The organism is Rhizobium sp. YAF28 (assembly GCF_052113285.1).
In the GTDB taxonomy this organism is placed as follows: Bacteria; Pseudomonadota; Alphaproteobacteria; order Rhizobiales; family Rhizobiaceae; genus Rhizobium.
Map to the genome: position 1 here is coordinate 1 of NZ_JBFRCX010000014.1, position 114,045 is coordinate 114,045.

102 protein-coding genes, 1 tRNA gene, 1 other RNA gene and 2 pseudogenes (1 of these 106 only partly in view) are annotated in these 114,045 nt (G+C 59.1%); 52 read left to right on the top strand and 54 right to left on the bottom strand.

Annotated features, from left to right (window positions below; all coding sequences use genetic code 11):
* The first annotated feature begins 181 nt into the window (after positions 1-181).
* Genes AB4Z13_RS27100 through AB4Z13_RS27115 form a run of 4 tightly spaced genes read left to right on the top strand, consistent with a single transcriptional unit; the run spans position 182 to position 3,498 of the window.
* Positions 182-667 carry a DUF305 domain-containing protein gene (locus AB4Z13_RS27100; protein WP_439016952.1) on the top strand — a complete coding sequence of 162 codons (486 nt, stop codon included), beginning with the start codon at positions 182-184 and terminating at the stop codon, positions 665-667.
* Positions 668-679: 12 nt separating this feature from the next.
* Positions 680-2,137 (top strand): YncE family protein, encoded by a 1,458-nt coding sequence (locus AB4Z13_RS27105; protein WP_439016953.1) that lies wholly within the window; start codon positions 680-682, stop codon positions 2,135-2,137.
* Positions 2,138-2,197: 60 nt separating this feature from the next.
* Positions 2,198-2,725 (top strand): RNA polymerase sigma factor, encoded by a 528-nt coding sequence (locus AB4Z13_RS27110; protein WP_439016954.1) that lies wholly within the window; start codon positions 2,198-2,200, stop codon positions 2,723-2,725.
* On the top strand, positions 2,722-3,498 hold the full coding sequence (locus AB4Z13_RS27115; protein ID WP_439016955.1) for an anti-sigma factor family protein: 777 nt from the start codon (positions 2,722-2,724) through the stop codon (positions 3,496-3,498). Before AB4Z13_RS27110 ends, AB4Z13_RS27115 begins: the two co-directional genes overlap by 4 nt.
* Before the next feature lie 76 nt (positions 3,499-3,574).
* On the opposite strand, the gene AB4Z13_RS27120 is transcribed toward AB4Z13_RS27115, so the two are convergent.
* From AB4Z13_RS27120 to AB4Z13_RS27145, 6 genes are all read right to left on the bottom strand, one after another.
* Entirely contained in the window at positions 3,575-5,221 is a 1,647-nt protein-coding gene (locus AB4Z13_RS27120) for a GNAT family N-acetyltransferase (RefSeq protein ID WP_439016956.1), read from the bottom strand.
* 136 nt (positions 5,222-5,357) lie between these two features.
* The gene (locus AB4Z13_RS27125; protein WP_439016957.1) at positions 5,358-5,846 is read right to left on the bottom strand and encodes a hypothetical protein; all 489 of its coding nucleotides are present in this window, start codon (positions 5,844-5,846) and stop codon (positions 5,358-5,360) included.
* Between the two features lie 80 nt (positions 5,847-5,926).
* Positions 5,927-7,276 carry an HlyD family type I secretion periplasmic adaptor subunit gene (locus AB4Z13_RS27130; protein WP_439016958.1) on the bottom strand — a complete coding sequence of 450 codons (1,350 nt, stop codon included), beginning with the start codon at positions 7,274-7,276 and terminating at the stop codon, positions 5,927-5,929.
* A 5-nt stretch (positions 7,277-7,281) separates the two neighbouring features.
* Entirely contained in the window at positions 7,282-9,552 is a 2,271-nt protein-coding gene (locus AB4Z13_RS27135; protein ID WP_439016959.1) for a type I secretion system permease/ATPase, read from the bottom strand.
* A 25-nt stretch (positions 9,553-9,577) separates the two neighbouring features.
* Positions 9,578-11,629, bottom strand: a complete 2,052-nt coding sequence (locus AB4Z13_RS27140; RefSeq protein ID WP_439016960.1) for a hypothetical protein — start codon at positions 11,627-11,629, stop codon at positions 9,578-9,580.
* Between the two features lie 136 nt (positions 11,630-11,765).
* A complete protein-coding gene (locus AB4Z13_RS27145) occupies positions 11,766-12,770 on the bottom strand; it encodes a fibrinogen-binding protein (protein WP_439016961.1) in 1,005 nt (334 codons plus the stop codon).
* 873 nt (positions 12,771-13,643) lie between these two features.
* Between AB4Z13_RS27145 and AB4Z13_RS27150 the strand changes: the two genes are divergently transcribed.
* The gene (locus tag AB4Z13_RS27150) at positions 13,644-14,426 is read left to right on the top strand and encodes a helix-turn-helix transcriptional regulator (RefSeq protein WP_007818235.1); all 783 of its coding nucleotides are present in this window, start codon (positions 13,644-13,646) and stop codon (positions 14,424-14,426) included.
* A gap of 4 nt (positions 14,427-14,430) precedes the next feature.
* Here the strand turns inward: AB4Z13_RS27150 and AB4Z13_RS27155 are convergent, their stop codons facing one another.
* Entirely contained in the window at positions 14,431-14,751 is a 321-nt protein-coding gene (locus tag AB4Z13_RS27155; RefSeq protein WP_439016962.1) for a hypothetical protein, read from the bottom strand.
* 376 nt (positions 14,752-15,127) lie between these two features.
* On the opposite strand from AB4Z13_RS27155, the gene AB4Z13_RS27160 reads away from it, so the two are divergent.
* From AB4Z13_RS27160 to AB4Z13_RS27180, 5 genes and pseudogenes are all read left to right on the top strand, one after another.
* Positions 15,128-16,147, top strand: coding sequence for a UDP-glucuronic acid decarboxylase family protein (locus tag AB4Z13_RS27160; protein WP_439016963.1), 1,020 nt, complete (start codon positions 15,128-15,130; stop codon positions 16,145-16,147).
* A 1-nt stretch (position 16,148) separates the two neighbouring features.
* Positions 16,149-17,132, top strand: a complete 984-nt coding sequence (gene galE, locus AB4Z13_RS27165) for a UDP-glucose 4-epimerase GalE (RefSeq protein WP_439016964.1) — start codon at positions 16,149-16,151, stop codon at positions 17,130-17,132.
* Complete coding sequence (locus tag AB4Z13_RS27170; RefSeq protein WP_439016965.1) at positions 17,129-19,012, top strand: glycosyltransferase family 2 protein; 1,884 nt, start codon at positions 17,129-17,131, stop codon at positions 19,010-19,012. Before galE ends, AB4Z13_RS27170 begins: the two co-directional genes overlap by 4 nt.
* A gap of 10 nt (positions 19,013-19,022) precedes the next feature.
* Positions 19,023-19,545 (top strand): annotated as a pseudogene (locus AB4Z13_RS27175) (DUF995 domain-containing protein); the annotation flags it as partial.
* 7 nt (positions 19,546-19,552) lie between these two features.
* The gene (locus AB4Z13_RS27180; RefSeq protein ID WP_442207320.1) at positions 19,553-20,527 is read left to right on the top strand and encodes a glycoside hydrolase family 26 protein; all 975 of its coding nucleotides are present in this window, start codon (positions 19,553-19,555) and stop codon (positions 20,525-20,527) included.
* A gap of 64 nt (positions 20,528-20,591) precedes the next feature.
* Here the strand turns inward: AB4Z13_RS27180 and AB4Z13_RS27185 are convergent, their stop codons facing one another.
* The gene (locus AB4Z13_RS27185; protein WP_439016967.1) at positions 20,592-21,878 is read right to left on the bottom strand and encodes an ABC transporter substrate-binding protein; all 1,287 of its coding nucleotides are present in this window, start codon (positions 21,876-21,878) and stop codon (positions 20,592-20,594) included.
* A gap of 159 nt (positions 21,879-22,037) precedes the next feature.
* Here AB4Z13_RS27185 and AB4Z13_RS27190 point away from each other — a divergent pair, with 159 nt between their 5' ends.
* Genes AB4Z13_RS27190 through AB4Z13_RS27200 form a run of 3 tightly spaced genes read left to right on the top strand, consistent with a single transcriptional unit; the run spans position 22,038 to position 25,939 of the window.
* Positions 22,038-23,066 carry a LacI family DNA-binding transcriptional regulator gene (locus tag AB4Z13_RS27190; RefSeq protein ID WP_439016968.1) on the top strand — a complete coding sequence of 343 codons (1,029 nt, stop codon included), beginning with the start codon at positions 22,038-22,040 and terminating at the stop codon, positions 23,064-23,066.
* Between the two features lie 9 nt (positions 23,067-23,075).
* Positions 23,076-24,932, top strand: coding sequence for a DUF2264 domain-containing protein (locus AB4Z13_RS27195; protein ID WP_439016969.1), 1,857 nt, complete (start codon positions 23,076-23,078; stop codon positions 24,930-24,932).
* Entirely contained in the window at positions 24,929-25,939 is a 1,011-nt protein-coding gene (locus AB4Z13_RS27200; RefSeq protein WP_439016970.1) for a hydroxyacid dehydrogenase, read from the top strand. Before AB4Z13_RS27195 ends, AB4Z13_RS27200 begins: the two co-directional genes overlap by 4 nt.
* 6 nt (positions 25,940-25,945) lie before the next feature.
* Here AB4Z13_RS27200 and AB4Z13_RS27205 read toward each other — a convergent pair whose 3' ends face one another.
* From AB4Z13_RS27205 to AB4Z13_RS27225, 5 genes are all read right to left on the bottom strand, one after another.
* Positions 25,946-27,220 (bottom strand): Gfo/Idh/MocA family protein, encoded by a 1,275-nt coding sequence (locus AB4Z13_RS27205; RefSeq protein ID WP_439016971.1) that lies wholly within the window; start codon positions 27,218-27,220, stop codon positions 25,946-25,948.
* A gap of 148 nt (positions 27,221-27,368) precedes the next feature.
* Positions 27,369-28,199 (bottom strand): sugar phosphate isomerase/epimerase family protein, encoded by an 831-nt coding sequence (locus AB4Z13_RS27210; protein ID WP_439016972.1) that lies wholly within the window; start codon positions 28,197-28,199, stop codon positions 27,369-27,371.
* Positions 28,200-28,229: 30 nt separating this feature from the next.
* Positions 28,230-29,393, bottom strand: a complete 1,164-nt coding sequence (locus AB4Z13_RS27215) for a dihydrodipicolinate synthase family protein (RefSeq protein WP_439016973.1) — start codon at positions 29,391-29,393, stop codon at positions 28,230-28,232.
* A gap of 3 nt (positions 29,394-29,396) precedes the next feature.
* The gene (locus AB4Z13_RS27220) at positions 29,397-30,545 is read right to left on the bottom strand and encodes a Gfo/Idh/MocA family protein (RefSeq protein ID WP_439016974.1); all 1,149 of its coding nucleotides are present in this window, start codon (positions 30,543-30,545) and stop codon (positions 29,397-29,399) included.
* Positions 30,546-30,678: 133 nt separating this feature from the next.
* Entirely contained in the window at positions 30,679-31,353 is a 675-nt protein-coding gene (locus AB4Z13_RS27225) for a TetR/AcrR family transcriptional regulator (protein ID WP_113320463.1), read from the bottom strand.
* Between the two features lie 207 nt (positions 31,354-31,560).
* On the opposite strand from AB4Z13_RS27225, the gene AB4Z13_RS27230 reads away from it, so the two are divergent.
* The 7 genes from AB4Z13_RS27230 (at position 31,561) to AB4Z13_RS27260 (ending at position 40,291) form a co-directional block, all read left to right on the top strand.
* Complete coding sequence (locus AB4Z13_RS27230; protein WP_113320464.1) at positions 31,561-32,847, top strand: ABC transporter substrate-binding protein; 1,287 nt, start codon at positions 31,561-31,563, stop codon at positions 32,845-32,847.
* A 6-nt stretch (positions 32,848-32,853) separates the two neighbouring features.
* Positions 32,854-33,813 carry a carbohydrate ABC transporter permease gene (locus tag AB4Z13_RS27235; RefSeq protein ID WP_162747913.1) on the top strand — a complete coding sequence of 320 codons (960 nt, stop codon included), beginning with the start codon at positions 32,854-32,856 and terminating at the stop codon, positions 33,811-33,813.
* Entirely contained in the window at positions 33,806-34,693 is an 888-nt protein-coding gene (locus tag AB4Z13_RS27240) for a carbohydrate ABC transporter permease (RefSeq protein ID WP_376776552.1), read from the top strand. Before AB4Z13_RS27235 ends, AB4Z13_RS27240 begins: the two co-directional genes overlap by 8 nt.
* A gap of 36 nt (positions 34,694-34,729) precedes the next feature.
* Positions 34,730-35,803 carry a Gfo/Idh/MocA family protein gene (locus tag AB4Z13_RS27245; RefSeq protein ID WP_439016975.1) on the top strand — a complete coding sequence of 358 codons (1,074 nt, stop codon included), beginning with the start codon at positions 34,730-34,732 and terminating at the stop codon, positions 35,801-35,803.
* 16 nt (positions 35,804-35,819) lie between these two features.
* A complete protein-coding gene (locus AB4Z13_RS27250; protein ID WP_113320467.1) occupies positions 35,820-36,896 on the top strand; it encodes a sn-glycerol-3-phosphate ABC transporter ATP-binding protein UgpC in 1,077 nt (358 codons plus the stop codon).
* Between the two features lie 68 nt (positions 36,897-36,964).
* Positions 36,965-37,840, top strand: coding sequence for a phosphotransferase (locus AB4Z13_RS27255; protein ID WP_439016976.1), 876 nt, complete (start codon positions 36,965-36,967; stop codon positions 37,838-37,840).
* Positions 37,841-40,291 (top strand): GcvT family protein, encoded by a 2,451-nt coding sequence (locus AB4Z13_RS27260; protein WP_442207321.1) that lies wholly within the window; start codon positions 37,841-37,843, stop codon positions 40,289-40,291.
* A gap of 82 nt (positions 40,292-40,373) precedes the next feature.
* Here the strand turns inward: AB4Z13_RS27260 and AB4Z13_RS27265 are convergent, their stop codons facing one another.
* Together AB4Z13_RS27265 and uxaC are read right to left on the bottom strand one after the other, a co-directional pair.
* Positions 40,374-41,831 (bottom strand): mannitol dehydrogenase family protein, encoded by a 1,458-nt coding sequence (locus AB4Z13_RS27265; RefSeq protein ID WP_439016978.1) that lies wholly within the window; start codon positions 41,829-41,831, stop codon positions 40,374-40,376.
* On the bottom strand, positions 41,828-43,243 hold the full coding sequence (gene uxaC / locus AB4Z13_RS27270; protein WP_439016979.1) for a glucuronate isomerase: 1,416 nt from the start codon (positions 43,241-43,243) through the stop codon (positions 41,828-41,830). The genes AB4Z13_RS27265 and uxaC overlap by 4 nt, the downstream gene beginning before the upstream one ends.
* Positions 43,244-43,413: 170 nt before the next feature.
* Here uxaC and AB4Z13_RS27275 point away from each other — a divergent pair, with 170 nt between their 5' ends.
* The 3 genes from AB4Z13_RS27275 to AB4Z13_RS27285 all read left to right on the top strand — a co-directional run bounded on the left by AB4Z13_RS27275 (position 43,414) and on the right by AB4Z13_RS27285 (position 46,118).
* Positions 43,414-43,623, top strand: coding sequence for a SlyX family protein (locus tag AB4Z13_RS27275; RefSeq protein ID WP_439016980.1), 210 nt, complete (start codon positions 43,414-43,416; stop codon positions 43,621-43,623).
* Positions 43,624-43,745: 122 nt separating this feature from the next.
* Entirely contained in the window at positions 43,746-44,372 is a 627-nt protein-coding gene (locus AB4Z13_RS27280; RefSeq protein WP_007814121.1) for a ribonuclease D, read from the top strand.
* 219 nt (positions 44,373-44,591) lie between these two features.
* Positions 44,592-46,118, top strand: coding sequence for a hypothetical protein (locus AB4Z13_RS27285; RefSeq protein WP_439016981.1), 1,527 nt, complete (start codon positions 44,592-44,594; stop codon positions 46,116-46,118).
* A gap of 141 nt (positions 46,119-46,259) precedes the next feature.
* On the opposite strand, the gene rpsA is transcribed toward AB4Z13_RS27285, so the two are convergent.
* From rpsA to aroA, 4 genes are all read right to left on the bottom strand, one after another.
* Positions 46,260-47,963, bottom strand: coding sequence for a 30S ribosomal protein S1 (gene rpsA, locus AB4Z13_RS27290; protein ID WP_037100373.1), 1,704 nt, complete (start codon positions 47,961-47,963; stop codon positions 46,260-46,262).
* Between the two features lie 177 nt (positions 47,964-48,140).
* Positions 48,141-48,785, bottom strand: coding sequence for a (d)CMP kinase (gene cmk / locus AB4Z13_RS27295; RefSeq protein WP_439016982.1), 645 nt, complete (start codon positions 48,783-48,785; stop codon positions 48,141-48,143).
* Between the two features lie 4 nt (positions 48,786-48,789).
* Positions 48,790-49,431, bottom strand: coding sequence for an FMN-binding negative transcriptional regulator (locus AB4Z13_RS27300; RefSeq protein WP_442207322.1), 642 nt, complete (start codon positions 49,429-49,431; stop codon positions 48,790-48,792).
* Between the two features lies 1 nt (position 49,432).
* Positions 49,433-50,785 (bottom strand): 3-phosphoshikimate 1-carboxyvinyltransferase, encoded by a 1,353-nt coding sequence (aroA, locus tag AB4Z13_RS27305; protein WP_439016984.1) that lies wholly within the window; start codon positions 50,783-50,785, stop codon positions 49,433-49,435.
* A 275-nt stretch (positions 50,786-51,060) separates the two neighbouring features.
* Between aroA and AB4Z13_RS27310 the strand changes: the two genes are divergently transcribed.
* The 3 genes from AB4Z13_RS27310 to AB4Z13_RS27320 all read left to right on the top strand — a co-directional run bounded on the left by AB4Z13_RS27310 (position 51,061) and on the right by AB4Z13_RS27320 (position 53,855).
* A complete protein-coding gene (locus AB4Z13_RS27310) occupies positions 51,061-51,441 on the top strand; it encodes a TIGR02300 family protein (RefSeq protein ID WP_113320477.1) in 381 nt (126 codons plus the stop codon).
* 148 nt (positions 51,442-51,589) lie between these two features.
* Positions 51,590-51,665: transfer RNA gene (locus AB4Z13_RS27315), tRNA-Ala, on the top strand.
* Between the two features lie 450 nt (positions 51,666-52,115).
* On the top strand, positions 52,116-53,855 hold the full coding sequence (locus AB4Z13_RS27320) for a hypothetical protein (protein ID WP_442207323.1): 1,740 nt from the start codon (positions 52,116-52,118) through the stop codon (positions 53,853-53,855).
* A gap of 792 nt (positions 53,856-54,647) precedes the next feature.
* Here the strand turns inward: AB4Z13_RS27320 and AB4Z13_RS27325 are convergent.
* Complete coding sequence (locus AB4Z13_RS27325; protein ID WP_442207324.1) at positions 54,648-55,049, bottom strand: hypothetical protein; 402 nt, start codon at positions 55,047-55,049, stop codon at positions 54,648-54,650.
* 419 nt (positions 55,050-55,468) lie between these two features.
* On the bottom strand, positions 55,469-56,683 hold the full coding sequence (locus AB4Z13_RS27330; protein ID WP_442207325.1) for a hypothetical protein: 1,215 nt from the start codon (positions 56,681-56,683) through the stop codon (positions 55,469-55,471).
* A 213-nt stretch (positions 56,684-56,896) separates the two neighbouring features.
* On the opposite strand from AB4Z13_RS27330, the gene AB4Z13_RS27335 reads away from it, so the two are divergent.
* Positions 56,897-57,478, top strand: coding sequence for a recombinase family protein (locus AB4Z13_RS27335; RefSeq protein ID WP_442207326.1), 582 nt, complete (start codon positions 56,897-56,899; stop codon positions 57,476-57,478).
* Positions 57,479-57,500: 22 nt separating this feature from the next.
* Here AB4Z13_RS27335 and AB4Z13_RS27340 read toward each other — a convergent pair whose 3' ends face one another.
* Positions 57,501-57,956: a hypothetical protein gene (locus AB4Z13_RS27340; protein WP_442207327.1), complete on the bottom strand. Its 456-nt coding sequence runs from the start codon at positions 57,954-57,956 to the stop codon at positions 57,501-57,503.
* 696 nt (positions 57,957-58,652) lie between these two features.
* On the opposite strand from AB4Z13_RS27340, the gene AB4Z13_RS27345 reads away from it, so the two are divergent.
* The 6 genes from AB4Z13_RS27345 to AB4Z13_RS27370 all read left to right on the top strand — a co-directional run bounded on the left by AB4Z13_RS27345 (position 58,653) and on the right by AB4Z13_RS27370 (position 64,903).
* Positions 58,653-59,192, top strand: a complete 540-nt coding sequence (locus tag AB4Z13_RS27345) for a hypothetical protein (protein WP_442207328.1) — start codon at positions 58,653-58,655, stop codon at positions 59,190-59,192.
* Between the two features lie 795 nt (positions 59,193-59,987).
* On the top strand, positions 59,988-61,376 hold the full coding sequence (locus AB4Z13_RS27350) for a hypothetical protein (RefSeq protein ID WP_442207329.1): 1,389 nt from the start codon (positions 59,988-59,990) through the stop codon (positions 61,374-61,376).
* Positions 61,377-61,652: 276 nt separating this feature from the next.
* The gene (locus tag AB4Z13_RS27355; protein ID WP_442207330.1) at positions 61,653-62,390 is read left to right on the top strand and encodes a hypothetical protein; all 738 of its coding nucleotides are present in this window, start codon (positions 61,653-61,655) and stop codon (positions 62,388-62,390) included.
* A gap of 76 nt (positions 62,391-62,466) precedes the next feature.
* Positions 62,467-62,784, top strand: coding sequence for a hypothetical protein (locus AB4Z13_RS27360; RefSeq protein WP_442207331.1), 318 nt, complete (start codon positions 62,467-62,469; stop codon positions 62,782-62,784).
* Positions 62,785-62,848: 64 nt separating this feature from the next.
* On the top strand, positions 62,849-63,916 hold the full coding sequence (locus tag AB4Z13_RS27365; RefSeq protein WP_442207332.1) for an HNH endonuclease: 1,068 nt from the start codon (positions 62,849-62,851) through the stop codon (positions 63,914-63,916).
* A 162-nt stretch (positions 63,917-64,078) separates the two neighbouring features.
* Positions 64,079-64,903: a hypothetical protein gene (locus tag AB4Z13_RS27370; RefSeq protein WP_442207333.1), complete on the top strand. Its 825-nt coding sequence runs from the start codon at positions 64,079-64,081 to the stop codon at positions 64,901-64,903.
* Positions 64,904-65,006: 103 nt separating this feature from the next.
* Here the strand turns inward: AB4Z13_RS27370 and AB4Z13_RS27375 are convergent, their stop codons facing one another.
* Positions 65,007-66,383, bottom strand: a complete 1,377-nt coding sequence (locus AB4Z13_RS27375; RefSeq protein WP_442207334.1) for an integrase — start codon at positions 66,381-66,383, stop codon at positions 65,007-65,009.
* Positions 66,384-66,658: 275 nt separating this feature from the next.
* On the opposite strand from AB4Z13_RS27375, the gene AB4Z13_RS27380 reads away from it, so the two are divergent.
* Entirely contained in the window at positions 66,659-67,381 is a 723-nt protein-coding gene (locus AB4Z13_RS27380) for a YoaK family protein (protein ID WP_310379935.1), read from the top strand.
* 121 nt (positions 67,382-67,502) lie between these two features.
* Here AB4Z13_RS27380 and AB4Z13_RS27385 read toward each other — a convergent pair whose 3' ends face one another.
* Positions 67,503-67,976, bottom strand: a complete 474-nt coding sequence (locus tag AB4Z13_RS27385; protein ID WP_113320580.1) for a hypothetical protein — start codon at positions 67,974-67,976, stop codon at positions 67,503-67,505.
* A 113-nt stretch (positions 67,977-68,089) separates the two neighbouring features.
* Here AB4Z13_RS27385 and AB4Z13_RS27390 point away from each other — a divergent pair, with 113 nt between their 5' ends.
* Positions 68,090-68,725: a trimeric intracellular cation channel family protein gene (locus AB4Z13_RS27390; protein ID WP_007814141.1), complete on the top strand. Its 636-nt coding sequence runs from the start codon at positions 68,090-68,092 to the stop codon at positions 68,723-68,725.
* Positions 68,726-68,728: 3 nt separating this feature from the next.
* On the opposite strand, the gene irrA is transcribed toward AB4Z13_RS27390, so the two are convergent.
* Complete coding sequence (irrA, locus tag AB4Z13_RS27395; RefSeq protein WP_439016985.1) at positions 68,729-69,148, bottom strand: iron response transcriptional regulator IrrA; 420 nt, start codon at positions 69,146-69,148, stop codon at positions 68,729-68,731.
* 303 nt (positions 69,149-69,451) lie between these two features.
* Here irrA and fabA point away from each other — a divergent pair, with 303 nt between their 5' ends.
* Genes fabA through fabI form a run of 3 tightly spaced genes read left to right on the top strand, consistent with a single transcriptional unit; the run spans position 69,452 to position 72,058 of the window.
* A complete protein-coding gene (fabA, locus tag AB4Z13_RS27400; RefSeq protein ID WP_113320480.1) occupies positions 69,452-69,967 on the top strand; it encodes a 3-hydroxyacyl-[acyl-carrier-protein] dehydratase FabA in 516 nt (171 codons plus the stop codon).
* Between the two features lie 46 nt (positions 69,968-70,013).
* On the top strand, positions 70,014-71,246 hold the full coding sequence (fabB, locus tag AB4Z13_RS27405; RefSeq protein ID WP_037100386.1) for a beta-ketoacyl-ACP synthase I: 1,233 nt from the start codon (positions 70,014-70,016) through the stop codon (positions 71,244-71,246).
* A gap of 5 nt (positions 71,247-71,251) precedes the next feature.
* Entirely contained in the window at positions 71,252-72,058 is an 807-nt protein-coding gene (fabI, locus tag AB4Z13_RS27410; RefSeq protein WP_113320481.1) for an enoyl-ACP reductase FabI, read from the top strand.
* A gap of 46 nt (positions 72,059-72,104) precedes the next feature.
* Here the strand turns inward: fabI and AB4Z13_RS27415 are convergent, their stop codons facing one another.
* From AB4Z13_RS27415 to rimP, 10 genes are all read right to left on the bottom strand, one after another.
* Positions 72,105-73,121 carry a class I SAM-dependent methyltransferase gene (locus tag AB4Z13_RS27415; RefSeq protein ID WP_439016986.1) on the bottom strand — a complete coding sequence of 339 codons (1,017 nt, stop codon included), beginning with the start codon at positions 73,119-73,121 and terminating at the stop codon, positions 72,105-72,107.
* Positions 73,122-73,252: 131 nt separating this feature from the next.
* A complete protein-coding gene (gene pnp, locus AB4Z13_RS27420; protein ID WP_439016987.1) occupies positions 73,253-75,403 on the bottom strand; it encodes a polyribonucleotide nucleotidyltransferase in 2,151 nt (716 codons plus the stop codon).
* 333 nt (positions 75,404-75,736) lie between these two features.
* Entirely contained in the window at positions 75,737-76,006 is a 270-nt protein-coding gene (gene rpsO, locus AB4Z13_RS27425; RefSeq protein WP_007817719.1) for a 30S ribosomal protein S15, read from the bottom strand.
* 150 nt (positions 76,007-76,156) lie between these two features.
* On the bottom strand, positions 76,157-77,008 hold the full coding sequence (locus tag AB4Z13_RS27430; protein ID WP_439016988.1) for an alpha/beta fold hydrolase: 852 nt from the start codon (positions 77,006-77,008) through the stop codon (positions 76,157-76,159).
* Positions 77,009-77,105: 97 nt separating this feature from the next.
* The gene (gene truB / locus AB4Z13_RS27435) at positions 77,106-78,038 is read right to left on the bottom strand and encodes a tRNA pseudouridine(55) synthase TruB (RefSeq protein WP_442207335.1); all 933 of its coding nucleotides are present in this window, start codon (positions 78,036-78,038) and stop codon (positions 77,106-77,108) included.
* Between the two features lie 12 nt (positions 78,039-78,050).
* Positions 78,051-78,452, bottom strand: a complete 402-nt coding sequence (gene rbfA / locus AB4Z13_RS27440; RefSeq protein WP_113320486.1) for a 30S ribosome-binding factor RbfA — start codon at positions 78,450-78,452, stop codon at positions 78,051-78,053.
* 75 nt (positions 78,453-78,527) lie between these two features.
* Positions 78,528-81,293, bottom strand: a complete 2,766-nt coding sequence (gene infB, locus AB4Z13_RS27445; RefSeq protein ID WP_439016990.1) for a translation initiation factor IF-2 — start codon at positions 81,291-81,293, stop codon at positions 78,528-78,530.
* 102 nt (positions 81,294-81,395) lie between these two features.
* On the bottom strand, positions 81,396-82,082 hold the full coding sequence (locus AB4Z13_RS27450; protein ID WP_113320488.1) for an RNA-binding protein: 687 nt from the start codon (positions 82,080-82,082) through the stop codon (positions 81,396-81,398).
* Entirely contained in the window at positions 82,082-83,686 is a 1,605-nt protein-coding gene (gene nusA / locus AB4Z13_RS27455; RefSeq protein ID WP_037100404.1) for a transcription termination factor NusA, read from the bottom strand. The genes AB4Z13_RS27450 and nusA overlap by 1 nt, the downstream gene beginning before the upstream one ends.
* A gap of 60 nt (positions 83,687-83,746) precedes the next feature.
* Positions 83,747-84,352, bottom strand: coding sequence for a ribosome maturation factor RimP (rimP, locus tag AB4Z13_RS27460; RefSeq protein WP_439016991.1), 606 nt, complete (start codon positions 84,350-84,352; stop codon positions 83,747-83,749).
* Between the two features lie 245 nt (positions 84,353-84,597).
* Here rimP and AB4Z13_RS27465 point away from each other — a divergent pair, with 245 nt between their 5' ends.
* Both AB4Z13_RS27465 and AB4Z13_RS27470 read left to right on the top strand, forming a co-directional pair.
* On the top strand, positions 84,598-86,229 hold the full coding sequence (locus AB4Z13_RS27465; protein ID WP_439016992.1) for an MFS transporter: 1,632 nt from the start codon (positions 84,598-84,600) through the stop codon (positions 86,227-86,229).
* Between the two features lie 8 nt (positions 86,230-86,237).
* Positions 86,238-86,693 (top strand): GNAT family N-acetyltransferase, encoded by a 456-nt coding sequence (locus tag AB4Z13_RS27470; protein ID WP_439016993.1) that lies wholly within the window; start codon positions 86,238-86,240, stop codon positions 86,691-86,693.
* 25 nt (positions 86,694-86,718) lie between these two features.
* Here AB4Z13_RS27470 and AB4Z13_RS27475 read toward each other — a convergent pair whose 3' ends face one another.
* Positions 86,719-87,972: a lytic murein transglycosylase gene (locus tag AB4Z13_RS27475; RefSeq protein WP_439016994.1), complete on the bottom strand. Its 1,254-nt coding sequence runs from the start codon at positions 87,970-87,972 to the stop codon at positions 86,719-86,721.
* Positions 87,973-87,980: 8 nt separating this feature from the next.
* Entirely contained in the window at positions 87,981-88,586 is a 606-nt protein-coding gene (gene recR, locus AB4Z13_RS27480; protein WP_007813850.1) for a recombination mediator RecR, read from the bottom strand.
* A gap of 57 nt (positions 88,587-88,643) precedes the next feature.
* Between recR and AB4Z13_RS27485 the strand changes: the two genes are divergently transcribed.
* Entirely contained in the window at positions 88,644-89,261 is a 618-nt protein-coding gene (locus AB4Z13_RS27485; protein ID WP_442207336.1) for an MOSC domain-containing protein, read from the top strand.
* A 1-nt stretch (position 89,262) separates the two neighbouring features.
* Here AB4Z13_RS27485 and AB4Z13_RS27490 read toward each other — a convergent pair whose 3' ends face one another.
* From AB4Z13_RS27490 to ffs, 4 genes are all read right to left on the bottom strand, one after another.
* Complete coding sequence (locus tag AB4Z13_RS27490; RefSeq protein WP_439017292.1) at positions 89,263-89,874, bottom strand: LysE family translocator; 612 nt, start codon at positions 89,872-89,874, stop codon at positions 89,263-89,265.
* 52 nt (positions 89,875-89,926) lie between these two features.
* Positions 89,927-90,250, bottom strand: coding sequence for a YbaB/EbfC family nucleoid-associated protein (locus AB4Z13_RS27495; RefSeq protein ID WP_007813855.1), 324 nt, complete (start codon positions 90,248-90,250; stop codon positions 89,927-89,929).
* A gap of 19 nt (positions 90,251-90,269) precedes the next feature.
* On the bottom strand, positions 90,270-92,138 hold the full coding sequence (locus AB4Z13_RS27500; RefSeq protein WP_439016996.1) for a DNA polymerase III subunit gamma/tau: 1,869 nt from the start codon (positions 92,136-92,138) through the stop codon (positions 90,270-90,272).
* Between the two features lie 43 nt (positions 92,139-92,181).
* Positions 92,182-92,278: signal recognition particle sRNA small type (gene ffs / locus AB4Z13_RS27505), an RNA gene on the bottom strand.
* Positions 92,279-92,367: 89 nt separating this feature from the next.
* Here ffs and AB4Z13_RS27510 point away from each other — a divergent pair.
* The 5 genes from AB4Z13_RS27510 (at position 92,368) to AB4Z13_RS27530 (ending at position 95,286) form a co-directional block, all read left to right on the top strand.
* Positions 92,368-92,778 (top strand): HIT domain-containing protein, encoded by a 411-nt coding sequence (locus tag AB4Z13_RS27510; RefSeq protein WP_439016997.1) that lies wholly within the window; start codon positions 92,368-92,370, stop codon positions 92,776-92,778.
* On the top strand, positions 92,775-93,734 hold the full coding sequence (nudC, locus tag AB4Z13_RS27515) for an NAD(+) diphosphatase (protein WP_113320495.1): 960 nt from the start codon (positions 92,775-92,777) through the stop codon (positions 93,732-93,734). The genes AB4Z13_RS27510 and nudC overlap by 4 nt, the downstream gene beginning before the upstream one ends.
* A gap of 60 nt (positions 93,735-93,794) precedes the next feature.
* On the top strand, positions 93,795-94,490 hold the full coding sequence (locus AB4Z13_RS27520) for a helix-turn-helix transcriptional regulator (RefSeq protein ID WP_113320496.1): 696 nt from the start codon (positions 93,795-93,797) through the stop codon (positions 94,488-94,490).
* 70 nt (positions 94,491-94,560) lie between these two features.
* On the top strand, positions 94,561-94,782 hold the full coding sequence (locus AB4Z13_RS27525) for a hypothetical protein (protein WP_113320497.1): 222 nt from the start codon (positions 94,561-94,563) through the stop codon (positions 94,780-94,782).
* Positions 94,783-94,917: 135 nt separating this feature from the next.
* Positions 94,918-95,286: a VOC family protein gene (locus tag AB4Z13_RS27530; protein WP_025669404.1), complete on the top strand. Its 369-nt coding sequence runs from the start codon at positions 94,918-94,920 to the stop codon at positions 95,284-95,286.
* 56 nt (positions 95,287-95,342) lie between these two features.
* On the opposite strand, the gene AB4Z13_RS27535 is transcribed toward AB4Z13_RS27530, so the two are convergent.
* A complete protein-coding gene (locus AB4Z13_RS27535; protein WP_310379885.1) occupies positions 95,343-96,197 on the bottom strand; it encodes a prephenate dehydratase in 855 nt (284 codons plus the stop codon).
* Positions 96,198-96,209: 12 nt separating this feature from the next.
* Positions 96,210-96,965, bottom strand: a complete 756-nt coding sequence (locus AB4Z13_RS27540) for a 3-deoxy-manno-octulosonate cytidylyltransferase (protein WP_439016998.1) — start codon at positions 96,963-96,965, stop codon at positions 96,210-96,212.
* 154 nt (positions 96,966-97,119) lie between these two features.
* On the opposite strand from AB4Z13_RS27540, the gene AB4Z13_RS27545 reads away from it, so the two are divergent.
* A complete protein-coding gene (locus tag AB4Z13_RS27545) occupies positions 97,120-97,692 on the top strand; it encodes a c-type cytochrome (protein WP_439016999.1) in 573 nt (190 codons plus the stop codon).
* 57 nt (positions 97,693-97,749) lie between these two features.
* On the opposite strand, the gene AB4Z13_RS27550 is transcribed toward AB4Z13_RS27545, so the two are convergent.
* Positions 97,750-98,697: an AEC family transporter gene (locus AB4Z13_RS27550; RefSeq protein WP_113320501.1), complete on the bottom strand. Its 948-nt coding sequence runs from the start codon at positions 98,695-98,697 to the stop codon at positions 97,750-97,752.
* A gap of 405 nt (positions 98,698-99,102) precedes the next feature.
* Here AB4Z13_RS27550 and AB4Z13_RS27555 point away from each other — a divergent pair, with 405 nt between their 5' ends.
* Positions 99,103-100,095 (top strand): adenosine kinase, encoded by a 993-nt coding sequence (locus tag AB4Z13_RS27555; protein ID WP_439017000.1) that lies wholly within the window; start codon positions 99,103-99,105, stop codon positions 100,093-100,095.
* Here the strand turns inward: AB4Z13_RS27555 and AB4Z13_RS27560 are convergent.
* Positions 100,088-100,627, bottom strand: coding sequence for an SH3 domain-containing protein (locus AB4Z13_RS27560; protein ID WP_113320503.1), 540 nt, complete (start codon positions 100,625-100,627; stop codon positions 100,088-100,090). The two genes, AB4Z13_RS27555 and AB4Z13_RS27560, sit on opposite strands and share 8 nt — an antisense overlap.
* Positions 100,628-100,804: 177 nt before the next feature.
* On the opposite strand from AB4Z13_RS27560, the gene AB4Z13_RS27565 reads away from it, so the two are divergent.
* Positions 100,805-101,806 carry a 2-hydroxyacid dehydrogenase gene (locus tag AB4Z13_RS27565; RefSeq protein ID WP_439017001.1) on the top strand — a complete coding sequence of 334 codons (1,002 nt, stop codon included), beginning with the start codon at positions 100,805-100,807 and terminating at the stop codon, positions 101,804-101,806.
* A 33-nt stretch (positions 101,807-101,839) separates the two neighbouring features.
* On the opposite strand, the gene AB4Z13_RS27570 is transcribed toward AB4Z13_RS27565, so the two are convergent.
* The 4 genes from AB4Z13_RS27570 to AB4Z13_RS27585 all read right to left on the bottom strand — a co-directional run bounded on the left by AB4Z13_RS27570 (position 101,840) and on the right by AB4Z13_RS27585 (position 104,579).
* Positions 101,840-102,313 carry a GNAT family N-acetyltransferase gene (locus tag AB4Z13_RS27570; protein ID WP_439017002.1) on the bottom strand — a complete coding sequence of 158 codons (474 nt, stop codon included), beginning with the start codon at positions 102,311-102,313 and terminating at the stop codon, positions 101,840-101,842.
* Complete coding sequence (locus AB4Z13_RS27575) at positions 102,310-103,134, bottom strand: molybdopterin-synthase adenylyltransferase MoeB (protein WP_439017003.1); 825 nt, start codon at positions 103,132-103,134, stop codon at positions 102,310-102,312. Before AB4Z13_RS27575 ends, AB4Z13_RS27570 begins: the two co-directional genes overlap by 4 nt.
* Positions 103,131-104,255: a DNA replication/repair protein RecF gene (gene recF, locus AB4Z13_RS27580; RefSeq protein ID WP_439017004.1), complete on the bottom strand. Its 1,125-nt coding sequence runs from the start codon at positions 104,253-104,255 to the stop codon at positions 103,131-103,133. The genes AB4Z13_RS27575 and recF overlap by 4 nt, the downstream gene beginning before the upstream one ends.
* 123 nt (positions 104,256-104,378) lie before the next feature.
* Entirely contained in the window at positions 104,379-104,579 is a 201-nt protein-coding gene (locus AB4Z13_RS27585) for a hypothetical protein (RefSeq protein ID WP_113320508.1), read from the bottom strand.
* A 277-nt stretch (positions 104,580-104,856) separates the two neighbouring features.
* Here AB4Z13_RS27585 and AB4Z13_RS27590 point away from each other — a divergent pair, with 277 nt between their 5' ends.
* The gene (locus AB4Z13_RS27590; RefSeq protein ID WP_007813894.1) at positions 104,857-105,222 is read left to right on the top strand and encodes a helix-turn-helix domain-containing protein; all 366 of its coding nucleotides are present in this window, start codon (positions 104,857-104,859) and stop codon (positions 105,220-105,222) included.
* Positions 105,223-105,255: 33 nt separating this feature from the next.
* On the opposite strand, the gene AB4Z13_RS27595 is transcribed toward AB4Z13_RS27590, so the two are convergent.
* The 4 genes from AB4Z13_RS27595 to AB4Z13_RS27610 all read right to left on the bottom strand — a co-directional run bounded on the left by AB4Z13_RS27595 (position 105,256) and on the right by AB4Z13_RS27610 (position 111,429).
* Positions 105,256-105,462, bottom strand: a complete 207-nt coding sequence (locus tag AB4Z13_RS27595; RefSeq protein ID WP_007813896.1) for a hypothetical protein — start codon at positions 105,460-105,462, stop codon at positions 105,256-105,258.
* Between the two features lie 207 nt (positions 105,463-105,669).
* Positions 105,670-106,812 carry a molecular chaperone DnaJ gene (dnaJ, locus tag AB4Z13_RS27600; protein ID WP_113320509.1) on the bottom strand — a complete coding sequence of 381 codons (1,143 nt, stop codon included), beginning with the start codon at positions 106,810-106,812 and terminating at the stop codon, positions 105,670-105,672.
* Positions 106,813-106,894: 82 nt separating this feature from the next.
* The gene (dnaK, locus tag AB4Z13_RS27605; protein WP_113320510.1) at positions 106,895-108,805 is read right to left on the bottom strand and encodes a molecular chaperone DnaK; all 1,911 of its coding nucleotides are present in this window, start codon (positions 108,803-108,805) and stop codon (positions 106,895-106,897) included.
* Positions 108,806-109,119: 314 nt separating this feature from the next.
* The gene (locus AB4Z13_RS27610) at positions 109,120-111,429 is read right to left on the bottom strand and encodes a transglycosylase domain-containing protein (protein WP_442207337.1); all 2,310 of its coding nucleotides are present in this window, start codon (positions 111,427-111,429) and stop codon (positions 109,120-109,122) included.
* A 257-nt stretch (positions 111,430-111,686) separates the two neighbouring features.
* Between AB4Z13_RS27610 and AB4Z13_RS27615 the strand changes: the two genes are divergently transcribed.
* On the top strand, positions 111,687-111,869 hold the full coding sequence (locus AB4Z13_RS27615; RefSeq protein WP_007813904.1) for a hypothetical protein: 183 nt from the start codon (positions 111,687-111,689) through the stop codon (positions 111,867-111,869).
* Positions 111,870-112,444: 575 nt separating this feature from the next.
* On the opposite strand, the gene AB4Z13_RS27620 is transcribed toward AB4Z13_RS27615, so the two are convergent.
* Entirely contained in the window at positions 112,445-113,833 is a 1,389-nt protein-coding gene (locus AB4Z13_RS27620) for a dipeptidase (protein ID WP_310379859.1), read from the bottom strand.
* Positions 113,834-114,019: 186 nt separating this feature from the next.
* Here AB4Z13_RS27620 and AB4Z13_RS27625 point away from each other — a divergent pair.
* A pseudogene (locus tag AB4Z13_RS27625) lies at positions 114,020-114,045 on the top strand (MHYT domain-containing protein); its annotated part runs 1,042 nt beyond the window's last position; the annotation flags it as partial.

Genomic DNA, 114,045 nt, shown 5'->3' on the forward strand with positions numbered 1-114,045 from the left:
CCGCCGCAAAGCGGGTTGTTTTATTGTTGCGAGAAGCGGCGACGCCCATCGTCTCCAGCCACCGCAGCCCGCCACAACGCCGGAATTTATCTGATCCTCGGAAAAACCACAGCTAGCCGGAATAAATCGGCAGCGCCGTTGTCAACGTTCATGAAACTGCTCTGCAAAACAAGGAGCCCGCATGAATATCTTTCCCCGAAAAAGATCCCTTCCGTTGGCGGCATCGATCTTGGTGATCTTGTCCGTTTCCGCGTTTGCGGACGATTCAGCATCGCATGAACGCAGCTCCTCCGCGATTACCGACGAGACCCCGTTTCTGTCGGAAAATGACGCCGCCATGGCGAAGATGATGAACGACATGGCGGTCAGGCCGACGGGCGACGTCAACAGGGATTTCGTCGAGATGATGATCCCTCATCATCAAGGGGCGATCGATATGGCGCAGACCTACCTGCGCTACGGTAGCAATGAGCAACTCAAGCGCATTGCCCAGGAAATCATCGTCGATCAGCAGCAGGAAATTGCTGCGATGCGGCTGGCTCTCGGCGATCCTCTTCCGCCTTCGGATCCGGCGCCAACTCAAGTTTCCCCGCAAAACCCCGTCCTCTCCGGCGCCGGCATGTCGATGATGCCGGATATGGATCCGAATATGAAAATGGGCAACTGAAAGGACCCTGTCATGAAGTCTAGCCTTCTTGCCCTCAGCCTTCTTGCCGGCACGATGCTGGTGCCCTCAGTGAGCTTCGCCGGCCAGGCGCCGGGTGCGGCCTCCGATCCGGATATCCCGATCAGCAGCAGGGATCGCGTCTATGCTGCAGAACAGTTCTCCAATACGGTTTCAGTCACTGATCCTTCCACAAACAAACTGCTCGGCGTCATCCGTCTCGGCGATCCGCAGCCGGGCAATCTGAGCCCGCTCTATCGGGGGCAGGTCCTGGTCCATGGCATGGGTTTTTCGCCGGACCACAAAACGCTGGCCGTCGTTTCGATCGGCTCGAATTCGGTGACTTTCATCGACACGGCCACGAATACGGTAAAGCACACCACCTATGTGGGCCGCTCGCCGCATGAGGCATTCTTTACACCCGATGGCAACGAAGTCTGGGTCACCGTTCGCGGAGAGGATTACATCTCCGTCATCGATGCGCATACCTATGAGGAGAAGATGCAGATCAAGGTGCCGGCTGGTCCGGGCATGCAGATCTTCTCGCCGGACGGCAGGTACGGTTACATCTGCTCCTCGTTCAACCCTGAGACCGTAGTCGTTTCCGTCGCCGATCACCAGATCGTCGGCCACATCAAGCAGGAAAGCCCTTTCTGCCCCAATATTGCGGCAACGCCTGACGGCAAACAGGTCTGGTTCACCCTGAAGGATACCGGCAAGACACAAGTCTTCAACGCCGAAGCACCCTTTGATCTCATAAAGACGATCGATACCGGGCCGATCACCAATCATGTCAACATCGTTCACAATGCCAATGGCGACTTTGCCTATGTTTCCGTCGGCGGACTCAATCAGGTGAAGGTCTATCGCACGGATAACTTCCAACAGGTCGCGGCAATTCCTGTCGGCAATCTTCCACACGGCGTCTGGCCATCAGGCGATGGCACGCGCGTCTATGTGGGTCTCGAAAATGCCGATGCGCTTGCAGCAATCGACACACTGACAAACAAGGTAATCGCGACGATACCGATCGGCCAGGCGCCGCAGGCTGTCAATTATGTCCCCGATGCAGTCCCTGAGGGCGATGGCATGCGGAATCTCCAGCCGCTCGGCATCGCCGGCCAGGTAGCGCATCTTACCCTGCACGCACCGAAGACAAAGCAGGATGGCGCTGCACCAACGAGTATTTCTCTTTTCGACCAAGGTTTGTCACAGGTGCTGCAGGCATCCGTGACCGGCCTGGAGGCCAAGAAACCCTATACCCTCGCACTCTCCACGCGGGCTGACGGTTCTGGCGATCTTCAACCCTTGGCGTCATTCATGACAAACCCGGCCGGTTCGGCGATCGTCAATGCCGTTGGCCCCATCCGGCAGATCGTCCAGAGCAGCGAGAAGGCCGAGCGCCGCTATCTCGTCATTGCCGCGGCGGGAGATAAAGGGTCCGGCGAAGTCGTCCAGATCGAAGCGAAGTAGATCTCTTCCGCCCGCCGCCTGTGATAGGGTGGCGGGCGGAAGCTCCTGAAGGTAAGCCTCATGAGTGACATTCTGCAGCTTGTCGAACCGATGATCCCGGCGCTTCGCCGGTACGCCCGCGGATTGCTCAAGGATGCAACGGCAGCCGACGATCTCGTTCAGGATTGCCTGGAGCGGGTTATTGCCCATTGGCATCATCGCCGAAACGAAGATCCGCGCACCTGGATTTTCGCTATCCTCCACAATCTCGCGGTCAACCGGTTGAAGCAGAACGCACGCCGTGGCGAACATCTGCCCTTCGAGAAGGTGGATGAAAGTGCCTTTGCCCGGCAACCGACGCAGGAAGATAATCTGCTGCGTCGCGATATCATTCAAGCGCTGGAGAAACTTCCTGAGGAGCAGCGCAGCGTCCTGCTGCTGGTATCGGTCGAGGATCTGTCCTATTCGCAGACAGCGGAAGTTCTGGCTATCCCGATCGGCACCGTCATGTCGCGCCTGTCGCGGGCGCGTGAGCGGCTACGGCAGATATTGGAGAACTCGGGGCAGGCAACACAGGGGCCAGCCGCCCATCTTCGGAGAATAAAATGAGCGTAAAACCGATCACCGAGGATGATCTTCACGGTTTTGTGGACGGTGCACTGGACGAGGCGCGTGAAGCCGAAGTTTCCGTCTATCTTGAAACCCATCCCGAAATCGCTGCGCGAATCGACAGCTATGGCAGGCAGCGGCTTGATTTGCGGGCTGCGCTCAACTCTGTCGCGGAAGAGCCAATCCCGAGCCGGCTGAACCTGAGCCACCTGCTGGAGGTGCCCAAGCAAGGCCGGCTGCCCTTCTGGCGTATCGCGGCCGCCGCAGTCGTTCTTCTCGTCGCCGGCGGTTCCGGTGGCTGGATGCTGCATGGCATGTACCGGCAGCCAAACGAGGGCATGGTAGCGCTGGCTGATGAAGCTGCCAACAGCTTCGCCACTTACGCGCCCGACAGGGTGAGGCCGGTCGAGCTCCGTGCCGACAATATGGCCGAACTCGTCGACTGGGCAACGGAGCGCATGGGCCGCAAGCCGGTGCTGCCGGATCTTTCCAAGTCGGGCTATCGTCTGATGGGCGGCAGGATGATCTCGACGTCGCATGGTGCCGGATTGATGCTGATGTATGATGATGATCGGGGAACGCGTCTCGTCATGCTGACGCGGCCAATGCTCGCCGATCAGAACAAACCCATGGCGCAGCATGCGCGGGGCAATGTTGAGGGCTGGAGCTGGGCGTCCGGCGGCATGGGGTACAGCCTCGTCGGCGCCCTGCCGGCCGATACCTTGCATCCGCTCGCCGATGATATCAGGCACCAGACCGAAACCGGTGCCTGAGCCCTGTCACGCCTCAAGCATGTCGCGTGAAAGTGTGCAGCGATTTTGCGGTAACCACATGCGGAAAACAAAGACTTTAGTGCATGCGGGGGCGGCGTTTCTCGCCGCCGCGCCTTCCAGGCAATCCCATCATGCCTTCAGGAATCTGTTCGTCGGCTGCCAATGCCGCATTATGCTGGCGTAGACGCTCAAGCGCCACGCAAGCAAGCTCGGTATAGGGAATGGCAGCCGGATCGTCGGTATGGATATCCTGGATCGCCGCGAGGACCGTCTCGGCTTGCGTAAGGCGGCGTGTTGCGATGAGGGCGATACCTTCCTTGTAGCGGGCCTGCACCACATGGGGCGCCTGCTCGCCGATGCGACGGAAAGTTACGGCTGCATCCTCATAGAGTTTCAGCGCCAATTGCGTATCTCCAAGGCGAAGTGCAATCGGCAGCGGCTCGGCGGTGCGCTCCAGCAGCGACTGATAGGCGGCAAGGGCTTCGGTCAGCTTTCCTCGGTCGAAGAGCAGGTTGGCGAGGCCAAATTCGGCACCCACATGGCCCGGCGAGGATTGCAGAACCTGGGCGAAGACGATCTCGGCTTTTCCCTTCTCACCCTTTCGATACATTTCGAGTGCCTGCTCGTAGACATATTTGATGCTGCGAGGATGCAGAACGCCGCCGAGATTGCGTCCGTCGCGGGTCCTGAAGAGCGTGTAGCTGATCCGCCGCTCGTCAGCGCCGAAAACATATTTGTAAGATTCGTTTCCACGCAGGAAATCATAGAACCGGAAGCCGTCTTCGATCGCCCGGCGGATGCAGTATCCATGCAGAACCAGACCGGGAGACGGAGTTTTCCAGTTCTCGTCACGACCGGTGATATAGAAAAGGATCGTCTTTTTCGGTTGGTCGATGATATTGGCGAGGGCGCCGAGCGGCTGCTCGCCGAACCAGAAGACCGGGACGTCGAGCGTGCCGCTCTTGAAGCAGTCCATCAGCATTTCGCGGGTAGAATTGATGAGCCGCTCCGTCCGCTCCGGTCCTTTGCGCTCCGTCCATCGCGTGCGCCAGAAGTCAAAGAGAATGGTGAGGTCGCGGTCAATGGTCTCAGGCGTTGCCATCGTGATCCGGTAACCTTCGTCGCCATCGAGCTTGCGCAGAAAGCGGCGCAGCTTCTGGCGCGTCTGACTGCTCATCTTCTGCTCCAGATAGTCGTCCCAGCTTGCAGGCAACGAGACGACCGGGCAGATCGTATTGTCGATATTGTCATGGCTGGTGGGCGCGTTGTCGCGAAACATGACGAGCGGCCCCTGCAGCGCCAGGATCATCTTCTCCCGCCGCTCCGGCGGCCCGCTGAAATGCTCCAGCCTGAGATGAGTCCAGTTCTGCTGTTTGAGATAAGCGGTAAAGCCGGTGATGGCTTTTTGCTCGTAACCGGGCATGATGATGAGGCCGGTATAGTCAGCCGAATAATTCCCACCCATGACGATTTCATCGTAGAAAAGCCCACACTGCTCATCGAGTTTCGTGAGCAATCTCAGCGGCAAAAAGGCGACATAGGGAGCATTCGGCTCCCGCTCGCGCAGCGCCAGCACGAACCAGCGGCCGCGGTGCCCAAGAAAGTCTCTGAGCCATGCCCAGGAGAGGAAATGTTGGGCGTCTGGATCATCCCGATAGACCTGATCCCAATTGTCGCGAACGGCGTCAAAACCGGCGATGGTATCAATGACATCGATGCGCATGCCCCCTCCCAATACTCCATACCTAATTCGGGAAATTCCAGTCTAATGGGAAACATCGATCTTCAAATAAACCGTCCGGGTGATTCCCTGAGACGAAATCGGATTAGCCCAAAGCAGCCGTTCTCGGCCGACAATACTAGAGCGCGACAATCCGTGGACTTGCATGGATGAAAGCCCAGAGTGCCTTGCTGATATTGACGATCTCGCCAATCGATTTTTCCAGAAGCTCCAATTCCCGGTCATCCATCTGTTCGATCTTTCCGTAGCGGATTTCCTTATCGTCCTCGACCAGGCGCATGAGTTGCGTGCTGGAGATTTCACCCTTCTCGTCGAAGGAATAGATGCAGTGATTGTATTTGTTGCGCATCTTCGATTCCTTCTTCAGGCGCGACATGGCTGAAAGAACGGCTTTGCGGTCCGCAGCCGACGTCGAAGGAAGCTTTGCGAGACGCTCGACGAGATCTATGCGCGCGCGTGTCGTATTAAGCGTCAGGAAGACCACGATCGCCGCCTCCTTCTCCACCTTGAGAAGGTGGGCGATAATATAGATCAGCAGGCTTTCTGTATTCGTCCAGACATAGTTTAACCGACCAACATTCAATAAGACATCTGACATGGCCGGCATGCTGAATTCCTTCGGTTCAACTCTAATAATACATGAACTATATCAGATTATTTCGATAAATGCTTCGACCATTTCTGCGCTTAACGCTCCTTGAACGCGCGTGACATGCTGTCGGCGATCGGCTTGCTCAGATATTCGAAGAACGTGCGCTCCGAACTCTGGATCAGCACTTCAGCAGGCATGCCGGGAACCGGATGGAAGTTGTGAACGCGGGCAATTTCCGAGTCCGGGATCTGTACGCGCACGATGTACACGTCCTTCACGGACAGGCCGGCATTTTCCTCAATGGAGTCGGCCGAAACATAGAAGACCTTGCCTTCCAAAACCGGCGTGGTGCGCCTGTTGAGGGCAGTCAGGCGGATTGCCGCCGTCTGCCCTTCGTGAAGCTGATCGATGGAGGTACGCAATACCTGCGCCTCCAAGATCAGCGGCACGTGGGCCGGCAGAATTTCCATGATCGGTTTTCCGGTGGTGATGACGCCGCCGGCGGTGTGGTAGTAGGAGCGCACAACCGTACCAGTCACTGGCGAACGGATGACCGTACGCTCCAGAACGCCAGCAGCTTCGTGCAGCTGTTGACGCACGCTGTCGAGGTCGGATTCGGCGGTCTCCAGGGCGTCAAGCGCTGCCTGCTTGTTGGAGTTGACGGCGATGACCGCTTCCTGACGGAATTTGGCGATTTCCGCCTCGCTCTCGTTGAGCTCTCCGTTCAGGCGCGAAATATCGCCCATCGCATCGGCAATGGCGCGCTCGATGGCCAGAAGGTCGGTCCTGCGCATATAGCCGACCTTGACGAGCCGTTCCTTGGAGTCCCGCTCATCCGAGAGCAGCGCCAGTTGCCGTTCGAAGGACTCTCGCTGGCCCTTGTAACCTTCGAAGCGGTATTCCAGCGACTTGATGTTCTTTTCGATAAGGTTGAGCTGCTCCTCGAGTTTGACCTGCTTGCTTCGGAAGACGATGTTCTGGCTCTGGATGATGGCGTTGATATCGGGGTCACTCGCCTCTGCCATGACGATGTCAGGAAGCTTGAACTCACGCGATCCCTGTGCTTCGGCCCTCAGGCGTCCAACAACTGCTTCCAGACGCAGCCGCCTCAGCGTCAGCATTCGCTCGTTGGTCAGGGCGGCTGTTTGGTCGAGGGTCACCAGGACGTCGCCCTCCTTGACGCTTTCGCCTTCGCTGACGAGCATTTCCTTGATGATGCCGCCTTCAAGGTGTTGGACGACCTTGTTGTTGCCGGTCGCCACGAAGCTGCCCTGGGCGATGATGGCGGAGGCAAGTGGCGCGGTTGCCCCCCAATATCCGAAGCCGCCGAACGAGCAGAAAAGGACCGCCAGGCCGACAAAGCTGTGCAAACGGATGGAGCGCGGCACGTCGCCATACCACTCGAGCTGCACCGGGCCGGTCGATTCCTGCTTCTTCTTTCCCATGGCCTTTATCCTTCGATACGCGGTGACTGTTGGCCAGCTCGGCCATTGCCCTTGGATATTGCCTGCAGGACTTCCATTCGCTCGCCGAACATGGCGACCGTGCCGTCCTTGAGCACCATGATCTTGTCTACGCACTGCAGAAGCGCAGGGCGTTGAGTGATCGTAACTGTCGTGATTCCCTGTTTCTTGGCATGGATCAGCGCTTTTGCGAGCGCGGCTTCGCCCTGGGTGTCGAGATTGGAATTGGGCTCGTCGAGCACGACGAATTTGGGATCACCGAAGAAGGCGCGCGCCAGTGCGATGCGCTGCTTCTGGCCACCCGAAAGCGGCGCGCCATCGGACGCGACGACGGTCTCATAGCCCTGTGGGAAACTGGCGATCAGCTCATGCACGTCGGCAAGGACGGCGGCCTCATAGATCTGCCGGTCTTCGACGTCATCGCGCATGCGGCAGATATTGGCCTTGATGGTGCCTGGGAAGAGCTGCACATCCTGCGGCAGATAGCCGATGCTTTCGCCGAACTGCCGCTGGTCCCAATTGCGAAGATCCATGAGGTCGAGGCGCACATTGCCGGAGGTCGGCAGGATCGAGCCCACCAGCATTTTGCCGAGTGTCGTCTTGCCGGAACCGGAATTGCCGATGATCGCCAGCGATTCACCTTTCCTCAGAGAGAAGGAGATGCCGTTCAGGATCACCTTCTTCTGCGGCGGCGGAACGAAGAGGATCCGCTCCACATCGAGCCTGCCTTCCGGATTGGGAAGGCGCAGCCGCGGAAAGTTGAGCGGCGAGGTCAGCAGCAGGTTCTTGATGCGGCCATAGGCTGCGGCCGATCGGTTGAACTGATGCCAGCCTTCGATTGCTCCTTCAATCGGCGCCAGCGCACGGCCGGAAATGATCGAGGCTGCGATGACCATACCGCCCGTCAGCTCTCCGGACAACGACAGATGCGCGCCCCAGCCGAGAAGCCCGACCTGCGTGATCATGCGGCAGGCCTTGGAAATGCCGGTGAAGATGATGTTGCGGTCCTGCGCCTGGACGTGGGATTTCAGCGAGCCGGCGGTTTCCCGGCCCCACATCTTCACCGCTTCGGGGATCATCGCGAGCGCGTTGATGATCTGCGAATTCCGCGACATGGAATCGAGATGGAAATTCGCGCGGCTGAGATAGCTGTTGGATTCGGCGAACTGTTTGGCCGTGAACTTCTGGTTCAGGAAAGCGATCACAAACAGCACCGCGCAGCAGACCATAATGATGATGCCGAGATGCGGATGCACCAGGTAGACGACGATCACGAAGAGCGGCATCAGCGGCGCGTCAAGGAAAGCAATCAGCGTTCCTGAAGTCAAAAAGCTGCGGAGGGACTGAAGGTCCTGCAGGATCTGGTAATCCTTGCCGCTCCCATGCAGCGAGGCGCGAGCGGCCGCACTGAGGATCGGTGCGCCCAGCTGGACTTCCAGTTCCACGGCAGTCCGCATCAGGATGAAGCGCCGGACAGAATCCAGGAAGGCCTGTAAGAGGACAGCGCCCACCACCACGATGGAAAGCATCACCAACGTGTCAATGGAGCGGCTGGTCAGGACACGGTCGGAAATCTGGAAGAGGTAGAGCGGGATCGCCAGCAGGAGCACGTTGATCGCGATCGTGAAGACCATCACGATGGCGAGATTGCGCCTGATAACCGCGATGCCTCGCGCAAGGCTCAAAGCGAAATTCACCGGCTCGCTGCGCTTGTGGAAGCCGCTGTTTCCGCCGCCGCCCCCGCCGCCCCCGCCGCCGAAATCCGGTTCCTTGCCGCCCCCGCCGCCGTCGCCTGTGCGCAGGCGGCGCTCATTTTCCTTCACCGGACCGGTGTCGCCATCGATCGTCTTGGCAAAGGGAATATCCGGCTTGGCCTTGAGCTCGTCGGTTTCACCGGGCATCCGCCGGGCCTCGATGACGGGCGCCGCCATCAGTTCTTCAGCCGGCTGCGGCTTTGTTTCCGGCTCCACGACATTGACGACGGGTATGTCATGGCCGGAAAGCTGCCTTGTAGGTTGTTCGGTCGGCATCACGGTTTGCACGTCATCCACCTTCTCTTCAGCGACAGCCTCGACTTCATGGGGATAGGAAGACACTTTGCGCGTCAGCTGGCGAAGATGGTCCACCGCATCGTCGATCGCCGAAACGCAGGCCTCCGTCAGAAAATCCTGAGGATTTGCCGCCGTAGAGGATGGCTTTTCGCCACGCAGATCGATCGCGCTGCCATTTGCAAAAATCTGTTTTGAAATCTGATTCATCGCGGTCTCTCCCAAGATACGCAGGTCACGCGACCACGGCTTGCATTACATCCGAGGGGTGAGCAGAGGACCATGAAAGATCATGCCCGCCGTTGATGATGCCATCGCCGCTGTCCGCGCCTTGGGGGCTATCGTCATCGAGAAAGGCGATGACTTCATTGGCAAGCCTTTCGCCTGCCGTTTCGGGCTGGGTGGCATCGTGTTCTATGATCCCGCCCTGGATGAGAATGGCGTCGGAATAGAGCTGACCGGCAACATAGGTGGTGTTGCCGAAGCTGTCGTAATCGACGATTTCAGCGATATTGGCGACGGTGTTGCTGCCCGTATCGATCGTGATCACGGCGTCCTGGTTGTTCTTCAGAAGCTCGGCTGCGGCCTGGGTCACGTCGTCGGAATCTCCGAGCACCGCGACCTGCTTGATGATCGTCATGTCGTAGAGATTGCCTGTGATGTAGAGAACATTCACGCCGACATAGCCCTGGAAATTGGAATCGGTGGACAAGCCCTCGGGCATTGTCGGATCACGCTCCTGGATTCCCTTCTCTGCCTCGTGCATATAGTCGGGCATGGTCTCGAAGCGGTCGTTGGTTCCAACATTGTGGATCGCCGCAAGATTCCAGATGAGATTGTTGCCGGATTGGATGGTGGCACCATCGTCTATACCGTCTTCGGCGCGGGCCCAGTCGTTGTCGTAGAGAAGCGAAATCTGCGTGATGCTATTGATATCGTAGACATTTCCGCCGACGATCACCAGGTCGTACTGCAGGCCCATTTGGAAGAAGGACGAGAAATTCAGCGTCGTATTTCCGCCCGTCAGAACCGTCGCTTCCGACCCGCTCGTCATGACGGTCATGGTGTCGTTGTCGGTCACGAAATGATACTGTTCGATCCAGCTCACGAAGGAGACGTCGCCCTCGATAACGCTGACACGCCAGGCCATCGGAAAGATGGGGTCGCCATGTGCATCGACCGTCGTCTGCGGTTGTGTTGATTGGAAACTGTCCCGTTCGAAGCTTGCAATATTGTAGGCGGTGACGCCGGCTGCATCGGCAGAGGAATGGAATACCGAGGCGATGCTGTCATTGTCGCTGTAGACATAGACCTGGGTGATCGCATCGACCTGGTGATAGTCGCCCATGACGGCCGTCACGGAAGAGATCACTGCCGTGTTGACGACGGAGGCAATGTTGGCGACGAGGTTTGCGCCCGCGGTGACCTCCAGGCTGTTTCCAGCCGGGTCATGCTGTTCGACGGATGTCTGGGTTTCGTCGGGTTCTTCAGGCAGTTTGGCAATCCCCCGATCCGGCAGCAGGTCGTCGAGCGCCGGAATTTCGGAAACGTGCTTGCCGTTCATATAGGCTCCGGTGATCTCGTCACCCGCCAGCACGAAATCATGTGCCTGATCGTTTGGATTGTCTGCCGGCGGCTCGCCCGTTCCGATCGATGTCTGGCCGGAATCCCTTACTCCCTGGATGTAGGTTTCCATATCCCCGGCGATCTGCTTGACCCCCTCCAGGGTGTCGGTCCGATGCAGGTCGGAAAAGGGAGAGAAAATCTCGGCCTTGGCGCTGAATTCAGCCAGTTTCTCAACTACGAAACTCGTATCGCGCGGGGCATGATTGCCACCGGTCATATCGAGATAATCGTCGTCGTAGAGAATGTTGACCTGTGTGGTGAAGCGGATCACCGAGCCCGGGCCGTCGAAAACCTGCAGCTCTTCTTCGGTTTCGATATCGATGTCCTGTGGACTGCCGAACCGGGGCAGCGACGACACATCGCGGTGGGCAATCTCGGAGAGCTTTTCGATGCTTTCCTCAAAGGGGCGGCCGAAGCGGCGGGCGCCTCCATAAACGATCTCATAGCTGACGCTTCTGTAGTTGACATCAGGATCGTAGTCCTGGAGCGCGAGATCGGAGGCGAAGGCGGGCGTATTGGCGACCAGATCGTCAAGCGCCGGATTATTTTCGGCAGGGCCTGTACCCTCCGTCAGCCCCGCACGCAGCCTCATCTCATCGGTCGTCGTTTCGAATATGCCGATGAAATGGGCGATGATTTCTGAGAATTTCTCGATTTGCATTGCCTTGGCCTCCCTTATCGAAGAGACGACCGGCCATGCGACATCCTTCTGCGGGAGCCGCGCTGTTCGTCAATTCGCACGCAAGCATTCAAACTGCACCGGCCGAAGCCGGTGCAGCCCTTTCTTGTCTTGGAGGTTAGTGCCCACTTGTATCTTCGCCGACATCGGAAACATGTGAGTTGCCGCCGATGACACTGGAGTCCACAGCGTTGCTGAGCATGTTCGCGCCCTGAACGAGCTCCATATGGAAGCCCGAATTGGCAAGAATTGCCGAAGCATCTGCCGTGGAAGTGCCTGTGACGTCGTCACCTGCCTTGAGATCCCAGCCCTTGCTGTCCATATCCATGCCGTCAGCACCGTGCGCTGTGCCGGCATTCGCACTCAGGTGGTTCTGAGCGCCGCCGTTCTCCATCGTGATGTTCCAGGCCTGATCCTGGTCTGCGAGATGGTTTGCCTGGACAGTGCTGAAGACTGAGTCGGCGCCTTCGCCGGACAGTGAACCGTTGAGGATATTGTCGATATTGAGGGTGAAGGAGAAGTCATCCCCGATGTCGAAGGTGAGGTCGTGGCCGGCTACGCCGAGGTTCCCGAAGTCCTTGACATCATCAATAACGGCGAAGTCCGTGTCCGTCTTGTTGAAGCTGTCGCTCGTATTGTGGCTGTTGGTGGTCGTCTTGGTGTCGGTATCCGTGACCGTCTTGATGTCGGTGTCGATATCCGTCTTGGTGGTCGTGTCGTTATCGGTGATCGTCTTGATGTCAACGTCGTCGTCGCTGTACGACTTGGCGTCATAGCTCCAGTCGTAGTCCGACTTCGTGGTGGTGGTTGTGTCATTATCGTTGATGGTGGTCGTCTTGGTGTTCGTGTCGTCGTCCGACTTGTAGCTCCAGTCGTAGTCGTTGTCGCGGTTGTCGCCGTTGTCGGTCTTCACGTCGAGATCGACGTTAGCCTTGACGTCAACGTCCGTGCTGTTGTCGGTGTTGTTGCGATTGTCACCATTGGCGATGCCGCCGACGTAACCTGTGGAATCATCATCGATTTCGGTTGAATTGATAGCGCTGGAAAGGCCATCGGCCAGGGCGCCCACCTTGACGGTGTCGTCGTCTGAGCCCTGTGGACCGGGCTTCGGATCATAAGGCATTACGTTTCCTCCAGAAAAAAAACTGGAGCAGCTTTCGAAGTCCCTCTCATCTCAAATGGGATCTTTGCTCGCGCTTGCTCCAATGTGTTAACATCGGCAGATGGACTCGATACCTTTTCACCTGCAGCTTCATCGCGATTTGTTGGCCAAATTCTGTATTGGGATTGTGCCTATTCAGTACAAAGACGCACAAATCCGGTCCCGGACTCGATATGAGCGCGAGCAAGGCAGTCGAACTTCTTTTTGAGTTCCCTCGAAAGAAGACCAAGTATCAAAAACACATGCTGATACTTGATTTTCATGTCGCCACTTTGGCAACCCTTACAGATTGATGGAAAAAACTGGGTCCCGATAGATATCAATTCGGGCTAAGGCATCTGAAGTCCAGCTCAATACTCCAGTTAAGCCAATACCGGATCGCGGGCTCGGAGAAGGCTGTGTGCGAATTCGGGACCGTGTCCCGTGCCTCGGAATTCGGAGGGTTCGACTGATTGCGATATCGCTAAGTTAAGTTCGAAAGGTTCTCCGTCTTATTTTGAAATATCGTCTGCCCATTACCACGTTGGTTTTGTATGTCTCGAACTAATACATGCTGCTTTATACCGTGATCTAGTTGAAATACCGCCCACTAGTATGTTTCTTGTCGGAAATGCAACCATAAAGTGGCAAAAAATAAATATAACTTTGTGACAACTAACCCATTTGGGCCATTTCTTTCCTTTGAAATCCATATTACCATAATTAAGAAATGCCTAAAAGATAAGGCGGCCACATGCCTAGGGGCAATGTTCGTCGGCATGTAATACCCGCCATCGCGCCAATGGGAGTAGAAGCTCCGAGTTTGAGTATAGTGTAGCGCTAGGGGAGGCGTATATGTTCATGGTTGGGTCGGAAGTAGGAGATTCGGATCAGGCAAGAAGACTGAGCCCGAATGGAGAAACAGTCCTGGTAATCGCCAAGGCGGACTTGTTCTCCGAGTGCATGGTTGAGGCACTGGCAAAGAAATTCCCGAATTTTGATGTCGTAAGCGTATCGAGCGCGCAGTCCATATCCGAGAAGGATATTCACGACATGCGGCTTGTCCTGTTCTATCATGTCGCCGGCGCCGAGTTGCACGATGCGCTGCAGGTCGTTCGTGAAAACCGTCCGGACGCATCCATCGGCCTTGTCGTCGAAGCTATCGATATGATGGAGCCCTATATCAGCCGTCTTGTCGAGGCGCGTGTCGTCGATGGCGTCCTGCCGCTCAATCTGCGTCTGGATGTCTTCATGGCGGCAATCGATCTGCTGATGAAGGGCGGCGAACATTTTCCATCCGCGCTTCTGGGTCGTCTGTCCAACCGGGCAACGGCGCAGCTCGAGCCCTCGCTGTACCAGACGAAGTCCGTCGACGCAGCGCGCGCCAATGCGCTGAAGCTTCGCCGCAACAGCATGGCGGCTCTGACCACGCGCGAGGTACAGATTCTCGACCTCATCTGTAAGGGCACGCAGAACAAGATCATCGCCGACAAGCTTCACCTGTCCGAAAACACGGTGAAGGTTCACGTCCGCAATATCTATAAGAAGATGAATGTGAGAAATCGCACTGAAGCGGCCTCACGTTTCTTCAACGATACGTCGGACAGTGGCGATCTCTCTGGCAGGTGGCCGCACTAGGCCATCAATCCATCCGGGACGAGCGGGCAAAGCAGCGTGATTTCTGGCCGAAACCGCTCGGCGAACAGATGTAAGGCGCGGAACCGGGATAGACCGCGGCGCTCACTTTAGCCGAAGCGGTCTTCGGTTCGGCAGCATAGGCGAAGTCCTTCGCGGTATGTGGCACGCTTGCCACAACGACATTCTTCTCCGTGCTTCCCACGATCGCGGTATCGACGACCGCACATGAGATCGGTCCGATGGCCGAGAGAACGATCGTCGCAGCCAAAGCTAGGGAGCTGAAGCTGCATGGCGCTCTGCCATGTATGCGATCATGAGTCGTCATTAAAAAACCCTCTCTATCATCAGGGCAATAGCGACGCGCCCTCGCACACCAGTGGCTGGCCACTCCTTATATTGGCTTCATTGACTGAAGCTGGAGCGGCCGGACAGAAAGCATGGCACGATAGTCATTGAGAGGGATTAATCAAGCAAATTCCGAAGTTTAATACTATAGCTATTTAGAATTGCTCCCGTGTTTTGAAGTTGACCTTCACTGATATCCTCTTATCATTTTGAGCATAGGTACAATTATCTGAAGAATAACCGAGCCGGTTATTTCATAGATACCACTTCGCGTTGAAGTTATCGAGGCGGATCAAGAGGGAGCCTAAAGTATAGAAGGGTCTATGAAGACCACACGACATGGGAAGGAATTTGTAGTGCGTAGTATTCCCACCGAAGGATATTCAGGATCTGCATTCGCATCGCCACGCCAGCAGTCAAAAACCGTGCTGGTCAACGGAGGCGCCGGTTTCCTGGGTTCCCATCTTTGCGAGCGACTTCTCGAGCGCGGCCATCAGGTCATCTGTCTCGACAATTTCTACACTGGCCGCCACGTCAATATCGAGCATCTGCTGCAGAATGCCCGTTTTCGGCTTTTGGAACATGACGTGCGCCAGCCTTATGACGTCGAGGCTTCCGTCATCTTCAACTTTGCTTCGCCAGCCTCGCCGCCGGACTATCAGCGTGATCCCGTCGGCACCTTGCTGACCAATGTGCTTGGAGCCGTCAATACGCTCGATGCAGCCCGCCGCAGCGGCGCAACGGTCGTCCAATCCTCGACTTCGGAAGTCTATGGGGATCCGCACGAGAATCCGCAGCGCGAAACCTATTTCGGCAATGTCAATCCGATCGGCCCGCGCGGCTGCTACGACGAGGGCAAGCGGTCAGCCGAGACCTTGTTTTTCGATTATCACCGCAAGTATGGGGTCGATATAAAGGTTGGCCGGATCTTCAATACCTATGGCCCGCGTATGCGCCTTGATGATGGACGCGTCGTATCCAACTTCATCGTCCAGGCGCTCTCCAACACCGACATAACGATCTACGGTGATGGCCGGCAGACCCGCTCCTTCTGCTATGTCGACGATCTCGTCGGTGGTTTCCTGCGTTTCGCCGATGCCGGCGAACACTGCGTCGGTCCGATCAATCTCGGCAATCCGGCGGAGATCACTGTGCGGGATCTGGCGGAAATCGTCATTGATCTGACCAATTCGCGCTCGCGCATCATTTATCTGCCGGCCGTGGCAGACGATCCGCAGCAGCGCCGTCCGGATATTTCCAGAGCCAGAGAAGAGCTGAACTGGTGGCCGACGACGGAGCTGAAGACCGGGCTGAAGCGTACGATAGCCTATTTCGATGCGCTGCTTGCCCGCAAGGAAGTGGTGGAGGCCGTATGAGATGCCCCGCTACATCCTGGTTACGGGTGGCGCCGGCTTCATCGGCAGCCACATCTGCAAGGCGCTTGCGCGTGCCGGCATGGTTCCGGTCACCTATGATAATCTTTCCACCGGACATATCGACAGCGTCCGGTGGGGGCCGCTGATCCAGGCGGATATCGCCGATGGCGCAAGGTTGCGGCATGTCATGGCCGAGTACTCGCCGGATTGTGTCATCCATTGCGGTGCCAACGCCTATGTCGGTGAATCCGTCGAAAAGCCGAGCATCTATTATCGCAACAATGTCATCGGCAGCTTGTCGCTGCTGGACGCCTGTCTCGATTGCGGCATCGATAGGATCGTCTTCTCCAGCAGCTGCGCGACCTACGGCATTCCCGAGATGCTGCCGATCTGCGAGAAGACGCCGCAACAGCCGGTCAATCCTTATGGCAGGACCAAGCTGATCTTCGAAATGGCACTGGAGGATTATGCGGCCGCCTATGGTATCCGCTTCGCCGCGCTCCGTTACTTCAATGCGGCCGGCGCCGATCCGGAAGGCCAGCTTGCCGAGCGGCACTATCCCGAAACCCATCTGATCCCGCGCGCTCTTCTCGCCGCAAGCGGCCGGATCGAGAGCCTCGATATTTTCGGTACCGACTATTCGACGGAAGACGGCACCTGCGTCAGGGATTACATCCATGTCAGCGATCTTGCCCAGGCGCATCTTGCCGCCGTTCGCCATCTTCTGGTTGGCGGCAATTCCCTGAGCCTCAATCTGGGCTCCGGCCGTGGCACGTCGGTCGGCGAGATCCTTAATGCCGTCAAACGAAAGACCGGTCACAGGGTGCCGATCCGCTGTCAGCCCCGCCGTGCGGGTGATCCGCCTGCGCTTTTCGCCGATACGAAAAGGGCTCGCCTTGAGCTGGACTTCATGCCGGCGCTTTCCGATATCGATACGATCATCCGCACGGCCGGCCCGACTTTCGGACTGGAAGTGATCGCATGAGCACCAGTGTCGAAATCGACCGCGTACATCAGTCTTCTGCCGCCAAACCCGAGATGTTCGAGCCCGTCTTTACCGGCTGGAATCGAGCCGCCTATGGTCTTGGCATCGCCTGCTGGCTGGCAGCACTCGCTTACTTCTGGCTCTGGTGGGCTGAGCCCACTCACGTCGTTTCATGGCCGGCATTCCTGCTCGTCACCGTCATCCTCGCCTGGGTCACCCTGATACCGGCCTATTTCATCCTGATTTTTCTGGATGCAAGGCAGGTCAGCTCATCCGCCGACCTGCCGAAGGGCCGCGTCGCCATGGTGGTCACCAAGGCGCCGTCCGAACCTTTCGACGTCGTGCGCAAGACGCTTCTTGCGATGCTCGATCAGAAGGGTGTCGAGTTCGATGTATGGCTCGCCGATGAAGATCCGTCCGATGAGGCCAAGAGATGGTGCGGGCAGCATGGCGTCTTGATCTCAACCCGCAAGGGCGTCAGCGAATATCACCGTCCCGTCTGGCCGCGCCGCACGCGCTGCAAGGAAGGCAATCTCGCCTATTTCTATGATCACTTCGGCTATGAGCGCTATGATTTCGTCGCCCAGTTCGATGCCGATCATGTGCCGACGCCGACTTATCTTCGCGAGGTCCTGCGCCCCTTCTCCGATCCCGAAGTCGGCTATGTCTCGGCACCCAGCATCTGCGATGCCAATGCTGCCGAAAGCTGGGCCGCCCGCGGCAGGCTCTATGCCGAAGCGAGCCTGCATGGTTCGCTGCAGGCGGGATACAATAATGGCTGGGCGCCGCTCTGCATCGGCTCGCACTATGCCGTTCGCACAGCGGCCTTGAGGAAGATCGGCGGGCTCGGTCCCGAGCTCGCGGAAGATCATTCGACCACGCTGATGATGAATGCCGGCGGCTGGCGCGGGGTCCATGCGGTCAATGCCATCGCCCATGGCGACGGGCCGGCGACCTTTGCCGATCTGGTGGTACAGGAGTTCCAGTGGTCGCGCAGCCTGGTCACCATCCTCTTGCAGCATTCTCGCCGGCATGTCGCCCGGCTGCCGCTGAAGTTGAAGTTCCAGTTCCTGTTTTCGCAGCTCTGGTATCCGCTGTTTTCGACTTTCATGGCGGTGATGTTCCTGCTGCCGGTCGCAGCCCTGCTCACCGGCCATGTCTTCGTCAACGTCACCTATCCGGCATTCCTGCTGCATTCTCTGCCGCTTTCGATCGTGCTGACGGTATTCGCCATCTTCTGGCGCGCGTCAGGCACATTCAGGCCATACGATGCAAGGCTCTTCGGCTGGGAAGGGGTAGTCTTCATCCTGCTGCGCTGGCCTTGGTCGCTTGCCGGCACCCTCGCTGCCGCACGCGATCACGTGACCGGTTCTTTCGTGGATTTCCGCATCACTCCGAAGGGTGATCAGGGGCAGCGCAAACTGCCGGCGCGGATAATGGCACCGTACATCGCACTATTGGGCATTTGTGCTGCGGCCATGGTTTTTGCTGCCGATGGCGATGGTGCGCGTGGCTTCCAGATCTTCGCGGCGATCAACTTGTTGATTTATGTATCGCTCATAATCCTGGTTGTCGTCCGTCACACCGCGGAGAACGGTCAGTCCCTTTTGCCGCAAGTATACGGCCTGCGGTTTGCCGCCGCCGCCGGTCTCGTCGCCTGCCTGGTCGGCGGGGTGCAACTCGGCAACCACGGGCTAGCTGCCATGGAGGCGCTTTCGCACGGCCAGCCCTTCGTCACCTTTACCCAGTCGCAATTTGCTGTGGCGGGTGCAGGGCTCGGCGGCGGCAAGACCAGGATCGTGAAATTCCGTCTCAAATGGCACGGCTTTGCCGAAGCCGGCCGTGAACGAAGGGATGTTGGGGAGAGCAGAAATGCGTGAGGAGGATAAAATGAGAATGACAATACGATCGACGGGAGGAGCGCTGGCTCTGTGCCTCTGCCTCATCCTCCCGACGGGTGCACTCGCAGCAGAAAAGACGAAAGCACCGATACCGACGCCACTGAATGCCGGCGAACTCTACGTGATCTACGCCGACAAGACCTGGACCTGGGATACGGGTGGCGGCCGTTTCATTGGCGAGGGCAGGCATTTCGTCGCCTGGGTCGACAATGGCGGCAAACAATCTTTCGCAGAGGGCCGCTGGGTCGTCGATGATCTCGGTCAGATGTGCATGCGCGCAACCTGGACCAATAATGAGGGGGCGGCACGTGCCAGTACCTGCTTCGGCCACCGCAGGATCGGCAACACGATCTATCAGCGGCGTCAGCCGAGCGGGGACTGGTACGTGTTCCGGCATGCTTCCACGAAAGCCGACGATGAGTTCCGGAAGCTGGTCCCGCCAGACACGGTGAGCCTGAAAGCCAAAGAGCTGAAACAGGTTCTCGCAACCAATAAATAGCCGAAGGGGAGGAAAAGACTATGAAAACCCTGGCGAAGAGAATCTCGACGGCAACAATCGCGATGCTTCTGCTCGGCGTTGCCGACCTGTCGCACCGAAGCGAGGCGCAGAACACCACCGCCGTCATGAATGCGGGTGCCCAGACGATCACCGACAAGACGATCACCGACAAGCGGCCCGCAATTCATGCCGATGGCATCAAGTTTGGTGCCTACGACCCGCATGGCGATTTCGGCGCACAGCAGAGCGTGACGACAGAGCACCTCTTTCTTCCATGGGAAGACGTCGATCTCGAAACGCTGCGTGTGGCGGATGCCTATGCGCTGGCGAGAGGCCGCAACCTGCTGATCACGGTGGAACCCTGGTCGTGGGATGTGGACTGGCGGCTGACGTCAGATGAACTTCGCTGGAAGCTGTTTCACGGCGACTACGATGCGAATATGCGGGCAATTGCCAGGATGATCGCCCAGTTGAAAAGCCCTGTCATCGTCCGCTGGGGACAGGAAATGGAAGACGACTCCGGCCGCTTTTCGTGGTCCGGCTGGAATCCTCCTGAATATATAACCGCCTACAGGCGCATGATGGATATCGTGCGGCAGGAGGCGCCCGGCACGAAACTCATGTGGTCGCCGAAGGGAAAGCCCGGCCTTAATGCCTACTACCCCGGCGACACCTATGTCGATTTCGTAGGCCTGTCCGTTTTCGGCTTGGAACCCTACGATAAAATCGCTCACAACGGCCCGCGAACCTTCACCGAGGCATTGAAGCCAGGTTACGACCTTGTCGCCCAATACGGCAAACCCATCTGGGTGGCCGAACTCGGCTATGAGGGGAGCGATGCCTACATCAAGCCGTGGATGGAGACTGCGACGATGAAGCAGAGCGATTTTCCCGAGCTTCAGGAGGTCGTTTACTTCAATGACCGCGACGTGCACGCCTGGCCGTTCAATCTCGGGCGGCCCGACTGGCGGGTCATTGACGACGCCAGCAACTGAGCCGATATCGCCAATGAGAAAGGCCCGCTGGTGGCGGGCTTTTGCCTGTTCAGACCGAGTATGATTAACCCTTGAGGGTGCCCTTGCCGATTTCGACAAGCTTGGTTGCGGCATCGGCTACCGAGATGCGCTCGAAGGCGAGCTCGTCGCAGGTCGGACGAAGAACACGCTGGTCGAATTCGGTTGCGCCCATCGGTACCGGCCGCGGATATTCGCCGACCTGATCCTTGAGCAGATTGACGTACTTGACTGTTTCCTGCTCCGTCGGGTTGAGCTGTGGCAGGATAGCTTCGCGAACCGCCGGCGACATCGGCACGCCACGTTCCACACCGAGAATCTTGCCCGCTTCCGGATCGTTGACGAAGAAACTGATGAACTTTGCGGCGGCTTCGCCCTGCTTGGTCGTGGCACCCACGCTCCAGATCAGTGCCGGGCGATAATAATGGCCTGACGGGCCGCCCTTCTTCTCGCGCGGCAGCATGGTGATGCCGAGCTTGTTCTTGATGATGAGCTGGTAGCCGACCATCTGGTTGGAGTAGGCCATGCCGATCACTGATTTGCCAAGGCCGAGGCAGTTGGTGTCGATGGTGTTCTGGTCCAGCGTCTGAACGTCGGCGGCGACGGTGCCGCCTGCCTTGCGCAGCTTTTCCCAGTAGTCGAACCATTCCTTGGCATCGTCGACCGTGAAACCGAGGCCGACGCTCTCCTTGGCGAAGACGCTCTTGCCGCGCTGGCGCAGCCAGGCGTCGAAGACATAATTGTAGCGCGCCGCATAGGGGCCGCCACCCTTGCCGGAGGCTTTGCCGAGTTCCACGGCGAGCTTGGCATACTCATCCCAGGTGAGATCGGGCGTCGGTAGCGGAATACCCGCCTTTTCGAATTCGACGGTGTCGAAGAACATCGCGAAGGAATTGAGGCCGAGGCCAACACCATAGAGCTTGCCGTCAACCGTGGTCAGTTTCAGCATGTCTGCGCCGAAGTTGTCGACCTTGAGCGTCGAAGGCACGAATTCATCGAGCGGCAGGCAGGCACCGCGCTTGGAATAGTCGGAGATTGTACCCGGCTCGAGCTGGAAGACGTCGGCGATCGCGCGGCCCGCCATTTGCGTGGCCAGCTTCGTCCAGTAGCCGTCGCCCGAAAGCGACTCGCCGACAATAGTGACACCCGGTGTCTTCGACTGATAGAGCTTGGCAACATCCAGCGTGCGCTTGGCGCGGTCGTTGGAACCCCACCACATGGCGCGAAGCGAAGCGTCCTCGGCAAATGCGGGGATCGAGCTGCCGGCGCCAAAGGCAAGGCCGGCCGCGGCACCCGCGGTTCCCATCAAGAATGAACGGCGATTGACCTGCATTGATTTCCTCCTGTGTCCGATGCCCGGTGCCATCCTCCAATGGTCTTTCCAGGCGTTCCGAAGGTTAGAGTACGCAAAAAATTTCTCTTTGCAAGAATTTATGATTCTCTTGCAAATTTGCATAATTTGCATAATCTTTGCCATATGAATGAGATCAAAATGAACGAGACCAAGATCAAAAGGCCGCGCCAGGCCGATATTGCCAATCTGGCTGGCGTTTCCGTTTCCACGGTCTCACGGGTGCTCGCCAACGAGCCCGGTATCAGCGAAAGCGTGCGGCGGCACATTTTGAAGGTCGCTGCCGAACATGGCTATCCGGTGAAGACTGTTTCGGAAAGCGTTCCGGGCGGGCTTGCCCTGATTGCCAGCGACGGAGCAACCGGTGGCCTCAGCGTATTCTACGAATCGATCGTTGAGGGCCTTCGCGCCGGTGCCGCTGATGCCGGCATGCCTTTCGAAGTGCTGCTCGTGCGAGAAGACCGCACGACGCCTGATGTCGTCGGCGAGTATATGCAGACGGCGCAAGCCGAAGGGCTTTTCCTCGTCGGCATCGATCCAAGCGATACGTTGCGGGCCTGGCTGGAAGAGACGGGAACACCGACCGTCCTCGTCAACGGTACGGATCCGCGCCTGCGCCTCGATGGCGTCTCCCCCTCCAATTTCTTCGGCGCCTACGAGGCGACCAGCCGGCTCACGAAAGCCGGTCATCGACGTATCCTGCATCTCACCGGCTCGCATCGCCACACGATCCGCGAACGTGTGCGAGGCTTCGAGGCGGCGATTGCCGCGGTTCCCGGTGCCGAAGGCCGGCTCGTTCCGCTCACCTTCCAGGGCAGCGCCAGCCGCGAGGCGCATGAGCGCACGGTCGCGATGCTCGCGGAAGATCCCGGATATACGGCGGCCTTCTGCATGAATGATTTCATTGCCGTCGGCGTGCTCGAAGCCGTCACCGAAGCAGGCCTTCGCGTTCCCGAGGATTTCGCGATCGTCGGCTTCGATGACCTGCCCTGCGCCGTCATGACCAATCCCAGGCTTTCCACCATGCGCGTCGACCGCGCGGCGCTTGGCCGCGAGGCCGTCTCCCTTCTGATTTCCCGCTACCGCGACAGGACCGCTCCCGCCCGCCATATCTGCCAGGCGGTCGTTCCCGTTGCCGGAGGCACTGTTCCTGATACCGACAAGCTGTGAGTGATGCCGATGACCTATGATCCCGCCAGCGCCAATCCGCTTGCAGGCAATCCGCTGAATACCCGCGCCGACATGATCCGCGCTGTCAACGATCTCTTCAATCCGCTGCTGCCCTTCTTCTCTGACGGCAATGCCCGTGTTCGCCTCGATGGCGCCGGCGCTCATTTCGACCGGGCCGCTGCTGATCTTGAAGGCTTCGCCCGTCCGCTCTGGGGTCTTGCACCGCTCGGCGCCGGCAAGAATGATTTCGCACATTGGCACCGCTTTGCCGAAGGTCTTGCGAATGGCTGTGATCCGACCCATCCCGAATATTGGGGCACGGTCAATGCACGCGACCAGCGCATGGTGGAGCTCGCCGCCCTCGGTTTTGCCCTGGCGCTGGTGCCCGAAAAGATCTGGGAGCCGCTCGACAAGCGTGCTCGTGACAATATCGTCGGCTATTTCAAGCATGTCCGGCAGTTCGACTATGCCGACAACAACTGGAAATTCTTCCGGATCTTCGTCGATATCGCTCTCGACCGACTCGGCGCCGATTTCGACCGCAGCCTGACCAAGCAATATCTTGAGGAACTCGAAGGCTTCTACATTGGCGACGGCTGGTACCGTGACGGCAATATCCGCCGCATCGACCACTACATTCCCTTCGCAATGCATTTCTACGGCTTGATATATTCCAAGCTGGTCGATGACGACTATGCCAAACGTTACCGCGAGCGTGCCGTCCTCTTCGCCAAGGATTTCCGCCATTGGTTTGCGCCCGATGGCGCGACAATCCCCTTCGGCCGCAGCCTCACCTATCGTTTCGCCTGTGCCGGTTTCTGGTCGGCGCTCGCCTTCGCCGATCTGGAGGCGTTGCCTTGGGGCGAGGTCAAGCATCTCTGCCTCGAGCATCTGCGCTGGTGGCGGGACAAGCCGATCGCCAGCCACGATGGCGTTCTCTCCATTGGCTTCGGCTACCCGAACCTCTTGATGTCGGAGAGTTATAATTCTGCCGGCTCACCCTACTGGGCCTTCAAGGCCTTCCTACCGCTCGCCATTGCCGAGGATCATCCCTTCTGGACCGCAGAGGAAAAGGCGCCTGAGCAAACCCCCGAGGTCGTTCCGCAGCGTCATCCGGGCATGGTGGTCATGCGTGCCGGCAATGATGTCGTGGCGCTCTCGTCTGGTCAGGAAAATCTGCAGATGCGCTTCGGCACGGAGAAATATGCAAAATTCGCCTATTCCGCCCGCTACGGTTTCAGCGTCGAGGCTGACGAGCGAGCCTTCGCACTTGGCGCCTTCGATTCCGCACTCGCCTTCAGCGATGACGGCCTGCATTACCGCGTCCGCGAAACCAATGAAGAAGCGAAGATCGCCGGCAACATCCTTTACTCCAGATGGTCAGCCTTCAAGGACGTGAAGGTCGAAACCTGGCTCGTACCATCGGCCCCGTGGCATATCCGCGTCCACCGCATCACAACACCACGCCCGCTGCAGACCGCGGAAGGCGGCTTCGCGATTGCCAAACGCGATCTCGATGCGGACACGCTTTCAGCGGCTGAAGGCTCGGCTCATGCGATCGGCGAGGTGGATTTCACCGGCATCGTCGACCTCGGTTCTTCGATCAAGCGAAACGGCCTTGCTCAGAAGGCGCTGCCGAATACCAACTTGATCGTTTCCAAGACGCTCGTGCCCCAGCTCCGCGGTGAGATTCCGGCCGGCGAAACAGTTCTGGTCGCGGCTGTACTCGCGTTGAACGATCCGGCTGCCGTATCGGGGGCATGGACCGCGCCGCCGAAAGCACCCGATATCGCTGTGCTCCGGAAGCTGGTCAGCGAGAAGGGCGTGACCGTCAGCGCCATCGAAGCGCCAGGACATATGCCATGAGCCGTGCTGCCATCGTCCTCGCCATGCAGCCTTCCCGCACGGAGCATGTGTTGCCCGAGGCGGTCCTTCACCGGCTGGATGGCATCGGGCGCCTGCTCGATGCCGAACCGCTTCAGCACTTCGACGACGAGCGGGCGAAGCGACTGCTCTCCGAGGCGGAAATCCTAATTACAGGCTGGGGTGCACCCTATGTTGGTCGCGAGGTTCTGGCGCTTGCGCCGAAATTGAAGCTCGTCGTTCATGCGGCGGGAACGGTGAAGGGCCTCGTCGATCCCGGCATTTTCGAGGCCGGCGTCGTCGTCAGTCATGCGGCCGAGGCCAATGCCGTGCCGGTCGCCGAATTCACGCTCGCCGCAATCATCTTTGCCGGCAAACATGTCTTCCGTTTCCGCGACCTCTATGTCGGCGACCGCCATCGTGATAGCACCCATCCGATGCAGCGTGAGGCCATCGGCAATTATCGCCGCACGGTTGGCATCATCGGTGCGTCACGCATCGGTCGCCGTGTCATCGATCTGCTGAAGCCCTTCGATTACAAGGTACTGCTCTTCGATCCGACCATCGATGCCGGTCAGGCGCGCGGAATGGGCGTGTACAAGGTGGAGCTCGACGATCTCATGCGTCATTCGGATATCGTCTCCCTCCACGCGCCATCACTGCCGTCCACCTACCATATGATCGATGCCGCAAAACTGGCGCTGATGAAGGATGGCGCGACGCTGATCAATACCGCGCGCGGCGCGCTGATCGATGAGGACGCTTTGCTTGTCGTGTTAAAGACCGGCCGTATCGACGCCATTATCGATGTGACCGATCCCGAAATACCGGGATCGGAATCGGCGTTTTACGACCTGCCCAACGTCTTCCTTACACCGCATATCGCCGGTGCCGTCGGCCTCGAGCGCACTCGCCTCGGTGAAATGGCCGCGGATGAGGCCGAACGCTTCACCAAGGGCGAGCCTCTGCTTTACCGGCTCACCCTCGAAAACCTGGAAAATACCGCCTGAGGCGTCTTACGACGCCTTCAGCGAGTTCGGCGAACCGTCATTGGCAAGCTCCGGCATCAGGTCGGAGATATTGACGACCTTGCCGGTGCGCGAGCTCGTCAGCGCCGCAATGCCGCAGAGCACGGACATGGCGCCGGCGCGGGTGCCGGCCCGCTGCGCGAGCTTGTCCTGCATGTCGGGCTTGAAGATCATGTTGCGCATCCGGTCGTCACCGCCGTAATGGCCGCCGGAAAAATGCGGCACCGTGATGCGCTCGACGGCCTCCTTGCTATGCGGGAAGCTGCGGATCAGCAGGACCGTATCTTCCTTCGGCTCTTCCCACGGCTGTGCTTCATACTGGCGGATTTCGATACGGCCCTTGGTGCCGTTGAAGGCGAGGTGATGGCCCTCGATCGGCTGGAACGTGTTCAGTGAATAGGAGACATGGACATTGTTTCGGTAGCGGATCGAAGTGACCATCGTATCGGGAATGTCGATGTCTTCGCGGAAGACACAACCGTCGCGGAAATAACCGTCGATCTTCGAGGGATCCTCATAGAGCGAATCGAGGAAGGGATCCTTTTCGAGGTCGAGGTAATAATCGCATTCCTGCGTGTGCGGACAGAGCTTGCAGCGCGGGCCGCGGAAAGGCCCTTTGCGGCCGTAATTCTGCAGGTCGGCAAAAGAGGTCACGGCGTCAGGATCGCTGTCGAGATACCAGTTCAGAAGGTCGAAATGATGCGTCGCCTTGTGAACGAAGAGGCTGCCGGAATTTTCGGTATAGGCATGCCAGCGGCGGAAATAGTCGGCGCCATGCTTTGTGTTGAGATACCAGTGGAAGTCGACTGAGGTGACGCGGCCGATCTCGCCGGAATTCAAGAGCTCCTTGATCTTCGCTGCCGTCGGCGCATAGCGATAGTTGAAGGAGACGTCGACCCGGCGGCCGGTGCGCTTTTCGGCGTCCAGAATCCGGCGAATCTTCTCGACCGAGGTGGTCATCGGCTTTTCGGTGATGACGTCGATGCCGGATTCCAACGCCCGCACCACGATATCGTCATGCGTATGGTCGGGCGTACAGACGATAACGAGATCCGGCTTCTGCTCTATGAGCATCGAATCGATGTTTTCATAGAGCGGTGCATTGCTGCCGATCATGGTGCGGGCGCGCTCGCCGCGCAGAGAATTCTTCTCGACGATCGCAGTTAGGTCGACATGCTCGCGCCAGCCGGCCAAGAGTTCCTTGCCCCACATCGTGGTGCCGCGGTTACCGGTGCCGATCAGGGCAAAACGGCGTTTCTCCATCGAATGATTCCTCCTTCATACGTGATGAAACGATTGGACTTTAGAGCAATTCCAGCAAAAGTGTGCAGCGGTTTTGCGTCCGGAATTGCGTGAAAACAAAGAGATAGGGCATGTCCGTGTTTCGAAGAAAAACGGACATGCTCCAGAATCAGACTTGGCAGCAGCTCCTGAAGCGCTCGACGCAGGTGGCGATCACCTCGTCGGCCGGACGCTTCCACCAGTTCTCAGCCGAGAAGATTTCGACCTCCTGCGCGCCCAAGAAGCCGGCGGCTTCCACCATCCGTCTTATGCCTTTGAGATCGATGACGCCATCGCCCATCATGCCGCGGTCAAGCAGCATGTCCTTGGTCGGCACCAGCCAGTCGCAGATGTGATGGGCAAAGATGCGCTTCATCCGTCCGGCGCGGGCGATCTGGTTGGCCAGATCGGGATCCCACCAGACGTGATAAACATCGACGGCGACGCCGACATCCTCGCCGAGTTGCTCGCACATATCGAGCGCCTGGCCGAGCGTGTTTACACAAGCCCGGTCGGCCGCATACATCGGATGCAATGGCTCGATCGCGAGCTTCACGCCCGAGGCCTGCGCATGCGGTAGCACGGCGGCAATGCCGTCGAACACCATCTGGCGGGCCGCGACGATATCCTTCGAACTATCAGGCAAACCGCCGACGACGAGCACGAGGCAATCGGCCGAAAAGGCTGCCGCCTCGTCGATGGCGCGTCTGTTGTCGTCGAGGTTCTTCTGCCACTCGGCTTCGTTCGCTGCCGGAAAGAAGCCGCCGCGGCAAAGCCCGGTCAGCTTGATGCCGTTCGACTTGACGATGCGCACTGCCTCGTCGAGGCCGGCCTTGGCGACCTGATCGCGCCAGGGCGCGATCGAGGTGATGCCGTGTTTCAGGCAGATATCGACGGCTTCGGCAAAGCCACATTGCTCGCGGATTGTCGCAAGGTTGATCGAAAGTCCTTCGACCTGCATGTCATTCCCCTCCCATTGCCATGCTGACGTTCAGTGAACGCCGTGGACGGCAAGCACCCGCTTCATGCGATCAGTTGCAAGGTCCGGATCGGCCAGAACCCGGGCCTTGTCGGCCAGGCGGAAAAGCTCCGCCAGATGCGTGAGCGAGCGCGTGCTCTGCTGGCCGCCGATCATTGTGAAATGATCCTGCACGCCGTTGAGATAGGCGAGGAAGACGACGCCGGTCTTGTAAAAGCGGGTCGGCGCTTTGAAGATGTGGCGCGACAGCGGAACTGTCGGCTCGAGCAGATCGAAGAATTCGTGGTTGCTCTTACGGCCAAGCGCGTCGAGTGCGGCCGAAGCCGCAGGCGCGATGGCGTCAAAGATGCCGAGCAGCGCATCCGAATGGCCCTGCTCGTCGCCGGCAATCAGTTCGGCGTAGTTGAAATCATCGCCAGTGTACATGCGCACGCTCTTCGGCAGCTGCCGGCGCATCGTGACTTCCTTCTCCTTGGAAAGAAGCGAGATCTTGATACCGTCGACCTTGGCGGCATTGGCTTCGATCACCTGCAGGCAGGTTTCCATCGCCTTCAGATGGTCGCCATTGCCCCAATATCCCTGAAGCGCCGGGTCGAACATTTCGCCGAGCCAATGGATGATGACAGGTTCTTTTACCTGGCGAAGAATGCGGTCATAGACCCTGACATAGTCATCCGGCCCCTTGGCGGCGGCGGCCAGTGCCCGGCTTGCCATCAGGATGATGCGACCGCCGGCAGCTTCCACCGTTTCGATCTGCTCTTCATAAGCCCTAATGATCGTATCGATGGTCACGTCGGGGCCGGGCGTCAGATGGTCGGTGCCGGCGCCGCAGGCAATCAGCGCGTCCTTGCGTCCGGCTGCTTCGCCAAGCGCGCGGCGGACCAGCTCGCGGGCTTCCGGCCAGCCGAGGCCCATGCCGCGCTGTGCAGTATCCATCGCCTCGGCCACGCCGAGGCCGAGGTCCCAAAGCCGATGGCGGAAGGCAAGCGTCCGTTCCCAGTCGATCGCCGGTGTCAGCCACGGATCATTGTCGGCGAGCGGATCGGCCACCACATGGGCGGCGGCAAAGGCGATACGCGGGAAGCTCTTGGCGTCCCGCTTCTTGAGTTCGATCGGCGTGCCGGTCAGTGTATAAGGAGCGATCTTGCCGTCGAGGGGAAGATTGATCGTCGTCACGGCTCAGAACTCCAGCGTGGGAACGTCGAGCCAGCGGCGCTCGGCCCAGGATTTCAGGCCGAGTTCTGCAAGCTGCACGCCCTTGGCGCCGGCTTCCAGGCCGTAGGGCCAGGGAGCATCTTCGACGACGTGGCGAATGAACATTTCCCACTGCGCCTTGAAGCCGTTGTCGAAGACCTGCGTATCCGGCACTTCGTCCCAGGTCTTGTAGAAGTCGATGGTCTGCGGCTGGTCAGGATTCCAGACAGGCTTCGGCGTATTGACGCGGTGCTGGCTCCAGCACTTGGTGAGGCCGGCAACGGCCGAGCCATGCGTGCCGTCCACCTGGAAGGTCACGAGGTCGTCGCGACGAACGCGTACGGCCCAGGAGGAATTGATCTGCGCGATCGCGCCGCCTTCCAGCTCGAAGGTCGCATAGGCGGCATCATCGGTGTCGCAATTATAGGGCTTGCCCTGTTCGTCGATACGGCTGGGAATATGGGTCGCGCCCAGGCAGGAAACGGCCTTCACCTCACCGAAGAGATTGTCGAGCACATAGCGCCAGTGGCAGAGCATATCGAGAATGATGCCGCCGCCATCGGCCTTGCGATAATTCCAGGACGGGCGCTGCGCCGGAACGCCCCAGTCGCCTTCGAAGACCCAGTAGCCGAATTCGCCGCGCACTGAGAGGATCTTGCCGAAGAAGCCAGAATCGCGCAGCAGCGCCAGCTTGCGCAGGCCAGGCAGGAACAGCTTGTCCTGTACCACGCCGTGCTTGAGGCCCGAAGCACGCGCCTTGCGCGCAAGGTCGATCGCGACCTGCAGATCGTCGGAAATCGGCTTTTCGCAATAGACATGCTTGCCGGCATCGAGCGCCTTGGTGAGAAGCTCGGCGCGCATCAGCGTCGTGCCGGCATCGAAGAAGATGGTGTCATCGGGATTGGCGAGCGCGGCATCCAGATCGGTCGACCAGCGCTTGATATTATGCTTGCGGGCAAGCTCCTCCATCTTCGCGCCGTTACGGCCGACGATGATTGGATCGATTTCCAGTTTTTCGCCTGATTTCAGCGTGATGCCGCCTTGATCGCGGAAGGCCAGGATCGATCGAACGAGGTGCTGGTTGTAGCCCATACGGCCGGTAACGCCGTGCAAAATGATCCCCAAACGTGCCATTTTTCCCTCCCTGGAAGCTTTTATGCGTCGGGAGCGGGCAGCCGGGCCCGGCCCTCCCGAGCCGGTAACTAAACAGTTACTTGATGGCAGAAGAGGAATATTGCTGTCAATAGCCAATTCGGTTTTTTGAAAATCAGCGCTTTATCGAGGCGAGCGTGACGTGAACGATATGTCGTTCCCAGGCTTCGAGATTCGCAGGCGTAATGAGATCGCGGCCGAAGATCGTCGAAAGTGTGTACTGGTTGGAGAGGTAGAAATAGCCGAGCGAGGCGATTGTCAGATAGACATGCAGCGGGTCGGCGGTCTCGATGAAGACACCCGCCTTCTTGCCTACTTCCAGCACCTGTGAAAGCTCGCCGATCAGATGCGAATGCAACTCCTTGAGCCGCACGGACTGGCGCAACCAGCGGGCGCGGTGCAGGTTTTCCGTGCCGAGCAGGCTGAGGAACTCCGGATGCTGCAGGAAGTAGCGCCAGGTGAAGAGGGCAAGTTCCCCAATGCCCTCCTCAGGGCTGCGGGTGCCGATGTTCAGTGCGCGTTCGGCGGTGCGGATGCTAACATAGGCCTCCTCAAGCACACGCAGATAAAGCTGCTCCTTGTCGCCGAAATAGTGATAGAGCATGCGCTTGTTGGTGCCGGCGCGCTCGGCGATGGAATCGACACGCGCACCACCCATGCCGTTTTCGGCAAATTCCCGTGTCGCGGCTTCAAGAATGGCCGCACGGGTACGCTCCGGGTCGCGTTGGGCGGTTCGCTCGGCGGACGGGCGCTTGATTTTCTTTTTTGCGCTCTCCCCAGTGTCGTTCATCAGATTTCCCCTATTTTCCCCTGTTGCGCTCATAAGGCTTAAGCGGAAGAATGTAAAAACCCGATTTTGCAAACGCAATCGGGCCACCAACACCGCTTGACAGCCCGGAGGCTTTGAACATAGCTTGTAACCAATTAGTTATTTGTTGCAAGATAGCTAGTTAGGAAGCGTGTGGAGGCGCTTCCTATTGGGAGGAGGAAAACCAATATGTCTTTTCGTGTAAGCAGACGTAATTTCATGGCGGGCGGAGCAACGCTCCTTTCGCTGTCAGCGCTCGGAAACAGCGCTTTTGCCCAGGAAAACCGCCTGCGCCTCATCTGGTGGGGCTCTCAGCCGCGCGCTGACCGCACCAACAAGGTCTCCGACCTTTTCAAGGCGAAGAACAGCGGTGTTTCGATCACCGGCGAATTCCTCGGATGGGCTGATTACTGGCCGCGTCTGGCCACACAGGTGGCTGGCCGCAACGCGCCCGACGTCATCCAGATGGACTACCGCTATATTGTCGAATACGCCCGGCGCGGCGCTCTTGCCCCGCTGGAATCCTATATGCCGTCGAAGCTGCAGATCGATGATTTCGATCCGGCACAGATCGAAGGCGGCAAGGTCGATGGTCACCTGTACGGTGTCAGCCTCGGCGCGAATTCGGCGGCCACGGTCATCAACACCGTCGCCTTCCAGGAAGCCGGCATCGATGTGCCGACCAACAAGACGACCTGGGAAGAATTCGGCAAGATCGGTGCGGAAATCACCAAGGCCGGCAAGCGCAAGGGCTATTTCGGCTTTGCTGACGGCAGCGGCGGCGAACCGCTCTTCGAAAACTATGTACGTCAGCGCGGCAAGGCGCTGTACACGGCCGATTCGAAGATCGCTTTCGGCGCGGACGACGCCGCGGAATGGTTCGACATGTGGGCCAAGTTCCGTGAAGCTAAAGCTTGCGTAACGCCTGACATTCAGGCGCTCTATAAGGATACGATCGACACCAGCCCGCTGACCCTCGGCAAGGCTGCCTGCGATTATGCTCACTCCAACCAGTTCGTTGGCTATCAGGCGATGGTCAAGGACAAGTTGATGCTCAGCAACTACCTCAGGATCAAGCCGGACTCGAAGGGCGGCCATTACCGCAAACCTTCGATGTTCTTCTCGGTCTCTGCACAGTCGAAGGTGATCGATCAGGCTGTCGATTACGTCAACTTCTTCGTCAAGAACCCCGATGCCGCCAAGATACTCGATGTCGAGCGCGGCATTCCGGAATCGAAGGCGATGCGCGAAGTCGTCGCCGGCACGCTCGATGAAACCGGCAAGATCCCGCTCGAATATGTCGCCGGTCTCGGCGATCTCGCCGGTCCGCTTCCGCCCCCGCCGCCGACCGGCGCCGGCGAAGGCCAGGTCGTGCTGCGCACCATCTCGGAGCAGGTAGCTTTCGGCCAGCTTACGCCGGCCGATGCCGGCAAGCAGCTCGTGGATGAAATCACGCGAATTCTCGCGCGGGGTTGATCTCATATGACCAATGCGATGCGCACGTCCGCAGGGACGGTAACCGTGGAAAGATATCAGGGAGTAAAGGCTGACGGACGCTTTCGGCGCCTGTGGAATGCCAATGCTCCTGGCTATCTCTTTCTGCTGCCGTGGCTGGTAGGCTTCTTTGGCCTCACGCTCGGCCCGGCCCTGATTTCGCTCTACCTCTCCTTCACCGACTTCGACATGTTGAGGGCGCCGGGTTGGGTAGGGGCCGCAAATTACGTGCGCATCGCAACGGCCGATCCGAAATTCGCATCGGCCATGTCAGTCACGCTGACCTATGTCGTGCTGTCGGTTCCGTTCAAGCTGACCTTCGCCCTGCTCGTCGCTCTGGCATTGAACAGGGGTCTGAGTGGGCTGCCGATCTACCGCGCGATTTTCTACCTTCCGTCTCTTCTCGGCGGCAGCGTTGCGATTGCCGTGCTGTGGCGCCAGCTCTTCGCCAGCGATGGCCTCGTCAACGCCGCGCTCGCACAATTCGGCATCGTCGGCCCGAGCTGGATCTCGCATCCAAGCTATTCGATCTATACGCTGGTGGCTCTCTCCGTCTGGCAGTTCGGCTCGCCGATGATCATTTTCCTGGCCGGTCTGCGGCAGATTCCGCAGGATATGTATGAGGCCGCAAGCCTCGACGGCGCCTCGAAATTTCGCCAGTTCTACAAGATCACCCTGCCGCTTCTCACACCGGTGATCTTCTTCAATGCTGTCGTTCAGACGATCGATGCTTTCAAGGCTTTCACACCCGCCTTCATCATCTCCGGCGGTACGGGCGGCCCGATCAATTCGACGCTCTTCTACACGCTCTATCTCTATCAGGAGGCCTTCGGCAATTTCCGCATGGGCTACGCCTCGGCGCTCGCCTGGATCCTCGTGGTGATCATCGCGATCTTCACCGCCTTCTCCTTCCTGACCTCGCGCTACTGGGTGCACTACGATGACTGAGATGACCGCTTCCGTCACCGCGGCCAGGCCGCCATCGGACATCACCAAACGCAGCCTCCCGGCTTCGATCATCATCCACGCGCTGCTGATCGCCGCCTCGCTGCTGATGCTCTATCCACTCCTGTGGATGGTGTCGGCATCGGTCAGGCCGGAAAATGAAATCTTCTCGTCGACCTCGCTCATCCCGTCGTCGGTCGATTTCTCCTCCTATGTGCGCGGCTGGACCGGACTCGACATCACCTTCGGCCGGTTCTTCTGGAATTCGCTCGTCATCTCGCTGCTGGTCGTGGCGGGCAATGTCATCGCCTGCTCGCTGACGGCATTCGCCTTCGCACGGCTGCGTTTTGCCGGCCGAAATTTCTGGTTCGCGATCATGCTCGGCACGCTGATGATCCCCTATCACGTGACGCTCATCCCGCAATATGTGCTCTTCCTCGACCTCGGCTGGGTCAACACCATCCTGCCGCTGGTCGTGCCGAAGTTCCTGGCAAGCGACGCATTCTTCATCTTCCTCATGGTGCAGTTCTTCCGCGGCATCCCGCGTGAACTCGATGAAGCGGCGATGATGGACGGCTGCAGCGCCTGGCGCATCTATTGGAAGATCATGCTGCCGCTGTCGCTGCCGGTTCTGGCGACGGCCGCCATCTTCTCATTCATCTGGACCTGGGACGATTTCTTCGGTCCGCTGATCTACCTCAACGACATGAACACCTACACGATCCAGCTCGGCTTGCGCACTTTCGTGGACTCCACCAGCGCATCGGACTGGGGTGGATTGTTCGCCATGTCGACGCTGACCCTCGTGCCCGTGTTCTTCTTCTTCCTGTTCTTCCAGCGCCTGCTGATCGAAGGCATCGCCACGACCGGCATGAAGCGTTGATGGATCGGGCAGGAAAGCCAGACAGGGAAGAATGACATGAGCATCAAGACAGTCGCGATCATCGGCTGCGGTATCGGCCGCTCTCACATCGTCGAGGGTTACCTTCCGCATCCGGACAAGTTCAAGGTCGTGGCGATCTGCGACCTGAACGAGGAGCGCCTGAAGACGATCGGCGACGAATTCGGCATCGAACGGCGCACAACCTCCTTCGATGAACTGCTTGCCGATGACAGCATCGACATCATCGATATCTGCACGCCGCCGGGTATCCATAAGGAGCAGGTCATAGCCGCTCTGGCCGCCGGCAAGCATGTGGTCTGTGAAAAGCCGCTCACCGGCTCGCTCGCCAGTGCCGACGAAATCATCGCGGCCGAAAAGACTGCCAAGGGTACGCTGATGCCGATCTTCCAGTATCGCTATGGCGATGGCGTCGAGAAGGCCAAGCGCATCATCGACGCGGGTCTCGCCGGCAAGTTCTACATGGGCTCCGTCGAGACCTTCTGGCGCCGCAAACCGGAATATTATGCCGTGCCCTGGCGCGGCAAATGGGCAACTGAACTCGGTGGCGTCCTCGTCACCCATGCGCTCCATCTGCACGACATGCTTTTTTATCTTGCCGGCCCGGCAACCCGCGTCTTCGGCCGCGTGGCAACCCGTGTCAACGAGATCGAAGTGGAAGATTGCGCCTCAGTCAGCCTGCAGATGCAGAACGGTGCCTTCGTCTCGCTGTCCTGCACGCTCGGTTCGCAGAACGAAATCAGCCGGCTCAGGCTTCACTTCGAAAATATCACCTTCGAAAGCAATCATGAGGCCTATGCGCCCGGCCAAGACCCCTGGCAGATCATCGCTGCCGACGATGAAGTACAGGCGAAGATCGATACCGTCATCGCCGACTGGCAGCCCGTGCCGCTGCGCTTCAACACGCAGATGCTGCGCTTCCACGATTACCTGATGGGCAGAGGACCGCTTCCCGTGACGAGTGCGGATGCAAGACGCGCGCTGGAACTGGTCACGGCCATCTATCAATCCTCCGATAGCGGCGCCGATGTCGCCCTGCCGATCGGTCCTGACAGCCCGAAATACGCCGACTGGCGTGCAAGAACCAAATAAGAGGGGATTTCGGAACATGGCAACGAGTGTCGTTCTTCAGAAAGTCGAGAAGCGCTATGGCCAACTCGACGTTATTCACGGCATCGACCTGACGATCGATCCCGGCGAATTCGCCGTCTTCGTCGGCCCTTCGGGTTGTGGCAAGTCCACGCTGCTGCGCATGATCGCCGGCCTCGAGGAAATCTCCGGCGGCGCGCTGCTGCTCGACAATGAGCGCATGAACGAAGTGACGCCCGCCAAGCGCGGGATCGCCATGGTCTTCCAGTCCTATGCGCTCTATCCGCATATGTCGGTCTATAAGAACCTCGCTTTCGGCCTGGAAACCGCGGGCTACAAGAAGGCCGAGATCGAACCGAAGGTGCGCCGCGCCGCGCAGATTCTGCAGATCGAGAAGCTGCTCGAACGCAAGCCGAAGGCACTGTCAGGCGGCCAGCGCCAACGCGTTGCGATCGGCCGCGCCATCGTGCGCGAGCCGCGCATCTTCCTCTTCGACGAGCCGCTGTCTAACCTCGATGCCGAACTGCGCGTGCAGATGCGCGTGGAGATTTCCCGCCTGCACCGCAGCCTCGGCAACACGATGATCTATGTCACCCACGATCAGGTGGAGGCCATGACCATGGCCGACAAGATCGTCGTGCTGAACTCCGGCCGCATCGAACAGGTCGGCGCCCCGCTCGATCTCTATAACAACCCGGCCAACCGCTTCGTCGCCGGCTTCATCGGCAGCCCGAAGATGAATTTCCTGAGTGCAAAGATCGAGAGCGCCACGGACACTGGCTCGACCGTCAATGTGTGCGGCAATTCCATTCAGCTCGGTCGCAGGCTTGCCGGTCAGGCTGGCCAGAACGTCACCTTCGGCATCCGCCCCGAGCATCTTTCCTTGGCGGAGGGCGGCGCCGTCCTTTCGACCGTCAATGTCGATCTGGTCGAAAATCTCGGCGGTGCCACGATGCTATATGCCACGACGCCGGACAATCAGCCGCTCACCATCGCACTCGATGGCCAGCAAAAGGTCGAACGCGGCACCAATGTGAAGGCCTCCTTCGATCCGGCGCGCTGTCACGTCTTTGATGACGCCGGCAAGACGATCTAATTAGCCCGGCTTGACAGCCGATCCCTCACAAGCCCATCATTTCATTGAGGGCTAAGAGGGGGATACGCGTGACGCCTGAAGAGAGGATTCATGCGCTTGGCATCTGGCAAGGCCCGATCGACATAACCCCGATCACCGGCGGCCTCACCAACCGGAACTACTTTGTGAGAGATGGCGCGCTGCGGCGCGTCGTACGTCTGGGCGATGATATTCCGGTCCATCATATCAGCAGGCAGAACGAGCTTGCGGCGAGCCGCGCCGCCCATGCGGCCGGCATCTCGCCCGCCGTTATCCATCACGTGCCAGGTGTGCTGGTTCTCGATTTCATCGATGCCGCGCCGCTGTCGCCCGAAGACATCCGCAAGCCGGAAACGCTTGCTCGTGTCGTTCCGTTGATCCGTGCCTGCCATCACGACATGGCCCGCCATTTCCGTGGTCAGGCGATGATCTTCTGGGTCTTCCATGTGATCAGGGATTATGTAGCGAACCTGAGGTCCGCAAACAGTCCGTATGTGCCGTTGCTGAATGGCCTGCTTCAGAAGGAGGAGCGTCTCGAGCAGGCGGCAGGTCCCTTCGAAATCGCCTTCGGCCACAATGATCTTCTGGCCACTAATTTCCTCGACGATGGCCGGCGGCTCTGGCTGATCGACTGGGATTATGCGGGCTTCAACACGCCGCTCTTCGATCTCGGTGGTCTTGCCTCCAACAGCGAGTTTTCGGGCGAGGTGGAGCGCCTCATGCTGGAGACTTATTTCGATCGACCGCTGACGGATGATCTCAGCCGCTGCTATCGGGCCATGAAATGCGCCTCGCTACTGCGCGAGACGCTCTGGAGTATGATCTCCGAGATCCATTCCACCATCGATTTCGACTACGCTGCCTATACCGCCGAAAATCTCGCCCGCTTCGAGCGCGCCTATCGGGCATTTGAACAGGATCATTGAATGACGAAGCAATTACCGAAGACGGCAAAGGCCGTGGTCATCGGCGGCGGCATCATCGGCTGCTCGACCGCCTATCATCTGGCCAAGCTCGGCTGGACCGATACGGTGCTCCTTGAGCGCAAGAAGCTGACGTCAGGCACGACATTCCACGCCGCTGGCCTCGTCGGTCAATTGCGCACCAGCGCCAACATCACCCAGCTTCTGGGATATTCCGTCGATCTCTATAAGAAGCTCGAAGCCGAGACAGGTCTCGGCACCGGCTGGAAGATGAATGGCGGCCTGCGGCTTGCCTGTAACGAGGAGCGCTGGACGGAGGTCAAGCGTCAGGCGACCACGGCTCAGTCCTTCGGCCTCGAAATGCATCTCCTGAACCCGCAGGAAGCTTTCGATCTCTGGCCGCTGATGACGACAGACGATCTCGTCGGCGCCGCCTATCTGCCGACGGATGGTCAGGCCAATCCCTCCGACATCACTCAGGCGCTGGCAAAAGGCGCCCGCATGGCCGGCGTCTCTATCTTCGAGGACACTGAAGTTCTCGATCTCGAAATCGACAGGGGGAGGATCCGCGCCGTCATCACCGGACAAGGCCGCATCGAATGCGAGCGGGTCGTGGTCTGCGCTGGCCAATGGACCCGCAGTTTCGCCGCCCGCTTCGGCGTCAATGTCCCGCTCGTCTCCGTCGAGCATCAATATATCATCACCGAATCCTTCGGCGTGCCCTCCAATCTTCCGACCCTGCGCGATCCTGATCGCCTCACCTATTACAAGGAGGAGGTCGGCGGCATGGTCATGGGCGGTTACGAGCCGAACCCCATCGGCTGGGCGCTGGACGGCATCCCTGATGGTTTCCACTACACGCTGCTCGACAGCAATTTCGATCATTTCGAGCAGATCATGGAGCACGCGCTCGGCCGCGTCCCGGCGCTCGAAAATGCTGGCATCAAGCAGCTTCTGAACGGGCCTGAGAGTTTTACGCCCGACGGCAACTTCATTCTCGGCGAGGCACCGGAGTTGAAGAATTTCTTCGTCGGCGCCGGCTTCAACGCTTTCGGTATCGCCTCGGCCGGCGGCGCCGGCATGGCGCTTGCCGAATGGGTAACGAAGGGCGAGCCGCCCTACGATCTCTGGCCGGTCGATATCCGCCGCTTCGGCCGCCCGCATTTCGATACGGACTGGGTTCGAACGAGAACGCTGGAGGCCTATGGCAAACACTACACGCTGGCTTTCCCCTTCGAGGAATACTCGAGCGGCCGCCCTTGCCGGAAGTCGCCGCTTTATGAACGGTTAAAGGCGCAGGGCGCGTGTTTCGGCGAAAAGCTCGGCTGGGAGCGGCCGAACTGGTTTGCCGATCTCTTCGCCAATGAAGAGCCGAAGGATATCTATACCTACGGCCGCCAGAACTGGTTTGATGCCGTTGGCCGCGAGCACAAGGCCGTGCGCGAGGCAGCGGTCATCTTCGACCAGACCTCCTTCGCCAAATTCGTGCTGAAGGGCAGGGATGCAGAAGCAGCATTGTCATGGATTGCCGCCAACGATGTGGCAAGGCCCGAGGGATCGCTGATTTACACGCAGATGCTGAACGACAAGGGCGGCATTGAATGCGACGTCACCTGCGCCCGCATCGCCGAGAACGAATATTACATCGTCACCGGCACCGGCTTTGCCACGCATGATTTCGACTGGATCTCGCGCAACATCCCCGACGGCCTTCACGCCGAACTCGTCGATGTCACCTCGGCCTACACCGTGCTGTCGCTGATGGGGCCGAATTCCCGTGTCATCCTGGAAAAGGTCACGACCAGCGACGTCTCCAACGCTGCCTTCCCCTTCGGCCGCGTCAGGACCATCGGCATTGCCGGTTGCCCCGTGCGGGCTCTGCGCATTACCTATGTCGGCGAACTCGGCTACGAACTGCATGTGCCGATCGAATATGCGACGACCGTCTATGACGCGCTGATGGCGGCGGACGGGCAGTTCGGCCTCGTCAATGCCGGTTACCGCGCCATTGAAAGCTGCCGCCTGGAAAAGGGCTACCGCGCCTGGGGCTCCGATATCGGCCCCGACCACACGCCAGTTGAAGCCGGTCTTGGCTGGGCTGTGAAAATGCGGAAGAACACGCCCTTCAAGGGGCGCGAGGCGATCGAGCGCCAGCTCGAAGGCGGCGTAAAGAAGGTGCTCGCCTGCTTCGTGCCTGACGATCCCGATGTCGTTCTGCTCGGCCGCGAAACCATCTATCGTGACGGCAAACGTGTCGGCTGGCTCTCCAGCGGCGGCTTCGGCTACACCATCGGCAGGCCGATCGGTTACGGCTATGTCCGTAACCCTGATGGTGTAACGGAGGATTTTGTCCTCTCCGGCAATTATGAACTGGATGTCGCGCGCGAGCGCGTGTCCTGCAAGGTCAGCCTGAAACCACTCTATGACCCCGAGATGCAGCGGATAAGGGCTTAGAACGGTTGTGACGGTGAGCAAATTCCGCGGATGTTTCCTCATCCCTGTGCGGGTATAGGGATGAGGAAGTTTCGCTAACCCTTCAATATAGTGGCAGCCTGTTGTCCTGGATCAGGATCTCCAGTTTGTTCGCCACATCTTCCGTCCAGGCGGCATTCCCGGTAAGCGCCTTCGGAAACAAGCCTGGCAGGCCGAACAGAGCTGCCGAAACCGCTCCGCCATTGCGCGGCACACCGTCGAGAAGTGCTGCAATCTCTCCCGCCCGCGGGTCACGCAGTTCGTAGCGTTCGCCATTGCGATCGATGCCGATAGCGTAGCGCATCCAGGCGGCGACGGCGATTGCATAGGTCTCCGCCTTGCTGCCCTTGGCAAGCGCTTCCGTTGCTGGTTCCAGCAGACGCTGCGGCAGTTTCTGCGTGCCGTCCATGGCGATCTGATAGGTGCGGTGGGCGATCGCCTTGTTTGCAAAGCGTGCTATCAATTCGTCCGCATAGGCGTCGAGATCGATGCCGGGAACCGGATCCAGCGTTGCCGCCGCCGCATTCATGTGCCGGCGCGCAAGTGCTGAAAGTCCCGCATCATCCATGACGTCGCGGATGAATTCATAGCCTGCTGTATAGCCGAGATAGGCGAGCAGAGAATGCGCGCCGTTCAACATGCGCAGCTTCATCTTTTCATAGGCCGAGACCTCCTCGACCATTAGCGCGCCGTGAACCTTTTCCCAGGCCGGACGACCGTTGACGAAATGGTCCTCGATCACCCATTGGGTAAAGGGTTCCGTCTCGATTGCCGCCATGTCCCAGCGGCCCGTCAGCCGCTTGGCATCGGCATAGGTCGCATCGGTGCTTGCCGGCGTGATGCGGTCGACCATCGTCGAAGGAAAGGGCACGTTCGCCTCGATCCAGCCATGCAGTTCCGGATCGATGCGGGCAGTGAATTCCAGCACCAGACGCTTCAGCACCGCGCCGTTGCTCGGCAGGTTGTCGCAGCTAAGCGGCGTAAAGGGTGTTATGCCCTTCTGCCGGCGCCGTGCCAGACCCTCGACGAGATAGCCGATGACACCGTGCGGCGCATGCCGATTGGCAAGGTCGGCGACGATATCGGGATGCTTGAGGTCGAGCCCTCCGGTTGCCGGATCGAAACCATAGGCCTTTTCCGTCACTGTCATGCTGACGATGCGGATATCAGGGTCTTCGAGTCGTGCTAGCAGGCCCGCCGGATCGCGCGGCGCCACATACGCCCCAAGGATCGAGCCGATGACATGAGCCGTCGTGCCCGAGGTGTCGCGGATCAGCACCGTATAGAGCCCGTTTTGGGCGGACAGATTATCCGCGACATCGGGGGTGCGCAGGCTCGCCACTTCGATGCCCCAGTCACCGCCGGCAGCAGCCAGAGCGCCATCCGTGAAAGGCGCGAAATGCGCACGGAAGAAGGCGCCGGGGCCAAGATGCAGGATGCCGGCCTTCAGCGCATTCCGGTCATAGGCAGGAAGCTTCGCTGTCGGCGCAAGGCCGGTCACGTTCTGCAGTTTGTCGCTCACAGCTTGTAGGCCTTCTTCGCATTGTCATAGGAAAGTTCGCGCGCGACGATCTCGGCTTCTTTCCTGGAAATCCGGTGCTCGACGGCGAGCTGTGCCAGGAAACGGCAGATCTCGCGGCGCCAGACATCATGGCGGGCGGGGATCGACAGCAGTGCACGCGTATCGTCATTGAAGCCGGCGAGATTGGCAAAGCCAGCCGTCTCCACCACTTGGTCGAGGTAACGGCGGATGCCAAGCGGGCTGTCGTGGAACCACCAGGGCGGGCCGATCATCAGGCAGGCCCAATGGCCGGCCATCGGCGCGAGCTCCCGGGCATAGGTCGTCTCGTCGAGCGTGAAGAGCAGGATGCGCAGGCTTGGTGCATGGCCGTATTTCGACAGCAGCGCGTTGAGGCCGCCAACCCAGTCGGTACGCGTCGGAATATCGGCGCCCATATTCGGGCCACGCGTCTCGAAAAGCTCGCGGTCGGTATTGCGGCGCGAACCGGCATGGATCTGCATCACCATGCCGTCCTCGGCAGAAAGACCGGCCATTTCCGTCATCATCTGCCCGCGGAAAAGTTCAGCATCGGCGGCTGAAAGCGGTCCCTTCAGCGCCTTGTCGAGCAGCGCTTGCTTCTCGGCAAGCGGTAGATCGGCGGTAAAGGCGGTCGGCACGCCGTGGTCGGTCGCCGTCGCTCCGAACTGGCGGAAATAGGCGCGCCGCTTGCGATGTGCCTCGATGAGGCCATCCCATTTGGTGATGTCGCAGCCGGTGATCTCTCCGAACTTGATCAGATTGTCGCGGAAACCAACGGCATCGGGATCGGTGACGCCGTCAGGCCGGTAGGTTGTGCGTACTTTGCCGATCCAACCGTCCGCCGCCATCTTCTGGTGATGCGGCAGCGGATCGAGCGCGCCTTCGGTCGTGGCAATTGTTTCGATGCCGAAACGCTTATGCAGTGCCCGCGGCCGGAACTCCGGAAGCTTGAGCTGCGCATTGATGTGGTCGTAAAGCGCATCTGCGTTATCAGTCGTCAGTGGCTCGGTGCAGCCGAGCACGGCTGACATGGCATGATCGACCCAAAGGCTCGACGGGGTTCCGCGGAAAAGATGGTATTGGGCGGCGAAAGCACGCCAGATATCGCGGCCGCTCGAAACCGTCTTGCCGTCGAGACGCGGTACACCGAGCTGGTCAAGCTTGGTGCCGGTGCTGTGTAACATGCGGAAGAGATAATGATCGGGAATGACAAGCAGCGAAGAGGGGTCTTCGAAGGCCTTGTCGTCAGCGAACCAGGACGGTTCGGTGTGCCCGTGCGGGCTGACGATCGGAAGAGCGTGCACCGTCTCATAGAGATCGCGCGCTATTGTCCGCGTTGCCGGCTCGGCGGGAAAGAGCCGGTCCGGATGAAGAAAGCCATTGCTTACATCCATCAGTTTTCCTCCCTGATGGATAACGGCCTACCCCACATCATTAGACGCGGCAAGGGCTTTTGGTAACCAGACGGTCCACTTTCGGAATCGTTTTTATGGGGGCTCGAAACCATTGACGCCCCCGCCTATTTCGGCTTTGGAATGCCACCTGATATCAGGGGAGAAAACCGATGTCCGACGAGGCAGCCCGCATTACAAGGCTCGAAGAAATGCTGGCCCATCAGGCTAAGACGATCGATGAGCTTTCCGATCAGCTTGCCGAACAATGGAAGGTCATGGAGCAGACGCGCGCCAAGCTTGACCGATTGACCGAGCGCTTTCTGAGTATCGAGGAGCAATCGCTGGAAGCGCCGGCGATTACCAAGCCGCCACACTACTGAGTGGCCATGCCGCCGAACCCTCCGCGGCGCCGCCCGAAGGCTGCCTGCAGCAGGAAAGCGGTTTCGCGCTTTCGCCCTTTGCGATATAGCCCGGAAAGACGAAGCTGAACGAGAGACATCCCATGGCGGCCACCATCCGTTATCATCAGGGCGATATTTCCGCGGCGGATGCCGCCCGTTACACCGGCGCGATCGCGATCGATACCGAAACGCTGGGCCTTGTGCCGCGCCGGGACCGCCTTTGCGTCGTGCAGCTTTCGCCGGGCGACGGCTCTGCCGATGTGATCCGCATTGCGGCCGGCCAGAAGGAAGCGCCGAACCTTACCGCGCTGCTCGCCGATCCGTCGCGCCAGAAGATATTCCATTACGGCCGCTTCGATATCGCCGTACTCTTCCATACGTTCGGCGTCACCGCGACGCCGGTCTTCTGCACGAAGATCGCCTCGCGCCTCATCCGTACTTACACGGATCGCCACGGCCTGAAGGATAATCTCAAGGAAATGCTCGACGTCGATATCTCCAAGACGCAGCAATCTTCCGACTGGGCTGCTGAAACACTCTCGCAGGCGCAGCTCGAATATGCCGCCTCCGACGTGCTCTACCTGCACGCGTTGCGCGACAAGCTAAATGAGCGCCTGATTCGCGACGGCCGCCTGGAACATGCGACGGCCTGTTTCGAATTCCTGCCGACGCGCGCCAAGCTCGATCTTCTCGGCTGGGAAGAGGCGGATATCTTCGCCCATAGCTGAGGTTATCGGACATGCAGGCAAGGTCGTAGACTGGGCGTCTTCGGCCGTTAGCTATTCGTTAAGGTATTTTCAGTAACATTATTCTTAATTTTTATGCATTCGACGGCGGCGAAATACGCCGATGCGGACAGGAGGATCTGCCGGGATGCAAGGGGCCGGATGAGCGCGGTCTCGTTGTACGACCTGCTTTCATAGCCACTTTGCGAAAGGAGCGTGCCTGTGTTGTCTCCCATTCGTTCGGCGTCCAATGCAAGCCTTTCTTCTCAGGGTCAGACGGCGGCGATCGTTGCCGGTGGCCTCGGCCGATCGGTGGTCGCCCCCACCCCGGTAAATGCAGTTGAAGCAGCAGACCTCAATGCCGCGATTGCCGGCAAGCTCAATATTCTGCTCATCGCCGCGCGCCAGCGCATGATTGAAGCGCTTCTCGACATCATCAATGCTACGGGACGCACCATCGCGCTGCAGCGTGGTGAAGGTGAATCCGATCAGGCCTTTGCCGCCCGTGTCGCTGATGCCATCCGTCGCATGCCCGACGCCGAGATCGATGCGGTCGAGCACCAGCTTTCCGATGACGGACATAGCCTGCCGTTGAGAATGATTGCCGCAGCCCTCAAGGACCCGACCGGGCCGGAGGCCACCCGTGTCATCGCCTATCTCGAGATTATCAGCTACAAGGACAGGGATCTCGCAGCCCGCGCCGTTGTCCGCTCTTATCGCCAGAACGATGCCGCGCCGCTGCCGCGTACCGAGCCGCGGCCGGAAATCAAGCTTCAGGGAGAAAACCTGCCCACTGCACGTCAGTCCGCAGCAAAAACGGCTGAAAATGTAGCGATGCCTGCTGCCGAAGAAATCGTTCCGGCCGAAGCGACTGTTGTCGTGGCGACCGATCCAACCGTTGAGGATCAGAAGACCGGCAGTCAGCCCACGGCAGCGGCGCATGAAGCTTCATCGCAGGCAACTACGCCGAGAGAGACAGAGGAAGTCCAGGTCGCACCGGCAGAACAGGAAGTGATCGAGCCGGAACAGGCCGAACCCGCTCTCGAGCAGCAGACAATCTCCGCCAAGGCTGATCCGGTTATCCCGCGCAACTGGACCGGCATCGCCAGCTCCATGACCGAACAGGTTTCACAGATGATCGCAACGATCATCCGCGAACAAGAGGCAACTGTCCTGTTGACGGACACGCCTGTCGAAGCCGCCGTTGAAATCGATGCTATCCTGGACGAGGCCGTCATCAGCGAGGCGACGGAGAGCCTGGTTCGCACAACCCCGGAAGATGTGGTCGAGCCTGCATCTGCCCAGGCCGCCCAGGCTTCTCGGCCGTCCCAGGCTGAAATCACCGCAGTTGCCCAGACGGCGCGTCCCATCAGGGAAATCGCCGCACAGCCGCAGCCGGTTCCCATCCCGGTTGTCGAGGCGCCTTCCTATGTTCCGCTCACAGCCCGCATGCCGGAAGGGCTTCCCTACGCGCAAACGCCTTACCAGTTCGCCCGCGATGAATATAAGGCGACCAAGGCCGATGACCCCCCTCGTCGCCATCACGAAAACGGCAGCTCGCAGGATCAGCAGCAACAGCCGCAGGCGCAATCCGGTCAGGGCGGCGATGAACAGCAGGCCGGCGGAGAGGAAGCCCCGCGGGAGGAGCGGCGCCAGCCGAAAATGTTTGATCCCGATCCGTCTACTGCTCCGGCAACGGTCGCCGACCCGGTCTATGCTCTCTACCAGCGCATGGTCGGCTGGGAATAGTCAGGAGCAATTCCAGCAAAAGTGCTCAACGATTTTGCGTCCGGAATTGCCTGGGTACAAAGAACTCCAGAAACCTCCCAAAACGAAAGAACCCGCCGGATCGCTCCGGCGGGTTCTTCATTTCAATGCATCAGCGAAGGATTATTCGCCGCCGCGGTTCTTCAGAGCCGCGCCGAGGATGTCGCCGAGCGAAGCGCCCGAGTCGGACGAACCGAACTGAGCAACGGCTTCCTTCTCTTCCGCGATTTCCAGAGCCTTGATGGACAGCATGATCTTGCGGTCCTTCTTGGAGAAGTTGGTAACGCGGGCGTCGACGGTCTGGCCGACCGAGAAGCGCTCAGGACGCTGCTCGTCGCGGTCGCGGGCGAGGTCGGCGCGACGGATGAAGGAAGTGATGTCCTCGTGGTTGACGAGCTTCACTTCGATACCGCCGTCGTTGATCGCGATGACTTCGCAGGAAACGACTGCATTCTTGCGCAGGTCGCCGGAAGCTGCTGCTTCGCCGACTGCATCCTTGCCGAGCTGCTTGATGCCGAGCGAGATGCGTTCCTTCTCGACGTCGACGTCGAGAACGACTGCCTTGACAACGTCACCCTTGTTGAACTCCTCGATGACCTGTTCGCCCGGACGGTTCCAGTCGAGGTCAGAGAGGTGAACCATGCCGTCGACATCGCCGTCGAGGCCGATGAACAGGCCGAATTCGGTCTTGTTCTTGACTTCGCCTTCGACTTCAGTGCCGGCCGGATGGCTGCGGGCGAATGCTGCCCACGGGTTTTCCAGCGTCTGCTTGAGGCCGAGCGAAATACGGCGCTTGGACGGATCGACTTCGAGAACGACGACTTCGACTTCCTGGCTCGTGGACAGGATCTTGCCGGGGTGAACGTTCTTCTTGGTCCAGGACATTTCCGAGATGTGGATCAGGCCTTCAATGCCCGGCTCCAGCTCGACGAACGCACCGTAGTCGGTGATGTTCGTAACGGTACCGGAAATCTTCTTGCCTTCCGGATACTTGGCCTGGATGCCATCCCACGGATCGGACTCGAGCTGCTTCATGCCAAGCGAGATACGGTGGGTTTCCTGGTTGATGCGGATGATCTGAACCTTGACCTGCTGGCCGATGTTCAGGATTTCCGACGGATGGTTCACACGGCGCCATGCCATGTCGGTGACGTGCAGCAGGCCGTCGATGCCGCCGAGGTCAACGAACGCACCGTAATCGGTGATGTTCTTGACGACGCCGTCAACAACCTGGCCTTCTTCGAGGTTCTGAACGATTTCAGAACGCTGCTCGGCACGGGATTCTTCCAGAACCGTACGGCGCGAAACCACGATGTTGCCGCGGCGCTTGTCCATCTTGAGGATTTCGAAGGGCTGCGGGTTGTGCATGAGGGGCGTAACGTCGCGGATCGGACGGATGTCGACCTGAGAACGCGGAAGGAAGGCGATCGCACCGTCGAGGTCGACCGTGAAGCCACCCTTGACCTGGTTGAAGATAACGCCTTCGACGCGCTCGCCAGCTTCGAACTTGGCTTCGAGCTTGATCCAGCTTTCTTCGCGGCGAGCCTTCTCGCGCGACAGAACAGCTTCGCCAAGCGCGTTTTCGATGCGCTCGACGTATACTTCGACTTCGTCGCCGACCTTCAGCGAACCGTCCTTGGCACGTGCGCCGAATTCCTTGAGCGCGATGCGGCCTTCGACCTTCAGGCCAACGTCAACAACGGCGACATCCTTTTCGATGCCCGTGACGATACCCTTGGTAACATAGCCTTCAGCCAGATCGTTCTTGGCAAAGGACTCTTCGAGAAGGGCCGCGAAATCCTCGCGAGAGGGAGTAGCTACTGACATAAAATCTCCTGCGTGGCCTTCGATAGCTTCAAGGCTCACGTATGCGCCGGTTGGTTCGAGTTGAATGGGCCTGAACCCAGTCCGCCTTCTTTCAAGAAGGCAATCCGGCGCGTGGACGGAATTTCAGGCTTGCTTTCGCACGAGCGTCCCGCGCACGAAGCGCGGAAAACCGCTTGATTAGGCATTTCGGCTCAAGGCGGCGTCGATAAACGACTTAGCGGCTTGAAACGCGGCCTCTATACTCATTTCCGACGTGTCAAGCAAGTGCGCATCGACTGCCGGTTTCATCGGGCTGTCCGCCCTGTTCATGTCGCGATCGTCGCGTCGCTTGACGTCTTCGAAAATCGCCTCGAAATCCGCTACGCCGCCCTTGCTGATGATCTCGTCGTAACGGCGTGTTGCGCGCACTTCTGGCGACGCCGTCACATAGAGCTTCACAGGTGCCGCGGGGCAGACGACAGTGCCAATATCGCGCCCGTCGAGAACTGTTCCCGGCAGCTTCTCGGAAAACCGCCGCTGCGCCTCAACGAGCGCCCGGCGAACCGCCGGCATCACGGCAATTTTCGAGGCGGCTTCGCCAATCTCATGTCTCGACAATATATCGCGATCGAGACCCGCGAGTTCAACCTCGAGCGCCATCTTTTCAGCGACCGTCTCGTCATTGAGCGGGAGCCCGGCATCGATCAGCGCCTTGGCGGTCGCCCGGTAGGTGAGGCCGGTGTCGAGATGGTGAAAGCCGTACTGCTCCGCGATCCTGCGCGAAAGCGTGCCCTTGCCTGCCGCGGCAGGGCCGTCGATGGCGATGATGAAGCTGCCGGTCATGAAGTCATTCCGTGCCGAGGCCGCCGTAACGGCGTACCAGTTCCTGCATTTCGGCTTGCTCTGCCATCTCATCGAGGCCATTGGCAATACCCTCGCGGTCGGCGACCGGCCGGTTCTGGCTCACCTTCCATTTGCCTTCGATCTCGGCGATTTCGATTTCGACACCGATAATGCCCTTGAGCTGCGCACGGATAAATTCCTCTGGCGCATCGCCGACCGACCATGGTTTCTCACGCTGGCCCTCATGTTCGCCGGTAATTGCATTGATCTGCGCAAGCAGCCAGCCAGCATCCTCGATCACCCGTGCCAGTCCGCGTGCCTGCACAATCGCATAGTTCCAGGTCGGCACCACTTTGCCGGTCTCGGCCTTGGTCTGGTACCAAGACGGTGTGACATAGGAATCCGCGCCCTGGAAGACGGCAAGCACCGGCGCACCTGCGGCAATGTCCCGCCACTGCCCATTTGCCCGCGCCAGATGCAGCTGCAGCGTTCCCTTCTCTGATGCGCCGGCGTCGAGATGGAAGGGCACGGAATTGGCGATCAGCCCGGAAGCCGCCGCCGTGATCAGCAGGCCAAGCGGATGCGCACGGATCAGCGCATGCTGCACATTGAGATCGTCTTCGCGGAAATGTGGTGGCTGGTACATATCAAGCCTGCTCGATCTTCGCCCCGAGGCTCTTCATCAGATCCATGAACTGCGGAAAGCTGGTTGCAATCATACTGCTGTCGTCGATACCGACAGGATGCTCCGAAGCCAGCCCCATGACAAGGAAGCTCATGGCGATACGATGGTCGAGATGCGTGATGACCTGCTCGCCAGCAGCATTGCCAAGCCCCATTCCATCCGGCCGGCCGGTGACGGAAAGCGAGTCCTTGCCTTCTTCGCATTCGACCCCGTTGAGCTTCAGCCCTTCCGCCACAGTCGAGAGCCGGTCCGACTCTTTGACCCGCAGTTCCTGCAGGCCATTCATCACCGTTCGGCCCTTGGCAAAGGCGGCGGCAACGGCAAGAACCGGATATTCATCGATCATCGACGGTGCCCGCTCTGTCGGAACGGTGACGCCGGTCAATTCCGAATGGCGCACGCGCAGGTCCGCGACATCCTCGCCGCCCGCAAGCCGCGGATCGAGGATCCCGATATCGGCGCCCATCTCCTGCAGCGTCAGGATCAGTCCCGTCCGCGTCGGGTTCATCAGCACATTGGAAATGGTGACGTCCGAGCCCGGCACCAGCAAAGCCGCCACCAGCGGGAACGCGGCGGAGGAGGGGTCGCCAGGCACGTCGATCGTCTGGCCGGTCAGCTTGCCGCGGCCTTGCAGCCGGATCGTCCGCGTGCCGTCCCTGTCGGTCTTGATCGAAAGTTCTGCGCCGAAACCAGCCAGCATCTTTTCGGTATGGTCACGCGTAATCGCCGGCTCGATAACCGTCGTCACACCCGGTACATTGAGACCGGCTAGCAGCACCGCCGATTTCACCTGCGCCGAGGCGACGGGCAGGGTGTAGCGGATCGGGGCCGGCGTTTTCGGCCCGCGCAGCATCACCGGCAGGCGATCGCCCTCCATGGCTTTTACCTGCACGCCCATGCGGCGCAACGGATCGAGCACGCGGCCCATCGGCCGCCGGGAAAGCGAGGCGTCGCCGGTAAAGACGGTGTCGAAATCATAGACGCCGGCAAGGCCCATGATGAGGCGCGCGCCGGTGCCAGAATTGCCAAAATCGAGCGGAACCTCCGGTGCAAGCAATGCGCCGTTGCCTGTTCCGTTGATGATCCACGCGTCGCCCTCCTTGCGGATCACGGCACCTATGGCCTGCATTGCCTTGCCGGTATTGAGCACATCCTCACCTTCGAGGAGCCCGGCAACGCGCGTTTCCCCCGATGCCAGTCCGCCGAGTATCAGCGCGCGATGCGAGATCGACTTGTCGCCGGGAATACGGATGATTCCGGAAAGCCCGGAGGATCTGCGGGCGACGGCCGGCTTCGATGCGGAACCCTGCGACATGGGTTAATCCCTTGCAAAGGCAATACATTCAGGCCGCTCACGCCTCGGTGCCGGGATGTTTTTCCGGCGGGCCTTGCAGCAATCGCGGCTGGTTAGCACGAACTTGCCGAACGGTCATCCGGAATGGCGGTGAAAAGCCTGAAGTGCCCCGTGAAGTTTAGCTTTGACATGAGAAGCCGTAGCGATTATGGGGACCGGCTTATAAATTCCGAATAGAACGCCGGTTTGACGGCATTTGCCGAATTTCTCATTCGGCCATTCTCACGAGGCTTATAGTGGCGAAAGCGGAACTTGGTACAAAGCGCACTGATCCGGAAACCGGCAAGAAGTTCTACGATCTGAACCGGGATCCGATCGTCTCCCCTTATACCGGCAAATCCTATCCTTTGTCCTTCTTCCAAGAAACCTCGGCACTCGCCGAAGTTCAGGATGAGGACGAGGTTGCCGAAGTCGATACCGAAAACACCGAAGTCGAACTGGTTTCGCTCGAAGACGCCGATGACGCCGCTTCCGGCGACGATATCCCTGATATCGGCGACGACGACGTCGAAGTCGAAGGCGATGACGACGATACCTTCCTCGAAGTTGATGAAGATGACGAGGATGACGACATGAGCGACATCATCGGCGTCACCGGTGACGAAGACGAAGTCTGAGCGAACGAATACCGGCCCGGATGACAAAAATTTCCCGGGCCGGATTTTTTAGGCTTGCCATCTGCGAAAACCGCAAGTAATAAGCCGCCACTCCAGAGGGAACGCCTTGGGAGTATCCCAGGACCGGCGCAAGCCGGACCACCCTGATGGGGCTATAGCTCAGCTGGGAGAGCGCTTGCATGGCATGCAAGAGGTCAGCGGTTCGATCCCGCTTAGCTCCACCAAATTCCTATTTTTAATTGATTTCCCTTTTGAATCAATATCATGCTTGGGTATGTGTGCTGGCTGAGTACCCAAGAAAGTACCCAGGGGCAGCACCCAAGTTTTCCATTGCCCGCGCTGGAATCCTTGGCGGGGACTCCGCGCATTATACGAGCCCACCGATTCTACAGAGCAAATCTGCCTAATGTTGCTCGCAAGTTTCTCAGCAGTTATGAAGCTTCCAGCGTCACGCCTACATAACGACGTCAACTTGACGCTACCCCGTAAGGTCTGCTTCGCCGTGAACCTTAGCGCAACCAGGAGTGCGGCATTCTAAAAACTGGAAGCTGGTCTCAGTGAGAGGGGACTCCATGCGCTTGGTGCAGCCCAACCCGCCTGTGGACAGATAAGCATTTAGGTTGAAACAATCAGCCTATACACCCTAAACTGTGGCCTCATGGCGGGGGCTCGGGATGCCAGATTGGAAGGGACTTTTCTCGAGTGTTACAAATTGGGAGGGGTGGGCTCATTTTAAGCTCGAATACCCTGCGGCTGTCACCCCAAGCAGCATTTTCGGGCTAGCGGAGTATTTAGCTGCGCTCGCGATGTTCCTAGTTATTCTCACCACATCGGACTACCGTTATCGGTACCGATTGTCCTTAACTCGGATAAATCTTCAAAGAGTGGGCTTCTGGGCAACCGCACTCATTGGCGCGTCTTTGCTTGTGGTGGACATCTGGTTTGCTAATGGCCTGCCTGTGCCCAAGCTGTTATCGAATCAAGCGGACTTAAAGGCGGCTCTCGGAGCTGCTTTTATGACATTGCTTCTTAGAGTCTTTCATGTCGCACTTATTTCCCCACCCGTGTTCAGCAGGTGGAACGCTAAGCGTTTCCTTTCCGTGCATTATAGCCTCATCCACGAGGGAAATGCTGAAAAGCTGATTATCGTCGCGGAGGAATTGCGCAGGTCAGCGAGCCGAATAGTCAACTCGGCATCCAAGATCGGCAACACGCCTGATAGCAAGGTTTCCGACGACTCAAAATTTGCTTACAACTTCCTTCTGCTGATAGGAGATAGGCGCTTTTGCCGCTTAGTAGTCGATAAGGTCCCAAGCCTTGCCTTAGTGCTGTTCGAGGAATTCCAAAAGCATCCCAGGGCAGATCTTCCAGTATTCCAATTCGCAAGAAATATTGGCCAGCAATTTATCCTCAATCTCTCCTCATCTTACTATCAAGAGGACAGCGGTTACTACAGCGGGCTTCTGGGTTATGACCAGCCCGTCACAAGGGCCGTGTTCGGAAATTACAGGTTCATCGAGCGGTGCGCCGAGCGCGGCGCGTCGCCGCTGGAGGTCGATCTACAAGGCGAACTGGGTGGAGAGCAGACTAAGGGGGCCTGCAGGGCCGGGCTCGCATACCTGAAGGGATATCTTGAGGCAACCAAAGGACGCCGACACAGCCACTCCTATGCGCTCCACAGGCTGTTAGCGGCACTCGGCCATACTGCGGGCGGAGTGCATGTGCTTGATGGTAAGACCGATTTTTATGAGCATCCCTCTTATCATCGCCTCAAGGCGGTGACTGACTTTGTACACAAGGCAATAAGCCTGATCGATGAACACGCAGACCCACCGGAAAGCATAAAGCCACACGAGCGATGGCATGATGTGTATGACGGCATCGCAAATGTTATCTTCGAAGTTGTGATTGCCGCGTCATCGGTAAAGTCTCCAGATTGGACGGCTTGGGAAATCCAGCATAATGCGGTCTGGGGACGAATTTTTGGGTTTAGCGACGGTCGAGCTAGCCGAATTATTGGCAAGAAGGTCAGTCGTCTCCTGTACAATGAGATCCGACGAATGGACGAGTGGCCAAATTTCAAGGGCGCACATGCTCTCGGTTTCTGTCTGTTGGTTTTGGGGCTGTCGCCAATTGATCGGCGTAGAGGTCACCGAAGAGAAGATTCTCCACTTCAAGCACTCGCTGCTCGGTGGGCGACCAAGAATTATGCGCGCCTCCTCAGTGATCATCCAGAAGTGGCCGCCGCTTGCTTAATGGGCTCGGTGACGTACGACAATGTTGGGCATCGTTTCGTGAAAACGTTTGCCGACCGCACACGCAAAGAACCTCAAAAAGAATTTCTGAAAGTAACCCAGCCTCGAAGGGAATCTCCCAAAGCTGCTAGCCGCGCGCGGCCCCAGCAAACCGAATGACCACGCCCTATTGCTTGGCAACAATTCCGGATGAGGGTGGTCTAAGCATTCACCGATAATCGACGTCGGAACTGCACCAATTTTTCTTTTGGCGCGCCTCCAGGTACGAGCAAAGCCCTCTGAGGAGCACGGCGCCGACCTCTCGCCCTTCGACCCCTTGATCTCAATCTGCAAGCCGCGATATTCCAAGAGTTCCTTGAGCCGACTTTTAGCTATCAACGCCAATTTGCACTCCGTGGGCCACTTTGTATGGCTGCCGATTTCCGCGGTGTCTATGCCCCAGACGAACGGGATGCCGCCGCCGAGCAGCCGCTTGAGCTGCCCATCGCAACGCACGGTGTCCCCATCTACGGCGGTGAACGAAGCGCACACGGGTAGGGCTGCCGCTGTGATCGTGGCAGGACCTACTCGCTTGAGGGCTGTTTTTGGGATAATGCTCCCAGACCTGTCCGTCTAAGCAGTAGCCGATGACGGGATTTTAGCTGTTCTAGCGTCGGGCGATGATAGCTTGGTCTGGCTGAGCGGGAGGGGCGGTAGCCTCGTCAAGCCACTGGATCACGTCCCCAAGCTGATCCTTGACATGCATGGGCCCGGTGGCGGTTTCAAGCCGAACCATGCCGTGCTCAGCATCAAAACAGTAGCTTACGATGTGGGCCGATGAGACCGCAATCTGCGAGCCGACAGATGAGCCTGCTCCCAGCGTAAATGACACAAACTTCATCAATATTCTCCGGTGAATAAATAGGGCGGATCGTATTCGGGCGGCCAGTGATCATCAAGGAAGTCTGGCTGCTACTGCATAAAGTTTGCAGCGATGAAGATCGAGACGGCTCTGGGAATCATTAGAGCGATTGCTAGCGAAATTGCCAACGAGAGAATACCTGCAGCCCACGCAAAGGCTCCCGGCTTGATCCATCCGAATTTTTCGTTGGCGGAATTCAAGGCATACTTGAAGAACAGCGTCAGGTAGCTCATCAGGCTTAGGGCCACGACGCCATTGATTACAGCCAAAGTCCAATTGAATTGCTTCGCTACAGCAATGTTGAGGGCTGCAAGGATTACAATGCTTTCAACAGTCGTGATGACCACCTCTTGCAGCTTCTTAGCGTTTTCCCAGCCCGATCCCCAATGCTCTGCGTTCTCATAGTCCTTCTGCTTAAAGAACCGCGCTAGGATCGACATCGTGAACCTCATTGCTGTCTTCGACATCCCTCCCATAGTTTTGGTGGCAACGATAGGTAGGGCATCGGGAAACTCACAACGAAAGCGGCGAGAGACTGGCTTGTGATTTCATGAGGCTGGCTTCGAGTCGGTTTCTTGGGAGTTCCTCGCTCTGTCGCGTTGAGGCCGATGAGGAAGCGCAGGCCCCGCAGTGAAGTTCCAGCGCATCTTTGACCTCCCGCATGCCCTTCAGGCGGCTCAAGGGAAAAGTAGGAGACTGGAAGGGGACCTGAGGCCCTTTTTGTCGTCAAAGCCGGAAGCCGAAATGGATTTAGGGGTCACGCATCTAAGCGGTGATCTACGTGACAGTGACCGCGCGATTTCCCCCCGGTACCCCTTGATGGGACCCATTCTTACCGCGTCTCGTGCACTCCCCCTGGCATCAGATCGACTTACCGGTGGCTGGCTTCTCGCAGCCCTTGCAGCGCCATGAATAGCCGCCAAAGGAGCAGTGTCGAGAAGACCATGCATAAGAAGTTTGAGGTTGCCAAAGCCCATCCAGTGAACGCCCCACTCCATAGCCCCATCTGTGTTTGGGTTACGAGGCTTAACAATGGCGTTCCTACAATGATAAAGGTGATAGCGCGGATACTTATCTCCGTTGCCACAGCTTTCCATCCATCGCCTAAGGGCGTTGCAAATAACCACAATGAATTGCTAGACTGGCCTTCATCAGAGAATACTTCAAGCGCGCGAATGGTGCTCACCGCGCCAAATAACATCGCGGCCATAAGAATGTTAAACGTCTGCAAGAAGGGCCGTGCTGGAAGTTTCAAGCCAGCAAAGTCAACTTCGGAAGGATCTGTATAGGCGTCTTTCAAGGCTGCTAACAACACAGGGTCGCTCAGCGTGATCTTTGCGGAATTCGGGTCTATCCCCTCAGCCCTCAAAAGGGGTCGCAACTTCCACCACCACCAAGGTTTATCATCATCAGGATCTACTCTGAGCCCCGGTTTCTCATCCATAATAAGGTAGTGATATCCCGGCTTCTTGCGTAAAATTATATATTCGTCGCTAGGTTTATCTCTGCGCGCAATAAGATAATTATAGAACGGCAGTCCTCCAGTTGGAGTCGTCTCGGGTAATTCGGTTTCTATGTCGAATTTCACGACTAACGGGTCAAATATAGCAAACTTTATCCCCGAAAAGTGGATTTGGTGGGGATCATCGTCCTTGATAAAGAAGAAGGAAGACGGCGGAGTAGGATAAAGAAACACCTGCAGGCGGGTTTCGGCAGGGTAGACGATATCGATAAAAAACTTGTCCAACCGATGCCCGCGCCAAAGCCCAGGTCCCGCTACCAATACACCCTCAACGGGACAACCAGTATAACCTAGCTCTCCGTCCGGTTTCTTTGATCGATATAACGGATCTGAGTCAGAACAATACGGGGGCGTGTAAAAAGACTTTTCGTGCTGAGGGGTTTCCTTATAGAGCGATGAAACAAAGTCCTTAAGAGTCAACCACGCTAACAGATCGTCCCAAGCAGCGCGGTACGAAAGGTTTTCCAAGGTGTTTATCGAGAGCAGAGCAAAGATCGCAATCGCCACCAAGTATGCTTGGATCTTTGAGCGCGCCTCTTGTACTACCTCCTTAATCTCAGACATATAAATCTCGCGTCAATTAACATTCCTTCCCAGCCTATGCGGCCAATACATTACTTAAATACGGCAAGAACGCTATAGTTTAGTCTCAATAGGGCAAGCCCTTGTGAGTCTCGCACTAAGCCGTTCAAGCAGTCTCACATAAGTGGTGTTGACATTTTGAGACCATTGGTATCTCATAGTCAATGAATTATGTGAGACTATGGGGACGCCATTATGCCAGCAGTGATGATTGGTTATGCCCGCACATCCACCACCGACCAAAAGGCGGGGCTAGAAGCGCAGCTCCGCGACCTACAAGCGGCGGGATGCACAAAGATATTCCAAGAGCAGCTTTCCTCTGTGGCGAACGAAAGACCCCAGCTTGAACGTGCGCTTGAGTTTGTCCGCGAGGGGGACGTGCTGGTGGTCACGAAGCTGGACCGTCTTGCTCGCTCGGTGGCGGACCTCGTGGCCATCACGGCGGCGCTGAGGAGCAAGGGTGTTGAGCTACGCGTCCTTACAATGAACCTCGACACCTCTACGCCGACCGGAAAGCTCATGCTGAACCTGTTGGGGTCTATCGCAGAGTTCGAGCGAGAGCTGATGTTGGAGCGGCAGCGGGAAGGCATCGCCAAGGCGAAGTCAGAAGGGAAATATAAGGGAAGGGCACCTACGGCCCGCAGCAAGGCGGACGAGGTGTTAGCCCTCAAGGCAGAGGGTAAGACCCCGGCAGAAATACAGGCCGCATTGAGCATCAGCCGTGCGAGTGTGTTCAGGATATTGAAGGAGTGTTCTATTCCTGAGGCAACTGCCTGAGGCCCCTACTGCGCCAACATCCTCAATAGTCCTTCTGTTGCATGCGGCGGAAGCACATTGGCTGCTCCATGCATGCTGACAGGGCGGCCCCGTATTGGCGGCCTTGCTCGGTTCTTGGGAAATCGTATTCGCTATATCTATAGCCGCCCCAAAGACCAGCAGCGAGAATGATGGGGTATGCCCAAGTGGCGATGGCTCGCCTGACGGGCCGGCCTTTCGCCGTCCTCAGCCAGGAATTCGAAACTGCTAGCAATACCACAAAGGAAACCATGAGGCCGATGATAAAGCCCTTGGGGTACTGCGACAGCGTGGGTAGCAACCTAACAGCCATCTTGCCCGACCCCAAGACCACACCATAGGCAACAGCTCCCGTCGCTATGTAGCAGGCCAGTAACTCGAACAGCTCTCTGATAGGCTCAGGCTCCCCGCCGGTCGTCAGACGGTTCATTCGCGGCGGCGTTGTCTTGGTGGTTTCCATGTCGGCTTCCCCTGAGGCTTGTGCCCACGAGCGCCCTCGCAAGCTTGCCTCCATGACCCATGATCGGGGAGTTCGAAACCAACTCGGTTGGCCTTGGGGCCTTTAGCTTACGAGAAGCCTGGACATACGCCACAAGCTCCCCGACCAGCCAAGGTCAAGGATTGGCACCATTCCGGTTTGTGCCATACCGCCGAGTTCCGGGTTTCGACGCCCAGGAGCGCCGCGTCTGCGCTCACCTTCGTGTAGCCCATCTCCCATCTGCTGCCAACGGGGCATCCTGGACCTCGCGACGACATCGTGCAGGGATCAGCCGACAAGGTACCTAGGTAACCCCAATAGATCCTCCCCGACATCCAGCCCTACGCCATCACCAGGAGCAACGCGCCCCTAGGGCCTGACCTACCAACACGCCACCCCTCGGGATAGGTAACGACACCTATGGCAGTAGGTACATCAGGGCCACAAGGCACACAACAAGGCAATAACCAAAGTAAAGTACCAGGGTGCCAGCATCACACCAGGCAACACCTTGGCAGCATATCAAGTACACCCCCAGGAAACACCATATATCTCCGATAATGCAGGAAAATATTTGCTTTTTCCGAAGGAAATACATGAATTAAACTTGACTAAATCTTTATTGCGGGCCAAATCGGATTTGTGGCGCACGCCACTTAACCACGCAATGAGAGTGAAATGAGTGATCTGAAAATCTTTATAAGCGCCGGGGCAGATGATTCCGCTGAGCTGACTGGCGATCATCGTCCATGTGCGTACGTCGCCTTTAGAACGGACGGCAACAGCGAGTCGCGCTTCTGCGGGCAAGGACATCTTTTGGATATGAACGCTGCTATGGCTGAAGGCCTATTGGCCGCGTTGACTGACTTCTTCCCGATTGATCCAACGAGTGACTTCGGGCTTCTGCCGGATATTGAGATAATTTGCCCGGGCCCGGGCTTCTGGAAGCGCGTAATTCAAACGTGCGAAGCCGAAACGTCAAATCCTCACCGCGCTCGGGGTCTGGATCAGCACGACTGCTGGAAAAAACTCGCAGTTCTTGCGGCAACTCTTGAGTTGGCCGCCCCTCGCAAACCCTCGTCGCCTTCGGAGAGGGGAATACTCAATCGGGTTACGGAACAACGCAAGAAACTTGCAAAAGAGGCAATTGGCAAAGTGCCGCGTGACGCTTCAGGTATCTCAGTGTCTTGGCGGGAAGACATGGAGCCGAACCGTTGAGGCAGCTGCCCAAAGTCGGTGCTGACATTTCGACGTGCGAACACGGCAAGCAGCGGTGCGTGGTCCCAGGGTGCAGCCAACTGGCCGAACTGTCCGGTGGAACGGGTCTCGCTCGGTTCCACTGCCGTCACCACGTTCAGCATAAAGCTCGGCACGGCTCCCACTGGCACGGGACTTATAGGGCGTCTGAGTTGGTCCCCTACGTGAATAGCGCCGAGCGTTGGATAAAGGGCCACCGGCAGGACTCAGCTTACCGAGGAACCTATTGGGAGCTGGAGCACTTTATGGCGGGCGTGGGACGTGTTGACCCTGCGATGAACTTGCGGGGCCAATCGGCGGAGTATCGCGCTCGGATCGCCTTTGCGCGTATGCGGGCGGCGGAAATCCCCACTCGGCGGCTCATCGCCATCTATCTCGGCATTGCAGCCCTGATTGAGGATGATTATGGCAGCCATCGGACCCGAGAGTTTCGCATCGTGCAAGCCGCGAAGGCTGTCCATAGGCTCGCCAGCGGCACTCACCGCAGGTGGAATGCTTGGGACCCCATAACGGGCGGAACGCGACCTGTGGAGCTTCACGCCTATCCTCGCTCATCCGGGCACGTCCTGAGGAAGATCGGGGAGGTGCTGGAGAAGGCATGTGATGAGCTTGCCCGCGCGGTGGTGCCCGAGGTGATCGCTATGCGGACGCAGCACTTTGGACCCCATCCATCTCATCCGCCTGTCGCTCAGGCGTCCTAATCAAAATTAAAAGTCCTCGCCACCGTTTGATCTCCTCTCGGGGGCGGGGGCGCGCATGTTGGAGCTGATCTTGCTTCCTCAGAAATTGTCAGCCGAGAAGGCCTTGCCTTATGTCCTCCATTATGACGGATGGTTGTCCGCTGGCGGTGGCAGCCTCATCGCATTGGCCAAAAGCATCTTTGACATGCTTGCCGCTCCGATCATCACGCCCGGAAGGAAACCTAGAGCCGACGCGGCGGAGCGCCGAAAGCTTTGCTGTGCAACGCTCGTAACAAACCTTGTGATGGTCACTCTAAGCCCCGTTCAGTACGTCGGTCTTGCGGTGCCATTGAAGAACGAAAAGCTCAGCCGATACGACCGCAAAGATTTCAACTCCGATGTCCTGAGGTTGGTGATTGAGGAGGCCGAAAAAGCAGGTCTGGTTTCAGTCCAAGAGGCTGTCTTTAAGGAGCTTCGGACAGTTGTCGCCCCTACGTCGCGCTTCCGGCAGCTCGTTGCCGCTCACGGGGTATCTCTGGCCGATATCCATCACCTGGAAGGCCGCGAGACCATCGAGCTTTGGGCAGGTAGCAGGAGGAGCGGCCACAAGACGCCAATTGACTACGTGGACTGCCCGGAGGCGGACGACATGCGAGCCCAGATGGCGGCAATCAACGGTGTCCTCACCGATGCCGATATCCGCCTTGGCGGTCAACAAACCGGCCCCATCCACCTCGTGCGAAAGTTCCGTATAGATGAGCCCGAAGATGCTCGTACGTTCGACCGCCATGGCAGGCTCTATGGCGGTTTCTGGGAAGACTTGCCGAGGGATCAACGCCATTTACTCACGATTGGCGGAGAACGAGTGGTGGACCTCGATTTCGCCTCCATGTTCGTTCAGCTCGCATATTGCCACGTAGGAATAGAGCCACCCGCTGGCGATCTGTACGCAATCCCCGGACTGGAGGACCACCGAAAGGCCGTCAAATCTCTGATGGTCTCGCTGTTCTTTCGAAACGCGGCGGCGCGGCGGTTGCCTGTCGGCAGCAAGGAAGCGCTCCCTCCTGGGTGGACTATGGAGAGGTTCAAACACGCTGCGTGCGCCCACCATCCTGCAATCGCTCCCCTCTTCGATACCGCTGTGGGATTTCAGTTGATGGCGGTAGAAAGCGAAATCCTTGTCGGCATTCTCCTTGAGCTTGGCTCAAAGGGCGTCGCCGCCTTGCCAATGCACGATGGTATCATGGTGGCAGTCAGCCAGAGGGAATTTGCCATCGCGACAATGCAGAATGTCAGCGCCGCCAAGGTGGGCCGGTCGCTGCCGGTGGTCGAAAAGCCGATCAATGGGCCGCCGATAAATAACTCCCCCCTATGGAGCTCTAGGACTGGCTCAGAGGGAATAGACCTTACTGATTTAGACCCCATCATCACCTTCAGCTCAATGGCGGCATACAGGTACCCTTGAGGCTGTATCTCAAAGTGACCGACATAGGCGGCCCAAAGCTCTCTTCTGGCAAATGCTTTTAGGGAGGAGATGGTTGATAGGCGATCTATCATCAATGTAGACCACAAAGCCAAACTTCGTGCCCGGCATCAGGTTTCTCAAAGCCTACATTGCACGCAGTCGTTGAGAGAAAGGTGATGGGGTCAACTACCGCACCGCTTCTATAGTCAGCTTGCAGGCTCAACCTCAGTGTGTCACGCTGCCAAGTACCACAACCCACGCCGCTATGGTAACAGATTGAGCGACCCCGGCTTCTCCCTCGAAGAAATCCACGAGATGTTAGACGGCATTGAGCGGAGCCTTAGCAGGCTGAAAGCAGCCAACCTCCACAATAAGCTCATGCCTACGACGTATATCCCAGAGGCGGTATCCGTCTTTATGGATTTCGAGCTGAACGGCGTTCTCCATGACCTGGGGATCAATACTTCAGTGGTAAACAAGCTGAAGAACTTTGACGCGAAGCTTAGAGCCCCCGCGATGATAGCCGCGCTCAGCAGAGCTCGCAGCTACCTTCGAACATTGGAAAGTGAGCACGGCGGTGGCGGATCATTTTCGGACGACGAGATAAACCAAGATAACCTAATTCAAGACCGGGCGGACGCGAACCCACCCCAGCCGATTCAAGTTTGGACAGAACAGTGGGTCTATGTGAAGCGTGGATCACGCGCCAAGGAGATTATCGCCGCTGTCTCGGAGCTGCTTGACGAAGCCGTGCTTATAGCCAAGACCACAAATCTGCCCGAAGATCAGGCCGCATTGACCGACATCGAGCGTGCGCAGCTCATTGCGGTTTTGGAAACCACACTTGCTGTGTTGAAGGCTCCAATGGTCGAGCCCGGACTCTTGAAGAAAACTGCCCGCATTGCCAAAGAGGTTGCCCAGAGAACGGCAAAAAAGAAAGCTGAAGAGGCCCTTGGTGCCGGCCTTGATCATGTTGCTCAGAGAATTTTAGAACTTATCGCGAGTTTAATGTAACCTTGAGCCGTGGGCGACTGCCGGGGCGAAGGTGATGGGGTCTGGCGTTTTCAGGAAACTACTGCTGGGATTGGCCATGCTGTCCCTCGTCGGCGCACCAAATGCCAACGCCTGCGGTCAACCCATTGTGCTCTCCAACTGGAAGTCATGCGCGGTGGGGCCCTTAAGCGAAACCGGAGGCGATGCCGATTGGAAGGCTGTCCCGAAGTGGACTCGAAGCAAGGACCTCAGGCCGTGGTTTATGGACGATCCTCGCCTGCTCGCCAATCATGGTCTGTGTAACGCGAAGTTCCATCGGGTCGTGCTCTGTGCGCCGGGATGGCAGGAGAGCGACGACAAGGAGGCTTGCTGGTACGCAATTTGCAACGGCTACCAGGCGTCCATCAGGGACTGAAGACAGCCGATTTGTCTCCACCCGCAACTAGACAAACAGCACTGGTGCTGCTCAACCTTGCGTTATGTCTGACCAATTGATTCTCGTTACTGATCACGGCACACAGCTCAATGCTAAGATTGAGTTGCATGAGCAAGGACTCGTTCTGCACAGTCGCAGCGGCACCGACCGCAACCGCGATTACCGCGCAGCACTCGAAATGCTGCTGTCCCGGTTAGATGGCGCACAGATTACCTACCGAATCTATCTTGATAGCCAGCCGGTTCAGGGGATTGATCTTGCTGATCGCGAACTTTCCTTTGATCGGTTGTCGCCTGTTGCAACGCGGTTTGACGAACTTGTGCGGGCGATGAATAAGGGCAGCTCCAGCCATGGCGCTTGGCGACGGCTATTTATTGAAACTTCTGGTACGAAACCAGTGCGGCTTCGCCAGGTTGTTGAAGGTCAACGCAACATAACACGCCTACCGGCGAGCGAATTGAGGAAGGTTACCACCGCCCATATCCACAATGCCGTCCAGAAGCTTCTTGGCGGGAGTGACGCTCCAAACTTCGCTCCGTCCCGCGACTATGACGCATTTACCGATACTGGCATTCCCCTTGCGCCCAAGAAGGTCTTCGGTCTGGCCCTTAAGGAGGCGCTGGGAATAGAAGCTTTTCCTGGGCACTTCAGCGCCGGATGGGGTCAAATCAGCTTCGAGCTGCTCGAACAAGCAGACCTCTGGATCGCGCGGAAAAAAGAGGGAGTTGCCCGCCCCAAGCCTGATCCTAAGGTGATCGAGGCACAGCTTGGCGATTTTGTGCCGACTGAAGAGGAGCGTAGCTGGATTGAGGGTAACCCGAAAATCGTCTCTCACCTGAAGCGTGAAAGGGCCCCGGGTTTAGCGAAGGAAAAGCGGGAAGCTTTCATTGCAGAGCATAAGCGGCTTTTTTGCGAGGACTGTAAGTTTGACCCTATGGAGAAATATGGCCCAGAGGCAGGGTCCGCGTGCATCGAAGTTCATCACCACCGAACTCACTTAGCGAATATGGAGCCCGGTCACAAAACGAGCATCGAAGACCTGAAGTGCTTGTGCGCGAATTGTCACCGCGTGCTTCACCGCAAGCTGGCTTTAGGGCTCACTGTTCCGTAAGGCCGATCGCCCTGGCGCAACGCCTTAAACTGGCCCCTATGAGCACGGCAGCTTTGTCAATCGCGGGAGCCATGGTGGGTGTAAGCCATCGGGAGTGGGTCAGCACGGTCAAAATCGGCAACGGCTTCCAGTATTTATATCGACCCCATTTGGAGATGGAACGTGACAAGCGCCAGTGACGTGAAAGAGGGCGAGCTTTTTCGACTCAATTACCTCAGATCAGCCTCGAAGCTCTCAGATAGCAGCCGGGCACGGATTCGGATGAACAAGCTATTCGAGGCCTCGGTCAGCCATGACTATTGGGGAGACTTTGCCGAATTATTAGAGAGTTCTCTCGGCATTGAAGTTGATGGTGGGTCGTATGTCGATGTTTTCTGGAAGACAGCCGAAATCGGAGATTTTCTAAGCGCTATTACACTGTGGGCCCGCTCTATCAGATTCCACAGTAATGCGCTGCAGTCCGCTCAGCAGATATTCCAAGACGAGCAATTGCGTTACAGGATAGATAGCAAGGGCGGCGTCCACTTCCTCGTAGACGAACAATTCGAACAGGTTGTTCAATCGACGTTGGACGGTCTCGGTGACCAAAAGTTCGCGTCATCAAGGCACGCATTGACTGAGGCACTCAAAAGCCTTGCAGCTAGCGCCCAATCCGGGAAGGGTCTCATTCGCGGAGTTTTCGAGGCGGCGGAAAGTGCGTTCCTCGTTGTTTGCGGCCCTAACGCCGGCAATAGGCTCAATGCTCAAGCTGCCGAAAAACACTTAAAGCCTATCCTTTTAGCTCGCTACACTCAGGTTCCGGACGCCATCGACAAGGTTGACCGGATGCTGGTCGTCTTCAACAGTTGGGTCAAAGATGCCCATCCCTACCGTCACGGTGCCCCGTTCGAACAGATCCACGAAGCGCCCCTAGATTTGGCAGTGCTTTCAGCGAGTACCGGAATGGGATTCATACGGTTTCTTGCCGGGATTGGGCCAAAGGTATGAGTTACTCCGCAACTTGACGCGGTTCTTCCCTCCGGTGACCGCCGCTCGTCGGACTCAAGGTAGTCGCGACAATCAGGTAGTCACTAGGAGAAACTCCGACGCGTCATTTTTTTAAGACAGGAAGATTGACAGCCTCGACGCATCGGCGTGCCTGCTCAAGGAGTGGTCCCCCGGAGTAGACCCCAAAAGTCATCCCTTGCCGCTTGTGCCCGACCACAACGGCGATGGTACTTTCCGGCTGTCCCGCCTGCTCAGCTTTGGTGATGAACCAGCGGCGAAAGCTGTGAAAGTTGACGAGACCCCTGCGCTTGCCCTCGCGTCTATCCTCCACGCCAACACTGCGACGATATGCAGTGAACTCGTTGGAGGTCTTGAAGGATCGCTCACGCAAGGAGGCGGATTTCTTCACGCCAGGCCATTCGGGGAAAATATCGTCTTCAGGCTCCTTGCCCTTTTTCCTGCGCTCAACGATCTCGACTAGGTCGGGGTGGATGGGGCAGAGACGTGGACCCGGCTCTCTCTTTTGGGGCTTGAACACGAACACCCCATCATCCCGGCAGTCCTTCACCTTCAGGCACACTATGGCATCCAGGCGGGCTCCACAGAGGGCGGCAATCCTCATTAGGTCGTGCATCTCGGGCTCAGCGGGGCCAGTGAGCAGCGCCTTCACTTCACCGTCGGTAAAGGGGCGCTCTTTCTGATCGGTTGTCTGCTGAGGCTCGCGCAATCGCCGTCCCTTCCAGACATTAGACTCGACCTCATGTCGATTCTCCAGCCAAGTCCAATACACTGAGAGGCGGCTGACGTATTTGTTGAGAGTGACGGGGGTGAGATTGATGGTGAGGTTCGGAAGCTCGTCGCAAAACCGAACGGCTTCCTTTTTGGTGATGGCCTGAAGATACGGCTGTACGCCAGCCTTCTTGCACCACTCTTTCAGAAGGTTCATGGCTCGCTTGTCGTCAGCCGATGTGCGGGCCTTCACGTGCGACATTGCGAGAAACTTTTCATGATGCAAATCCAACGGGGTCTTGTCCCCTCGGGCTAACTGAGAAAAGTCGGTGGCGAGGCGCAAGCGTTCCTGATCAAATACCTCATGACCTCGTTCATCCGCAGCTATGGGCCGACCGGCGAGAGATTCTGCCTGCCAGTCAATCTCCTCGTCTATTTCCTCTAGGCTTGCTGGATCAAAAGCCCTCTTCCTCTGCTCGGCAAAATGAAGGGCTTTCTGGACAGCCTGCTGGCGACTACCCGACCGGAAAGCTTCCAGAGAAAGCAAAGGGTTTTCCGCAAGGGCAATAGTGCCTTTGAGTTCGGCAATTGCATCCCATTTGAGGCGGTTGGCTTCCGCCAAACTGTCGGTACCGAGTGCCTTCTTTAGTTTCGTCCCAAGTTTCGCATGGAGCCGCTTCGGCACATTAACAACCACTCGCCACTGATTTCCATGGCGCTCCAAAAACATGCGATCTGATGAAAGGGCCAAGAATGCCTCCAAGTACCCAAGAAAGTACCCATTCCTAGTCCCAATTCCATTTGAAATTCAACAACAATTTGAAAAGAAACGCAAATATTTGGGTTGAGGTTGTCTCCCGCTTAGCTCCACCAAATCTCTCCAAATGCAGTTCAGTAAGCACTTCAGGTCAGCATAACTGACATTTGTCAAAAGCTGTCTGGTTGCCACTTTTGCAGACGGCTGAAATCAGGTTCTTATATCGTGCGTCGAGGCCAGCCGATTCGGCGCTTCCCGGACACGAACCCATGACACGAGCAAGACGCCGCCGCATCATCAGAACCCGCAGGACCGCGACCGGACTGGCGCTGGTTGGCTCGATTTCCTTCCTTGCGGGAATGACGGATGCCACCGGCCTGCTTCTGACCGGGGACTTCGTATCCTTCATGACCGGCAATACGACGCGGGCGGCATTGGCGCTGAGCAGCGGCGATGTCAGGCATGCCGCCGTGCTTGTGTCGGCCATCATCGTCTTCGTGCTCGGCAATGCCGCCGGCATTGTCGTTGCGCATCGCGCGGAGCGGCGCATCTTCGTCGTGCTCTGCTGCGTCAGCCTCATGCTGGCGCTAGCCTCTATGATGACGCTGCAGGATCTGTTGATGACACGTTTCTATACGATCGTTCTCGCAATGGGCATGGTGAATGCGGCGGTCGAGCATATAGAGGGGCTGCCGATCGGCCTGACCTATGTGACCGGCGCGCTGTCGCGTTTCGGTCGCGGCATAGGCCGCTGGATCATTGGCGACCGGCGCCTCGACTGGACCATCCAGATCGTGCCATGGGGCGGCATGGTGCTCGGTGCCATCAGCGGGGCCCTCATGACGCGTCTTGTGGGCGCGCAGGCGCTGTGGCTGGTCTCCGTCTTCGCGATGGCGTTGGCGATTGTCGCCCTGTTTATTCCGCGCCCCCTGCAGCGTCGGTTCAATCAAAAGATCGGAGCCTCCGGCCCGCATTCGGCGCGTGCCAGATAACCGCCGTCACCACCCAGCCGAGCCTGAACGCAGAGAACCTGGGACCGCTCTTCGCGAACGGTACGGCCTCGCCGGCTACTACTTCGCCGGCCGCACCTCGGCGTTCTTTCCGATCTGAGGCTTATTTCTTGGAGATGGTGACGAATTTCGTACCCCGCACGCGGGTGGTGACGATGCAAGGGTCGCCGCCGGTGCGATCGCAGAAGCGCGGGTTCATTTTCATGGCGAGCACCATATTGCCGAAACGCTGGACGAAGTCGTAGCCAAAGATCTGCGCGGTCGCGATCATGAAGTAGCCGCCTTCGGCCACCTGCAGATAAAAATTATAGGTGCAGCCGTCTTCGTTGCACTGCGGACCCTTCTGGCCGTCGCAGGTGAGTTCGCCCTCGTTGACGACCACGTCCATGAGGCCGTCATTGTTGATATCCTGGCGGATGAGGAAACCGTCACCGAAGGATGCTTCCGTGCATTGTTCCTGGAAATGCTTCTTCTCATAGATCTCCGGGTCGGAGATCAGCGATTGCTGTGCGAAAGCCGCGACCGGCATGACCAGCAGCAGAACGATGTTCAGGAGTACGGGCAACAGCGTCTTCACGGCTTTCCTCTTATGGATAAAGGCTCTCTGGCCTTCCATTCTGTATGCGCCGCCTTGCGCCGCCCTTGCCGCAATGATTCAGTATGTCTCGTTCCGCCGGTCTGGAGGCCTCGATGTCATTGCTCGTCTATCTCGATTACGCCGGCATTGCCCTCTTTGCCGCAACCGGCGCGCTGGCCGCCTCGCGCAAGCAGCTCGACCTGATCGGCTTCCTGTTTTTCGCGATCGTGACGGGGACGGGCGGCGGCACGGTGCGCGATATCATTCTCGGCCGCGTGCCGGTCTTCTGGGTGTTGAACCCGTTCTATATCGTCATCTGCTGCATTGCGGGTGTCGTCGTCTTCTTTACCGCCCATCTCCTGGAATCGCGCTATCGCCTGCTGATCTGGCTCGATGCGGTCGGTCTTGCCGCCTATTGCGTGCTCGGCGCCGCCAAGGGGCTGGCCGCGACCGGCTCGCCGACGATCGCCATTGTCACTGGTGCGCTGACGGCAACCTTCGGCGGCATCCTGCGCGATCTGCTGGCAAACGAACCATCCGTGCTGCTGCGCCCGGAAATTTACGTGACGGCGGCCCTGGTGGGATCGGGCGTCTTTACCGGCGTCAATGCGCTTGGCGCCGAGCTCTATATCGCATCGGCTTGCGGGGTCGCAGCAGCCTTCGCAGTGCGCGGCGGCGCCCTGTGGTTCGGCTGGACATTCCCGACCTACAAGCACATGCCTGGCCGACATCCTGACGATGTGATGTAAAAGTCAGCCTTGCTTCTGCCGCAGTCGGATCACCACGTCGACATGGGCGATTTCCATGCCCTCGGGCGGCGACGGCAGATTGGCGATGGTCAGATTGCTGATCGGAATATCGAGCACCTCGTTTTCGCCTTCGACGAAAAAGTGATGGTGATCGGAGACATTGGTGTCGAAATAGGTTTTGGCACTCTCGACTGCGAGAACGCGGATCAGGCCGGCTTCTGTGAACTGATGCAGCGTATTGTAGACCGTCGCGAGCGAAACCGGCACGCCAGCGGCAACCGCTTCCTCGTGCAGTTCCTCGACGGTCAAGTGCCGGTCGCCCTTGGCAAACAGGAGGTCGCCAAGCGCGACGCGCTGGCGGGTGGGACGCAGGCCTGCGCTACGCAGCCTGACCTCAATGGCGATCGGGGTTTCACCCGTCATTAACACCAACTCCGGTTATTCTGGCGAAAAGCAATCATGTTTGTTCAAAGCGATATAACTTTTGCGCAAAAGCCTTTCAATAGTTCAATGGGGACAAGAGCCTTCGAAAGGCCGCAAAAACGGCCTTTTGACGCAATTAGGTCTGGTCGCGGCCTTGGCCTTCCTGTATGCGACCACCAAATACTGGCTCAGGCCCGGTCCGGAACGAAGAAATGAAGCCGCCATGCTTGCGCTTCATTTTCTGGTGAACTTGGACTAAAGACACACATCCATCGCCAAGAACGCGGGGGGAAACAGAGATTTATGACGACCAGACAGTCCAGCTACTCGTATGAAGAACTTATCGCCTGCGCACATGGCGAGCTGTTCGGGCCTGGCAATGCGCAGCTGCCTTTGCCGCCCATGCTGATGGTTCATCGCATCACGGATATCTCTGAAACGGGCGGCACCTTCGACAAGGGCTATCTGCGGGCCGAATACGATGTTCGCCCTGACGACTGGTATTTCCCCTGCCATTTCGAAGGCAACCCGATCATGCCCGGCTGCCTTGGCCTTGACGGCATGTGGCAGCTGACCGGCTTCTATCTGGGTTGGCTCGGTGAACAGGGCCGCGGCATGGCGCTCTCGACCGGCGAAGTGAAGTTCAAGGGCATGGTCCGCCCGCACACGAAGCTGATTGAATACGGTATCGACTTTAAGCGCGTCATGCGCGGCCGTCTGGTGCTCGGCACTGCCGACGGCTGGCTGAAGGCGGATGGCGAAACCATTTATCAGGCGACCGATCTTCGCGTCGGTCTCTCGAAAGACAAGACGGCCTGAAAACCGCATTTCGAGCGGCTCACGAAAACAACAAGGGTTTGATCAGATGAGACGGGTAGTTGTCACGGGTCTAGGTGTCGTGTCTTCGATCGGAAACGACGCGGCCGAAGTCACCGAATCCCTGCGCCAGGCAAAGTCCGGTATTTCCTTCTCCAGCGATTTCGCCGAACACGGCTTCAAGTGCCAGGTCTGGGGCAGCCCCAAGCTCGGCGCCGACAAGCTCGCCGAACTGGTCGATCGCCGCGCCATGCGCTTCCTGTCGCAAGGCGGCGCCTGGAATCATGTCGCCATGAAGCAGGCGATCGCCGATTCAGGCCTGGAAGACAAGGACTACAGCGAAAACGAGCGCGTCGGCATCATCATGGGTTCCGGCGGTCCGTCTACGCGCACGCTCATCGAAGCAGCCGAGATCACCGTCAAGAACAACAGCCCGAAGCGCATCGGCCCCTTCGCCGTGCCGAAGGCCATGTCGTCTACAGCGTCCGCAACGCTTGCCACCTGGTTCAAGATCCACGGCGTCAACTATTCTATCTCGTCTGCCTGCTCGACCTCCGCGCACTGCATCGGCAATGCCGTTGAAATGATCCAGTGGGGCAAGCAGGACATGATGTTTGCCGGCGGCCACGAAGATCTCGACTGGACCATGTCGAACCTCTTCGACGCCATGGGCGCCATGTCCTCCAAGTACAACGATACGCCGGATACCGCTTCCCGAGCCTATGACGTCAGCCGTGACGGCTTCGTCATCGCTGGCGGCGCTGGTGTGCTCGTCCTCGAGGAACTGGAACATGCCAAGGCACGGGGCGCCAAGATCTATGCTGAAATCATTGGCTACGGCGCAACCTCCGATGGCTATGACATGGTCGCTCCCTCGGGCGAGGGTGCTATCCGTTGCATGCGTCAGGCGCTGGCGACCGTGAAGGGTGATGTCGATTACATCAACACGCACGGCACCTCGACACCGGTCGGCGACAGCAAGGAAATCGGCGCCATCCGTGCGGTTTTCGGCGAGAAGTTGCCGCATATCCAGTCCACCAAGTCGCTGACGGGCCATTCGCTCGGTGCCGCCGGTGTGCAGGAATCGATCTATTCGCTGCTGATGATGCAGGAAGGTTTCATCGGCGAAAGCGCGCATATCAAGGAACTCGATCCGGAATTCGAAGGCGTGCCGATCGTCCGCAAGCGCATCGACAATGCCAAGATCGACATTGCCCTCTCCAATTCCTTCGGCTTCGGCGGCACCAACGCCACGCTCGTGTTCCAGCGCTACAACGGATAATAACAATGACCGGAATCATGCAGGGTAAGCGCGGCCTCATCATGGGCGTCGCAAACAACCATTCTATCGCCTGGGGAATTTCGAAGGCGCTCGCTGCCCAGGGCGCGGAACTGGCTTTCACTTTCCAGGGTGATGCGCTCGGCAAGCGCGTCAAGCCACTTGCAGCCGAAGTCAATTCCGATTTTCTTCTGCCCTGCGATGTTGAGGACATCGCTTCGGTCGACACGGTCATCGACACGATCAAGGAGCGCTGGGGCAAGCTGGATTTCATCGTCCATGCCATCGGCTTTTCCGACAAGAACGAGCTGAAGGGCCTCTACGCCGATACGACGCGCGAGAACTTCAGCCGCACCATGGTCATTTCCTGCTTCTCCTTCACGGAGATCGCCAAGCGCTGTGCGCCGTTGATGGAAGATGGCGGCACCATGCTGACGCTGACCTATAACGGCTCCACGCGCGTGATCCCGAACTACAACGTCATGGGCGTTGCCAAGGCTGCTCTGGAAGCTTCCGTGCGCTATCTGGCGGCCGATTACGGTCCGCGCGGCATCCGCGTCAACGCTATCTCGGCAGGCCCGATCCGCACGCTCGCCGGCGCAGGCATTTCCGATGCCCGCGCCATCCTGTCGTGGAACCAGCGCAATGCGCCGCTGCGCAAGACCGTCACCATCGATCACGTCGGCAGCTCCGCGCTGTACCTGCTTTCGGATCTCTCGATGGGCGTGACGGGCGAAATCCACTTCGTGGATGCCGGTTACAACATCACCTCCATGCCGGCACTGGAGACGCTGCGCAAGGCAGACGTCGAGTAAGGCCGGACAAGGCTTAAAAAGAAAAGGCGGCCATCGGCCGCCTTTTTTATTTACGTGCCCACAACACTTTGAAGCGGGCATTGCGGCAGGTTTCGCCGCTATCCTTGAAATGCTCTGCAAGCACCGGCTCATAAGGCAGGCCGCGATTGGCCACCAGCATCAGCCGCCCGCCGCCGCGCAGCGAAGAGGCCGCCGTCTTGATCATTGCCTGTCCAAGTGAAGGCTCAGCCGCATGGCCCTCATGGAAGGGCGGGTTCATGATGACGAGATCGTATTTGTCCCGCACCTGCTCGCCCGCCAGATCGTGCCAGAAGAAGCGCACAGGCGCGTCCGGGCAGTTCTCCGCCAGATTGGCCTTGGCGGCCTCCAGGGCCTCGTAGTTGGCCTCGTAGAGGTCAAGGCGGGCAAGGTTAGGAGACTTCTGTGCAAGTTCGGCGGAGAGATAGCCCCAGCCGGCGCCGAAATCGGCCGCATCGCCGGTAAAATCGGTCGGCAGGCGTGAGGCGAGAAGCTGCGAACCGGCGTCGAGCCGGTCATGCGAAAACATGCCGGGCGAGGCGATGAAGCGGCCGTCGACCCGAACCGGCGACTTGCCGAACTTCGCAACGATCTCGCTGACATCGGCCGGCCGGCCGAACCAGAAGGCGACGCCATGATATTTCGGCATATGCTCGGTATCGAGGCCGAAACCTTCCACACGCTTGCGCAGCGGCTGGATGCCGTCTTCCTTGCCGCCGGCGACGACGATCAGCCCACCGGCCTTCACGCGGGAAAGGGCAGCGGCGATATTGGCTTCGTTTTCGCCCTTGTGCTTGGTGCAGAGCACCAGCGCTGCATCATAGTCTTCAGCGTCGATCTCCGGCTTCGCCTCGATGCGCTGCGCCAGAAGCTGTCTGTAGAGCGGCTTGAAGCCCTGTACGGCCTCCAGGGACGCGGCAAAGCCCTCGGGCAGGGCGAAGCCCGCCTCCGCGCCGAGGAAGAGCACACGCTCGCCTTCGCCTGGCGGCGTGACGGTTTCGCTGGCAAAGGGGTGGAAAAGGGTCTTCAGCGTCTCGCGGCTCATGATCTGGTCCCGTCATCTGGAGCAATTCCAGGAAACTGCGCAGCGGTTTTCGTCCGCAATTGCGCAAAGGTCGAATACAAAAAGGGCGCGGAAACAGTCCCGCGCCCGGATATCAGCGGAGAAGGCGCGGCTTATTCGGCCGCTTCATCCTTCTTCTTGTCGCCCTTTTCGGCAGCCGGGATTTCCTGGCCGGTGGCCTGGTCGACGACCTTCATGGACAGGCGAACCTTGCCGCGCTCGTCGAAGCCGAGCAGCTTGACCCAGACCTTGTCGCCTTCCTTGACGACGTCCTGGGTCTTCGCGACACGCTCGGAAGCAAGCTGCGAGATGTGGACGAGGCCGTCACGGGCGCCGAAGAAGTTGACGAAGGCGCCGAAGTCGGCGGTCTTGACAACAGTGCCTTCGTAGATCTGGCCGATTTCCGGCTCGGCGACGATCGAGTGGATCCACTTGCGGGCCGCTTCGATTTCCTTGCCCGAGGAGGAGGCGATCTTGACGGTACCGTCGTCCTCGATGTTGATCTTTGCGCCGGTCTTTTCGACGATTTCGCGGATAACCTTGCCGCCGGAGCCGATGACTTCGCGGATCTTGTCGACCGGAATGTTCATGACTTCGATGCGCGGAGCGAATTCGCCGAGCTGGCCACGGCTTTCGGTGATGGCCTTCGCCATTTCGCCGAGAATGTGGGCGCGACCACCCTGGGCCTGGCCAAGAGCGACCTTCATGATCTCTTCGGTGATACCGGCGATCTTGATGTCCATCTGCAGCGAGGTGATGCCGTCGGCAGTACCTGCCACCTTGAAGTCCATGTCGCCGAGGTGGTCTTCGTCACCGAGAATGTCGGAGAGGACGGCGAAGCGATCGCCTTCAAGGATCAGACCCATGGCGATACCGGCAACCGGCTTTGCGAGCGGTACACCTGCATCCATCAGAGCGAGCGAGGTGCCGCAGACGGTAGCCATCGAGGACGAGCCATTCGACTCGGTGATCTCGGAGACGACGCGCAGCGTGTAGGGGAACTGTTCGGCGGACGGCAGCATCGGACGGATGGCGCGCCATGCGAGCTTGCCATGACCGATTTCACGGCGACCTGGGGAGCCCATACGGCCGGTTTCGCCAACCGAGTAAGGAGGGAAGTTATAATGGAGCAGGAAGCGCTCCTTGTACATGCCCGTCAGGCTGTCGACGTACTGCTCGTCTTCGCCGGTGCCGAGGGTGGCAACCACGATCGCCTGCGTTTCACCGCGGGTAAAGAGCGCCGAACCATGCGTGCGCGGCAGAAGGCCGACTTCCGATACGATCGGACGAACGGTTTCGAGATCGCGGCCGTCGATGCGGCTCTTGGTGTCGAGGATGTTCCAGCGGACGATCTTGGCCTGCAGGTGCTTGAAGATCGAGCCGACTTCTTCGGCCGTGTACTTGGCTTCGCCTTCTTCGGGGAGGAAGTGCGCCTTCACCTTGGCCTTGACGGCGTCGACAGCTGTGTAGCGGTCGGCCTTCTGGGTGATCTTGTAGGCTTCGCGAAGCTCACCTTCGGCAAGGCCGAGCATTTCGGTTTCGAGAGCGGAATAGTCTTCCGGCTGGAAGTCACGCGGCTCCTTGGCGGCAACTTCGGCGAGCTTGATGATCGCGTCGAGAACCGGCTGGAAGCCCTTGTGGCCGAACATGACGGCGCCAAGCATGACGTCTTCCGGAAGCTCCTTGGCTTCGGATTCGACCATCAGGACGGCATCGTATGTGCCGGCGACGACGAGGTCGAGGCTCGATTCATCCATCTCGTCGAGATGCGGGTTGAGAACGTATTCGCCATTGATGTAGCCGACGCGTGCGCCGCCGACCGGGCCCATGAAGGGAACGCCTGATAGCGTCAGCGCCGCAGAGGTCGCGACCATGGACAGGATGTCCGGGTTGTTCTCGAGGTCGTGCTGGATGACGGTGACGACGACCTGCGTGTCGTTCTTGTAGCCTTCCGGGAAGAGCGGGCGGATCGGGCGGTCAATCAGGCGGGAAACGAGGGTTTCGTTTTCGCTCGGGCGACCTTCGCGCTTGAAGTAGCCGCCGGGGATCTTGCCGGCTGCATAGGTCTTTTCCTGATAGTTGACCGTCAGCGGGAAGAAGTCCTGGCCGGGCTTCGGTGCCTTGGCGGAAACGACGGTCGCAAGAACCACGGTTTCGCCGTAGGTGGCGAGCACAGCACCGTCAGCCTGACGGGCGATCTTGCCGGTCTCAAGCTTGAGCGGGCGGCCTGCCCACTCGATTTCTACTTTATGTGTATCGAACATGTCTTGTCCTTCAATGCAGCCAACGCGCCGTCTCCGTGAGGAGCAGCATAGCGTCGACCACAATCAGTGTGACGCATCACGGGCAAGACAACGGGAAGCTTCGAGCGGACGATTTCCCTCGGGAAATCGGGCCAAAGCTCTTGTGAAACTCTGGCCGAAAGCATCCGGCAATCCTGCCCCATGACAGGTCAACGGTTGGTTTGGCAGATCCGGCCCATCCGGAACTGCCGTCTTTCCATTCACACAGATAGCGCGCGCCTGGAAAATGTCATCGGGAGACGCACTCCCGGAAAAACATTCGGCGGGCGAAGTGCTTCGCCCGCCGAAAAATCATTAGCGGCGGATACCCAGGCCGTTAATCAGCTTGGTGTAGCGGCCTTCGTCCTTCTTCTTGAGATAGTCAAGAAGCGAGCGGCGGCTGGAAACGAGCGTCAGCAGACCACGGCGGGAATGGTTATCCTTCTTGTGGTCCTTGAAGTGTTCGGTCAGGTTGTTGATGCGCTCGGTGAGGATCGCAACCTGTACTTCCGGCGAACCGGTGTCGCCTTCGGTGGTCGCATATTCCTTGATCAGCGCAGCCTTGCGCTCAGCAGTGATCGACATCGGACAATCCTTTCGTTGAGAGGAGTTTAAGTCGCCAAAAGCCGGGATGTCGTCCAGCCTTGGCCGCGAATGCAATCGGGGAGACCCTGATGCTGGCGCTGCCTATAAACCAAATAAGCAGCGTTGGAAAGAGGGGCACCATTAGCGGTTTCAGCGCCCCGCCATGGCGTCCCGGATCATCGCGTCGTATCCTTCGGGATCCTGCAGCATGGCGAAATGGCTGGCATCCTTCAGGATGACGAGTTTTGCGCCTGGAATTTCCTTCGCCATCATCTCTGTATGATCGAGCTTTACGGCCTCGTCATGATCGCCGATGGCGAGCGTGACCGGCACCGTGATCTTTCCGAGGTCGGCTGCCGTCCAGGCAGGCTGTGTCGCCCACATTTCCGAGATTTGTTTGACGAAGGCGTCGTATTCGTTCGGCGTCGGCGACAGCTTTTTGTAATATTCACCGGCGACATTGATGTAGTCGTTGAAGGTCTTGTTGCTCATGACGTCGGACTTAACGCCGTCGGTCGTGACATTTGCCGCCTGGGCGATGACGCGCGTGAGCTTCTCCGGATGTTTCATCGCCATGTCGATGCCGATGATGCCGCCGTCCGACCAGCCGACCAGCGTCACCTTGTCGATTTTCAGATAGTCGAGAAGTGCTACGTAATCCGATGTCATCAGATCATAGCCGAAGGGCTGCTGGCTGCGCGTCGAGCGCCCATGCCCGCGGCTGTCGGCGACGATGACAAGGTGATCCTTAGCGAAATCGGCGACCTGATGGCCCCAGACATCGGCATTTCCAAGCCCGCCATGGATGAAGAGGATCGGGTCGCCCTCGCCATATTCGGCGTAATACATCTTGATGTCGTTGACTTCAGCCATGCCGCTCGCCTTCGGCGCCGACATGGAAGGAAAGGCCGGAAGTTCGGCCCAGCGCTCGCCAGATTGAGCGATCGTAACCGTGAGAAACAGCGAAAAGAACGTCAGTATTCCCAAAGCGATTTTGCGCATATTTTCCCCTATGACAAGCCGTTATGGCCCGCCGGAAAACATATCGCATCGCGATCGTCTGACAATTGCCGCCTTTGTTGCGGCTGGCCCGACGACCTCAGCCGAAAACGCGCTTCGGCCGGAATTCGCCCTGCCCAATCTCGCCGATCGCGATCAAGCGACCGCGGGCGGTCGCATAGGCCTCGCTTTCGGCAACAGGCGCATCGCGACCGCGCACAAGGATAGGGTTGCCCATTTTCAGCCGGTGCGCCTGATCATCGCTGACAACAAGGTGCGGCAGGGTCGATAACGCCTCGCAGGTGTCGATCAGCAGGGCGTCGAGGGCGGCAAGGCGCTCATCCATATCCTCGATCTCTTCGAGCGCAGTCAGCTTTGCAAGCGGCACCATCGTCTCTTCGGCGAAGGGCGCTACGAAAGTTCTGCGCAAGCCGGAAACATGACCGTAGCAGCCGAGTTCGCGGCCGAAATCGCGGGCAAGCGCCCGCACATAGGTGCCCTTGCCGCATTCCACCTCGAAATGCGCGGTATTGTCATCCGGGCAGGCGAGAAGCGTCAGACGATGAACCTCGACCTCACGCGAGGGGATCTCGACCGCCTCGCCATCGCGCGCCAGATCGTAGGCGCGTTCACCGGCGATCTTGATAGCGGAAAACTGCGGCGGAACCTGGCTGATCGTGCCGATATATTTCGTCAGGATCTCGCGGATTTGCTGCTCGCTCGGGCGCTTGTCGGAGTTCTGCGTAACCTCGCCCTCGAGGTCGTCGGTCGCCCGCTCTTCACCCCAGCTCACTGTGAATTCATAGATCTTGCGGCCATCCATCACATAGGGGACGGTCTTGGTGGCATCGCCGAGCGCGATCGGCAACATGCCCGAAGCAAGCGGGTCGAGCGTCCCGGCATGGCCGCATTTCTGCGCCTTGAAGAGCCACTTGATCTTGGAAACGGCTTCCGTCGAGCCGAAATCCACCGGCTTGTCGAGGATCAGCCAACCGGAAATCGGGCGGCCCTTGGGTTTGCGTGGTTTGGACATCAGTCTCTTCTGTTATTCGTCGTCATTGTCGAGATCGCGGCTCACCTCGGGCGAGCGCAGCAGGTCGTCGATCTTCTTGTAATTGTCGAAGCTGGTATCGTCGCGGAAGCGCACTTCCGGCATGTATTTCATCTGCCGGAGCTGCGGTCCGAGCCGGCCACGGATGAACTTCGCTTTACGGTTCAGCGCGTCGATGACGATCGTGTGGTCGGAAACGCCGAGCGGCGTCACATAGGCCGTCGCGATCTTCAAGTCGGGCGACATGCGCACCTCGGAGATCGAGATCACGGTCGCCTCGATGATGTCGTCGCGCACTTCGCCGCGCTGCAGCACCTGGGTGATTGCTGCGCGAACCTGCTCGCCGACGCGCAGCATGCGCTGCGACGGTGCCGAGGATGTAGGTCTTGTTGCCATTGTTCTTTATCCCAAAAGGATCGGGCGCCGGACTGGATGATCCGGCGCCCGTCCAAGATTTCAATCGTCGCCCGATCAGAGCGTGCGCGTGATGTGCTCGACGCGGAAGCACTCGATGACGTCGCCGACACGCATGTCTTCGTAGTTCTCGAAGGCCATACCGCACTCCTGGCCCATCGGTACTTCAGAGACTTCGTCCTTGAAGCGCTTGAGGGTCTTGAGCTTGCCTTCGTGCACGACGACGTTGTCGCGGATGAGGCGGACACCCGCGCCACGCTCGACCTTGCCTTCGACGACGCGGCAACCCGCGACCTTGCCGACCTTGGTGATGTTGAACACCTCCAGGATCTCGGCATTGCCGATGAAGGTCTCGCGACGTTCCGGCGAAAGAAGACCCGACATCGCTGCCTTCACGTCATCCACGAGGTCGTAGATGATGTTGTAGTAGCGGATCTCGATCCCCTCACGTTCGGCGAACTGGCGTGCCTGCGCATTCGCACGCACGTTGAAGCCGATGATGGCAGCGTTCGATGCTTCGGCAAGCGAGATGTCGGACTCGGTGATACCGCCTGCGCCCGAATGAACGATGCGGGCACGAACCTCGTCGGTACCGAGCTTGTCCAATGCGCCGGCAATCGCTTCGATCGAGCCCTGCACGTCGCCCTTGATGACCAGCGGGAATTCCTTCACGCCGGTGCTCTGGAGCTGCGTCATCATCTGTTCCAGCGAACCGCGCTGTCCCGACAGGCGGGCAGCCGCCTTGTCGCGGGCGAGACGCTGACGATACTCCGAGATTTCGCGGGCGCGGCTTTCATTCTCGACGACGGCAAACTTGTCACCTGCCTGCGGCGTGCCGGAAAGACCGAGAACCTCGACCGGGGTCGCGGGACTGGCTTCCTTCACATGGTCGCCCTTATCGGTGACCAGGGCGCGCACGCGGCCCCAGACGTCACCGGCAACGATGATCTGACCCGGACGCAGTGTGCCCTTCTGGACAAGCACTGTCGCAACCGCACCACGACCGCGGTCGAGCTGGGCTTCGATGACAGTACCTTCAGCCGTCCTGTTCGGATTGGCCTTAAGGTCGAGAATTTCGGCCTGCAGCAGGATCGCTTCGAGCAGCTTATCGAGGTTCTTGCCGGTCTTGGCCGAAACTTCGACGTCGAGCACTTCACCGCCCATGGATTCTACGAAGACTTCGTGCTGCAGAAGCTGGTTGCGAACCTTCTGCGGATCGGCCTCGTGCTTGTCGACCTTGTTGATCGCCACGATGATCGGAACACCGGCCGCCTTGGCGTGGTTGATGGATTCGATCGTCTGCGGCATCACGCTATCGTCAGCCGCGACCACAAGGATCGCGATATCGGTAGCCTGCGCACCGCGGGCACGCATCGCCGTAAAGGCTGCGTGGCCGGGAGTATCGATGAAGGTGATCTTCTGGCCGTTCTGTTCCACCTGATAGGCGCCGATATGCTGCGTGATGCCACCGGCTTCGCCGGAGACCACGTTGGCATGGCGGATAGCGTCGAGCAGCGAGGTCTTGCCGTGGTCGACGTGGCCCATGATGGTGACGACAGGCGGGCGCGAAACCAGTTCGCCCTGCTCGTCGGACACATTGAAGATGCCGAGTTCGACGTCGGATTCGGATACGCGCCTGACCGTATGGCCGAATTCACCGGCAATGAGCTCAGCGAGGTCGGCGTCGATGACGTCGCCCGGCTTCATCATCTGGCCTTCCTTCATCAGGTACTTGATGACGTCAACGGCACGTTCAGACATGCGCTGCGACAGTTCCTGGATCGTGATGGTTTCGGGCAGTACGACCTCGCGGGTGATCTTCTCGCGCGTCTCCTGCATCTGGCTGCGGCGGAACTTTTCCTGCCGGCGGCGCATGGCCGAAAGCGAACGCCCGCGTGCATTGCCGTCGTCATCGACGTTTGCGGTGGTAACGGTCAGCTTGCCGCGGCGGCGGTCTTCCTCGCTCTTCGGGCGGGTTGTCACCGGCTTTGCGGGCTCCGGACGAACCGGGCGGCCACGGACCGGACCGCTGCGCGAAGCACCGCGGTCTTCCTCTTCGCCTTCATTACGGCGACCACGCACACCTGCCGGTGCGCCTGGCGCAGGCCGGGCGGTTGAGGGCGACGGAGCGGTTTCCGGACGGCGAGCGGCCGGCGCGGCTGCCGGTGCCGGCTGCTGCGGACGAGGAGTTTCAACACGTGCTTCCACTGCAGGAGCGGCAGGTGGTTCGGCCAGGGCTGCTGCTGCGGCCTCCGCCTGGCGTACGGCCTCTTCTGCGGCGCGCAGCTTGGCTTCCTCCGCTTCGGCGGCCTGGCGTACGGCCTCTTCTGCCGCGCGGCGCTTTTCTTCCTCAGCACGACGGATGGCGTCCTGCGCGTCACGGGCTTGCGCGTCGGCAAGCGCGCGGCGACGGGCATCCATTTCCTCAGGCGAAAGGTGGTTCAGCACCACGGGACGCGGACGATCCTGCTGACGCTGCGGCTGGTAGGATTGCTGCGGACGCTGGTTTGTCTGCTGCGGGCGCTGGTTGTTCTGGCCACCAGGCTGTTGAATGCGCGGGGCCGGAGCCGACTGCTGCGGGCGCGCCTGCACAGGCGCCGGCGCCGGTTCAGGCGCGCGCACCGGAGCTACGGGAGCAGGTGTCGTCGGCTTTTCGTCTTCAGGGCGCATCGGGCGCCGCTTGCGGGTCTCGACGACGACCGCCTTGGTGCGACCGCGACCCATATCCTGGCGAACGGTACCCTGGCTCATTCCTGATGGTTTCAGGGTGAGGGTTTTCTTCCCCGTTGCGCTGATTGTCTTGTCGTCGTTGCTGTCGGTCATTCGTTCCCGTTCCTTCGGACAGGGAACGATGAAGCCATCAGACCCTGTCAATCACATACAATCGATCAATGATATTGCGGCCGGCTTCCGCCGGTGACCGCATCATTGTTTTTGCTGGCCAGCGCCGCCCGGTGCCCGGGACTGACCGCCGTTACGGTACTGTTCGAGCATCTTTGCGCGCTTCACTACACCTTCACCCGCCTGCCCTGCAAGCACTGCGGCATGGATAAAAGCATTCTGGCCCATCACCCCTTCCATTTCGCTCTCCGAGAAGAGACGGAAGGAAGGTATTTCTTCCTCGGTTTCCATTCCGAGGTGCCAGGCCTTGCGAGCCTGGTCTATTTTTCTCACGCCATCGGCGGCTGCATCCGTCGAATGGAACACTGCAAGCGCAGCCCCGCTGCGTATTGCGGCATCCACCTTGGCCGAGCCAGTGACGAGCTGGCCCGCCTTGCGCGCCATATTCATCATCTGCAGAAGCTGCTGCAGAAACAGCCGCTCCACCCGCTCGGCGAGGTCGTCGGCTGCCTTGACATCGGCCTTGAGGGCGCGGGCGAAGAGCTTCTTCGCCACCGCCCTCTCGACCAGCGACCGGTCGATCTTCACCCAGCAGCCGCGTCCCGGCAGCGTGCGCTTCAGATCCGGCACCACCGTCCCGTCAGGGGCGGCCACGAAGCGGATCAGCTCATCCGGCGATCCGCTTTCGCGTGTTGCGATGCACATGCGGCCGTTCACGTCGTAACCTGCAAGATCATCGTCTTCAGGAGATGTGTCCGGCGTCAGTGTCATTATGCGTCCTGCTCGGTCGCATCGGCTTCGACAGCTTCCGCGTCCTTCGCAAGGTCTTCTTCAGTAATCCAGCCGGCGAGCAGGCGGGCCTGCACAACCATCTGTTCGGCTTCGACGCGCGAAATGTCGAACTTCGAGAACAGGCCCTCGAACTTCTTCGTTTCGCCATTCTTGCGTTCGGTCCAGCCGACGAGATCGTCGGCTGCGCAGCCTGCGAAGTCCTCGATCGTCTTGATACCGTCTTCGCCGAGCGCCACCATCATCTGGGCGGTTATGCCGTCGATCTGGCGCAGTTCGTCGGCAACGCCGAGAGCCTTGCGCTTCTCGTCCATTTCCGCCTCGAGCTTCTCGAGGAATTCGCGGGCGCGGGTCTGGATTTCCTGCGCGGTGTCTTCGTCGAAACCGTCGATCGAGGAGATTTCGTCGAGATCGACATAAGCCAGTTCCTCGACGGCGGCGAAGCCTTCCGAAGCCAGAACCTGGCCGACCATCTCGTCGACATCGAGCGCGTCCATGAAGAGGTTGGTGCGCTCGTTGAATTCCTTCTGACGGCGCTCGGACTCTTCGGCTTCCGTCATGATGTCGATGTCCCAGCCCGTCAGCTGCGAAGCCAGACGGACGTTCTGGCCGCGGCGGCCGATGGCGAGCGAAAGCTGCTCATCCGGAACGACCACTTCGATGCGTTCAGCATCTTCGTCGAGAACGACCTTTGCGACTTCGGCCGGCTGCAGGGCATTGACGACGAAGGTCGCCGGGTCCTGCGACCAGGGAATGATGTCGATCTTCTCGCCCTGGAGCTCGCCGACGACGGCCTGGACGCGCGAACCACGCATACCGACGCAGGCGCCGACCGGATCGATCGAACTGTCGTTCGAGATCACGGCGATCTTGGCGCGCGAACCCGGGTCGCGGGCAACCGACTTCACCTGGATGATGCCGTCGTAAATTTCCGGCACTTCCATGGTGAAGAGCTTCACCATGAACTGCGGATGCGTGCGCGACAGGAAGATCTGCGGGCCGCGCTGCTCGCGACGGACATCATATACGTACGCACGGACGCGATCGCCATAGCGAACATTCTCGCGCGGGATCATTTCGTCACGGCGGATGATGCCTTCACCGCGGCCGAGGTCGACGATGACATTGCCATATTCGACGCGCTTGACCGTTCCGTTGACGATTTCGCCGACACGATCCTTGAATTCGTCGAACTGGCGGTCACGCTCGGCTTCGCGCACCTTCTGCACGATAACCTGCTTGGCCGACTGTGCGGCGATGCGGCCGAAATCCATCGGCGGCAGCGGATCGGCGATGAAGTCGCCGATGGCGGCGTCCGGGTTGCGGTCGCGGGCCAGTTCCAGCGGGATCTGCGTGGAATAATCTTCGGCCTTCTCGACGACTTCGAGCAGGCGCTGCAGACGGATTTCGCCGGTCTTCGGGTTGATGTCGGCGCGGATATTGGATTCGGTACCGTAACGGGAACGCGCCGCCTTCTGGATGGCATCGGCCATCGCGGCAAGCACGATCTCGCGGTCGATGACCTTTTCGCGCGCCACTGCATCTGCGATCTGCAGAAGTTCGAGCCGGTTTGCACTGACTGCCATTGTTGTGTTTCTCCGTCCTTGACTACCCGGGTTCCCGTCCCTGGAGCTTGCGTTGATCGGTTATTCTTCGTCGTCCGCTTCGTTCTGGTTCGCAGCCTGCGCCTTTGCCAGCTTGTCGGCGCGCAGTGCATCCCGGATCAGATCGTCGGTCAGAATGAGTTTGGCATCGCTGAGCGCAGTGAAGGGGATGACGACCTTCTGCTCCTCGCCATAGGCAATCTGATCGCGTTCGATCGTAAACCCGTCGGCGTCCGCTTCGACGATCTTGCCGCGGAAGCGTTTGCGATTGCCGATCATGATCGACGTTTCGCACTTTACGAGGTGGCCCTGCCAGCGAACGAAATCGGATTTCCGCACCAGAGGGCGGTCGATACCCGGCGAAGACACTTCGAGATGATACTCTTTATCGATCGGATCTTCCACATCGAGCACCGGAGAAATCGCCATGGAGACCTGCTCGCAGTCTTCGACGCTCATCGTGCCATCGTTCTTCTCGGCCATGACCTGCATCGTCATGCCATTCTGGTTGAGCATGCGAACGCGAATGAGGCGGAAGCCGATGTCGTCGAGTACGGGTTCGATAATGTCGGCAAGACGCTGGTCAAGCCCGGTCTCGGTAATCAGCCGCGGCTCATGTTGATTGTCTGCGTTTGTCAGATCCGACAAGCGGTGCGCTCCCTGCGATTTCTGGCATTAGGGGTGATCGCGCTAATAAAAAAGAGCGGGTCCTTGCGGCCCACTCTTCATCGAACGATCAAGAATTTGAATGCCATATAGTCCCGTTTTTTAGAAATTGCAAGGTCGGCGCCGATTCCGCCTCTTCCACCCCTGCAAGCGCAAGCTAACCTATGGCGAGCACTTATCTTCCGCATATATTGCTATTGAGGCACAACGATAAAAGCGGGGGAAACGTGGCCTATACGTCTTCGACATTTGCGCCTTTGCGACATGAGACCTACCGCACCATCTGGTTTGCAAGCCTCGCCTCGAACTTCGGCGGCCTGATTCAGGCCGTCGGTGCCGCCTGGATGATGACGGTCATCACCTCTTCCGAGGACATGGTTGCGCTGGTCCAGACCTCGACGGCGCTGCCGATCATGCTGTTCTCGCTGATCTCGGGCGCTCTCGCCGACAATTATGATCGGCGCCGGATCATGCTGACGGCGCAATCCGCGATGCTCGTGGTTTCGATCGTGTTGACGGCCTGCGCCTTTCTCGGCTGGATTACACCCGGACTGCTGCTCTTCTTTACGTTTCTCATCGGCTGCGGCACAGCGCTCAACAATCCCTCCTGGCAGGCCTCTGTCGGCGACATGGTGCCGCGCGCCGATTTGCCTGGCGCGGTTACGCTGAACAGTATGGGCTTCAACATTACCCGCAGTGTCGGCCCGGCGATCGGTGGCGCCATCGTGGCGGCCGCCGGTGCCGCTGCTGCCTTTGCAGTGAACGCGCTGAGCTATATTGCGCTCCTCTATGTGCTGTTCCGCTGGCGGCCGAGCACGCCTGCCTCGACGCTGCCGCGCGAAACACTCGGCAGCGCTATTTTTGCCGGCATGCGTTATGTCTCCATGTCGCCCAACCTCGAAAAGATCCTCCTGAGAGGGCTGGTATTCGGTATCGGCGCGAGTTCTATCCAGGCACTGCTGCCGGTCGTCGCGCTCGATCTCGTCTCTGGTGGGCCGCTGACCTATGGTTTCATGCTCGGCGCTTTCGGCATCGGCGCGATCGGTGGTGCCATCCTGAGCACCAGGCTGCGCGAGATGCTCTCCAGCGAGACGATCATCCGCTTGGCCTTTTTAGGCTTTGCACTCAGCGCCGTGATCGCAGCTCTCAGCCCAAGTGCCGTGCTCACCTCGGCCGGGCTGCTCGTAGCCGGTGCCTGCTGGGTTTCGGCACTTTCGCTCTTCAATATCATCGTCCAGCTTTCGACGCCGCGATGGGTGGTCGGCCGCGCTTTGTCGCTTTACCAGACCGTCACCTTCGGCGGCATTGCCGGCGGAAGCTGGCTCTGGGGTGTTGCCGCCGACCGGTACGGTCTTTCGAATGCACTGCTGATGTCGGCTGCGGTCCTGCTGCTTGGAGTCGTAATCGGCCTGCGCTTTTCCATGCCGGCTTTCGCCTCGCTCAATCTCGATCCGCTGAACCGCTTTATCGAGCCGGCTCTCGGCCTCGATATCACGCCACGCAGCGGCCCTATCGTCATCCAAGTATATTACCAGATTGCCGATGACGACTTGGCCGAATTCATGACGCTGATGGAAGAGCGCCGCCGCATCCGCATCCGCGATGGCGCCCGCAACTGGGCACTGATGCGCGATCTCGAAAATCCCGGCCTCTGGACGGAAACCTATCACACGCCGACCTGGGTCGAATATATCAGGCACAATCAGCGCCGCACACAGGCCGATGCCGAAAATACCGACCGGCTTCGCGCCCTCCACCGTGGCGAGGGCCTGCCACATGTTCACCGCATGATCGAGCGCCAGGCCATTCCGCCTATCGATGACGTCTTCCACAAGACGCCGATCGATCTGCATCATTGAGGTCGGGCATGCACATTTTCCGAAAGGCACAACAATCCGATCTCGCCGACATCATCCGGTTGCTTGCCGATGATGATCTCGGCAGCACGCGGGAGGTCGTCTCGGATCCCGTCGATATACGCTATCTCGCAGCCTTCGCCGCAATCGAGGCAGATCCCAACCAGTTGCTGGCTGTTGCAATCGACGAGACCGACCGGGTCGTGGGTTGCCTGCAGCTGAGCTTTCTTCCCGGCCTTTCGCGAACGGGCATGTGGCGGGGCCAGATCGAAAGCGTGCGTATTGCGAAGGGCCATCGCGGCTCCGGGTTCGGCTCGCAATTCATCGAATGGGCGATCGCCCGCTGCTCCGAGCGCGGTTGCGGTCTCGTGCAGCTCACATCCGACAAGACGCGCGCGGATTCGATCCGGTTTTATAAAAAGCTCGGTTTCGTGACGAGCCATGAGGGGCTGAAGCGCAACCTGTAAAGCATCCGCCTGGCGTGCACGCGTCTCATTTGAGCTTGCCCTTCATCGATGCCTCGGGAAAGCAAGTCGGTTTCATGCCGTTCTTTTCCTGCCACTGGCCGATCGCGCGGCGTGTCTTGTAGCCAGGCAATCCATCTGAACCGCCGACATCGTAACCCTGCCGTTCCAGTGCGCGCTGCATGGCGGCGACATCCGAGCGCAGCATCTTGCCGACATCGCCCCATTGTCCCTGGAAGGCCCCGGAGCCGAAGGCGATGCGGTCGGCAAGGTTGCCGATATAGAGGGCATAAAGGTCGGAGTTGTTATATTCCTTGATGATGTAGAAGTTCGGCGTAACGATGAATTCCGGCCCGTCACGCCCGGCCGGCACCAGCATCATGCCCTGCGCTTTCAATTCGCCGGACGGAAAACCACTGCCGGAAATACGTTTGATGCCGAGCGACGCCCAGTGGGAGAGCGGCTTGGCAAGATCAGGCCCTTCCTGCGCGCAGGAGACGGCGTCGGGGATCGTCACTTCGAAGCCCCAGTCGCGGTCGCGCTGCCACCCCTTCTTCACGAGGAAATTGGCGATCGAGGCGAGTGTGTCGGGAACCGAAGTCCAGATGTTGCGGTGTCCGTCGCCATCGAAATCGACGGCATATTTCAGGTAGCTCGTCGGCATGAACTGCGGCTGGCCAAGCGCACCCGCCGAAGATCCCTTGAAGTCTGCAGGCGTCACGTCACCGCCGTCGAGAATGTGCAGCGCGGCGATCAGCTCCGTGCGAAACATCTCCTTGCGTGTCGACATGAAGGCCTTAGTGGCCAGCACCTCAACGGCTGAATTCGGGATCTTCGCCGCGCCGAAGCCCGTCTCGCGCCCCCAGATTGCCAGCACGATCGAACCCGGCACGCCGTAAGTCTTTTCGATCCGGCTGAGCGTCGAGGCATATTGCGAGGCGAAGCCGCGCCCGGTCATGGCGAGCCGTTTCAGCCGGTCCTCGTTGAAATAGGGGCCGGGCGAGGAAAACTCTGCCTGGGTCTGCTGCTGCTCCTTTGGCGGCGGAAAGCCGGGAGGGGCGAGATCGCTCAGGGTCCAGTTCAGCTCGACGCCGGAAAAGGCGGCGCGGAAGGTCTTTTCCGATATGCCGTTCTTCTTCGCTTCCGGCCAGAGATCGGCCTGCACCCATTTTTCGAACTGCGCTTCGACATCGGCCTTGGAGGGGGCGGCGCGAGCCGAGACGGAAAATGTCAGCAGAACGGCGCCTGTAAGAAGAAGCCGACTGAGGAAGCGTATGTTCATGGATCCCCCTAGATTGCCGTCCGCGCTCGAAGGGCTGCCGTCAGCGTGCCTTCGTCGAGATAGTCGAGCTCGCCCCCCACGGGCACGCCATGCGCCAGCCGCGTGATCTTCACATTGAGATCTGCGAGCTGGTCGGTGATGTAATGCGCTGTCGTCTGCCCCTCGACGGTCGCATTCACAGCGATGATGATTTCCTTGATGCCGCCTTCGCCGACGCGGTTGATCAACCCGCGGATATTGAGATCGTCAGGGCCGACTCCGTCCAGCGGCGAGAGCGTGCCGCCAAGCACATGATATGCGGCGTTCAGTGCGCCCGCGCGCTCCAGCGCCCAGAGATCCGAGACATCCTCGACGACAATGATCACGGATTGGTCGCGCTGCGCATCGGTGCAGACCGTACAGGGATCGACCGTATCGACATTGCCGCAGCGCGAGCAGATCTTCACCTTGTCATAGGCCTCGCCCATCGCATGTGAGAGAGGACCCAGCAGTTGGTCCTTCTTCTTGATGAGATGCAGCGCCGCCCGCCGCGCCGAGCGCGGCCCGAGGCCCGGCACTTTCGCCAGAAGCTGGATCAGTTTTTCGATTTCGGGGCCGGTGACTCGCTTTGCCATGCGCCGTTCTTAACTGATATGGAACGAAAACGGAATCACGGAAGAATCGCTGAAACCATGAAAATCCTCGCCGTCTGCCGCGGCTCTGCCGAAAGGTTGCCCGGCAAAAGCTACAAGACCAGTATCTTCAAACATGCCGTCACCGGCGGCGTCATGATTGATGCCGAAGGCCTCTTCGGCGATGCGATCTGCAACAGGAAACATCACGGCGGCGTCGATCAAGCTGTCTATCTGGAAGGTTCAGTCAGCCTCGACTGGTGGTCGAACGAACTCGGCCGCCCTGTCGAGCCCGGCACCTTCGGCGAGAATCTAGTCATCGAAGGGCTTGATAACCGCGATGTCGCGGTCGGCGACCGCTTCATCGCCGGCGAACTGATCCTCGAAGTCACATCCTGCCGCATCCCTTGCGCCACGTTCGCTGCCAGGATGAATGATCCGAAATTCGTCAAGCGCTACACCAGGGCAGCACGCCCCGGCATCTATTGCCGCGTGATATCAAATGGAATCGTGGAAGCTGGAATGCCGGTCGAATACGGCCCCTTTTCCGGCGCCACAGTGACTATGCCGGAAATGATGGAAACCTTCGGGCGCCAGCTTTCCGCCGCAGATCGCAATCGCTATCTGGCGGCACCCATTCACTACAAGCTGCGCGACCTGCTCGAAGCCCAGCCGTAGCTCAGCGCATTGCGATGGTGACGGCAGCCCCCGCCATCGTTCCCGCGCTCACCCGGTTGGCGATCCGCACGGCACGCCGGCTCTTCAGGAAACCGCGCGCCTTTGCGGCGAGGAACATCCAGCTGAAATCGACGACAGCCAGAACGACGAACAGCGTGACGACGAGTTCGGCCCAGCCGGCAAGCGATACCGAGGGAATGTCGATGATCGACGGCAGAAGGGCCACATAGAACATCATGATCTTCGGATTGCCGAGCGCAATCGCCAGGCCAGTCAGAAACATCCGGCCACGCGAACGCTCCTGCGGCAGGTCCTCTTCCTCGACATCGGCTTTGGCGAACCACATCCGCCAGGCGAGATAAAGAAGATAGAGCACGCCCAACCATTTAATGACGACGAAGACGTGGTAGAAACTTTCGGCGATCGCCGAGAGGCCGGCAATGGCGCAGGTCAGCCAGATCGCATCCCCGGCCCACATGCCGAACAGGAAGGGCAGCACGTCGCGCGCGCCCTTCGAAATGACGCGGGCGACGAGCGCCGCAACGCTCGGACCGGGTGTCCCGGCTGCAATGAAAAGAGAGCCAGCGAAAACCAGCAGCGTCGTCAAGGTCATCATCTCCCGTCTCCTCTTCCGGGGCCAGTCATTACCGGACCAGTCGACGAAATCAGAAAGGCAGCTTGAAACCGGGCGGGATCGGCAGGCCCGCCGTCAGCGCCTTGGTCTTTTCGGCAGCGATGGCTTCCGCCTTGTCCTTGGCATCCTTGTGGGCGGCAACGATCAGGTCTTCGAGGATCTCGACATCGTCTTCCTTGAAGAGGGAAGGGTCGATCTTCAGGCTCTTCAATTCGCCTTTGCCGGAGATGATGACGGTGACGAGCCCGCCGCCTGCCTTGCCTTCGGCGGTCAGCTCGGCGATTTCCGCCTGCATCTGCTCCATCTTGGCCTGCATTTCCTTGACTTTGCCCATCATGCCCATGATGTCGCGCATCGTCTTCTCCTTCTTGAAACTAGAATTCTATGTCGTCGCCGGGCAGGATATCGCCCTCTTCGGATTCGGCGGCAGCAGGCGGGTTGACCTCCTCCGCCTCTTCCTCCGGTGTCGGCGCCCGCACCCGTACGTCGATGATCTTGGCACCCGGAAACTGGGCAAGAATTGCCGCGACATCAGGGTCCTGACGCGCATCGCTGACGCGTTGCTCCTGCGCCTTGGCTTCCGCCTCCACCATCGTCGGCCCGCCTTCTTCGCGGCTGGTGCTGACGATCCAGTGGATGCCTGTCCATTCCTTGAGCTTGACGGCAAGCTCGTTGAGCAATGTGCCAGGGGCACCCTCGGTGAGGTTCACGTCCAGACGGCCAGGCTCGATCCGTACGGGCCGCACGAAGTTGCGCACCAATGCCTTGAGTTTGACATCGCGTTTTTCGGCAGCGAGATCGACGATATCGCTGATCGAATTGACCGGCACGAGCGGCTTCGGCGCTTCCGCAGGCCTCGTCTCGACACGGCCGATACTCTGCGGCTCCAGATTGGGCACGGCGCGCAACATGGCGGTTGGCCCCGAGGGCTGCGGCCGCGGTGCCGGCTCCGGAGCCCGTGCCGTCACATTCGTCTGATAGGGAACACGCGTGCCACCGCCATTGCCCGAGGGCACAGGCGAAGACGGGCGTGGCGCGCCATTTTCATTGGAAAATTCCGCAAGCCGCCGCGCCGCATCCTCAGGTGCCGGCAGATGTGCTGCATGCGCGAGCCGGATCAGCACCATCTCGGCTGCACCCGCCGTGCGCGAAGAGTTTTCCGTCTCCGGAATGCCCTTCAGCAGCATCTGCCAGATGCGCGAGAGCGTGGTAACCGCGACACCTTGCGCAAATTCCGCAGCCTTGGTGCGCTCCACTTCACTGAGCGAAGGGTCGTTTACGGCATCGGGTACATATTTCAGCCGCGTCACCAGATGCGTGAAATCGGCGAGATCCGTCAGCACCACGACCGGGTTGGCGCCTGCTTCGTACTGGCTCTGGAATTCATTGAGGGCGCTTGCGACATCACCGCGCACGATATGCTGGAAGAGATCGACGATGCGGGCGCGATCGGCAAGGCCGAGCATGCCGCGTACGGCTTCCGCCTGCACCACGCCACCGCCATGGGCGATCGCCTGGTCCATCAGCGACAGGCCGTCGCGGGCAGAACCTTCCGCGGCGCGCGCGATCATCGCCAGCGCATCGGGTTCCGCCTCGATGCCTTCCTTGGCAGCGATGGTCGAAAACAGGCCGACGAGATCGGAAGCGCTGATGCGGCGCAGGTCGAAGCGCTGGCAGCGCGAGAGAACGGTGATCGGAACCTTGCGGATTTCCGTCGTCGCGAAGATGAATTTCACATGTTCCGGCGGCTCTTCGAGTGTCTTCAACAACCCGTTGAAGGCTTGCGTCGAAAGCATGTGCACTTCGTCGATGATATAGACCTTGAAGCGGGCAGAAACCGGCCGGTAGCGAACCTGCTCAATGATCTCTCTGATATCGTCGATGCCGGTATGCGAGGCGGCGTCCATCTCGATCACGTCGACATGGCGGCCTTCCATGATTGCCTGGCAATGTTCGCCCGGCACGCGAAGGTCGATCGTCGGCTTGTCGATCTCAGCCGTCTTGTAGTTCAGTGCCCGCGCCAGAATGCGCGCCGTCGTCGTCTTGCCCACGCCGCGAACGCCGGTCAGCATATAGGCCTGCGCGATGCGGCCGGTCTCGAAGGCGTTGGTAAGCGTGCGGACCATCGGCTCCTGGCCGACCATCAGGTCCGTGAAATCCTTGGGGCGGTATTTGCGTGCCAGCACCCGGTATCCGGTGCCCGTCGAGGCGGCATCTTGTGATTGTCGCTCGGTGTCGCTCATCGCCCTGCTTGCGCCCGGAAGGCCGGGCTTCTTGGAAGAGAAGGTGGGAGGCTGGCACGATGACCCGTGCCGGGCTCGTTAGGGCTGCTTCCTTCCGGACCTGACCCGGTTGGCGAGTGGCTCGTCCACCACCAACCTCCCGGATGCACATATCGGCAAATTCCTCATCAAAAGCAAGCCAAGCTCCAAAAAAACTGCTAGTCCATTGGAAAACATGAGGAGAATGCCTTTGAGCGATTTCGTGCTCGACCCCAGGCTCGAAAATGACAGCACCAGTATCATGGTGACTGGCCTGTGCGACGTCAGGCTGTCGAAGGACGCTCGCTGGCCCTGGTTGATCCTGGCACCGCGCCGAGCTGATATCACTGAGATCTTCGAATTGACGCCGCTCGATCAGGTGCTGCTGACCTTCGAGATCGAGCTCGTCTCCGCAGCACTCAAGAAGGTTACCGGTGCCGCAAAAATCAATGTCGGAGCCCTTGGCAATATCGTCCGCCAGCTTCATGTTCATGTCATTGCGCGTTCCGAAGGTGACGCGAACTGGCCGGGTCCCGTCTGGGGTTTCGGCAAGGCCGAGCCTTACGAGGACGCAACACGAGACGAATTCATTGCAAAGCTGCGGGAAGCCCTTTCACCATGAGTCATTCGCTTTTCGATTCGGACGTGCCGCATCCGGAACCCAGCAATCTCACCGCCTTTGCCGCAAACGACCTGAGCCGCGACAGCGAACATCGCGATGAAGCCTCGGTCGAAAAGGCGCTTGCCCGCGAAGGTACGCATATTTTCGCCTTCGCCAAGGACAAGCTGGTGCTCAAGCACGACGGCCAGGTGCTCGATCCGCTCTTCGCACGCTACGAGCTGCAGGAACTGAAGCCGAACTGGGACGAGACCGTATTGCTTGGCTATAGAAAGACCGGTGAGCCGCGCCTGGCCGTGCCCGTCGGTATCGATGCCGAAAGCATGGCAAGCCAGTACAAGCCGGTCGACGGCCGCTCGCTCTTCCGCGACGAGCTTGTCGACGAAATGCTGCTCGGCGAGTTCTCGCAGGCCGCAAGCCTCATCCGCTGGAACAGCGACAACCAGTTTTGTGGCCGCTGCGGCTCGGTCATGGAAATCCGCATCGGCGGCTACAAGCGGGTCTGCACGGCCTGCGAGCACATGATCTTCCCGCGCACCGATCCCGTCGTCATCATGCTGACGGTCGATGAGGAGCGTGATCTCTGCCTGCTCGGTCGCAGCCCGCATTTCGCGCCCGGCATGTATTCCTGTCTGGCGGGCTTCCTGGAGCCCGGCGAGACGATTGAAAACGCCGTTCGCCGTGAAACGCTGGAAGAATCCGGCATCAAGACCGGCCGTATCCGCTATCATGCCTCCCAGCCTTGGCCGATGCCGCATTCGCTGATGATCGGCTGTTATGCCGAGGCGAAGTCGCGCGATATCCATCGCGATGAGGCTGAGCTCGAGGATTGCCGCTGGTTCACCCGCGAGGAAACCATCGAAATGCTGGAGCGTCCTGGCGTCAACGGCAAAGCGCCGCCGCCGAAGGGTGCGATTGCCCATCGACTGATGCGCGATTGGGTCGAGTGGAAACGCTGAACAAAGGTCGGAGAACACGGATGATCGTCAGCCGGCCCGGCCTGTCTGCATGAGGGCATAATCATGGTCGCCCGCTCAGAACGGCTGCTGACCCTGCTTCAGACGCTGCGGCGCTACCGGCGGCCGGTTACTGGCACCGTATTGGCAGAAGAAACGGGTGTCAGCCTTCGCACGCTCTACCGCGATATTGCAAGCCTTCAGGCGCAAGGTGCCATGATCGAGGGCGAGGCCGGCATAGGCTATGTGCTGAAACCAGGCTTCATGCTGCCGCCGATGATGTTTTCCGAGGAAGAGCTGGAAGCACTGGTGCTTGGCTCGCGTTGGGTGGCACGCGCCGCCGAGCCGCGCCTGGCCAATGCCGGCGCTGATGCGCTGGCAAAGATCGCCGCCGTCTTGCCGCCCGACATGCGCGATATGGTCGATTCGGCCACACTTTTTGTCGGCCGCAAACGGCAGGATGAGGACAAGGCGGATGTTTCGGCCATCCGCAAAGCGATCCGCCTGGAGCGCATCCTTGAACTGCATTATGGCGACGAACAGGGACGTATTTCCCGCCGCCGCGTCTGGCCCTTCGCGCTCGGCTATTTCGAGCATGTGCGGATCATCATGGCCTGGTGCGAACTGCGCCAGGATTTCCGTCATTTTCGCACCGATCGTATCATCGATATGACCATCCATGACACGCGGTATCCGCGTCGTCGCACCGTTCTCCTGAAGGAATGGCGGGAAACACAGGATACTCCGATCGAGCACTAACGCTACTGCCATAAACTGTCAGCAGGAAGCGCTATTGTCAGTACCAGTCCAGCAGGAAGGAGTACTGATCATGGGAATGCCCCAAGTCGTTCAATATGCCGGCCGTCGTACTTCAGTCGGAGCCGGAAAAAACCTTCGTTCGCGTCTGGTGCGCCTGTTCGCTGACAGGTTCACAGGAGCCTCATCACGCCGTCCGCGCCTCGATCTCGAGACGATGCCGCAATGGCACAAGCGCGATCTCGGCATCATGGACGGACAGGACTGGCGCGTCGGCGACGATCTCTTCCGTTAAGGCCGCACGCCGGCCTCATTGATATTCCTCCCGGCAACGAGGCGGCGCTGTCTGCAGCGCTGCAATCCGAAAGCTGCTGCCATAAAATGGCAGCAGCTTTCGGCCGGGCATCTTTCAACCCAGTGGAGAACTGAAATGGCCAGCCCCAATCTTATTATCCTCTATGTCAAGGATCCCGCTGAAAGCGCTGCCTTCTATCGCAATATTCTGAGCCGCGAACCGGCTGTGGAGGCGCCGAATTTCGTCGCCTTTCCGCTCGATGGCGGTTTCACTCTCGGCCTCTGGCGCCGCAGCAGCGTCGAACCGCAGCCCTCTGCCATCGGCAACCGCGGTGAGGTCGCCTTCATGGTCGATGGAGAAAATGCCGTCGCCAGGCACTACGAAGACTGGCGCGGCCGTGGCCTGCCCTTCGCTCAGGATCTGACCGAACTCGACTTCGGTCCGACCTTCGTCGTGCTGGATCCGGACGGGCATCGCTTGCGTGTTTGTGAGCCGGATAAATAAATCAAGGTATGCATAAGGCCTCTCCGGTCAGTTGTCGGAGAGGCTTTGGGTAATCCTTACAGAAGTCCCCGCATTGCATGGCCCTTGTAGACGCCGAGGATGCGCACCTTCTCGGAGAAGAAACGCAGTTCCTCCAGTGCCCGTCGCACATGCGCGTCGTTCGGGTGGCCCTCGATATCAGCGTAGAACTGCGTCGCCACGAACTTGCCGCCGAGCTGATAGCTTTCGAGCTTCGTCATGTTGATGTTGTTCGTCGCAAAACCGCCGAGCGCCTTGTAGAGCGCTGCCGGAATATTGCGGACGTTGAAGACGAAGGTGGTGACGATCTTTTCGTCACTGGCAGCGCGTTCTGCCCATTCCTCATCACGTGACAGTACAACGAAGCGCGTCACATTGTTTTCCGTATCCTCGACATTCTCGGCGATGATATCGAGGCCGTAAAGGTCGGCGGCAAGGCGCGGCGCGAGCGCCGCCATCGAGCGGTCGCCGGTTTCCTTGACGAGCTTGGCGGCCCCTGCCGTGTCGCCGGCGATCACAGGCTTCCAGCCATTGGCGCGCACGATCTTGCGGCATTGGCCGAGCGCATGGATATGGCTGTGCACAGTGCGGATCTCGTCCTTCGTCACGCCCGGCAGCACCATGAGCTGAAAGCGGATCGGCATGAAATATTCGCCGATAATGTGCAGGCGCGATTCCGGCAGCAGGTGGTGGATGTCGGCGACGCGGCCCGCAATCGTGTTTTCGATCGGGATCATGCCGATATCGGCGTCACCATTGTCCACCGCCGTGAAGGCATCCTCAAAGGTCTGGCAGGGCAACGGCTCCATGGTCGGAAACATGTCGCGGCTCGCCATGTCGGAATTGGCGCCAAATTCGCCCTGGAAGGCGATTCTGTTGGTCTTGATGTTCATGAGGAAAATCCGTCAGTTGGCCTTTGCGGAGAGAATGCGCCGCGCCTTTTCGAGGTCGGCCGGAGTATCGACACCAAGCGGAACCGTGTCAACGATCTCGACATCGATGCGCATACCGGCTTCGAGTGCCCGCAACTGCTCCAATGATTCGCGCTTTTCCAGCGTCGATGGGCCAAGTGAGACAAAACGCTCGAGTGCCGTGCGTCGGTAGGCATAGAGCCCGATATGGTGATAGAGCGGCCCGTTGCCGTAAGGCGCGGTCGTGCGGGTGAAGTAAAGCGCACGCAGACGGCTGTCGGAGAGTGGTGAACCGACGACTTTCACAATGTGCGGCGCGGTCTTGTCGTCGTCGTTGTCGATTTCGGTCGTCAGAGTTCCAATATCGACGGCTTCGTTCTCGAGAGGGCGCAAAGCCGCACGCACGGTTTCCGGCTCGATCGTCGGCAGGTCGCCTTGGATGTTCACGACGATTTTGGCTTTCGCGTCTGGATCGACCTTGTTCAGTGCCTCGAAAATACGATCCGAGCCAGACTGATGGTCTTGGCGTGTCATGACCACGTCAAAGCCCGCTGCGGCGACAGTATCGAACACCTGCTGGTCGTCGACGGCAATAACCACCCGGCCGATCGCCGCTTCCTGTGCTCGTTTCGCCACCTGCACGATCATCGGCAAACCGCAAATATCGGCCAGCGGCTTGCCCGGAAGGCGGGTCGAGGCCATGCGTGCGGGGATCAGCACCAGCACGTCATCCAATTTTGAATCAGTCATTGTTCGGGCCTTCTAATCCGGGTTGAAAAGTGGCAAAAAGTCTCACGCACAAGACCATTTAGACAGTTGCAACGAATAGCCAAAAGACATAGGTTCCGCGCAATTTCAAGATGGTCCGGTTTCTGGTCTGCCGGCTGCAAGGGGAGCATTGCAGATGAATTCATACGTCAATACGGCCGTGGGGGCGCTGCTAGGAACGATCTTCGTTCTGATGTCTGTCTCCATCGCGTCCGAGGGGATCTTCCATTCCGAGGCGCCGGAGAAGGAAGGTTTTACCATCGTCGCCGAGGAGGCACCCGCCGCTGGCGGCGAAGGCGCACCCGCTGCCGTTGCTGTTCCGATCGCGCAGCTTCTTGCCAGCGCCGACGCGAAGGCCGGCGAGACCGTATTCAAGAAGTGTCAGGCCTGTCATGACGGCACCAAAGGCGGACCGAATAAAGTCGGCCCGAATCTCTTTGGTGTCGTAGATCGCCCAATCGCCTCGCATGAAGGCTTTGCTTATTCCGCTGCCATGAAGGACTTTTCCAAGGGCAGCAGCGAACACTGGACCTTCGAAAACCTCAACAAGTTCCTGATGGCCCCGAAGAAAGATGTTCCGGGCACCGCCATGGGCTTTGCAGGTCTGCCGAAGGATCAGGACCGCGCTAACGTCATTCTCTATCTGCACACGCTGGCAGATTCACCGGCTCCGCTGCCGGATCCGAATGCTCCGACTGCAACGCAGTAAGAAGCGACGATTTTTTCGAGAAGAAGCCCGGTCACAAGCCGGGCTTTTTTTGTTGCCTCAGGCGCCGAGAATATAGGCCCAGAAGGAAACGGTGATCGCGCCGAGCGCTGTAGTCACTGTGATGGTCGAGGCGGCAAGACTGTGACCGACGCCGAAGCGGTTGGCGATCAGCCAGGCATTCACCCCCGTCGGCACCGATGAGGTCAGCACCAGAGCCGCCGCCCACTCGTTGTTGAGGCCGAAAAGATGGCTTGCTGCCCACACACAGCCAGGCAGCAGCAGCAGCTTGAAGGCGGAGGTCACGCTGGCGATCCCGACGTTGCCGGAGACGCCGTATTTCTGCAGCGCCATACCGAGCGAAATCAGCGCCGCCGGACCAGCCGTGCTGGCGATCTGCCCAACGACGGAGCTGACCGTTGCCGGCATGGTCAGGCCCGAGACGTGAAAGACCGCGCCGGCCGCAATGCCGATGACCAGCGGATTGTGCAGCAGGTTCAGGCCGATCTGCCTTAGTACCAGGGTCATGCTGCGATCGCTCTTGCCGGAGATCTTGCGTTCGGCATGTTCCATCATGATCGTGCCGGCCACCATCATGATCGGCAGATGCACGGCAAGCAGGATGGAAAGGGCAACAAGCCCTTCGCTGCCCACAGTGCGCTCGACCAGCGGCAGACCGATGAAGATGTTGTTGGCGAAGGCGGAGGACACGCCGGCAAGCACGCCGATCCGCTCATCGCGCCCGAAGAAACGCGTGGCAACGATGTGCCCGGCCGTCCATGTCACCGCGACACCGGCAAAATAGACGATCCAGAGCCGGAACGGCGACGCGCCATGGAAATCGGCCTCGGCGATGGTGCGGAAAAGCAGCAGTGGCACGGCGATCTTGAAGACGAACTCGCTCAAGGCATCGCCGACCTCAGTCGTCAGCAACCCTGTACGGACAATCAGCCAGCCGATGAGAATGAGAAGGAAGATCGGTAGAACGTCGAAGATGATGGCTGACATAGACTGCTGCTCTGCGCGGGGATCGCCGAGGTCTAGCAGCTAATCGCCAGCCATGACAAATGCCTTGGATACAATATCTTTCGCGGCGCAACAAAAAAAGCGGGCTAAGCCCGCTTTTCCGCATCCGGTCCTGCCGGATAGCCGGTTGCGATACTGCCAGTTCATCCGTGGTCAGCGTCGTCCCGGTAAGATTGAAGGGATCATCCCTCCCATACCCGGCCATACGAGATACCTGCATGCCGGTCTTCCTGATGCTGTTTTTAGGCAGGCACGGTGACAGCGGCATGACGAATAAACGGCAGTTTTGCGAAGACTTGGAAGGCTGCGTGCTGTTTATCCTTCCAATACCGGCAAATTTCGCTAAGACCGACTACCGGCTATCACAAATCCGGGACTTCCCATTTCATGACCAAATTCGATGTTCTGACAGTCGGCAACGCAATCGTCGATATTATCGCCCGTTGCGACGACCAGTTCCTTATTGACAACAAGATCACCAAGGCAGCGATGAACCTCATCGATGCCGATCGCGCCGGACTGCTCTACTCTCGCATGGGGCCGGCACTCGAAGCTTCCGGCGGCAGCGCCGGCAATACGGCTGCAGGCGTGGCAAGCCTCGGCGGCAAGGCCGCCTATTTCGGCAAGGTCGCAGAAGACCAGCTTGGCGAGATCTTCGCGCATGATATCCGTGCTCAGGGGGTTCACTATCGGACCGAGGCCAAGGGCGAATTTCCGCCCACCGCACGCTCGATGATTTTTGTCACCGATGACGGCGAACGCTCGATGAACACCTATCTCGGCGCCTGCGTCGAACTCGGGCCTGAGGATGTCGAAGCGGATGTGGTGGCGCAAGCCAAGGTAACCTATTTCGAAGGTTATCTCTGGGATCCGCCACGTGCCAAGGAAGCGATCCTCGATTGCGCCCGCATCGCCCACGAGAACGGCCGCGAAATGTCGATGACGCTCTCCGACAGCTTCTGCGTCGATCGTTACCGCAGCGAATTCCTGGACCTGATGCGCTCGGGCAAGGTCGATATTGTCTTCGCCAACCGCCAGGAGATCCTGTCGCTTTACGAGACCGACGATTTTGAGGAAGCGCTGAACAAGATCGCCAAGGATTGCAAGATCGCTGCCGTAACCATGAGCGAGGACGGCGCCGTGATCCTGAAAGGCAACGAGCGCCATTACGTCGACGCGATCAAGATCGACGAAGTGGTTGATACGACCGGTGCCGGCGACCTCTTCGCCTCAGGCTTCCTCTACGGCTATACGCAGGGCCGTACGCTGGAAGATTGCGGCAAGCTCGGCTGCCTTGCCGCCGGCATCGTCATTCAGCAGATCGGTCCGCGGCCGATGAAGTCTCTGTCCGCAGCTGCAAAGGAGGCAGGCCTTATTTAAAGGCCTCGCCCGGATAGGCACCCCAGATTTCCGACTGCGCCACCCAGCCTTCGGCGCCGTCGGTTTTGGCGAAGCACCATTCGCCATTGCACTCGCCGATCGAGATCATCACGCCAGGCTCCAGCTTGGCAACGATGCTGGCGGATGGCTGTGACTCACGGCGCAGGTTGACATAGACGCCCTTGCCCTTGCCCTTCATCCATGGTGCCGCGATGGCGGCCCGCTGGCCTGACAGCAGCGACTGATTGACCCAGCCCTCCGTGCCGTCGGCATCGCGGATACGGCGCCAGTTGTCGTATTCCTGGATGATTTCGACCGGCAAACCCGTCTTCAGATACATCCAGGAAACCGCATAATCTGTTCCCGGTCCGATGCGCAGGTTCACGCGCTTGGACTTCAGAGTCACGAAGCGCGGCAGCGGCAGGCCGCTCGGCCCCTTGGCCGCCTGGGCTTGCGCAAATTCGATGGTGCCCGCCGATACGGCAAAGGCAACCGCCAGGACGAGGCAGGACTTCATAACTGTGCGACGCATGGAAGCTTCCGTTGGCTCGAATTCGCAGCAGGCCGCGCCTGCTCGCTTTCCGGGATTCCCCGGCCGCCACACGAGTTTTGTTTGTCTTCGCGTGCGGGTCTGGTAGAAAATGCCCGGAACGGGAAAATGATCGCCCATCTTGGTTAAAGACCTCTAAACAAGGCATTGCAAGCCGCTATGACGACGAAGAAAAAACCGAAGGTCTACATAACCCGCAAGCTGCCTGATGTCGTCGAAACCCGCATGCGCGAGCTTTTCGATGCCGAGTTGAATATCGACGATACGCCGCGATCCGCCCCCGAACTCGTCGAAGCCGTCAGGACCTGCGACGTGCTGGTTCCGACCGTGACCGACCGGATCGACGCAGCTCTCATTGAGCAGGCCGGGCCGCAGATGAAGCTGATCGCCAGCTTTTCCAACGGCACCGATCATATCGACGTCGAGGCCGCCGCCCGCAAAGGCATCACCGTTACCAACACGCCGAACGTACTGACCGATGACACCGCCGACATGACCATGGCGCTGATTCTCGCCGTGCCGCGGCGCATCGGCGAAGGCGCGCGCGTGCTGACCGAAAAGCCCGGCGAATGGGCCGGCTGGTCTCCGACATGGATGCTCGGGCGACGCATCCACGGAAAGCGAATCGGCATCGTCGGCATGGGCCGTATCGGCACGGCCGTTGCGCGACGCGCCAAGGCCTTTGGCCTGTCGATCCACTATCACAATCGCAAGCGCGTCAACCCTGCGACCGAGGATGAGCTGGAGGCGACCTATTGGGAAAGCCTCGACCAGATGCTCGCCCGCGTCGACATCGTCTCGGTCAATTGCCCCTCGACGCCCGCAACCTTCCATCTCTTGTCGGCAAGACGCCTGGCGCTGCTGCAGCCGACGGCCTATCTCGTCAACACTTCTCGCGGTGACGTGATCGACGAGGCTGCTCTCATCAAATGCCTGCGGGAAGGAAAGATCGCTGGCGCCGGGCTCGATGTTTTCGAGAACGAACCTGTCGTCAATCCGAAGCTGGTAAAGCTCGCCAATGAGGGCAAGGTCGTGCTGTTGCCGCATATGAGCTCGGCAACGATCGAGGGACGTGCGGAGATGGGCGACAAGGTCATCATCAACATCCGCGCCTTCATCGATGGTCATCGCCCACCGAATCGGGTGCTGCCGGGCCGGTGACGGCCGGAGCGCTCCCATCTCTAGCTGGCCGGATCAGCCGGCGAGCGCTTTCTTCATCTCGATAAACGTCACGCGCGTAAAACCCGGATGGGATTTCTCTGCGGTCTTTTCAAAGCCCCAGGCAGCGAAGGTCGCGTGATTGCCGACGAGCTCTATCCGTGTCTCGAGCCTCAATGCCGAAAGGCCGAGATTAAGCGCCGTCTCTTCGGCGATATCAAGCAGTTGCCGGCCGATGCCCCTGCCTTGCGCGGATGGCAGAACCGCGAGTTTTCCGACATAGAGGCAATCTTTCTCCGGGCGCAGGAAAATGCAGCCAGCGAGCTGCCCTGCATCCTCTACGACATAGGCGATTTCTGCCTTTGCCTTTTCCACCAGCGATTCCATCGTCAGGCGAGTTGCGGAGGAGGGCGGATCGATGCGGCCCTCCATATAGGCGAAGGATGCGAGAATGAGATCGAGCAGCTCGCTCCAGCGAGCAAAGCGCTCATCAATGCGAAAAGGCGTCATGCAGTCCCGCTCTGCCTCGCGCGGCGACGCTTATAGCGGATCGTATCAAAACGGGCAGACAGGGCGTCATAAAGCAGCAAGCGGCCAATCAGCGGTTCGCCGGCACCAGTAATGAGCTTAATCGCCTCCATGGCCATCATCGTGCCGATCACGCCCGTCAGTGCGCCAATGATACCGGCCTCCGCGCAGGCGGGGATCAATCCGGCCGGCGGTGCTTCGGGAAAGAGATCGCGATATCCAGGGTTCTGCGTGCCGTCTTCGGCAGCCTCATAGGGTTTCAGCACCGTCAGCGACCCGTCGAAACGGCCGACGGCACCGGTCACAAGTGGGATACGCGCTTCTTCTGCTGCATCGGCGGCCATATAGCGCGTATCGAAATTATCCGAGCCGTCGATCAAGAGATCGAAGCCGGAAAGGTGCAAACGCGCCGTATCGGCGGAAAGGCGTTCAGTGAAACGGATGACCTTGATATGCGGGTTCAGCCGAGCGATCGCAATGGCCGCGCTTTCCGTCTTCATTTCGCCGATCGTGCCGGAATCGTGGATCACCTGTCGCTGCAGGTTGGAGAGCGAAACACGGTCGTCATCGGCAATGCCGAGCGTGCCGACGCCTGCGGCTGCCAGATATTGCAGGATCGGCGCCCCGAGCCCTCCGGCGCCGATGACAAGCACGCGCGCGGCCTTCAGCTTCTGCTGGCCCGCGCCGCCGATTTCCGGCAGCAGGATATGGCGATGATAGCGTGCGATTTCGTCAGGGCTGAGGGGTTCCATAGGCGTGATGCTAACATGCCCCGAACCGTCGGGAGAAGCGCTATCGCTCATTCGAAAACCCTTCCGTCAGCAACCGTGAAAAATTGCGCCCGCTCGGCAAGTGCGGCAAACATCTGATGGTCCGTTCCCGTCATGAAGGCCTGGCCGCCAAGCCCGTCTATGAGGTCGAACAATGCGGCTCGGCGTCCCTCGTCGAGATGGGCGGCAATCTCGTCCAGGAGCAGAACCGGCGCATGGCCAGTCAGGTTGCCGACGAGCCGCGCATGGGCAAGCACAAGGCCCACCAGCAGGGCTTTCTGCTCCCCGGTGGAGCAGCGCGCCGCTTCCATCTGCTTCTCACGATGATGCACGATGAGATCGGCGCGATGCGGCCCCTCCAGCGTGCGTCCGGCGCCGGCATCGCGGTAGCGGTTGGCGGCGAGCGTTGCCGCATACTCATCTTCCAGATCAACTGCGGGTCGGGAGAATTGGCCATCCATGAAGCCCGAGAGCTGCAGCGATGCTGATGGGAAGGGGGAGGTCTCGCGGCTTTCCTCGATGAGCCGTGTCAGCAGGCCGAGCATTTCCTGCCGGGCGAGTGCCATGGCAATACCGAGGCTTGCCATCTGCTCCTCGATGCCGGAAAGCCAGGACGGATCGAAGCGGCCCTCATCGAGCAGCTTGTTGCGGCTGCGCATGGCGCGCTCGAAATCGCTCGCCCGCTTGCCATGCTCAGGGTCGAGCGACAGCACCAGCCTGTCGAGGAACCTCCTGCGATCGGACGAGCCACCGGTAAAGAGCCCGTCCATTGCCGGCGTCAGCCAGAGCACACGCAGGTGGTCCGTCAGCTCGTCAACCGTCTTGGCCGTCGTTCCGTTGATACGCAGCCGGCGCGCCATCGCCTCGTCGCTGGTATCGATCCCTGTGCCGATCTCGACATCGCCTTCCATGCCTTCAAGCTCGGCAAAGATCGAAAATCCGCCCACAGCACCGACGCGGGTAATATCGCCATAGGCGGCGCGGCGCAGCCCGCGTCCCGGTGACAAGAAGGAGACCGCCTCCATCAGGTTGGTTTTGCCGGCGCCGTTGTCCCCGGTCAGCACCACGTGCCGCCCGTCGAGCGCAAGCGAGGCCGACGCATAATTGCGAAAGTCGGTCAGTTTCAGACGGGAGAGGGCAACCTTGTGCGGCATCGGATATCCGGAAACATCAAGGCTAACAGTGAGAGCCTTTCCTAGTCAGAATGAATCAATCTGACTAGAAAAGGCTCTAAGCCGAAGCGTCAGGGATATCAAGGCTGAGAGCCGTTTCGGCTGTCAATGCCTGCGAGGGGTGGGCGGCTCGAGCTGTGCCTCGGCCTCCGCAATCGCCTTTTCGATCCAATAGAGGAGATCCGGCCGGTCTTCGATCGAACCGCGCAGCGATTTCAATGAATCGATCATCATCGTCAGTTTCTGGCGGCGCATATCGATGACGATACTGTCGGCACCAGATTTCCCGGTGGGAGCGGATGTCATGCAGTATTCGAAGCCTCTTGTCTGACTGGTACTATAGGGGTTCCGGCGCGAGTAACTATCGTCCCATGCAATGAAGTCAACTACAGGGTGTTCAACTTTTCGCGACATCGCCGCCAGGTCATCAAACAATAATTAGAAGTTGTAAATACGTGCAGCGAACAGTTATTTGGGCAGCGTAATGCCCAAAAAAAGTCGGTTGAAATTTGCAACTTGCGGGTTGAGATATTCAGCTGACGCTATATGGTAAATGAAGGGTTTACCGGGAGAGAGTGCAGCAGTGCCAGATCCGATTGATATCATTGTCGGCAGCAACGTGAGACAGCTTCGCGCCCGCCGACGTGTTTCTCAGCTGGAGCTCGGCGAAGCGCTTGGCCTTACATTCCAGCAGATACAGAAATACGAGAAGGGGACGAACCGCGTCTCTGCCAGCAAGCTGCATCAGATAGCGGTCTTCCTGGGGGTCGATATTTCCGAGCTATTTGAAGGTACGGGAATTTCGCAGTTTACCAACCGCGTCGAGCTGAGCCCTGAGGCCTATGAACTGGCGGTCAGTTTTGACAGGTTGAGCTCGATTGCGGGCAAGCAGGCGGTCAAGACGATCCTCAACCTCATGTGCGGTCAGGCAACCGAAAACGCCGCTTGATGCGTCGCATGTATCCTTGAAATCGACGGGATTTCAGTGAAGCTCGCGCTCGTGCAGCGCGACGAGCAGGGCATCCTGCGTCTGATGGCCGGCGTGATAAAGGTCGATCGCGATGCTGGCGATCGAAAGGCCCTGCTGGCTGCGAAGCTTGATGTTGCGTTCGGCGCACCACGAATAGAGCGCACCTGCCAACGCATCGACATCTTCGGACAGACAATTTGAAAAGTTCGTTGCCGACATGGAGATACCCTCTGTTAGTCCCGGATTGCGGGCCAAAGACAGTATGGATTTCAGTAACTTGCAAGCGTCATCGGATCTGTGCGTTAACACAAGACATCTGCATTTCGATCTGCGTCCCGACTTGAAACAGCTGTCCCGAATTGGAGCGCGCATGAAAAAAGCCGGAGGCGGAACCTCCGGCTTTTGTAACCTTGAAGGATATCGAGCTTAGCCCTCGAAGAATTCCTTCATCCGGGCAAAGAAGCCCGTCGATTCCGGATTGTTCTCCTTGGAGGAGAGTTGCTCGAATTCCTGCAGAAGCTCGCGTTGCCGCTTGGAAAGCTTCTGCGGCGTCTCGATCTGGATCTGGATGTAGAGATCGCCCGTCTGGCTGGAACGCAGCACCGGCATGCCCTTGCCCTTCAGGCGGAATTGCTTGCCGGCCTGCGTGCCTTCGGGAACGGTGACGCGCGACTTGGTGCCGTCGAGCGTCGCTACATCGAAGGTGCCGCCGAGTGCCGCCGTAGTCATGGAGATCGGCACAGCGCAATAGAGATCGGCTCCGTCGCGCTGGTAGAACTCATGCGGTTTCACCGACAGGAAGATATAGAGATCGCCCGCCGGGCCACCGCGAGCACCTGCTTCACCTTCGCCCTGCAGGCGAATGCGGGTGCCATCCTCGATACCGGCTGGGATGTTGACCGAAAGCGAACGCTCTTCGGTCACACGGCCCTGGCCGTGGCACTTCGGGCACGGATCGGGAATGATCTGGCCGCGGCCATGACAGGTCGGGCAGGTGCGCTCGATCGAGAAGAAGCCCTGTGCGGCGCGGACACGGCCCGAGCCCTGACAGGTGCCGCACGTCTTCGGTTGCGTGCCCGGTTTTGCGCCGGAACCGGAACAGACGTCGCAGGTAATCGACGTCGGAACGCGGATTTGTGCCGTCTTGCCGGAGAAGGCCTCTTCCAGCGAGATTTCCATATTGTAGCGAAGATCAGCGCCGCGTTCGCGACCGCCCGAAGAGCGCTGCCGTCCGCGGCCCCCGCCCATCATCTCGCCGAAAATGTCTTCGAAGATGTCGGAGAAGCCGCCACCGGCAAATCCGGCGCCACCGCCGAAGCCACCGGGACCGCCCATGCCGCCATGTTCGAAGGCCGCATGGCCATAGCGATCGTAGGCCGCGCGCTTTTGCGGGTCCTTCAGCGTCTCGTAGGCTTCGTTGATTTCCTTGAACTTGCGTTCGGCGTCTTTGTCATCCGGGTTCTTGTCCGGATGGAATTTCATCGCCAGCTTGCGGAAGGCGCTTTTCAGCTCTTTTTCATCCGCCGTCTTGGCTACACCCAGAGTTTCGTAAAAGTCCGCTTTTGCCAATTTAAGCCCCGGAAATGGATTTCCGGCTGCCATGGTGAGCAGCCGGATGTCTATCGTCTAGCGTAGGCCGCCAGTCCGCCGATTAAGCGGACTTCTTGCGGTCGTCGTCCTTGACTTCTTCGTAGTCGGCATCGACGACATTGTCATCCTCAGCCGAAGCGTCGGTCGCGCCGCCTTCGGTCTGCTGGGCTTCATAGATCGCCTGGCCGAGCTTCATGGAAACTTCCATGAGCGTCTGGGTCTTGGCCTTGATGTCTTCAGCGTCGGCATCGGTTGCTTCAGTCGCAGACTTCAGAGCGGCAATCGCATCGGAGATTGCAGTGCGGTCGGCTTCGGAAACCTTGTCGCCGTAGTCCTTGAGCGACTTTTCCGTGGAGTGGATCAGGCTTTCGGCCTGGTTCTTGGCTTCCACACCTTCGCGGCGCTTCTTGTCTTCGGCAGCATGCGATTCAGCGTCCTTGACCATCTTTTCGATGTCGGCGTCGGAAAGACCACCGGAGGCCTGGATGCGGATCTGCTGTTCCTTACCGGTGCCCTTGTCCTTGGCCGAAACCTGCACGATGCCGTTCGCGTCGATGTCGAAGGTGACTTCGATCTGCGGAACGCCGCGCGGTGCCGGCGGCAGGCCAACGAGGTCGAACTGGCCGAGCAGCTTGTTGTCGGCAGCCATTTCACGCTCGCCCTGCGAGACGCGGATGGTGACGGCCTGCTGGTTGTCGTCGGCGGTCGAGAAGGTCTGGCTCTTCTTCGTCGGGATCGTCGTATTGCGTTCGATCAGGCGGGTGAAGACGCCGCCGAGCGTTTCGATGCCGAGAGACAGCGGGGTTACGTCGAGAAGCAGAACGTCCTTGACGTCGCCCTGGAGAACGCCGGCCTGGATGGCAGCGCCGAGAGCGACGACTTCATCCGGGTTGACGCCCTTATGCGGTTCCTTGCCGAACAGCTGCTTGACGACTTCCTGTACCTTCGGCATGCGGCTCATGCCGCCGACGAGAACGACTTCATCGATTTCGGCTGCGGTAACGCCGGCATCCTTGAGGGCTGCCTTGCACGGAGCGATCGTACGCTGAACGAGATCGTCGACCAGGCTTTCGAGCTTGGCGCGGGTCAGCTTCAGCGTCAGATGCTTCGGGCCGGAAGCATCAGCCGTGATAAACGGCAGGTTGATTTCGGTCTGCTGCGAAGAGGATAGCTCGATCTTTGCCTTTTCAGCAGCTTCCTTGAGGCGCTGCAGGGCGAGCTTGTCGTTCTTCAGGTCGATGCCGTTGTCCTTCTTGAACTCGGCAACGAGATATTCGACGAGACGCATGTCGAAGTCTTCACCGCCGAGGAACGTATCACCATTGGTGGACTTCACTTCGAAGACGCCGTCGCCGATCTCGAGGATCGAGATGTCGAAGGTGCCGCCGCCAAGGTCGTAGACGGCGATCGTCTTGCCGTCCTTCTTGTCGAGGCCGTAGGCAAGTGCTGCAGCGGTCGGCTCGTTGATGATGCGGAGCACTTCAAGGCCGGCGATGCGGCCGGCATCCTTGGTTGCCTGGCGCTGCGCGTCGTTGAAATATGCAGGAACGGTGATGACGGCCTTTTCGACCTTTTCACCGAGGTAGGATTCGGCGGTTTCCTTCATCTTCTGAAGGATCATCGCGGAAATCTGTGCGGGCGAGTAGCCCTTGCCGTTGGCTTCGACCCAGGCGTCGCCATTGTCGCCCTTGACGATCGTGAAGGGAACGAGGTGCTTGTCCTTCTCGACGGTCGGATCTTCGTAACGGCGGCCGATGAGGCGCTTTACGGCGAAGAGGGTATTCGTGGGGTTGGTGACCGCCTGGCGCTTTGCCGGCTGGCCGACGAGGCGTTCGCCATCATCGGAAAATGCCACCATGGAAGGGGTCGTACGCGCGCCTTCCGCGTTCTCGATGACCTTTGCGTCCTTGCCGTCCATGACCGCGACGCAGGAATTTGTCGTTCCAAGGTCGATACCAATTACTTTTGCCATGTCATTCTCTCCTTGAAGCAAGCTGTCGGAACCCCGGTAAGGCATTTCCCTGACAGCCCCTTACGGGATGGGTCTACTAAGATTACGCAATCGTGATTGCGGTGATGCGGCGTATATAAGGAGCGGTTTTCTGGACTGCAAGGCGAGAAATGGCCTGGAATCCAGCAAAACGAATGTGTTGCCTTCAATTTTTACAGTAGCCGGAAAAGGGTCTGCTTTGCACCTTCAAACCGTGCAAATCTTGCATGCCGAGCCTTGCGCGGGACGTGCTCCCGCAAGGCGTCTTATCCGGTCTCAATACTGTCTGCTGTCTCCTATTGCCCCATGATGAGATCGAGCAGGGTCGTGCGACGTGGCTGCGCCCCTGATGTTGCCTGCGGTCCGCCGACATCCCCGGGCGGCACCATGTCGTCGTAACCGCCGCCGGCGACATCGGCGGGCGGCACAGGGCCGCCATTCACCGGCATCGCCGTCTGCCGCTGTCCGGGTGCCGGCGGATAGCGGTTCAGGTCGGCATTGCCGCCGAAGACACCGGAAATGATGCTTCCAACCGTAGACGGCTGCTCGGGCGCCGGCTGCGCCTGCGCCATCGGCTGGCCGTTGGCGGGATCGGTTCCAGGGTCGGAGAATGTCTGGCCCATGCCGAAAAGCGGTGCCGGCGAAAGCCCCTTATGCGCGGCGACCATGAATTCCTTCCAGGCCTTGGCCGGGAGCCCGCCGCCGGTCACCTTCTTCATCGGCGTGCCATCGTCATTGCCGAACCACACGCCCGTCGTCAGATTGCTGGTGAAGCCGACAAACAGCGCATCGCGCGAATTCTGCGTCGTACCGGTCTTGCCTGCTGCCTGCCAGCCGGGAAGCTTGGCGCTCGAGCCTGTACCGCCGTTGATGACGCCCATCATCATCATGTTCATTTCGGCGACGATCTGCTCGGAAAGCACGCGCGGCGGATTGTCGTAGGTATTCTCGTACAGCACCTTGCCTTCGGTGGTGGTCACCCGGCGGATCACATGCGGGGTTGCCTTGTAGCCACCGTTCATGAAGGCTGCATAGGAGGCCGTCAGCTCCATCAGTGACACTTCCGAGGTGCCGAGCGCGATCGAGGCATTGGGCTGCAGGTCTGATTCGATACCAAGGCGGTGGGCGAGTTTGATCACCTGATCCGGGCCGTCATACATCACAAGCTGGGCGGCCACCGTATTGAGCGACTTTGCGAGCGCAGTGCGGAGCGTCACTTCGCCATTATATTTCTTCTCGTAATTCTCCGGTGTCCAGTTGCCGATGCGGATCGGCGCGTCGTTGAAAACGGAATCCGGCGTCAGGCCCTTTTCGAGCGCGGCTGCATAGACGAATGGCTTGAAGGAGGAGCCCGGCTGGCGTTTGGCCTTGACGGCGCGGTTGAACTGGCTCGTCGCGTAATCCCTGCCCCCGACAAGCGCACGGATCGCGCCCGTACCGTCGATCGAGACGAGGGCGGCCTGCGACGCGTCGAACTTGCCGCCTTCCTTGTCGAGCACATCGACCAGCGACTGCTCGGCCTTCTTTTCGAGGTTCTTGTCGATGGTCGTATCGACGATGACGTCTTCCTTCACGTCGCCGACCAGCCCCTGCAGCTCGTCCATCACCATATCGGCGACATATTGTCCGGCGCCCGACCAGTAGCTGCGGGCAGAAGCCGGCGTCTGTGACATTGCCGTCTTGATCTCGCCGTCGCTGATATAGCCCTGGTCGCGCATCGCCTGCAGCACGATCTGCGCGCGGGCATTTGCGGCGTCCGGATCACGGGCCGGCGAAAGGCGCGACGGCGCTTTCACGAGGCCCGCAAGCAGTGCCGCTTCGCCGAGGTTCACATCGCGCGCCGACTTGTTGAAATAGCGGCGGGCGGCCGCTTCCACGCCATAGGCATTCGAGCCGAAATAGACGCGGTTCAGATACATCGCAAGGATCTGGTCCTTGGTGTATTTCTGCTCCAGCCAGAAGGAGAGCAGCACCTCCTGCACCTTGCGCTCCAGCGTGCGCTCGGGCGAGAGGAACAGGTTCTTGGCGAGCTGCTGCGTCAGCGTCGAACCGCCCTGGATCGGCTGGCCGGTCGCATTGTTGACGAAGGCACGCGCCAGCCCGAACGGATCGACGCCGAAATGCGAATAGAAGCGTCGGTCTTCGATGGCGATGATCGCTTCTGGAATATAGGGCGACATATTATCCAGCGACAACGCCTCGCCGCCGGTCGCACCGCGGTTGGCGATCGCGCTGCCGTTTACGGCGGTGATCTTGACGTTTGGCGGCCGTTCCGGGATTGCCCAGGTGCTGGCGCTCGGCATGCGCGAACCATAATAGAATACGAGGCCGGCAACACCGATGCCGGCCCAGATGCCAAGCACGATACACCAGTAGACGACCCTGCGCAGGAACGCGAACAGACCACCGCCTTCACGCTCGCGCGGCTCGGGACGACGTTTTGCCGGTACGCGGCGGGGAGCGGGCGATCGCGATGGACGCTTGGAGCCGTGCCGCCCGTCGATGCGGTCGTCGGCATCGAGCGCAAATTCGTCATCCTCCTCGCGGCCGCCACGGCCGTTGAAGGACGGTTCGATCCTGTCGTCTGATCTGCGTCTGGCTACCATCGTGGAGCGGCTGAACCCTTGCTCTAAGACCGCGCCCCCAGGCAACGGTTTTATCCGATTGAATTGTAAATGCGGCGAATTAACGGGCTGTTAAGAACAATACCAATACGGCCAAGTACTCTCCCTGCCTGCATTTTCTCCGTCAGCCAGCCGTGATTTCCCCGCATGGCTGCCATTCATTGTGGGCGTCACAAAACTGACATATATCGCCGCGACTTCGCTTCTCCCAAGAAGCAGGGCGCAATATCAGGCAGAAAATGACGATCGATCCCGACAAGATGGACGAAGCTCGCCTCCGCGAAGTCTGGAGCGTGCATGCCTTTGCGCAGCATTATCGCCTCGACAGGGTGGAGGAGAGCCGGTTGAAGATGCTGCTTGGCCCTTATGCAGAGATGCGTGATCTGCTGGCGACCCAGCGTCGCACATCTTCCGGCTGGTGAGGGAACCAATAGGCTTTGCAGCAGTTTTATCGAGAGCGGGACATACCCCTCACGTCCCGCTCAGATCGGCCGTCTCCCCTCAACACGTGCCGATCGATATCAGGCCCGGCGTATCACCAGATACGTCGGGTCCTTTTCTTTAGGGGCGATAAGGCCCGCGCTCGCGATAATAATAATCCGGCCCGCGGCGCCAGCGGTCGCGTCGTTCAGATTTTAGATTGTTTTTCAAAGACTTATGGCAGCGCTCAGGATGAGCGCAGCTTGAACGGCGATCAAGGTTTTTCACGAGGCCTTGAAATGTGAAAGGCGGCTTCCGATATAAGGTTTCAGAAATCGCAGCCCGGAGATGTTGTGCGCGTTATCGTCGCATCGTTTCCGCGATCTGGTTGAACTAGCCGTTTACCGGCAGTAAACCTTTCGGGATCACTCTGGCTGTGCACTATCCGCTTCTCCTTTGACCACGGATGTACTGGCACCGAGATGAGGCGGATAACGGAAGGCCGGTTTGCCCCGGCCTTTTTGTTTGCAGATTTCGGATGGCGTGCCGCGCAGACCGCGGGCACGCCTTTTTTATTTCAAGCCTTCAGTGCGGCAAGGATGCGCACCCAGGAGCGGATGCCCTTGTGGTAGGAGGCGAGCTCGTACTTTTCGTTCGGTGAATGGATACGGTCGTCGGAGAGGCCGAAGCCGACGAGCAGGGATTCCATGCCGAGCATTTTCTGAAAATCTCCGACGATCGGGATCGAGCCACCCATGCCGATGACAATGGCAGGCTTTGGCCATTCATCGGAAAGCGCGTTGCGCGCCTTGGTCAGAACAGGCGAGTCATAGGAAAGATGAATGGCCGGCGAGGCGCCATGCGGATGGAACTCGACCGAGCAGTCGGCCGGGATCTTCGAGCGAACGTAGTTGCGGAAGCTTTCACGGATCGCTGCCGGATCCTGCGTACCGACGAGGCGAAAGGAGACTTTCGCCGATGCCTTTGCGGCAATGACAGTCTTGAAGCCTTCACCGGTATAGCCGCCCCAGATGCCGTTGACCTCGGCTGTCGGGCGCGCCCAGGTGAGTTCCAGGACCGAGCGGCCCTTTTCGCCCGAGGGAATGGAGAGGCCGACTTCGCCGAGGAAGTTTTCCGCTGACTTGCCGAGCGCCTCCCAGGATGCCTTGATGTTGGCGGGCGTTTCCTCCACACCGTCGTAGAAGCCTTTAAGTGTAATGCGGCCGGTCTCGTCATGCAGGCCGGCAAGCGCTTCCACGAGAATATGGATCGGGTTGGCGGCGGCACCGCCGAACAGGCCGGAATGCAGGTCGCGGTCGGCGGCCGTCACCACGATTTCTTCACCGACAAGGCCGCGAAGAGCAGCCGCGATTGCCGGCGTATCGCGATCCCACATGCTCGTGTCGCAGACGAGGGCGTAATCGGCCTTGAGCTCAGTGGCATTGGCTTCGAGGAACGGCTTCAGCGACGGCGATCCGGACTCTTCCTCGCCTTCGAAAAGGATGGTGACGCGGCAGGGAAGCGCGCCGTTGATCTCCTTATAGGCGCGGCAGGCCTCGACGAAGGTCATCAGCTGGCCCTTGTCGTCGGCCGTGCCGCGGCCGGTCAGGATCTTGCGGCCGTTGCCGGCATCCTTGATGGCCGGATCGAAGGGGTCGTTTTCCCAGAGCTCGATCGGATCGACCGGCTGCACGTCATAGTGACCGTAGAACAAGACGTGGGGCGCATCAGCCGAGGCACCTTCGTGATGGGCGACCACCATAGGGTGGCCGGGCGTGTCGCGAACCGAGGCATCAAAGCCAAGCGTCTTGAGATAGGCTACCAGCCACTCGGCTGCCTTGCGGCATTCGGCCTTATAGGCCGGATCGGTCGAGATCGACTTGATGCGCAAGAGCTCGAACAGCTTTTCGAGGCTTGAATCGAGATTCTTGTCGGCACGCGCAAGGATGGGATTTAGTTCGGTCATTTCCGACTCCTTCTGAAATTCGGCCGGACGATAGACCCAATCGGCTGCGGTTTCGAGCGTCAAATTTCAAGATGTTATGTTGGCACCAAATGCTACAATAGATAAAGTAGTGACATTAAATGCAATTTACGGTTATTTAGCACAATCTAAATAACATCGTGCAGAGGTCGACTTTCGAGGTGGCGAATGTTCTCGGTTATTGCCTGCATCAG

Coding starts and splice junctions, on each gene's coding strand:
- AB4Z13_RS27100 (WP_439016952.1), top strand. CDS start 182: ATGAATATCTTTCCCCGAAAAAGATCCCTTCCGTTGGCGGCATCGATC.
- AB4Z13_RS27105 (WP_439016953.1), top strand. CDS start 680: ATGAAGTCTAGCCTTCTTGCCCTCAGCCTTCTTGCCGGCACGATGCTG.
- AB4Z13_RS27110 (WP_439016954.1), top strand. CDS start 2,198: ATGAGTGACATTCTGCAGCTTGTCGAACCGATGATCCCGGCGCTTCGC.
- AB4Z13_RS27115 (WP_439016955.1), top strand. CDS start 2,722: ATGAGCGTAAAACCGATCACCGAGGATGATCTTCACGGTTTTGTGGAC.
- AB4Z13_RS27120 (WP_439016956.1), bottom strand. CDS start 5,221: ATGCGCATCGATGTCATTGATACCATCGCCGGTTTTGACGCCGTTCGC.
- AB4Z13_RS27125 (WP_439016957.1), bottom strand. CDS start 5,846: ATGCCGGCCATGTCAGATGTCTTATTGAATGTTGGTCGGTTAAACTAT.
- AB4Z13_RS27130 (WP_439016958.1), bottom strand. CDS start 7,276: ATGGGAAAGAAGAAGCAGGAATCGACCGGCCCGGTGCAGCTCGAGTGG.
- AB4Z13_RS27135 (WP_439016959.1), bottom strand. CDS start 9,552: ATGAATCAGATTTCAAAACAGATTTTTGCAAATGGCAGCGCGATCGAT.
- AB4Z13_RS27140 (WP_439016960.1), bottom strand. CDS start 11,629: ATGCAAATCGAGAAATTCTCAGAAATCATCGCCCATTTCATCGGCATA.
- AB4Z13_RS27145 (WP_439016961.1), bottom strand. CDS start 12,770: ATGCCTTATGATCCGAAGCCCGGTCCACAGGGCTCAGACGACGACACC.
- AB4Z13_RS27150 (WP_007818235.1), top strand. CDS start 13,644: ATGTTCATGGTTGGGTCGGAAGTAGGAGATTCGGATCAGGCAAGAAGA.
- AB4Z13_RS27155 (WP_439016962.1), bottom strand. CDS start 14,751: ATGACGACTCATGATCGCATACATGGCAGAGCGCCATGCAGCTTCAGC.
- galE (WP_439016964.1), top strand. CDS start 16,149: ATGCCCCGCTACATCCTGGTTACGGGTGGCGCCGGCTTCATCGGCAGC.
- AB4Z13_RS27170 (WP_439016965.1), top strand. CDS start 17,129: ATGAGCACCAGTGTCGAAATCGACCGCGTACATCAGTCTTCTGCCGCC.
- AB4Z13_RS27180 (WP_442207320.1), top strand. CDS start 19,553: ATGAAAACCCTGGCGAAGAGAATCTCGACGGCAACAATCGCGATGCTT.
- AB4Z13_RS27185 (WP_439016967.1), bottom strand. CDS start 21,878: ATGCAGGTCAATCGCCGTTCATTCTTGATGGGAACCGCGGGTGCCGCG.
- AB4Z13_RS27190 (WP_439016968.1), top strand. CDS start 22,038: ATGAACGAGACCAAGATCAAAAGGCCGCGCCAGGCCGATATTGCCAAT.
- AB4Z13_RS27195 (WP_439016969.1), top strand. CDS start 23,076: ATGACCTATGATCCCGCCAGCGCCAATCCGCTTGCAGGCAATCCGCTG.
- AB4Z13_RS27200 (WP_439016970.1), top strand. CDS start 24,929: ATGAGCCGTGCTGCCATCGTCCTCGCCATGCAGCCTTCCCGCACGGAG.
- AB4Z13_RS27205 (WP_439016971.1), bottom strand. CDS start 27,220: ATGGAGAAACGCCGTTTTGCCCTGATCGGCACCGGTAACCGCGGCACC.
- AB4Z13_RS27210 (WP_439016972.1), bottom strand. CDS start 28,199: ATGCAGGTCGAAGGACTTTCGATCAACCTTGCGACAATCCGCGAGCAA.
- AB4Z13_RS27220 (WP_439016974.1), bottom strand. CDS start 30,545: ATGGCACGTTTGGGGATCATTTTGCACGGCGTTACCGGCCGTATGGGC.
- AB4Z13_RS27225 (WP_113320463.1), bottom strand. CDS start 31,353: ATGAACGACACTGGGGAGAGCGCAAAAAAGAAAATCAAGCGCCCGTCC.
- AB4Z13_RS27230 (WP_113320464.1), top strand. CDS start 31,561: ATGTCTTTTCGTGTAAGCAGACGTAATTTCATGGCGGGCGGAGCAACG.
- AB4Z13_RS27235 (WP_162747913.1), top strand. CDS start 32,854: ATGACCAATGCGATGCGCACGTCCGCAGGGACGGTAACCGTGGAAAGA.
- AB4Z13_RS27240 (WP_376776552.1), top strand. CDS start 33,806: ATGACTGAGATGACCGCTTCCGTCACCGCGGCCAGGCCGCCATCGGAC.
- AB4Z13_RS27245 (WP_439016975.1), top strand. CDS start 34,730: ATGAGCATCAAGACAGTCGCGATCATCGGCTGCGGTATCGGCCGCTCT.
- AB4Z13_RS27250 (WP_113320467.1), top strand. CDS start 35,820: ATGGCAACGAGTGTCGTTCTTCAGAAAGTCGAGAAGCGCTATGGCCAA.
- AB4Z13_RS27260 (WP_442207321.1), top strand. CDS start 37,841: ATGACGAAGCAATTACCGAAGACGGCAAAGGCCGTGGTCATCGGCGGC.
- uxaC (WP_439016979.1), bottom strand. CDS start 43,243: ATGGATGTAAGCAATGGCTTTCTTCATCCGGACCGGCTCTTTCCCGCC.
- AB4Z13_RS27275 (WP_439016980.1), top strand. CDS start 43,414: ATGTCCGACGAGGCAGCCCGCATTACAAGGCTCGAAGAAATGCTGGCC.
- AB4Z13_RS27280 (WP_007814121.1), top strand. CDS start 43,746: ATGGCGGCCACCATCCGTTATCATCAGGGCGATATTTCCGCGGCGGAT.
- rpsA (WP_037100373.1), bottom strand. CDS start 47,963: ATGTCAGTAGCTACTCCCTCTCGCGAGGATTTCGCGGCCCTTCTCGAA.
- cmk (WP_439016982.1), bottom strand. CDS start 48,785: ATGACCGGCAGCTTCATCATCGCCATCGACGGCCCTGCCGCGGCAGGC.
- AB4Z13_RS27300 (WP_442207322.1), bottom strand. CDS start 49,431: ATGTACCAGCCACCACATTTCCGCGAAGACGATCTCAATGTGCAGCAT.
- aroA (WP_439016984.1), bottom strand. CDS start 50,785: ATGTCGCAGGGTTCCGCATCGAAGCCGGCCGTCGCCCGCAGATCCTCC.
- AB4Z13_RS27320 (WP_442207323.1), top strand. CDS start 52,116: ATGCCAGATTGGAAGGGACTTTTCTCGAGTGTTACAAATTGGGAGGGG.
- AB4Z13_RS27325 (WP_442207324.1), bottom strand. CDS start 55,049: ATGAGGTTCACGATGTCGATCCTAGCGCGGTTCTTTAAGCAGAAGGAC.
- AB4Z13_RS27330 (WP_442207325.1), bottom strand. CDS start 56,683: ATGTCTGAGATTAAGGAGGTAGTACAAGAGGCGCGCTCAAAGATCCAA.
- AB4Z13_RS27335 (WP_442207326.1), top strand. CDS start 56,897: ATGCCAGCAGTGATGATTGGTTATGCCCGCACATCCACCACCGACCAA.
- AB4Z13_RS27340 (WP_442207327.1), bottom strand. CDS start 57,956: ATGGAAACCACCAAGACAACGCCGCCGCGAATGAACCGTCTGACGACC.
- AB4Z13_RS27345 (WP_442207328.1), top strand. CDS start 58,653: ATGAGTGATCTGAAAATCTTTATAAGCGCCGGGGCAGATGATTCCGCT.
- AB4Z13_RS27350 (WP_442207329.1), top strand. CDS start 59,988: ATGTTGGAGCTGATCTTGCTTCCTCAGAAATTGTCAGCCGAGAAGGCC.
- AB4Z13_RS27360 (WP_442207331.1), top strand. CDS start 62,467: ATGCTGTCCCTCGTCGGCGCACCAAATGCCAACGCCTGCGGTCAACCC.
- AB4Z13_RS27365 (WP_442207332.1), top strand. CDS start 62,849: ATGTCTGACCAATTGATTCTCGTTACTGATCACGGCACACAGCTCAAT.
- AB4Z13_RS27380 (WP_310379935.1), top strand. CDS start 66,659: ATGACACGAGCAAGACGCCGCCGCATCATCAGAACCCGCAGGACCGCG.
- AB4Z13_RS27390 (WP_007814141.1), top strand. CDS start 68,090: ATGTCATTGCTCGTCTATCTCGATTACGCCGGCATTGCCCTCTTTGCC.
- irrA (WP_439016985.1), bottom strand. CDS start 69,148: ATGACGGGTGAAACCCCGATCGCCATTGAGGTCAGGCTGCGTAGCGCA.
- fabA (WP_113320480.1), top strand. CDS start 69,452: ATGACGACCAGACAGTCCAGCTACTCGTATGAAGAACTTATCGCCTGC.
- fabB (WP_037100386.1), top strand. CDS start 70,014: ATGAGACGGGTAGTTGTCACGGGTCTAGGTGTCGTGTCTTCGATCGGA.
- fabI (WP_113320481.1), top strand. CDS start 71,252: ATGACCGGAATCATGCAGGGTAAGCGCGGCCTCATCATGGGCGTCGCA.
- AB4Z13_RS27415 (WP_439016986.1), bottom strand. CDS start 73,121: ATGAGCCGCGAGACGCTGAAGACCCTTTTCCACCCCTTTGCCAGCGAA.
- pnp (WP_439016987.1), bottom strand. CDS start 75,403: ATGTTCGATACACATAAAGTAGAAATCGAGTGGGCAGGCCGCCCGCTC.
- rpsO (WP_007817719.1), bottom strand. CDS start 76,006: ATGTCGATCACTGCTGAGCGCAAGGCTGCGCTGATCAAGGAATATGCG.
- AB4Z13_RS27430 (WP_439016988.1), bottom strand. CDS start 77,008: ATGCGCAAAATCGCTTTGGGAATACTGACGTTCTTTTCGCTGTTTCTC.
- truB (WP_442207335.1), bottom strand. CDS start 78,038: ATGTCCAAACCACGCAAACCCAAGGGCCGCCCGATTTCCGGTTGGCTG.
- rbfA (WP_113320486.1), bottom strand. CDS start 78,452: ATGGCAACAAGACCTACATCCTCGGCACCGTCGCAGCGCATGCTGCGC.
- infB (WP_439016990.1), bottom strand. CDS start 81,293: ATGACCGACAGCAACGACGACAAGACAATCAGCGCAACGGGGAAGAAA.
- AB4Z13_RS27450 (WP_113320488.1), bottom strand. CDS start 82,082: ATGACACTGACGCCGGACACATCTCCTGAAGACGATGATCTTGCAGGT.
- nusA (WP_037100404.1), bottom strand. CDS start 83,686: ATGGCAGTCAGTGCAAACCGGCTCGAACTTCTGCAGATCGCAGATGCA.
- AB4Z13_RS27470 (WP_439016993.1), top strand. CDS start 86,238: ATGCACATTTTCCGAAAGGCACAACAATCCGATCTCGCCGACATCATC.
- AB4Z13_RS27475 (WP_439016994.1), bottom strand. CDS start 87,972: ATGAACATACGCTTCCTCAGTCGGCTTCTTCTTACAGGCGCCGTTCTG.
- recR (WP_007813850.1), bottom strand. CDS start 88,586: ATGGCAAAGCGAGTCACCGGCCCCGAAATCGAAAAACTGATCCAGCTT.
- AB4Z13_RS27485 (WP_442207336.1), top strand. CDS start 88,644: ATGAAAATCCTCGCCGTCTGCCGCGGCTCTGCCGAAAGGTTGCCCGGC.
- AB4Z13_RS27490 (WP_439017292.1), bottom strand. CDS start 89,874: ATGACCTTGACGACGCTGCTGGTTTTCGCTGGCTCTCTTTTCATTGCA.
- AB4Z13_RS27495 (WP_007813855.1), bottom strand. CDS start 90,250: ATGCGCGACATCATGGGCATGATGGGCAAAGTCAAGGAAATGCAGGCC.
- AB4Z13_RS27500 (WP_439016996.1), bottom strand. CDS start 92,138: ATGAGCGACACCGAGCGACAATCACAAGATGCCGCCTCGACGGGCACC.
- nudC (WP_113320495.1), top strand. CDS start 92,775: ATGAGTCATTCGCTTTTCGATTCGGACGTGCCGCATCCGGAACCCAGC.
- AB4Z13_RS27525 (WP_113320497.1), top strand. CDS start 94,561: ATGGGAATGCCCCAAGTCGTTCAATATGCCGGCCGTCGTACTTCAGTC.
- AB4Z13_RS27530 (WP_025669404.1), top strand. CDS start 94,918: ATGGCCAGCCCCAATCTTATTATCCTCTATGTCAAGGATCCCGCTGAA.
- AB4Z13_RS27535 (WP_310379885.1), bottom strand. CDS start 96,197: ATGAACATCAAGACCAACAGAATCGCCTTCCAGGGCGAATTTGGCGCC.
- AB4Z13_RS27540 (WP_439016998.1), bottom strand. CDS start 96,965: ATGACTGATTCAAAATTGGATGACGTGCTGGTGCTGATCCCCGCACGC.
- AB4Z13_RS27545 (WP_439016999.1), top strand. CDS start 97,120: ATGAATTCATACGTCAATACGGCCGTGGGGGCGCTGCTAGGAACGATC.
- AB4Z13_RS27550 (WP_113320501.1), bottom strand. CDS start 98,697: ATGTCAGCCATCATCTTCGACGTTCTACCGATCTTCCTTCTCATTCTC.
- AB4Z13_RS27555 (WP_439017000.1), top strand. CDS start 99,103: ATGACCAAATTCGATGTTCTGACAGTCGGCAACGCAATCGTCGATATT.
- AB4Z13_RS27560 (WP_113320503.1), bottom strand. CDS start 100,627: ATGCGTCGCACAGTTATGAAGTCCTGCCTCGTCCTGGCGGTTGCCTTT.
- AB4Z13_RS27565 (WP_439017001.1), top strand. CDS start 100,805: ATGACGACGAAGAAAAAACCGAAGGTCTACATAACCCGCAAGCTGCCT.
- AB4Z13_RS27570 (WP_439017002.1), bottom strand. CDS start 102,313: ATGACGCCTTTTCGCATTGATGAGCGCTTTGCTCGCTGGAGCGAGCTG.
- AB4Z13_RS27575 (WP_439017003.1), bottom strand. CDS start 103,134: ATGAGCGATAGCGCTTCTCCCGACGGTTCGGGGCATGTTAGCATCACG.
- recF (WP_439017004.1), bottom strand. CDS start 104,255: ATGCCGCACAAGGTTGCCCTCTCCCGTCTGAAACTGACCGACTTTCGC.
- AB4Z13_RS27585 (WP_113320508.1), bottom strand. CDS start 104,579: ATGACATCCGCTCCCACCGGGAAATCTGGTGCCGACAGTATCGTCATC.
- AB4Z13_RS27595 (WP_007813896.1), bottom strand. CDS start 105,462: ATGTCGGCAACGAACTTTTCAAATTGTCTGTCCGAAGATGTCGATGCG.
- dnaK (WP_113320510.1), bottom strand. CDS start 108,805: ATGGCAAAAGTAATTGGTATCGACCTTGGAACGACAAATTCCTGCGTC.
- AB4Z13_RS27610 (WP_442207337.1), bottom strand. CDS start 111,429: ATGGTAGCCAGACGCAGATCAGACGACAGGATCGAACCGTCCTTCAAC.
- AB4Z13_RS27615 (WP_007813904.1), top strand. CDS start 111,687: ATGACGATCGATCCCGACAAGATGGACGAAGCTCGCCTCCGCGAAGTC.
- AB4Z13_RS27620 (WP_310379859.1), bottom strand. CDS start 113,833: ATGACCGAACTAAATCCCATCCTTGCGCGTGCCGACAAGAATCTCGAT.